Origin of the sequence: Dasania marina DSM 21967, assembly GCF_000373485.1 — a bacterium.
In the GTDB taxonomy this organism is placed as follows: domain Bacteria; phylum Pseudomonadota; class Gammaproteobacteria; order Pseudomonadales; family Dasaniaceae; genus Dasania; species Dasania marina.
On record NZ_KB891586.1, the window covers coordinates 57,672 to 173,014 of the forward strand.

General features: G+C 47.5%; 107 protein-coding genes and 1 pseudogene (2 of these 108 cut by a window edge). 62 read left to right on the plus strand and 46 right to left on the minus strand.

Going from position 1 to position 115,343, the window contains the following annotated elements; genetic code table 11:
* The 9 genes from bamA to rpsB all read right to left on the minus strand — a co-directional run.
* Window positions 1–193 carry the start of an outer membrane protein assembly factor BamA gene (bamA, locus tag B067_RS0112995; protein WP_019530516.1) on the minus strand. Its footprint begins 2,438 nt before the window's first position, so the window shows 193 of its 2,631 coding nt (coding positions 1–193); its start codon is at window positions 191–193; its stop codon lies off the left edge, out of view.
* A 71-nt stretch (window positions 194–264) separates the two neighbouring features.
* A complete protein-coding gene (gene rseP / locus B067_RS0113000) occupies window positions 265–1,620 on the minus strand; it encodes an RIP metalloprotease RseP (protein WP_019530517.1) in 1,356 nt (451 codons plus the stop codon).
* A gap of 46 nt (window positions 1,621–1,666) precedes the next feature.
* On the minus strand, window positions 1,667–2,887 hold the full coding sequence (ispC, locus tag B067_RS0113005) for a 1-deoxy-D-xylulose-5-phosphate reductoisomerase (RefSeq protein WP_019530518.1): 1,221 nt from the start codon (window positions 2,885–2,887) through the stop codon (window positions 1,667–1,669).
* A 4-nt stretch (window positions 2,888–2,891) separates the two neighbouring features.
* The gene (locus B067_RS0113010) at window positions 2,892–3,725 is read right to left on the minus strand and encodes a phosphatidate cytidylyltransferase (protein ID WP_026244642.1); all 834 of its coding nucleotides are present in this window, start codon (window positions 3,723–3,725) and stop codon (window positions 2,892–2,894) included.
* Between the two features lie 25 nt (window positions 3,726–3,750).
* Window positions 3,751–4,533 (minus strand): polyprenyl diphosphate synthase, encoded by a 783-nt coding sequence (gene uppS / locus B067_RS0113015; RefSeq protein ID WP_019530520.1) that lies wholly within the window; start codon window positions 4,531–4,533, stop codon window positions 3,751–3,753.
* Window positions 4,534–4,540: 7 nt separating this feature from the next.
* Complete coding sequence (gene frr / locus B067_RS0113020; RefSeq protein WP_420806532.1) at window positions 4,541–5,062, minus strand: ribosome recycling factor; 522 nt, start codon at window positions 5,060–5,062, stop codon at window positions 4,541–4,543.
* A gap of 99 nt (window positions 5,063–5,161) precedes the next feature.
* The gene (gene pyrH / locus B067_RS0113025) at window positions 5,162–5,899 is read right to left on the minus strand and encodes a UMP kinase (protein WP_019530522.1); all 738 of its coding nucleotides are present in this window, start codon (window positions 5,897–5,899) and stop codon (window positions 5,162–5,164) included.
* Window positions 5,900–6,089: 190 nt separating this feature from the next.
* Window positions 6,090–6,956 carry a translation elongation factor Ts gene (tsf, locus tag B067_RS0113030; RefSeq protein ID WP_019530523.1) on the minus strand — a complete coding sequence of 289 codons (867 nt, stop codon included), beginning with the start codon at window positions 6,954–6,956 and terminating at the stop codon, window positions 6,090–6,092.
* A 123-nt stretch (window positions 6,957–7,079) separates the two neighbouring features.
* Window positions 7,080–7,856 (minus strand): 30S ribosomal protein S2, encoded by a 777-nt coding sequence (rpsB, locus tag B067_RS0113035; protein ID WP_020700306.1) that lies wholly within the window; start codon window positions 7,854–7,856, stop codon window positions 7,080–7,082.
* Between the two features lie 292 nt (window positions 7,857–8,148).
* Between rpsB and map the strand changes: the two genes are divergently transcribed.
* The 8 genes from map to dapD all read left to right on the plus strand — a co-directional run bounded on the left by map (window position 8,149) and on the right by dapD (window position 17,368).
* Window positions 8,149–9,018, plus strand: a complete 870-nt coding sequence (gene map, locus B067_RS0113040) for a type I methionyl aminopeptidase (protein WP_019530525.1) — start codon at window positions 8,149–8,151, stop codon at window positions 9,016–9,018.
* Window positions 9,019–9,021: 3 nt separating this feature from the next.
* Complete coding sequence (locus tag B067_RS0113045) at window positions 9,022–11,700, plus strand: [protein-PII] uridylyltransferase (protein WP_019530526.1); 2,679 nt, start codon at window positions 9,022–9,024, stop codon at window positions 11,698–11,700.
* A gap of 73 nt (window positions 11,701–11,773) precedes the next feature.
* Entirely contained in the window at window positions 11,774–12,976 is a 1,203-nt protein-coding gene (gene dapC, locus B067_RS0113050) for a succinyldiaminopimelate transaminase (RefSeq protein ID WP_019530527.1), read from the plus strand.
* Window positions 12,977–13,011: 35 nt separating this feature from the next.
* The gene (nth, locus tag B067_RS0113055; RefSeq protein WP_019530528.1) at window positions 13,012–13,665 is read left to right on the plus strand and encodes an endonuclease III; all 654 of its coding nucleotides are present in this window, start codon (window positions 13,012–13,014) and stop codon (window positions 13,663–13,665) included.
* A 185-nt stretch (window positions 13,666–13,850) separates the two neighbouring features.
* Window positions 13,851–14,147, plus strand: coding sequence for an STAS domain-containing protein (locus tag B067_RS0113065; protein ID WP_019530530.1), 297 nt, complete (start codon window positions 13,851–13,853; stop codon window positions 14,145–14,147).
* Between the two features lie 2 nt (window positions 14,148–14,149).
* Window positions 14,150–15,811, plus strand: coding sequence for a fused response regulator/phosphatase (locus B067_RS0113070; protein WP_019530531.1), 1,662 nt, complete (start codon window positions 14,150–14,152; stop codon window positions 15,809–15,811).
* 148 nt (window positions 15,812–15,959) lie between these two features.
* On the plus strand, window positions 15,960–16,304 hold the full coding sequence (locus B067_RS0113075) for an ArsC family reductase (RefSeq protein WP_019530532.1): 345 nt from the start codon (window positions 15,960–15,962) through the stop codon (window positions 16,302–16,304).
* A gap of 29 nt (window positions 16,305–16,333) precedes the next feature.
* Window positions 16,334–17,368, plus strand: coding sequence for a 2,3,4,5-tetrahydropyridine-2,6-dicarboxylate N-succinyltransferase (gene dapD, locus B067_RS0113080; RefSeq protein ID WP_019530533.1), 1,035 nt, complete (start codon window positions 16,334–16,336; stop codon window positions 17,366–17,368).
* Between the two features lie 71 nt (window positions 17,369–17,439).
* On the opposite strand, the gene B067_RS0113085 is transcribed toward dapD, so the two are convergent.
* Window positions 17,440–18,501, minus strand: coding sequence for a cyclic nucleotide-binding domain-containing protein (locus tag B067_RS0113085; protein ID WP_205619981.1), 1,062 nt, complete (start codon window positions 18,499–18,501; stop codon window positions 17,440–17,442).
* Between the two features lie 130 nt (window positions 18,502–18,631).
* On the opposite strand from B067_RS0113085, the gene dapE reads away from it, so the two are divergent.
* The 3 genes from dapE to B067_RS0113100 are packed head-to-tail and all read left to right on the plus strand — an operon-like array spanning window position 18,632 to window position 20,896.
* Window positions 18,632–19,774: a succinyl-diaminopimelate desuccinylase gene (gene dapE / locus B067_RS0113090; protein ID WP_020700308.1), complete on the plus strand. Its 1,143-nt coding sequence runs from the start codon at window positions 18,632–18,634 to the stop codon at window positions 19,772–19,774.
* Between the two features lie 32 nt (window positions 19,775–19,806).
* Entirely contained in the window at window positions 19,807–20,643 is an 837-nt protein-coding gene (locus B067_RS0113095; RefSeq protein WP_019530536.1) for a methyltransferase, read from the plus strand.
* Between the two features lie 7 nt (window positions 20,644–20,650).
* Complete coding sequence (locus B067_RS0113100; RefSeq protein WP_019530537.1) at window positions 20,651–20,896, plus strand: hypothetical protein; 246 nt, start codon at window positions 20,651–20,653, stop codon at window positions 20,894–20,896.
* Window positions 20,897–20,931: 35 nt separating this feature from the next.
* Here the strand turns inward: B067_RS0113100 and B067_RS21340 are convergent, their stop codons facing one another.
* Window positions 20,932–25,914, minus strand: a complete 4,983-nt coding sequence (locus B067_RS21340; RefSeq protein WP_019530538.1) for a response regulator — start codon at window positions 25,912–25,914, stop codon at window positions 20,932–20,934.
* Between the two features lie 57 nt (window positions 25,915–25,971).
* Window positions 25,972–26,589, minus strand: a complete 618-nt coding sequence (locus B067_RS0113110; RefSeq protein WP_156820841.1) for a hypothetical protein — start codon at window positions 26,587–26,589, stop codon at window positions 25,972–25,974.
* A 212-nt stretch (window positions 26,590–26,801) separates the two neighbouring features.
* Here B067_RS0113110 and B067_RS0113115 point away from each other — a divergent pair, with 212 nt between their 5' ends.
* Complete coding sequence (locus tag B067_RS0113115) at window positions 26,802–28,523, plus strand: putative bifunctional diguanylate cyclase/phosphodiesterase (protein WP_019530540.1); 1,722 nt, start codon at window positions 26,802–26,804, stop codon at window positions 28,521–28,523.
* A gap of 2 nt (window positions 28,524–28,525) precedes the next feature.
* On the opposite strand, the gene B067_RS0113120 is transcribed toward B067_RS0113115, so the two are convergent.
* A complete protein-coding gene (locus B067_RS0113120) occupies window positions 28,526–29,221 on the minus strand; it encodes a flagellar brake protein (RefSeq protein ID WP_019530541.1) in 696 nt (231 codons plus the stop codon).
* Between the two features lie 388 nt (window positions 29,222–29,609).
* Between B067_RS0113120 and glpE the strand changes: the two genes are divergently transcribed.
* On the plus strand, window positions 29,610–29,927 hold the full coding sequence (gene glpE / locus B067_RS0113130) for a thiosulfate sulfurtransferase GlpE (RefSeq protein WP_026244645.1): 318 nt from the start codon (window positions 29,610–29,612) through the stop codon (window positions 29,925–29,927).
* Between the two features lie 16 nt (window positions 29,928–29,943).
* On the opposite strand, the gene sppA is transcribed toward glpE, so the two are convergent.
* From sppA to arsC, 4 genes are read right to left on the minus strand one after another with little or no spacing between them, the layout of a single operon-like run.
* Window positions 29,944–31,800, minus strand: a complete 1,857-nt coding sequence (gene sppA, locus B067_RS0113135) for a signal peptide peptidase SppA (RefSeq protein WP_019530544.1) — start codon at window positions 31,798–31,800, stop codon at window positions 29,944–29,946.
* A 9-nt stretch (window positions 31,801–31,809) separates the two neighbouring features.
* The gene (locus tag B067_RS21345) at window positions 31,810–32,211 is read right to left on the minus strand and encodes a DUF2069 domain-containing protein (RefSeq protein ID WP_019530545.1); all 402 of its coding nucleotides are present in this window, start codon (window positions 32,209–32,211) and stop codon (window positions 31,810–31,812) included.
* Between the two features lie 32 nt (window positions 32,212–32,243).
* The gene (gene wrbA / locus B067_RS0113145; protein ID WP_019530546.1) at window positions 32,244–32,843 is read right to left on the minus strand and encodes an NAD(P)H:quinone oxidoreductase; all 600 of its coding nucleotides are present in this window, start codon (window positions 32,841–32,843) and stop codon (window positions 32,244–32,246) included.
* A gap of 41 nt (window positions 32,844–32,884) precedes the next feature.
* Complete coding sequence (arsC, locus tag B067_RS0113150; RefSeq protein ID WP_019530547.1) at window positions 32,885–33,235, minus strand: arsenate reductase (glutaredoxin); 351 nt, start codon at window positions 33,233–33,235, stop codon at window positions 32,885–32,887.
* A 125-nt stretch (window positions 33,236–33,360) separates the two neighbouring features.
* On the opposite strand from arsC, the gene B067_RS20465 reads away from it, so the two are divergent.
* The 10 genes from B067_RS20465 (at window position 33,361) to B067_RS0113205 (ending at window position 39,280) form a co-directional block, all read left to right on the plus strand.
* A complete protein-coding gene (locus B067_RS20465) occupies window positions 33,361–34,218 on the plus strand; it encodes a YihY family inner membrane protein (protein WP_019530548.1) in 858 nt (285 codons plus the stop codon).
* Complete coding sequence (locus B067_RS0113165; RefSeq protein ID WP_019530549.1) at window positions 34,215–34,640, plus strand: TlpA family protein disulfide reductase; 426 nt, start codon at window positions 34,215–34,217, stop codon at window positions 34,638–34,640. Before B067_RS20465 ends, B067_RS0113165 begins: the two co-directional genes overlap by 4 nt.
* Before the next feature lie 158 nt (window positions 34,641–34,798).
* The gene (locus B067_RS0113170) at window positions 34,799–35,143 is read left to right on the plus strand and encodes a cupin domain-containing protein (protein ID WP_019530550.1); all 345 of its coding nucleotides are present in this window, start codon (window positions 34,799–34,801) and stop codon (window positions 35,141–35,143) included.
* A gap of 191 nt (window positions 35,144–35,334) precedes the next feature.
* Window positions 35,335–35,892, plus strand: coding sequence for a hypothetical protein (locus tag B067_RS0113175; RefSeq protein ID WP_019530551.1), 558 nt, complete (start codon window positions 35,335–35,337; stop codon window positions 35,890–35,892).
* A gap of 170 nt (window positions 35,893–36,062) precedes the next feature.
* Complete coding sequence (locus B067_RS0113180) at window positions 36,063–36,347, plus strand: hypothetical protein (protein ID WP_019530552.1); 285 nt, start codon at window positions 36,063–36,065, stop codon at window positions 36,345–36,347.
* 24 nt (window positions 36,348–36,371) lie between these two features.
* Complete coding sequence (locus B067_RS0113185; protein WP_019530553.1) at window positions 36,372–37,406, plus strand: nucleoid-associated protein; 1,035 nt, start codon at window positions 36,372–36,374, stop codon at window positions 37,404–37,406.
* A 5-nt stretch (window positions 37,407–37,411) separates the two neighbouring features.
* A complete protein-coding gene (locus B067_RS0113190) occupies window positions 37,412–37,624 on the plus strand; it encodes a DUF3820 family protein (protein ID WP_019530554.1) in 213 nt (70 codons plus the stop codon).
* 441 nt (window positions 37,625–38,065) lie between these two features.
* Entirely contained in the window at window positions 38,066–38,299 is a 234-nt protein-coding gene (locus B067_RS0113195) for a hypothetical protein (protein WP_156820842.1), read from the plus strand.
* Between the two features lie 132 nt (window positions 38,300–38,431).
* Window positions 38,432–38,974 carry a YaeQ family protein gene (locus tag B067_RS0113200; protein ID WP_019530556.1) on the plus strand — a complete coding sequence of 181 codons (543 nt, stop codon included), beginning with the start codon at window positions 38,432–38,434 and terminating at the stop codon, window positions 38,972–38,974.
* Window positions 38,975–38,983: 9 nt separating this feature from the next.
* Window positions 38,984–39,280, plus strand: a complete 297-nt coding sequence (locus B067_RS0113205; protein ID WP_019530557.1) for a DUF6122 family protein — start codon at window positions 38,984–38,986, stop codon at window positions 39,278–39,280.
* A 134-nt stretch (window positions 39,281–39,414) separates the two neighbouring features.
* Here B067_RS0113205 and B067_RS0113210 read toward each other — a convergent pair whose 3' ends face one another.
* From B067_RS0113210 to apbC, 3 genes are all read right to left on the minus strand, one after another.
* Window positions 39,415–39,699, minus strand: coding sequence for a hypothetical protein (locus B067_RS0113210; protein ID WP_019530558.1), 285 nt, complete (start codon window positions 39,697–39,699; stop codon window positions 39,415–39,417).
* Between the two features lie 282 nt (window positions 39,700–39,981).
* Window positions 39,982–40,551, minus strand: a complete 570-nt coding sequence (gene dcd / locus B067_RS0113215) for a dCTP deaminase (RefSeq protein WP_019530559.1) — start codon at window positions 40,549–40,551, stop codon at window positions 39,982–39,984.
* Between the two features lie 38 nt (window positions 40,552–40,589).
* Window positions 40,590–41,687: an iron-sulfur cluster carrier protein ApbC gene (gene apbC / locus B067_RS0113220; RefSeq protein WP_019530560.1), complete on the minus strand. Its 1,098-nt coding sequence runs from the start codon at window positions 41,685–41,687 to the stop codon at window positions 40,590–40,592.
* A 225-nt stretch (window positions 41,688–41,912) separates the two neighbouring features.
* On the opposite strand from apbC, the gene metG reads away from it, so the two are divergent.
* The 8 genes from metG (at window position 41,913) to B067_RS0113270 (ending at window position 52,659) form a co-directional block, all read left to right on the plus strand.
* Window positions 41,913–44,003, plus strand: a complete 2,091-nt coding sequence (gene metG / locus B067_RS0113225) for a methionine--tRNA ligase (protein WP_019530561.1) — start codon at window positions 41,913–41,915, stop codon at window positions 44,001–44,003.
* 1,286 nt (window positions 44,004–45,289) lie between these two features.
* Window positions 45,290–45,868 (plus strand): electron transport complex subunit RsxA, encoded by a 579-nt coding sequence (gene rsxA / locus B067_RS0113230; protein ID WP_019530562.1) that lies wholly within the window; start codon window positions 45,290–45,292, stop codon window positions 45,866–45,868.
* Window positions 45,868–46,488: an electron transport complex subunit RsxB gene (gene rsxB / locus B067_RS0113235; RefSeq protein ID WP_019530563.1), complete on the plus strand. Its 621-nt coding sequence runs from the start codon at window positions 45,868–45,870 to the stop codon at window positions 46,486–46,488. Before rsxA ends, rsxB begins: the two co-directional genes overlap by 1 nt.
* Window positions 46,485–48,176: an electron transport complex subunit RsxC gene (rsxC, locus tag B067_RS0113240; protein ID WP_019530564.1), complete on the plus strand. Its 1,692-nt coding sequence runs from the start codon at window positions 46,485–46,487 to the stop codon at window positions 48,174–48,176. Before rsxB ends, rsxC begins: the two co-directional genes overlap by 4 nt.
* A complete protein-coding gene (gene rsxD / locus B067_RS0113245; protein WP_019530565.1) occupies window positions 48,177–49,226 on the plus strand; it encodes an electron transport complex subunit RsxD in 1,050 nt (349 codons plus the stop codon).
* Window positions 49,226–49,873: an electron transport complex subunit RsxG gene (rsxG, locus tag B067_RS0113250; protein WP_019530566.1), complete on the plus strand. Its 648-nt coding sequence runs from the start codon at window positions 49,226–49,228 to the stop codon at window positions 49,871–49,873. Before rsxD ends, rsxG begins: the two co-directional genes overlap by 1 nt.
* Entirely contained in the window at window positions 49,873–50,646 is a 774-nt protein-coding gene (locus B067_RS0113255) for an electron transport complex subunit E (RefSeq protein ID WP_019530567.1), read from the plus strand. The genes rsxG and B067_RS0113255 overlap by 1 nt, the downstream gene beginning before the upstream one ends.
* Before the next feature lie 534 nt (window positions 50,647–51,180).
* The gene (locus tag B067_RS0113270) at window positions 51,181–52,659 is read left to right on the plus strand and encodes a carbon starvation CstA family protein (RefSeq protein ID WP_019530569.1); all 1,479 of its coding nucleotides are present in this window, start codon (window positions 51,181–51,183) and stop codon (window positions 52,657–52,659) included.
* 105 nt (window positions 52,660–52,764) lie between these two features.
* Here the strand turns inward: B067_RS0113270 and B067_RS20470 are convergent, their stop codons facing one another.
* Window positions 52,765–53,187, minus strand: coding sequence for a hypothetical protein (locus B067_RS20470; protein ID WP_019530570.1), 423 nt, complete (start codon window positions 53,185–53,187; stop codon window positions 52,765–52,767).
* Between the two features lie 128 nt (window positions 53,188–53,315).
* Between B067_RS20470 and B067_RS0113280 the strand changes: the two genes are divergently transcribed.
* Window positions 53,316–53,831 (plus strand): NUDIX domain-containing protein, encoded by a 516-nt coding sequence (locus B067_RS0113280; protein ID WP_019530571.1) that lies wholly within the window; start codon window positions 53,316–53,318, stop codon window positions 53,829–53,831.
* Window positions 53,832–53,990: 159 nt separating this feature from the next.
* A complete protein-coding gene (locus B067_RS0113285) occupies window positions 53,991–54,200 on the plus strand; it encodes a hypothetical protein (protein ID WP_019530572.1) in 210 nt (69 codons plus the stop codon).
* 124 nt (window positions 54,201–54,324) lie between these two features.
* Here B067_RS0113285 and B067_RS0113290 read toward each other — a convergent pair whose 3' ends face one another.
* The 4 genes and pseudogenes from B067_RS0113290 to katG all read right to left on the minus strand — a co-directional run bounded on the left by B067_RS0113290 (window position 54,325) and on the right by katG (window position 61,241).
* Window positions 54,325–55,545 carry an MFS transporter gene (locus B067_RS0113290; protein WP_026244647.1) on the minus strand — a complete coding sequence of 407 codons (1,221 nt, stop codon included), beginning with the start codon at window positions 55,543–55,545 and terminating at the stop codon, window positions 54,325–54,327.
* Between the two features lie 531 nt (window positions 55,546–56,076).
* Window positions 56,077–56,267: pseudogene (locus tag B067_RS22360) on the minus strand (hypothetical protein); the annotation flags it as partial.
* Between the two features lie 10 nt (window positions 56,268–56,277).
* Window positions 56,278–57,858 carry a diguanylate cyclase gene (locus B067_RS0113300; RefSeq protein WP_169335576.1) on the minus strand — a complete coding sequence of 527 codons (1,581 nt, stop codon included), beginning with the start codon at window positions 57,856–57,858 and terminating at the stop codon, window positions 56,278–56,280.
* Window positions 57,859–59,015: 1,157 nt separating this feature from the next.
* Window positions 59,016–61,241, minus strand: a complete 2,226-nt coding sequence (gene katG, locus B067_RS0113305) for a catalase/peroxidase HPI (protein WP_019530576.1) — start codon at window positions 61,239–61,241, stop codon at window positions 59,016–59,018.
* A gap of 336 nt (window positions 61,242–61,577) precedes the next feature.
* Here katG and B067_RS0113310 point away from each other — a divergent pair, with 336 nt between their 5' ends.
* Entirely contained in the window at window positions 61,578–62,153 is a 576-nt protein-coding gene (locus B067_RS0113310; protein WP_019530577.1) for a glutathione S-transferase family protein, read from the plus strand.
* A 204-nt stretch (window positions 62,154–62,357) separates the two neighbouring features.
* Window positions 62,358–62,714 (plus strand): YibL family ribosome-associated protein, encoded by a 357-nt coding sequence (locus B067_RS0113315; RefSeq protein WP_019530578.1) that lies wholly within the window; start codon window positions 62,358–62,360, stop codon window positions 62,712–62,714.
* Here B067_RS0113315 and cfa read toward each other — a convergent pair.
* Window positions 62,711–63,859, minus strand: a complete 1,149-nt coding sequence (cfa, locus tag B067_RS0113320) for a cyclopropane fatty acyl phospholipid synthase (RefSeq protein WP_019530579.1) — start codon at window positions 63,857–63,859, stop codon at window positions 62,711–62,713. The two genes, B067_RS0113315 and cfa, sit on opposite strands and share 4 nt — an antisense overlap.
* Before the next feature lie 187 nt (window positions 63,860–64,046).
* On the opposite strand from cfa, the gene B067_RS21350 reads away from it, so the two are divergent.
* From B067_RS21350 to B067_RS0113345, 5 genes are all read left to right on the plus strand, one after another.
* Entirely contained in the window at window positions 64,047–64,667 is a 621-nt protein-coding gene (locus tag B067_RS21350) for a glutaredoxin domain-containing protein (protein ID WP_019530580.1), read from the plus strand.
* 166 nt (window positions 64,668–64,833) lie between these two features.
* Window positions 64,834–65,772, plus strand: coding sequence for an HlyD family secretion protein (locus B067_RS0113330; RefSeq protein WP_019530581.1), 939 nt, complete (start codon window positions 64,834–64,836; stop codon window positions 65,770–65,772).
* Window positions 65,769–66,695 (plus strand): ABC transporter ATP-binding protein, encoded by a 927-nt coding sequence (locus B067_RS0113335; RefSeq protein ID WP_019530582.1) that lies wholly within the window; start codon window positions 65,769–65,771, stop codon window positions 66,693–66,695. The genes B067_RS0113330 and B067_RS0113335 overlap by 4 nt, the downstream gene beginning before the upstream one ends.
* Entirely contained in the window at window positions 66,692–67,837 is a 1,146-nt protein-coding gene (locus B067_RS0113340) for an ABC transporter permease (RefSeq protein ID WP_019530583.1), read from the plus strand. Before B067_RS0113335 ends, B067_RS0113340 begins: the two co-directional genes overlap by 4 nt.
* 51 nt (window positions 67,838–67,888) lie before the next feature.
* Window positions 67,889–68,401, plus strand: a complete 513-nt coding sequence (locus B067_RS0113345) for an MOSC domain-containing protein (RefSeq protein WP_019530584.1) — start codon at window positions 67,889–67,891, stop codon at window positions 68,399–68,401.
* 75 nt (window positions 68,402–68,476) lie between these two features.
* On the opposite strand, the gene B067_RS0113350 is transcribed toward B067_RS0113345, so the two are convergent.
* A complete protein-coding gene (locus B067_RS0113350; RefSeq protein ID WP_019530585.1) occupies window positions 68,477–68,743 on the minus strand; it encodes a DksA/TraR family C4-type zinc finger protein in 267 nt (88 codons plus the stop codon).
* A 165-nt stretch (window positions 68,744–68,908) separates the two neighbouring features.
* Here B067_RS0113350 and B067_RS0113355 point away from each other — a divergent pair, with 165 nt between their 5' ends.
* From B067_RS0113355 to B067_RS0113370, 4 genes are all read left to right on the plus strand, one after another.
* Window positions 68,909–69,877: a CorA family divalent cation transporter gene (locus B067_RS0113355; protein ID WP_019530586.1), complete on the plus strand. Its 969-nt coding sequence runs from the start codon at window positions 68,909–68,911 to the stop codon at window positions 69,875–69,877.
* Between the two features lie 36 nt (window positions 69,878–69,913).
* The gene (locus B067_RS20480; protein ID WP_169335577.1) at window positions 69,914–71,062 is read left to right on the plus strand and encodes a cation:proton antiporter; all 1,149 of its coding nucleotides are present in this window, start codon (window positions 69,914–69,916) and stop codon (window positions 71,060–71,062) included.
* A 99-nt stretch (window positions 71,063–71,161) separates the two neighbouring features.
* Window positions 71,162–72,343 (plus strand): formate-dependent phosphoribosylglycinamide formyltransferase, encoded by a 1,182-nt coding sequence (gene purT / locus B067_RS0113365; RefSeq protein WP_019530588.1) that lies wholly within the window; start codon window positions 71,162–71,164, stop codon window positions 72,341–72,343.
* Between the two features lie 72 nt (window positions 72,344–72,415).
* The gene (locus B067_RS0113370; RefSeq protein ID WP_019530589.1) at window positions 72,416–73,012 is read left to right on the plus strand and encodes a nucleotidyltransferase family protein; all 597 of its coding nucleotides are present in this window, start codon (window positions 72,416–72,418) and stop codon (window positions 73,010–73,012) included.
* A gap of 5 nt (window positions 73,013–73,017) precedes the next feature.
* Here B067_RS0113370 and B067_RS20485 read toward each other — a convergent pair whose 3' ends face one another.
* The 3 genes from B067_RS20485 to B067_RS0113385 are packed head-to-tail and all read right to left on the minus strand — an operon-like array spanning window position 73,018 to window position 76,718.
* Entirely contained in the window at window positions 73,018–73,980 is a 963-nt protein-coding gene (locus tag B067_RS20485; RefSeq protein ID WP_019530590.1) for an XdhC family protein, read from the minus strand.
* Between the two features lie 45 nt (window positions 73,981–74,025).
* Entirely contained in the window at window positions 74,026–76,221 is a 2,196-nt protein-coding gene (locus B067_RS0113380) for a xanthine dehydrogenase family protein molybdopterin-binding subunit (RefSeq protein ID WP_019530591.1), read from the minus strand.
* Window positions 76,218–76,718 carry a (2Fe-2S)-binding protein gene (locus B067_RS0113385; protein WP_019530592.1) on the minus strand — a complete coding sequence of 167 codons (501 nt, stop codon included), beginning with the start codon at window positions 76,716–76,718 and terminating at the stop codon, window positions 76,218–76,220. Before B067_RS0113385 ends, B067_RS0113380 begins: the two co-directional genes overlap by 4 nt.
* A gap of 292 nt (window positions 76,719–77,010) precedes the next feature.
* Here B067_RS0113385 and B067_RS0113390 point away from each other — a divergent pair, with 292 nt between their 5' ends.
* Both B067_RS0113390 and B067_RS0113395 read left to right on the plus strand, forming a co-directional pair.
* Complete coding sequence (locus B067_RS0113390; protein ID WP_019530593.1) at window positions 77,011–77,448, plus strand: GFA family protein; 438 nt, start codon at window positions 77,011–77,013, stop codon at window positions 77,446–77,448.
* Between the two features lie 153 nt (window positions 77,449–77,601).
* Window positions 77,602–78,387 (plus strand): substrate-binding periplasmic protein, encoded by a 786-nt coding sequence (locus B067_RS0113395; RefSeq protein WP_019530594.1) that lies wholly within the window; start codon window positions 77,602–77,604, stop codon window positions 78,385–78,387.
* A gap of 65 nt (window positions 78,388–78,452) precedes the next feature.
* Here the strand turns inward: B067_RS0113395 and aceF are convergent, their stop codons facing one another.
* From aceF to B067_RS0113425, 6 genes are all read right to left on the minus strand, one after another.
* Window positions 78,453–80,450: a dihydrolipoyllysine-residue acetyltransferase gene (gene aceF / locus B067_RS0113400; RefSeq protein WP_019530595.1), complete on the minus strand. Its 1,998-nt coding sequence runs from the start codon at window positions 80,448–80,450 to the stop codon at window positions 78,453–78,455.
* Between the two features lie 49 nt (window positions 80,451–80,499).
* Window positions 80,500–83,148 (minus strand): pyruvate dehydrogenase (acetyl-transferring), homodimeric type, encoded by a 2,649-nt coding sequence (aceE, locus tag B067_RS0113405; protein ID WP_019530596.1) that lies wholly within the window; start codon window positions 83,146–83,148, stop codon window positions 80,500–80,502.
* 271 nt (window positions 83,149–83,419) lie between these two features.
* Entirely contained in the window at window positions 83,420–84,529 is a 1,110-nt protein-coding gene (locus B067_RS21355) for a response regulator (RefSeq protein WP_019530597.1), read from the minus strand.
* A 41-nt stretch (window positions 84,530–84,570) separates the two neighbouring features.
* On the minus strand, window positions 84,571–87,426 hold the full coding sequence (locus tag B067_RS20495; RefSeq protein ID WP_019530598.1) for an insulinase family protein: 2,856 nt from the start codon (window positions 87,424–87,426) through the stop codon (window positions 84,571–84,573).
* Window positions 87,419–88,498: an AI-2E family transporter gene (locus B067_RS0113420; RefSeq protein WP_019530599.1), complete on the minus strand. Its 1,080-nt coding sequence runs from the start codon at window positions 88,496–88,498 to the stop codon at window positions 87,419–87,421. The genes B067_RS20495 and B067_RS0113420 overlap by 8 nt, the downstream gene beginning before the upstream one ends.
* Before the next feature lie 59 nt (window positions 88,499–88,557).
* A complete protein-coding gene (locus B067_RS0113425; protein ID WP_019530600.1) occupies window positions 88,558–88,788 on the minus strand; it encodes a sulfurtransferase TusA family protein in 231 nt (76 codons plus the stop codon).
* 182 nt (window positions 88,789–88,970) lie between these two features.
* Between B067_RS0113425 and B067_RS0113430 the strand changes: the two genes are divergently transcribed.
* Window positions 88,971–90,470 carry a M48 family metalloprotease gene (locus B067_RS0113430; RefSeq protein ID WP_019530601.1) on the plus strand — a complete coding sequence of 500 codons (1,500 nt, stop codon included), beginning with the start codon at window positions 88,971–88,973 and terminating at the stop codon, window positions 90,468–90,470.
* Between the two features lie 94 nt (window positions 90,471–90,564).
* On the opposite strand, the gene nadA is transcribed toward B067_RS0113430, so the two are convergent.
* The gene (gene nadA / locus B067_RS0113435; protein ID WP_019530602.1) at window positions 90,565–91,611 is read right to left on the minus strand and encodes a quinolinate synthase NadA; all 1,047 of its coding nucleotides are present in this window, start codon (window positions 91,609–91,611) and stop codon (window positions 90,565–90,567) included.
* Window positions 91,612–91,816: 205 nt separating this feature from the next.
* Here nadA and B067_RS0113440 point away from each other — a divergent pair, with 205 nt between their 5' ends.
* From B067_RS0113440 to B067_RS0113455, 4 genes are all read left to right on the plus strand, one after another.
* Window positions 91,817–92,344, plus strand: a complete 528-nt coding sequence (locus B067_RS0113440; RefSeq protein WP_019530603.1) for a hypothetical protein — start codon at window positions 91,817–91,819, stop codon at window positions 92,342–92,344.
* A complete protein-coding gene (locus B067_RS0113445; RefSeq protein WP_019530604.1) occupies window positions 92,341–92,868 on the plus strand; it encodes a hypothetical protein in 528 nt (175 codons plus the stop codon). The genes B067_RS0113440 and B067_RS0113445 overlap by 4 nt, the downstream gene beginning before the upstream one ends.
* Window positions 92,869–92,942: 74 nt before the next feature.
* Window positions 92,943–94,454 (plus strand): phospholipase D-like domain-containing protein, encoded by a 1,512-nt coding sequence (locus B067_RS0113450; protein WP_019530605.1) that lies wholly within the window; start codon window positions 92,943–92,945, stop codon window positions 94,452–94,454.
* A gap of 51 nt (window positions 94,455–94,505) precedes the next feature.
* Entirely contained in the window at window positions 94,506–95,366 is an 861-nt protein-coding gene (locus B067_RS0113455) for a mechanosensitive ion channel family protein (protein ID WP_019530606.1), read from the plus strand.
* 166 nt (window positions 95,367–95,532) lie between these two features.
* On the opposite strand, the gene B067_RS0113460 is transcribed toward B067_RS0113455, so the two are convergent.
* The 6 genes from B067_RS0113460 to B067_RS0113485 all read right to left on the minus strand — a co-directional run bounded on the left by B067_RS0113460 (window position 95,533) and on the right by B067_RS0113485 (window position 102,947).
* Window positions 95,533–97,116: an aldehyde dehydrogenase family protein gene (locus B067_RS0113460; RefSeq protein WP_019530607.1), complete on the minus strand. Its 1,584-nt coding sequence runs from the start codon at window positions 97,114–97,116 to the stop codon at window positions 95,533–95,535.
* Window positions 97,117–97,132: 16 nt separating this feature from the next.
* Window positions 97,133–97,654: a flavin reductase family protein gene (locus B067_RS20500; RefSeq protein ID WP_019530608.1), complete on the minus strand. Its 522-nt coding sequence runs from the start codon at window positions 97,652–97,654 to the stop codon at window positions 97,133–97,135.
* Between the two features lie 181 nt (window positions 97,655–97,835).
* Window positions 97,836–99,323 (minus strand): BCCT family transporter, encoded by a 1,488-nt coding sequence (locus B067_RS0113470; RefSeq protein ID WP_019530609.1) that lies wholly within the window; start codon window positions 99,321–99,323, stop codon window positions 97,836–97,838.
* Between the two features lie 28 nt (window positions 99,324–99,351).
* Window positions 99,352–101,556 carry a N,N-dimethylformamidase beta subunit family domain-containing protein gene (locus B067_RS0113475; RefSeq protein WP_019530610.1) on the minus strand — a complete coding sequence of 735 codons (2,205 nt, stop codon included), beginning with the start codon at window positions 101,554–101,556 and terminating at the stop codon, window positions 99,352–99,354.
* Between the two features lie 2 nt (window positions 101,557–101,558).
* On the minus strand, window positions 101,559–101,909 hold the full coding sequence (locus B067_RS20505) for a N,N-dimethylformamidase alpha subunit family protein (protein WP_019530611.1): 351 nt from the start codon (window positions 101,907–101,909) through the stop codon (window positions 101,559–101,561).
* A gap of 18 nt (window positions 101,910–101,927) precedes the next feature.
* Window positions 101,928–102,947, minus strand: a complete 1,020-nt coding sequence (locus B067_RS0113485) for an LLM class flavin-dependent oxidoreductase (protein ID WP_019530612.1) — start codon at window positions 102,945–102,947, stop codon at window positions 101,928–101,930.
* 108 nt (window positions 102,948–103,055) lie between these two features.
* Between B067_RS0113485 and B067_RS0113490 the strand changes: the two genes are divergently transcribed.
* From B067_RS0113490 to B067_RS0113500, 3 genes are all read left to right on the plus strand, one after another.
* Window positions 103,056–103,247 carry a 2-hydroxymuconate tautomerase gene (locus B067_RS0113490; RefSeq protein WP_019530613.1) on the plus strand — a complete coding sequence of 64 codons (192 nt, stop codon included), beginning with the start codon at window positions 103,056–103,058 and terminating at the stop codon, window positions 103,245–103,247.
* Between the two features lie 350 nt (window positions 103,248–103,597).
* Window positions 103,598–105,943, plus strand: a complete 2,346-nt coding sequence (locus B067_RS0113495) for a TonB-dependent receptor (RefSeq protein ID WP_019530614.1) — start codon at window positions 103,598–103,600, stop codon at window positions 105,941–105,943.
* Between the two features lie 88 nt (window positions 105,944–106,031).
* The gene (locus B067_RS0113500; protein WP_019530615.1) at window positions 106,032–107,198 is read left to right on the plus strand and encodes an MFS transporter; all 1,167 of its coding nucleotides are present in this window, start codon (window positions 106,032–106,034) and stop codon (window positions 107,196–107,198) included.
* A 25-nt stretch (window positions 107,199–107,223) separates the two neighbouring features.
* Here the strand turns inward: B067_RS0113500 and B067_RS0113505 are convergent, their stop codons facing one another.
* The 3 genes from B067_RS0113505 to B067_RS0113515 all read right to left on the minus strand — a co-directional run bounded on the left by B067_RS0113505 (window position 107,224) and on the right by B067_RS0113515 (window position 110,406).
* Entirely contained in the window at window positions 107,224–107,817 is a 594-nt protein-coding gene (locus B067_RS0113505) for a TetR/AcrR family transcriptional regulator (protein WP_019530616.1), read from the minus strand.
* A 1,186-nt stretch (window positions 107,818–109,003) separates the two neighbouring features.
* Complete coding sequence (locus B067_RS0113510; RefSeq protein ID WP_019530617.1) at window positions 109,004–110,062, minus strand: phage integrase; 1,059 nt, start codon at window positions 110,060–110,062, stop codon at window positions 109,004–109,006.
* A gap of 8 nt (window positions 110,063–110,070) precedes the next feature.
* Window positions 110,071–110,406: a helix-turn-helix domain-containing protein gene (locus tag B067_RS0113515; RefSeq protein ID WP_019530618.1), complete on the minus strand. Its 336-nt coding sequence runs from the start codon at window positions 110,404–110,406 to the stop codon at window positions 110,071–110,073.
* Between the two features lie 81 nt (window positions 110,407–110,487).
* On the opposite strand from B067_RS0113515, the gene B067_RS21860 reads away from it, so the two are divergent.
* The 8 genes from B067_RS21860 to B067_RS22365 form a co-directional block, all read left to right on the plus strand.
* A complete protein-coding gene (locus tag B067_RS21860; RefSeq protein WP_156820844.1) occupies window positions 110,488–110,682 on the plus strand; it encodes a hypothetical protein in 195 nt (64 codons plus the stop codon).
* Entirely contained in the window at window positions 110,661–110,855 is a 195-nt protein-coding gene (locus B067_RS0113520) for a hypothetical protein (protein WP_019530619.1), read from the plus strand. Before B067_RS21860 ends, B067_RS0113520 begins: the two co-directional genes overlap by 22 nt.
* Window positions 110,856–110,867: 12 nt before the next feature.
* The gene (locus B067_RS0113525) at window positions 110,868–113,660 is read left to right on the plus strand and encodes a toprim domain-containing protein (protein WP_019530620.1); all 2,793 of its coding nucleotides are present in this window, start codon (window positions 110,868–110,870) and stop codon (window positions 113,658–113,660) included.
* Window positions 113,661–113,939: 279 nt separating this feature from the next.
* Window positions 113,940–114,347: a hypothetical protein gene (locus tag B067_RS0113530; RefSeq protein ID WP_019530621.1), complete on the plus strand. Its 408-nt coding sequence runs from the start codon at window positions 113,940–113,942 to the stop codon at window positions 114,345–114,347.
* Between the two features lie 13 nt (window positions 114,348–114,360).
* Window positions 114,361–114,726, plus strand: coding sequence for a hypothetical protein (locus tag B067_RS0113535; protein WP_019530622.1), 366 nt, complete (start codon window positions 114,361–114,363; stop codon window positions 114,724–114,726).
* Between the two features lie 9 nt (window positions 114,727–114,735).
* Window positions 114,736–114,960, plus strand: a complete 225-nt coding sequence (locus B067_RS0113540) for a hypothetical protein (RefSeq protein WP_019530623.1) — start codon at window positions 114,736–114,738, stop codon at window positions 114,958–114,960.
* Window positions 114,953–115,231: a hypothetical protein gene (locus tag B067_RS0113545; protein WP_019530624.1), complete on the plus strand. Its 279-nt coding sequence runs from the start codon at window positions 114,953–114,955 to the stop codon at window positions 115,229–115,231. The genes B067_RS0113540 and B067_RS0113545 overlap by 8 nt, the downstream gene beginning before the upstream one ends.
* Window positions 115,231–115,343: the beginning of a DUF7220 family protein gene (locus B067_RS22365; protein WP_019530625.1), read on the plus strand. The gene runs 133 nt beyond the window's last position; 113 of the gene's 246 nt are visible here — the first part of the coding sequence; it begins with the start codon at window positions 115,231–115,233; its stop codon lies beyond the right edge, outside the window. Before B067_RS0113545 ends, B067_RS22365 begins: the two co-directional genes overlap by 1 nt.

Consider the following 115,343-nt stretch of genomic DNA (forward strand, 5'->3'; position numbering starts at 1 on the left):
CATTGCTAATCGCCATTTGATCGACAGTATCGCCCACATTAATAGGCACCGTGGTAAACACACTGGCAGCCGATACCCGCTGCAAACCCTGCACCCGTATATCAGACACCACGAAACTATCTTCGGCGTATACACTAATAGAGGAAAACAGCCATAAAGGCGCTAGCAGAACTACTGTAAGAAAACGTGTCATTGGTTATTTATTACCACAAATAATTCATTAGCACAGGCGCGCTCGCATGTTCAAAGCTAGCCTGCTATTCATTAGAGTCGACTGATATCGTTATATAAAGCAAGCATCATCATGCTAATGATAATAAAAAAGCCTAATCGGTAGCCCATTGCTTGAATGCGGTCAGATACAGGACGGCCTGTTATTAGCTCCACTACCCCAAATAAAATATGGCCGCCATCCAAGACTGGTATAGGTAGTAGGTTTAACACCCCCAAACTCACACTAAGTAAGGCCAAGAAGCTCAAGTAGCTGCTGAGGCCAGAGTTTGCCGAGGCGGACGCCACTTTAGCAATGGTTATCGGGCCACTCAAGTTTTTTGGTGAGATTAGGCCCATTAACATCTTTTTAATGGATTGTAGGGTAAAAGCACTCATATCCCAGGTGCGTTTTAGCGACGCGGTCAACGCTGTGACGGGGCTGTATTGAAAATCTCGGCGCAGCTCTGGTGGCCACTCCGGCCATTTCACCCCCATACCGACCTGGCCATAGGCCTGGCCCTGCTCGTCTATTTTACGCTCTGGCGTTAACAAGCTGCTGAGTACTTGTTCATTGCGCAAATACTGTACCGCTATAGCTTGCTCAGGGCGCTCGCGCACATAGTCCACCCAGTCGCCCCACTGCGCGATGGGCTGCTCGTCAGCCTGCACAACAATATCGCCGGTTTTAAAGCCGGCCACAGCGGCCGGGCTACCGGCCACTACTTGATCAATTTCGGCAATCAGCTTGGGGCGGTATAACTCTATCCCTATACCTGCCATCAGATCGGTGACTTCTACCCCCGACAACCAAGTTTCAACCGTAGCGCTAGAGCTATACGTTAAATCGGAGTTGGCATATTTAACGGTGAATTCTATCTCGCCACTGTCACCTATGCGCTCTAACAAGCGTAAGTGCAAGGCTTCCCACGTGGGCGTAGCTTCACCATCAACAGCAACTATCTCCTGGCCCACTTCTAAGCCTGCTAACTCGGCGACAGAACCCGCTTCCACCTTATCGATAATTGGTGCAACACCGGAAACACCGGCTACAAACACAAACCAATACACGATAATGGCTAAGAGGAAATTGGCCAAAGGCCCCGCTGCCACAGTCGCCAAGCGATGGCCTACCGGCTTATTATTAAACGCCATATGACGCAGCTCTTCAGGCACCTCACCCTCGCGCTCGTCTAGCATTTTGACATAGCCGCCCAAGGGGATAGCGGCGATAACATATTCAGTATCTAGCTTATCGCGCCAGCGGTATAGGGGTTTACCAAAGCCCACAGAAAAACGCAGTACTTTAATACCGCAGCGTCTAGCCACCCAAAAATGGCCGTATTCGTGTATGGACACCAATATCGCTAAGGTGAAAAGGGTAATTAATACTGTTTGCAATAATTCCATGGAAAGAGACTACAACCTTTTTATTAGGGCTACTTCAATTCAATAATTAAGCGCAGGCGCGATTAGCGACCTGCTGCTGGGCTAAATCTCTGGCCTGTTGATCGGCCAATTGGACCACGGCCAAGGTAGAGGGTTCCACCAGCTGCGCGCTGGCCAACACCGACCGGATAATAACAGGGATATCAGTAAAACGTATCTGTTGATTGAGAAAAGCCTCTACTGCTACCTCATTGGCCGCATTTAACACCACCATAGCGGTTTTGCCGGTTTTAACCGCCTGCACAGCCAGCTCCAAACAAGGGAAGCGCTGGTAGTCGGGGGCTTCAAAATCCAGTGTTGCGGTGGTGATTATATCCAAGCTGGCCACACCCGACGCTATGCGCTCGGGCCAAGCTAGGGCATGCGCTATAGGGGTACGCATATCGGGATTACCCAACTGCGCCAGCACCGAACCGTCTACATACTCCACCATAGAGTGGATGATGCTTTGCGGGTGTATCACTATCTCTATATCTTCAGGCTGGGCGTTAAACAACCAGCAGGCTTCGATAAATTCCAAGCCCTTATTCATCATGGTGGCGGAATCGACTGATATTTTGCGCCCCATAGACCAATTAGGGTGGGCGCAGGCTTGGTCGGGAGTCACAGTAGCCAGCTGCTCTAGTGGCGTTTGTCGAAACGGGCCACCTGAGCCGGTAAGTAGAATTTTTCGTATGCCGCTAGCCGCCAAGGGATGACTGCCCTGACCCTGCTGCGACTGACTGGGCATGCATTGAAAAATGGCATTGTGTTCGCTATCGATGGGCAGCAGTACCGAACCACTTTTTTTCACCGCCTCCATAAACAAGCCACCAGCCATCACCAGCGCCTCTTTATTAGCCAGTAAGACTTTTTTGCCACTCTCTACCGCCACCATAGTGGGTGCTAAACCGGCAGCGCCAACGATAGCGGCCATCACCGTATCCACCTCAACATGACTGGCAACGGCATTTAAACCTTCATCACCACTAAGCACTTCAGTATCGTGCAGGCCCTGCTCTTTAAGCAACGTCACTAATTGCGCTGCCGCCTGCGGGTCGCGCAACACCGCATAGCGAGGCTTATGCTGGGCCACTTGAGCGGCTAACTCTACGACACTGCTATTGGCGGTTAAAGCGAAGAGGCGATAGCGCTCGGGGTGCCTAGCGCAAACATCCAAGGTGCTTACGCCTATAGAGCCAGTAGCGCCTAACACGGTGATATTTTCTACTGCGATGGCTTTATCCACTCTATTACCAACCTACCAATAATAAGCACAGCGCATAAACCGGCGCTGCTGCTGTTAAACTATCCAGCCTATCCATAATGCCGCCATGACCGGGCAAAATAGTGCCACTGTCTTTAACGCCCTGGTGGCGCTTAACCATACTCTCTAATAAATCACCTAGCACTGACGCCAAACCCGTTAATACAGCCACCACCAGCACGACTTCCAGACGCATAGTGTCAGTGCCGTAGCCATACCACAGTGCCACTGACAGACCACAAGTAGCCGCTAGGCCACCCCAAAATCCAGCCCAAGATTTACCCGGGCTAACGGCTACCGCCAGCTTGGCTTTACCCCAAGCCTTACCGCTGAAATAAGCACCGGTATCAGCACAGGCTACTAAGGCTAGTAAAATAAAGAGGTAAGCTATGCCATGAGCGTTAAAACGCAGTGAGATAAACGCCAGCCAAGCGGGAATTAATACCAAAAAACCCATCACTAAACGCGCAGGCACTGCTCCCCACAGCTTGCCGCTAGCGGGATAGCTTTTCACCCATAACAAGGCTACGGCCCACCACAGGCAGCCCAAGCCCAATACCTCACGCACCTGCAACCACGCTAAGGACTCACTCATCAACTGACAATACCAAGCCACCGCCGCTATCAGCAACAAACTACTCAGGGTGTAAGTTGCGCGACTGACAGTGCCCTGCAGGCCAGCCAAGGCCGACCACTCCCAGCTCGCCGCTAGGATGATGACTGTCATTACCGCAGCAAAATACAAGGGAGACAAAAAAACAATGGCGCAAGTCATCGCGCCTACCAATACTAATGCTGTAATTATTCGCTGTTTAAGCACGACAGCCCTCTTTTATTTATTCTCGTTATGTACTGTCGGCGTCTTTACGAGCACCAAAGCGTCTATCACGTTGCGCGTAGGCAGCCAGTGCCTCACGCAGGTCGAGCTCGGAAAAATCTGGCCACAGAGTTTTGGAAAAAAACAATTCTGCATAAGCCAGCTGCCATAGCAAAAAATTGCTGATGCGATGTTCATCCGCGGTACGCACACACAGATCGGGGGCCGGCAAATCAGCCAAAGCCATATGCTTGGCCATGTGTTGGCTATCCACCTGTTCCAGCGCCAACTCACCGCGCTGTACCTGTCCCGCTAAGATTTTGGCGGCGTTGGCTATATCCCACTGGCCGCCGTAATCCACCGCCAACACCAATACCGCCTTATCATTATTTGCGGTTAGCCGCTCAGCCTCAGCCATTTGCTTGCGCAAAGCCGTACTGAAATTATTACGATTACCGATAAACCGCATTTGCACACCGTCGGCATGCAAGCGCTTCATTTCTTTTTTTAAATAGCTAGCAAACAACTGCATTAGCGCCTTAACCTCTAAGGCCGGGCGCTGCCAGTTTTCGCTACTAAAGGCAAACAGGGTAACCACTTGTATGCCATAGCCCATAGCCATTTGCAGTACTTTGCGCACTGACTCAACCCCGGCGGTATGCCCCGACGTGGTTGACTTGCCGTGCTGCTTGGCCCAACGACTATTACCGTCCATGATAAAAGCTATGTGTTGCGGTATTACCGCAAAATCACCCGCTTTTTCACCTAGCGTAATCGCTGCACCAGAGTCACTATCACTTGAATCCGGCATAAGGTGTTTATATTTCCATTAAGTCTTTTTCTTTAATCGCCAAAGCCTTATCAACTTCGACCACATACTTATCGGTGATTTTTTGAATATCATCCTGCGCGCGGCGCTCGTCGTCTTCAGAAATTTCTTTTTCTTTCTGTAGCTCTTTAATATCGCCTAATATGTCTCTACGTATATTGCGTAAAGACACTTTCGAATGCTCAGCCTCGGAACGAGCCTGCTTGGTATAACCCTTGCGGGTTTCTTCCGTTAGCATAGGCATAGGTATACGTATTACCGCACCGGCGGTAGACGGGTTTAAACCCAAGCCCGATTTCATAATGGCTTTTTCGACTTCCGGCACCATAGGCTTTTCCCAGGGTACGACTGACAGAGTACGACCATCTTCAATATTAATAGCGGCGACTTGGCTTAGCGGGGTTTCGGAACCATAGTAATTCACGCGTATGCCATCCAATATGCTGGGATGGGCTCTGCCCGTACGAATTTTATTTAAACTAACACCCAGCGCAGCCATGGTTTTTTGCATGCGGTCTTCGGCATCTTGTTTTAATTCTTCAATCACGATTCAATCTCCTAAAACTATTATTCGCTTTTTACTAAACAGCTTACTCAACTATCTACTCATTCATTCAACAATTTCTTCAATAAGAGTGCCTTCGTCGCCACCCACTACGATATTAAGCAGGGCTCCGGCTTTTTCCATTTCGAATACACGCAAAGGCATATTGTGGTCGCGGCATAAGCAAATAGCGGTTAAATCCATTACCCCTAATTTTTTATCCAACACTTCGTCGTAGCTCAAACGATCGTACTTGGTGGCCGTTGCATCTATGGCCGGGTCGGCACTATACACGCCGTCCACTTTGGTTGCCTTAAGCACAATTTCGGCATCAACTTCTATGCCACGCAAACAGGCGGCAGAATCGGTAGTAAAAAATGGGTTGCCGGTACCGGCCGAGAAAATCACCACCTCACCGCGATGTAAGGCGCGCATGGCTTTACGTCTATCGTAATGATCAACAACACCGCTCATAGGTATAGCCGACATTACTCGCGACACAATATTACAGCGCTCTAGCGCGTCACGCATAGCCAGGCCATTCATTACCGTGGCCAGCATACCCATGTGATCACCAGTCACCCTATCTAAACCGGCTTTCTGCAAAGCAGCGCCGCGAAAAATATTACCACCACCAACCACTAGGCCTACCTGCACGCCTATGCCGACTAATTGCCCTATCTCCAGCGCCATGCGGTCCAGCACTTTTGGGTCTATGCCGAAGCCTTCATCCCCCATTAAAGCCTCACCGCTAAGCTTTAATAAAATACGCTTATACTTTCTATCGCTGGCTTTTACTGACATGGCTAAACCCTCTACACAATATATGGTTACGTTGTAACTGGTGTTAGATTAAAGCTCTAAAATACCGCCACCAAAGCCGCTAGCGGACAATACTCAAAAGGCTCAATCTAACACGAATCCACCCGGCGTGGAATTGACTGACTCTGATACTAAAACGGGGCCAAAAGGCCCCGTTTGGTCACAATTAAAATTAACCTTTTAACTGTGCGGCAACTTCAGCAGCGAAGTCGACCGTTTCAACTTCTATGCCCTCACCCACTTCAAAGCGAATGAAAGACTGCACATCAGCGCCAGCATCTTTCACTAATTGACCCACAGTCAACTCTGGGTTCTTAACAAAAGCCTGCTCTACCAAGCTATTCTCTTTCAAGAACTTCTGGATGCGACCCGTCATCATTTTTTCAATAATAGCTTCGGGCTTGCCGGCCATATCTGGCTGTGCCTTGATAATTTCTTTCTCGGCATTAACCGTAGCCTCATCCATATCTTCAGGCTTGTTAACCTGAGGGTTAGATGCCGCAACGTGCATGGCTACATCTTTAGCTAACTCAGTTTCACCACCTTGCAACGAAACCAATACCGCAATCCTGTTGTTTGAGTGCGTGTAGCTACCGATAACGCCGTTATTAGCTTCAACTAACTCTATGCGACGTAAACCGATGTTTTCACCGATTTTTTGTACCAGCGCTTCTCTAGCTGAAGTCATATCGCCAGCCATTAAGGCAGCAACATCTGTTTGCTTTTCGGCAAATGCTTTATCAACAACAGCATTAACAAAACCTAAGAAGCTTTCGTCACGGGCAGCAAAGTCCGTTTCAGAGTTCACTTCAACCAATACACCGTAGCTGCCATCTTCAGCAACACGCGCCACTACTACACCTTCAGCAGCAGTACGGCCGGCTTTTTTAGCAGCCTTCATGCCGCTGCTTTTACGTAGCTCTTCAATTGCTTTTTCGATGTCGCCATCAGCTTCTTGTAGCGCTTTTTTACATTCCATCATGCCGAGCTGAGTACGCTCGCGCAGTTCTTTAACCATTGCAGCAGAAATTGCAGCCATTGAGATATCCTCCGACGCGATAATTAAGCTTGCTTAACTATCGATAATTTTTTTCAACACTAAGTTCAAACATCAGCTTCAAAAAAGGGGGCTAAGCCCCCTTTTAATGCTGGCAAACACTACTTATTCAGCAGTAGGCTTTTCTTCAACGGCAGCGGCAGGAGCGGCAGCGGCAGCTTCTTCTACGAATTCGTTCTTCTTAGAAACAGCGCCGTCAGCAGCACGACCAGCAATAACCGCATCAGCCATAGCTGTAGCGTATAGCTTGATAGCACGGATAGCATCGTCGTTACCTGGGATAACGTAATCAACACCATCGGGGTTGCTGTTAGTATCAACAATGCCAATAACCGGTATACCTAGGTTGTTAGCTTCTTGGATAGCGATGCGCTCGTGATCAACATCAACAACGAACAAAGCGTCAGGCAAACCGCCCATATCTTTAATACCGCCTATAGAACGCTCTAGCTTTTCCATATCGCGAGTACGCATTAGCGCTTCTTTCTTAGTTAACGCATCAAAAGTACCGTCTTTCATTTGCGCTTCAAGATCACGGTAACGTTTGATAGAACCACGGATAGTTTTGTAGTTGGTTAACATGCCGCCTAACCAGCGGTGGCTAACGTAGGGCTGGCTAGCACGCTCAGCCTGCTCTTTCATGATTTTGCCAGCAGCGCGCTTGGTACCAACAAAAAGGATTTTGTTGCGGCTGTTAGCTAGGCGCTGAATAAACGCTAGGGCATCATTAAATGCAGGAACTGTTTGCTCCAGGTTAATGATATGAATCTTGTTGCGAGCACCAAAAATGTATTTATCCATTTTTGGGTTCCAGTAACGCGTTTGGTGGCCAAAGTGAACACCAGCTTGCAGCATTTCGCGCATGCTTACTTGAGTAGTCATAATATACCTTTAATAGTTAGGGTTAGGCCTCCATATACCCCATTCTTCAACCCCTTCAGCTTACCTATAGAATAAGTAAAGCCTACAAGGCACCCAGAACAATGTGACGGTATATGTGCGGATTTGTTGCCCAAATTCAGTGGATTTAAAACACAGTGTTTTTAACCCGCCCATTTGAGTGCGCGCTTTATACCATAACAGCCCAAGAACTGGAAGAAAAATGGCTATTTTTAACAATAAGCCCCCTGCCCGCGCTCGCGCCACCGAGATAATTTAGCCAAGCCCACAGGCCATGGTTTACAATAGCCCGGCGCAGCGATCAGCGCCGCCAGCTAGGCGTTTAAAAAGCATACAAATTCATTACAAAACAGATAGTTATATGAACGTTACGATTAAGACAGCAGATGAAATTGCAAAAATGCGTATAGCCGGCCGCCTCGCTGCCCAAGTACTAGAGATGATCACTCCCCATGTGGTGCCCGGCATCACTACGGGTGAGCTAGATCAAATTTGTTACGACTACATCGTCAACGAGCAAAAGGCCATACCGGCGCCGTTAAACTACCACGGCTTCCCGAAATCTATCTGCACCTCGATTAACGAGGTGGTTTGCCACGGCATCCCCCATGAGAAAAAGGTGCTGCGCGACGGCGACATACTCAACATCGATATCACCGTCATTAAAGATGAATACCACGGCGACACCAGTAAAATGTTTCATGTGGGCAAGCCCAAGCCCCACAACGAGCGCTTGGTAAACATCACCCAAGAGTGCCTGTACCAGGCCATAGAGATTGTTAAGCCCGGCTGCACGTTAGGTGATATAGGCCATATTATTCAGAAACACGCCGAGGCCAACTACTACTCTATCGTGCGCGAATATTGCGGCCACGGCATAGGCAAAGTTTTTCACGAAGACCCACAAGTGGTGCACTACGGCAACAAGGGCGAGGGCATGGTCATCAAAGAAGGCATGACCTTTACCATAGAGCCTATGCTCAACGCCGGTAAGCGCCACGTTAAGCTCAACAAAAAAGACGGCTGGACGGTAACCACCAAAGATGGTCGTGCCTCGGCCCAATGGGAACACACCCTAGCGGTCACCAGCGATGGCGTAGAAGTACTTACCGCCAGGCCAGATGAGCCCTTTTACCGACCCTAAGCCATGATCAAACAACCGCTAGACATACCATCGGATATTTTTGATCGCGAGCATTTTCTGTGCGCGGTAAAAAGCGCGCGCCAGCCATTGCCTCTGTTTAAAGACAGCATCGCTAGGGTGACTGATTATTTTCACCAGCAATTCCAACAGGGTGGCGATATCCGTCAGCTAGTTTGGGGGCGTGCCCATTATATAGATCAGCTGTTGCAGTGCGCTTGGCAGCTGTTCGACTGGCCTCAACAAGTCAGCCTCAACGCGGTGGGCGGCTACGGCCGTGGCGAACTACACCCCCACTCCGATATAGATCTATTAATTTTACTAGACGATGACGCCGAGCTAAGCTGCCAGCAAGCCATTAGCCAGTTCGTAACCCTGCTATGGGACATGAAACTCAACATAGGTCACAGCGTGCGCAACCTCAAAGAGTGCTTTGAGCAAGCCGAGCAAGACATCACCATAGCCACCAGTTTGCTAGAATCCCGCACCTTGGCTGGCCCAGCCAATATGCTGGCCCATGCGGTTAACAACACCGAGCAACACAGCTGGCCCAGCCACGCTTTTTTCCGCGCCAAATGGCGTGAGCAAATCAAGCGCCACTCCAAACACGGCAATAGCGAATACAATTTAGAACCCAATGTTAAAAGCTCGCCCGGCGGCCTGCGCGACATACAAATGATAGCCTGGATAGCCAAGCGCCATTTCAACACCCAAGCTATGGACGATCTAGTTGAGCGCGGTTTTTTATTAAAACCTGAACTTAACTCGCTCAACCAAGGCTTAGAATTTTTATGGCGAGTGCGCTACGCACTGCATATGATTAGCGGCCGCGCCGAAGACCGCCTACTATTCGACCACCAGCGCACCCTAGCCAAAATGTTTGGCTTTGAAGACGACGATATACGCCTAGCCGTAGAAGGCTTTATGCAGCAATACTATCGCTGGGCCATCACTCTGGGGCAGCTCAACGACTTACTGATACAGTATTTTGATGAAACTATATTGCGCGCCAGCGAAACCGAAACCATCGTCGAGATCAACCCGCGCTTTCGGGTGCGCAACGGCCATATAGAAGTCACCCACAACCAAGTGTTTGCGCAAACCCCCGCCGCCTTAATGGAAGTGTTTTTATTAATTGCTCAATCCCCCAATATAGACGGCCTGCGCGCCGCCACTATACGCCTAATACGCGAGTACGCCGCCACCATAGACGATGACTTTCGCAGCGACCCAGTGATCGCCGATTACTTTATGACGCTGTTACGCTGCGATGCAAAAGTGGCGCTGCAGCTGCGCCGTATGTTGCGCTTTGGGGTACTGGAAATGTACCTGCCCGAATTTAAAGCCATCATAGGGCAAATGCAGCACGACCTCTTTCATATCTATTCGGTGGATGCTCACACCATGGAGGTGGTTAAAAACCTGCGCCGCTTTCACTACCCCAAATTTCAAAAACGCTTTCCGGTGGCGTCTCGTATAGTGCAGCGTATGGAGCAGGTAGAGCTGCTGTATATCGCTGGCCTCTACCACGACATAGCCAAGGGCCGCGGCGGCGACCACTCGGAATTAGGGGTAGAAGATGTCACCCGCTTTGCCCAGCGCCACAAGCTCAGTAACAAAGATACCAATCTAGTCGCTTGGCTGGTGCAGCATCATTTGCTGATGTCCTCGGTGGCACAGCGCAAAGATATTTCCAGCCCCGATGTGATACGCGACTTTGCCACTGTAGTAGGCAGCCAACGCCGCTTGGATTATCTCTACGCGCTAACCGTAGCCGATATCAACGGCACCAACCCCAGCCTGTGGAATAGCTGGCGCGCCGCACTACTGCGCCAGCTCTATACCGAAACCACCGGCGCCCTGCGTCGCGGCTTAGAAAACCCCGCCGACAAACAAGAATGGATAGACGAAACCCAAGCCAATGCCATGGAAAAATTATTAGGCCTAGGCTTTAGCGAACAAAAAATTCACGGCCTGTGGTCGGGTATGGGAGAGGAATATTTTTTACGCGAAAGTGTCGAAGACATAGTCTGGCACACCGAAGCTATAGCCCAAAGCCTCAACCAAAACGCGCCGCTAGTACTCACCAAGGAAAGCGGCGAGATCGATAGCGAAGGCGCCACCCAAATTTTTATCCACACCCATGACCGGCCCACGCTATTTGCGGTAACCGCTGCGGCGCTGGAACAACTCAACCTCAACATCATGGATGCCCGTATTTACAGCTCGGGTGATGGCTACACTCTAGATACCTTTTATGTGCTGGACGCCCACAACAAACCCATAGGCGACAACCCCAAACGCCTAGCTGCGATCAAACAAAGGCTGAAGGAAAAAATACAAAAACCGAAGCATTATTTGGCCAAAATATCCAAGCGCACACCGCGGCAAATGCGGCTATTCTCTACCCCCACCTACACCCGCTTTCACAACGATGAAACCTTGGACTTAAGCATATTAGAAATTGTCACCCCCGATAGGCCCGGCCTACTGGCCCGCATAGGTAAGATTTTTGTAGACCATGACATCATGCTGCAAAACGCCAAAATAACCACCTTGGGGGACAAAGTAGAAGACGTCTTTTTTATTACTGACTATCAACACCAGCCTATTACCGACCCCGAACTGGCTGAAAATATTCAACGCGCTATTTGCAAAGAACTAGACAAGCAAGCGAAAATATAATCGAGCATTTATTCGATAATTTAATCGAACAACAAATCGAACTACCAATCGAAAACAGCGAAACGACATCAGCATGAACTCAGACTTACAAAAGCTACACCCCTACCCCTTTGAAAAACTTAACGCCCTCAAAGCCGCGGTAACGCCACCGGTAAACTTGCCGCATATAGCGCTATCTATAGGCGAGCCCAAGCACCCTGCACCCAGCTTTGTTACCGAAACACTGGCCAATAATTTATCACTGCTAAGCAACTACCCCAGCACCAAAGGCCTGCCCGAGCTGCGCAAGACCATTGCCGACTGGGCCAGCCAACGCTTCCAATTAGCGGCAGGCAGCCTTAACCCAGAGCGACACATACTGCCGGTCAACGGCACCCGCGAGGCGCTGTTTGCCTTTACCCAAGCCGTGGTTAACCGCAGCGACGATGCCTTGGTAGTAACACCCAACCCTTTTTATCAAATCTACGAAGGCGCTGCGATGCTGGCAGGCGCCCAACCTTACTACCTACCTTGCTTAGACAGTCACGGCTTGATACCAGACTTTGATCAGGTAGACGCCAGTGTTTGGCAGCGATGCCAATTATTGTTTTTATGCTCGCCGGGCAACCCTACCGGCGCAGTCATAGACACCGCCACCTTGAAAAATCTGATCGCCCTAGCCGACCAATACGATTTTGTTATCGCCAGTGATGAGTGTTACTCCGAACTGTATTTTGATGAACAACAGCCCCCCGCCGGTTTATTACAAACCTGCGCCGAACTGGGCCGCAATGACTTTAAACGCTGCGTGGTATTTCACAGCCTATCCAAGCGCAGCAACTTACCGGGCCTGCGTTCGGGCTTCGTCGCCGGTGACGCCGACATCATGCAAGCCTTTTTGCTATACCGCACCTACCACGGCTGCGCCATGCCCATACAACATCAACACGCCAGCATCGCCGCCTGGCAAGATGAAGCCCACGTCAAACAAAACCGCGAGCTATACCGGCAGAAATTTAGCGCCGTGCTGGATATTTTGGATGGCTGCCTAGACGTAGCCAAACCCGATGCCGGTTTTTATCTATGGGCCAAAACCCCCATCTGCGATCAAGACTTTGCCCAGCAGCTGTTTGCCCAACAACATGTCACGGTATTACCCGGCCAGTTTTTAGGCCGCGAAGTGGACGGTTATAACCCCGGCCAGCAGCATATACGCATGGCCTTAGTCGCCTCGTTAGACGAGTGCATAGACGCCGCCCATCGCATTAAAGCCTTTGTCAGCAGCCTTAAGCTATAACCGTAGCCCTAATAAAAAGACAGATGCCACTACTTATGCTAAAAGCGCAGCGGGTTGCTTACATACTTGAACAGCTACAGGTTTTATACCCCAAGCCGCCGATACCGCTGGATCATAAAGACCCCTACACCTTACTGGTGGCGGTGCTATTATCGGCGCAGTGCACCGACCAACGCGTCAACACGGTAACACCGGCACTGTTCAAGTTAGCCGACAACCCCTTTGCCATGGCCAAGCAGTCAGTAGCGGATATCAAAGCCATTATTCGCCCCTGTGGTTTATCGCCACAAAAATCCAAGGCCATACAAAAACTTTCCGAGATGCTGGTGGAATTTCACAATGGCATCGTGCCCGCCGACATGGATGAACTAGAAAAACTGCCAGGCGTAGGCCACAAAACCGCAGGGGTGGTAATGGCCCAAGCCTTTAATATACCCGCCTTCCCTGTAGACACCCACATACATCGTTTGGCACAGCGCTGGGGGCTGACCAATGGCCGGTCGGTAGTACAAACCGAAAAAGACTTAAAGCGACTCTTCCCCCAAGAACGCTGGAACAGCCTGCATTTACAATTCATCTACTACGGCCGCGAATACTGCTCAGCCCGTGGTTGTGACGGCACCGTATGCCCACTATGCCGCAGCTGTTACCCTAACCGCCGCAAGGCTAAAAAAACCTTAAAAGCCTAAGCCACAGCCGCCAGACACAATCTGTATAACCCAAAAACAGGTATATTCCCCTACTTGGATTGCAGCACTGCCTAGCGGTATTAAAGATGGCAGGAAGTTGCTATTGCCTAACATAGGGCTAAGATTAATCGAACAGCACCAAGCCAGCCCATAACAACTAGCCACCCCTCTGATCGGAACTAAACATGCCCATCACCTCAAGCCAGCAAGGCCAAGACCTCACCATCACCTTAGACGAAAGCTTTAATTTTGATGCCGTGGAAAATTTTCGCGAAGCCTACAGCGACAAAGACGCAGAAGTGTATATAGTTGATTTTAGAGCGACAGAATATATGGACAGCTCCGGCCTAGGCATGCTGCTAAATATGAAGCGCTACCTCAGTGAAAAAAACATCAACACCATAAAACTCATTAACTGCCGCCAACAAATTAAAAAAGTATTAATAATCTCTCGCTTTGAAAGCAAGTTTATTATTACTTAATTATGAATATTCTACTGGTTGATGACAGCCACTCCATCACCGCCCTGCTGGAGTGCATAGTGGAAGATTTGGGTTATCAAGCCTTGATTGCCAAAAGTGGCGAGCAGGCTATAGAAATAATCAAGTCACTAAAACAACTTCCCGACCTAGTCATTCTTGATATCAAGATGGGCGGCATGGACGGTTACGAAACAGCCAAACAACTGAAAGAACTAGCTGGGGAAGTACACTTACCCATTATTTTTATCACCAGCGCTAGCGACAACAACACTCAGACCAAATGCCTTTCTATAGGCGAAGATTACATACCTAAGCCCTTTAGTGTAGAAATTGTTGTTATCAAAATAAAAAGCCAGCTCAGGGTTAGCCAGCTTACCAAAAAAATGCATGCGACTAATCTCGAATTATTGCGCCGCGATAAGGACATCAAAAACGAACACCGTGTCGTAGAAAGCATTTTCACCAATCAATTTCAAAAACAAATCAACCACCCCCATGTTAAATACCATATGTCACCGGTATCGGTATTTAATGGTGATGTCTTACTAGTAGCTAACGGCCCAGCCGACAATACCTATCTGCTTATAGGCGATGCTACCGGCCATGGTTTAGCGGCCGCCGTAGGTGTCATCCCTATTTATTCAGCCTTTCGCACTATGGCTAGAAAAGGCTTAACCGTAGGCACCATAGCCGCCGAATTAAATAAAAACTTATTGCAAATACTACCCGATCACATGATGTTGGCGGCGGCCATACTAGAAATCAACACCCACACCCATCAACTATTTATTTGGTCTGGCGGTGTGCCTAACGTCATTATTGATAATGGCCAGGGCAGCATAAAAACGATTATCCCCGCCTTCCATCCACCACTAGCCTCTTGCAGTGAAGAAGAGTTTTTACAGCATATAGAGATTTACGAGCTCGCTGAAAATGACCGTATCTACTTATTTACTGACGGTATAGAAGAGTCCAGAAACCGCAACGATGATATGTATGGCGAGCAGCGCTTGCTAGCACTATTCGACGGCCACAGCCCAGACGTTTATGACAATATTTTAAAATCCCACGATGAATTCACCTTAGGTACCTCACAAGACGATGATGTCACCCTAGTAGAGTTCACTTATCACAGCTTAAACGAAGCTGATAAACAAAAACCTCCCCACGTCGATCATAAAAAAATACTGCCCTGGCAAATGCACTTTCACTTACAGCCCGACACCCTACGCAACAACGACCCCATCCCCCACATCGTCCGCTTTATTAACAGTGCCAGCGAACTTAGCGCGCACCAAGATTTTATTGCCACTATTTTAACCGAACTGTATAGCAACGCTTTAGAGCACGGCCTGTTAAAACTAGACTCCAACATGAAAAACGATAGCGAAGGCTTTATTGATTACTACCAGCAACGTATGGAGCGCTTGGCGCAGTTAACAGAAGGTCACATCGACATCCATTTACAATGCAGCCCCTCTGCACAACACAGCCACCTAAGCATCAGCATTAGTGATAGTGGTGATGGCTACAACCAGGCCGCAAGAGACAGCTTAAACGATGACGTCAGCCACGGCCGCGGCTTATCACTAATTAAGCAGCTATGCAGCAGCCTAGATATTTCTGATGATGGCAAAACCATAGTCGCCGTCTATCCATTATAAGCCGCTATAAGCCATTACTCGCGCAGCCCAAAAACCCTACTACTCGCAGGGATACACAACTTTTTATCCCCCTTAACGGCTACAGCCTAGCGGCTGACAGCGGTTTTTTGCTATCCTTGTTTTTTGTAAACAACACTCTGGATACACTGTGGTTACTCTTTACGGTATAAAAAACTGCGATAGCGTCAAAAAAGCCCGCAAATGGTTAGACGCACACGATGTAGACTACCGCTTTCACGACTTTCGCAGCGATGGCATCAACGCACAGCAAGTCGATGGTTGGCTGGCCGCACTAGGCTGGGAAACCTTAGTCAATAAACGCAGCACCACGTGGAAGCAGCTTAGCGAAACTACCCGCAACGCCATGGATACCAAGCTGGCTGCTAGCGTACTGCTGGAACAACCCACCCTAATCAAACGGCCACTACTAGACAGCGGCAAGGGTTTGAGCGTGGGATTTAAAGACAGCGACTACCAACAACTTTTTACATAATTCAATACTACAACAACAGGTAATTAAGCATGAGCTCATTATTCAGCATCGGCCTAGGGGTCGGCACACAAAATGCCAAAGGCGAATGGCTAGAAGTTTTCTACGCCCTACCCGTATTAAACCCTTCGCAAGCCCTAAGCAAAGCCGTGATAGCAGCCACCGATTACCAGCAAGGTAATCAGGCGCTAAACTTAGATAAAGGCCAGCTAGGCAGTTTAGAAGCTAGCTTGCGTGCAGCCGGTGAAGCGGCTCAGGCCGACATTGTCAACGCCATGAAGCAAAGCAGCCGTCCTTTAGTGGCCACTATTTTAGCCAGCGATGACAGCCCTAGCTCTATCCCTGAAGGTTATTTAAAACTGCACCTATTATCACATCGCCTGGTTAAGCCACACGGCGTTAACTTAAACGGCTTATTTGGCGTACTGCCCAACGTCGCCTGGACCAATAAAGGCGCGATAGATTTAGACGAACTACCACAGGCGCAATTACTAGCACGCCTAAACGGTGAAACTATCAGCGTTGACTGTGTAGACAAATTTCCCAAAATGACTAACTACGTAGTGCCCTCCGGCGTGCGTATAGCCCACACCGCCCGCGTACGCCTAGGCGCTTACATAGGAGCAGGCACTACCGTGATGCATGAAGGTTTTGTCAACTTTAATGCCGGCACCGAAGGCCCAGGCATGATAGAAGGCCGGGTATCGGCTGGCGTATTCGTAGGTAAAGGTTCTGATTTAGGCGGCGGTTGCTCCACCATGGGTACGCTGTCTGGCGGCGGTAATATTGTGATATCAGTGGGCGATGAATGTTTAATAGGCGCTAACGCTGGCATAGGCATACCCTTAGCCGATCGCTGCATCGTGGAAGCGGGTCTTTACATCACCGCTGGCACCAAAGTTATTGTGTTAGACGATAAAAATCTAGCGGTAGAAACCGTTAAAGCTCGCGACCTAGTAGGCAAAACCGACTTATTGTTCCGCCGCAACTCACTCACCGGCGCAATAGAATGTAAAACCAATAAAACCGCGATAGAACTTAACGAAGCCCTACACAACAACGACTAGCCTAATCACTAGTTCACAGTCTCTAGTCTCTAGTCTCTAGTCTCTAGTCTCTAGTCTCTAGCGACTGTGAACTAGAGACTGTCACTTTCCTCCATTAAAAATACCTTGTAGCCGGCCTGTTTTAATAAATACAGTGCTAATTCGCCGCGCCTGCCGCAGCCTGGCGCAATAATATAACTATTGTCAGCACTGAAATTTTTCAAATGTTTGCGTATATACGCGATGGGGGAGTTTTGCGCCTCGGGATAATGGCCATGATTGTATTCCACCGCTAAACGCACATCTAAGTAACTGCGCAGTGGCTCGGGTATAGCGGCTATTTCTTCTGCTGATAAGCGATGAATTAAAGGCTGCTTAATAATGTGATCGAACTGTTCTTTGGCCAAACGCCCTAGCACACCATCACTGGCCATCACTACAGTGGCATTGCGTGGGGTATCGGCCACCAGCGCTTCATCACCAAAGTAACAGCCAGCACTCAAATCAAAAGTCTCGCCCTTAAAAGGCCCGCCCGTACTGGTAAGCACCTGTGCCGTACCTTGTTTAAGCAGGTAAAAATAATCTCCGGGGCTGTGTTCTTTAATCACCACCTCCCCCTGCTTAAGCGTTATATCCTCCATCACCGAAAACAACTGCATCATGGTTGCTGCAGGGATATGCGCGGCCAGCGGGGACTTTAAAAACACCTCAGACCAATCATCTTCATAATCGTCATCTATGGCCACATCACCCAGCTCTACTTCTGGGTCATCGTCCATATGCACCACCCGAAAAGCTTGGCTCTCACTCCAGGATAAAAACTGCTCTACCACCGCCCTACTCACGGTTAATATAGCGCAATCCGGCCCCGCCTTAATGGTGCCGCCCTGCGCTAATAATTCATCCAGTGGGTTGCTGCTATTGGTTGTAGTCAGTTGCTGACGCTGTTCAAAAGAGATACGGTGCTCCGCCTCACCCGCCAGCAAATAATGGTAATAGCTGGCTGAGTTATCGCCGCGCTTAATAATGGTACTGCCTAGTTTGGGATGCTTAAGCTTGACCTGCTCCAGTAGCTTATCCAGCAAGTGCTCGGCAATGACATTGAGTGGATACAGGGTTTGCACCCGGCTCTTGTCCAATAATTGTTCACTCACTCGCATAACGACCTCTATTACATGCTCTATCTATTACCCTAGCACTATTCCACTAATTTGTAGCAAATTGCATAACAGTGGAATAGCAGCATGATAGAATAGCGCTTTTTACAATTTTGGAATGCATACTATGGCGCAAAACTCAGCCACCCTAGCCCTCACCTGTGAATTATTGAGCAAACAATCCATCACCCCAGAAGATGACGGCTGCCAAGATTTAATGATAGCGCGGTTAGCAGCCATAGGTTTCAAGATACAACGCTTACGCTTTGGTGAAGTGGACAATTTTTGGGCCGAGCGCGGCGAGTCTGGCCCTATATTATGCTTTGCTGGCCATACCGATGTGGTGCCTACCGGCCCTGCCGAGCAGTGGAAGTTCCCGCCCTTTGAACCCACCCTAGACGACGATGGCATGCTCTATGCCCGCGGTGCCGCCGATATGAAAGGCAGCCTGGCCGCCATGGTGGTGGCCTGTGAGCGCTTCGTGGCCGAACACCCCAACCACACTGGCCGCATCGCCTTTTTAATTACCAGCGACGAAGAAGGACCCGCCACTAACGGCACCGTTAGAGTGATGCAGTGGTTGCAAGAAAACAACGAGAAGATTACTTGGTGTGTCGTAGGCGAACCCTCTTCTACCCACTTAGTAGGCGACGTGATTAAAAACGGCCGCCGTGGCTCCTTGGGTGCCACCATTACCGTTAAGGGTATACAGGGCCATGTTGCCTATCCACACCTAGCGCAAAACCCCATACACATGGCGGCACCTGCCTTGGCCGAATTGAGCAATGAGTTATGGGATGAAGGCAATGAGTTTTTCCCCGCCACCTCTTTTCAGATTTCCAATATCAATGGCGGCACCGGTGCCACCAATGTAATACCCGGCGACTTAACTGTGGTGTTTAACTTTCGCTTTTCTACCGAGTTAACCGATCAGCAATTACAAACCCGCACCGAAGCCATACTCGACAAGCACCAACTCAACTACGACCTAGAGTGGAACCTCAGCGGTCAAGCCTTTTTAACCGCCGAAGGGGATTTAGTGGAAGCCACCGTCAAAGCGGTTAAAGACGCCAACGGCCTAGACACTGAATTATCTACCGCGGGCGGCACCTCCGATGGCCGCTTTATTGCGCCCACCGGTAGCCAAGTGGTAGAACTAGGGCCGGTGAACGCCACCATACATAAAGTGAATGAGTGCGTAAAAGCCGCTGACCTAGATACACTCACCACCATGTATCAAGGCATAATGGAAAACCTGCTGGCCCGCTAAAGCGGCTAGCACTCTATACCTACTATAGCCTTATGAAAATACTCTGCCCACAGTGCCAACACCCCTTACAGCAAGCTGCCAAGCATTGGCACTGCGAGCAGCAGCATCATTTTGATAGTGCCAAACAGGGCTATACCAACTTACTGTTGGTACAACATAAGCGCTCAAAAATTCCCGGTGACAGCGCCGATATGGTTAACGCCCGCAAACGGTTTTTAAATCTAGGGCTATACCAACCGCTGGCCGACGCCATTAATAAGCTGGTGCTTAATCACGCCATCACCCACTCACCGCTACGTATCATTGATGCCGGTTGTGGCGAAGGTTACTACACCCAGCAGTTAGCTCAGGCATTACAGCGCGCGAATATTGCAGCTGATATCACCGGCATCGATATTTCCAAATTTGCCGTCAAAGCGGCCGCAGGACGCAGTAAGGATATTCAGTGGTTTGTCGCTAATAGTAGCCATATACCGGTGGAAGATAATAGCTGCGATGTATTGCTCAGTTTGTTTTCACCACTACCCGAAGCCGAATTTGCCCGTGTATTAAAACCCAATGGCTTGCTTATTGTGGCCTCAACCGGGCAGCAGCATTTATTGCAATTACGTGAGCAACTCTATGATCAGGTCAACAGTGATGTGTTAAACCCCTGTGATAAATTAGCGGCGCAATTCAGCCCCAGCCATCAACAAGCCATAAACTATCAGCTAGACTTAACTAGCGGTGACGTTATTAGCGACCTTTTGTGCATGACCCCACACTACTGGCGCGCCAGCCCAGAAAAAAAACAACAACTCAGCCTATTGCCGCAACTGCGCGTAAACATAGATATCAACCTCTATGGGCTACAGTTGATAAGCCGATGAACCACTAATGTTTAGCACACTACTTAACGACACTAGAAAAATTTTAAAGCTCTATGGCCTAGGGGCGCTAGGGTTTTTTATGGGCGTGGGGTTTATACAGTGGGGCAATAGCATGCTGCCCCCCTCACTGCGGCAGGAAGTGGTGGTGCTATTGGGATTAGGGTTGGCGGGCTTAGGTTTTTGCACTGCCATCTTGGGGCAATGCCTGCTGATAGTGCAGCGTTTTAAAAATATGGGAGGGCCTAAGCCCTAAGTCATCAACCACTAGCCTCAATGTAATGGCGTCAACTACGCCAACTCCTGTTCCAACACTGTTTTCAATTGCGCAAAACAATCGACAAACACGGGCCATAATGCCAATGCGGCATCCATGTCATTTTCTAGGGCGTGTAACTCTATAGCCTTAGCCACCTCAAAGCTCTGATGAGCGCTTAAGTTACCCAGTGCCCCCTTGATTGCATGGGAGCAACTGCGTAATTCTTCCAGCGACTGGCTGTTGAAAGCAGCATCTAAACGCTGTAGGTAGTCCACCGATTCCTCCATAAAAATACCTATCATCATTTTTAAGCGTTCGGGTTTACCTCCCATGCGTTTTAAAGCGCCGTCTTTATCCCAAACAACCGCCGCTACGCTCTCAGTATTTTTTTTCGCGTTTATATCCACCTTAACCTCATCATTCGAAATATAATGCCCTTCGCCAAACCATTTATAAAACATGGCCGCAATTTTATGGTGTTCAACCGGCTTAGCGATGTAATCACTCATACCCATGGCTAAGCAATGTTCTTTATCGCCCTTCATAGCATTGGCCGTCATAGCAATAATAGTTATGGTTTTATTTCGCTCACCCGCCTCACCGGCACGTATACGCTGGGTGGATTCATAGCCATCCATTACCGGCATTTGGCAGTCCATTAACACCAAATCATAAACCTTATTTTTTAATAGCTCTAGAGCCATGGCGCCGTGGCTGGCAACATCAACCTTGCAAGATAAATCCTCTAACAGACCCAGCGCCACCTCCTGATTAATATAATTATCCTCTACCAACAAGACTCTTTTTTCTTTGACCACGGATTCTAATAATAACGACTGCACATTATGATGCGTGACTAAGGGCTGCGCGTTTTCTAACGCACTGCCACCATCAATAACTACATTCAAGGCATTAAATAAATCCGTACTGGTTACTGGCTTGGGAAAGTAGGCTGAAAAACCTATATTAGAAAAATATCTAGCATCACCGCGCTCAGCCATAGAGGTCATCATAATCATACGCATACTATCAAAGCGTTTATCCGCTCGTATACGTCGCCCCAGCTCAGCACCATCTATATGCGGCATGTGCATATCGAGTAACGCCACATCAAATAGGTCATCTACATTCTGCTCTAAAATTTCTAATGCCGCTTCGGCATTGACGGCTTCGGTAATATTGCCACCCCAGCTGGTAAGCTGCCCCTGTAATACTTCTCTGTTGGTAGCATTATCATCGACTACTAACATTTTTCGCCCAGCCATATTGATAACAGGGAGTAGACCCGGCACATGCTGGCTTTTTTGCAAACGTACGGTAAAGCGAAACGTACTGCCCTTGCCCACTTCACTGCTGGCCGAAATTTCGCCGCCTAGTAGCTCACAAAGCTGCTTACAGATGGCCAAGCCTAGGCCAGTACCGCCATACTCTCGGGTAGTCGATGCATCAACTTGGGTAAAGCTATCAAACAATGTCGCAATCTTGTTCTCAGGTATACCTATACCACTATCGGTGATAGTGCCTATAAACAATAAATCATCGGACTGCTCCTGCAGCTCTGCATGAATTAATATTTCACCCTGCTCAGGGGTAAACTTAATCGCGTTGCTTAATAGGTTATTAAATATTTGCCTCAGCCTACCAGGGTCACCCATAACCATGGCTGTTGCGACTTGCCGGACATCTAAAATAAACTCTATTTGTTTTTCTTGCGCGCGCAAGGCCATAGCATCGCTAATGTCTGTCAGCTGACTAATAATATCAAAATCTATGGACTCCAGCTCCAGCTTGCCGGCATCGATTTTAGAGAAATCTAAAATATCATTAATAATAGTGAGCAAAGATTGCGCACTACTTTTAGCCAACGTGGCGTAGTGCATTTGTTGTTTGGACAAATGGTTACGCATTAATAAATCCAGCATCCCCAACACCCCGTTCATAGGAGTTCTTATTTCATGGCTCATGCTGGCTAAAAATTCAGCTTTTAATTTAACTGAGGTTTGTGCCTCGGCCAAAGCCTGCTCGCGCTCCGCCTCTAATTGCTTGCGCTCGTTAATATCTTGATGGGTACCGGACACACGCAGAGGTTGCCCCTTAACATTACGCTCTACCACCATGCCTCTGGCCTGCACCCAGACCCAGCCGCCATCTTTATGCCGCATACGGGCTTCACCCGTGAATGAATCACTCATGCCAACAAGATGCTTATTTAGCGATTCATTATTTGATACCATATCATCGCGGTGTATAAAACCTACCCACTGATCAACACTCAGTGGACTCAACTCAGTTAGGGTATAGCCCAATATTTCAGCGCCGCGCTCATTGATAAACATTTCACTCGTCGCAACATCCCACTCCCAGGTACCGACGTTGGTGCCCTTAATAATTTCATCTAGGCGTTGTTTTTCTTTAGCTCTTTCGGCGTTGTTTATTTGCCGCTCTTCTTCTAATTTAGACTGATCACTAATATCCCTGATAATACCAGTAAATATTTTCCCCTCATCGGTATCGATCTCTGAGATAGATAAATAAATAGGGAATTCTTCACCATTTTCTTTTCGGCCAGAGAGCTCAACCGCTTTGCCGATAACGTTATGCGCACCGGTTGTTAAATACACATCCATACCCTGATTATGTTTATCAACATATTTCTCTGGCATTAAACGACTGACAGGCTGGCCTATAATATCGGACTCTTTATAGCCAAAAATATTTTCCGCTGCGTGATTATAGGATTGTATACAGCTTTTTTCGTCTATAGTGATCACCGCATCAGCCATAGAATTAAGAATATTTTGCAGCCGTGTAGAAGCATTATCAGATGCTTTTGTCAGCTTTTCTTGGCGCTGTGATTTATAGTCTATTAAGGCTAGCAAGTTGTGAAAACTTCTGGCCATCACCCCTATTTCGTTTTCCGAGTGTATGGGCAAATTATTAACCTTGCCGCTAATTTCATAGCGCTGTAACTCTGCAGTCATTTGCGTCAGGCTGTTAATCAAACGGCGAGAAACCAGTATCGCTATAGCCAGCACTAACACCGAGAGAGAGATAGCCAAAACAATACTGCGATCCCTCACCTCTTGTATCATTTTTGCCCCGTCAACAACATCGACCGTTAATAATAGCGACAGGGGTTGGTGTAGACCATAAGCGGAGAAATCTAGAGGGGTATAAACCCCTAAATACTCTTCATCCTGTTGACCACCTTTAATACGTTCAATACCAAACCGCTGCTCAAAAGCCTCACTTAAATCGGGAAAATCCTGTGGCAAACTACTTCCCAAACCATTGCTAACACCTACAATTTTTTCTGGATTGGGATGAATTAAATAATCGCCTACGCTATTGGCCAAATACACAGTATTAATCGAAGTAGATCGTATATGGATGGCTTTTACGACTTCAGTAAAGTTCACCTCTATAATGATTGCGCCAAACAACTCACCCGTTACCACATCGTGAACCGGCGTAGCAACGGTAAGCCCTAAAGTAGAAATATCTGTATTTTCCCGCTGAGCGTTTATTGTAGAAAAATAAACTTGCCCGGGATTAAGCGCTAGGGTTTTGTGATAAATATCGGTAGCGCCATAATCCTTATAATTCGTCTCGGCTACTAACCTAGCACCACTATAATCATTCATTGCGGCCGCCAGCTCTTTGCCGCCAGCCTTACTTACATAGGATATTCTAGCGTAGACTGGCCTGACTTTGAGTACACCGATAAAGATGGATTCCAGCCTGTCGCGCCACGGTGTTATATCTTGCAGCCTACCTAGATTGTTAGCTTCGGCTATAGCCTGCACGGGTGGGGTTTGACTTAAAAAACTAACACCATCAGCAGCGTTTTTATAAAATTGTTCTAGCTCTGCCCTGATTAAGATCGAGTCATGATTTAAATCATCTAGCTCCTTATCTTCAACAATCTGACGGCTTTCCACATAGAAGGTTAAGCCTACTGCCAAGGCAACAGATAGCGCCAAAAAAAACGCGAAGGCTGGTAGCTGTATATTTAAGGTTATTTTAGGCTTACCTACATCCAAAATATGTAAGCCTACATCCTCTTCATGGTTTGATGTGGTCGACTCTTGTTTGAGTGACGCCTCAAGTTCTGGTGACTTATTGCTAATCAAATCTATTAGCATACCCAGTAATACAGAGACATAAGCCAATATTTTTAAAAAATGAGCAATGTTGAAATGGTTATCGAATAATTGTTTAGATCCCAGCGCCATATGTAATTGGGTGGCCAGCTCAGGAATAATGCTGAGCATTAGGGCATATCTAACTATCGTTTTATTGCTGCGATACCAAGCCCAAAACAAAGCCCCCGCCAATATAAATAAGGCCAGGGGTAACACATCGTAGGGTCTAGAGAATAAGGCATTGGGGTAGGTGGTTTGCGGCAGCTTATCAGTAGACGTAGCCCATGCTATCACCACCGCACAAATCAATAAAAATCCGCCACCGAAAGCCGACAGTATTCTAAAACCATACCTACTATAAGCAGGGCGCGGAGAAGATTGTTGCTGGCGTATAAGCCACATACTCACCAAGGCAGCAACAATCAAAATAGCGGCATTAAAAACCCTGGATATGACCCAAGTAAAGGGAATAAAATCACTATCGCTAACATTGGCTTGTACGATGCGCGTAGCGGCTAACGTATGGAATGCGTCCAGTACCCCTGCGGCCAACAGGGCCAACCCTATTATAGGCACGGTTAAATCGCGGCGTATGACATAATGAAACAACGACACTGCCGCGGTAATCACCGCGATAGTCACCGCAGTCCATTCCAGCAAAGCGTGATGCAAGCCTCCAGCAATGGCATAAAAAATAGCGTCATCCTTTATCGCCTGACCTGCCGACAAAGGTACCGAGCGAGAAGAAAAATCTATACCTGCATAATTTAGCAAACAGGGTAACAGGCATATCAACACGGCTATCAGCAACCACAACGGCCTATGGTATTGACCTCTGGCGAAAAATTTTTGCCTGGCTCTCTCTAGCATTGCGTACCCCATTCGTTACCGTATTTCTTATTGGCTGCTTAACTTAGCCGGTGCCCGCTATTCGCTTGCACGCCCTCGAATTTTAATAGTTATGGTCTCTTGGCCATCTACCGCACAATGTGCTTGATACCTTAAAGCCAAGCCTTGCGGATTTTGCGCATCAAAGGGTATGGTAAAAATTTGCTCAGGCAAGCCCTGATCACTAGGTCTAGGATTATCCTCCAGCATGAGCACGTTTAGCATAGTGCGTGTCTGCTTTTGTAAAGCGGTTATACAGAGGGGCCAAGCGGCACTGGCACTAATCGTTGGCACTGCCGACTGCAGGCTACTCACCACAGGCTCAGGCGCAAACAAATATTGCTCATTAAGCAAGCTGGGCATGGCTCCAGCTACCGGATAGCTGTATGACAGGTTATAGGTTTTACGGTTTTTATCTCTGCAGGTGATCACGAAGTAATAAGCCTCAGCGGTGGTTTTCTCTACCACCATAGAACCCTGTATAGCCGTGACGCAACGCGGGGAACGCTCTGCCTCAACCGCGGTGCTGAGTAATTTATGCTTAGCCTCTGAGTAACGCTTAGGCACCCACACCTGGCTTTCAGTGATGGCCCAAGCCATCGAACTACCGTACAGCCACAATAGGCTGCATGCGGTTAATTTATTAACAAATGCCATTAAAACTCTCGTATTGGTCGATTACTGTACATTTCATAGCCAAAAGGCGTAACTTTTCATATAGTTACAGTCTTGTTCCATAACCACTAACTTTAGCTTATAAAAAATAGTTCGCCTATAGCTTATCAATGTGTTGCCGCCCTAACCCTAGGGCACTTGTTTGGCTATATTGAAGACTAATACCGTTAACAATGAATCTTTAAGGATGATACATGTCAGGCACCTGCGTTAAGGCGTTGTTCATTAATAGCAGTCAACACTATAAGCAATTACTCATTAAGCTCAGCAGTCAATTTGAGCACAGTGACATAGAGCTATGCCATGCCACCAGCGCGGCATCAGCCCAAGACTACTTAAATAACAACCACTGTGACATTTTGTTAATAGGCACAGAAGCCGAAGTAGAACAGCGCATGCACTTACTCAGCAGCCTGCGCAGCGATGACAGCTATGTGCCTGCAGCCTTGGTATTAAACCACCATAAACAACAGCCAGATCAGCACACGTATTTACAATCCGGTGCGGCCGACAGCATAGCCATACAGCAACTCACCCCAGCCTTTCTCGAGCACAGCATATGTTACGCCATACGCCACAAAGCCGATGAAGTCCGGCTGTTAAGACTCGCCCACCACGACTCACTCACCGGTCTGGCCAATCGTCTAGCCTTCAAAAAGCAATTGCCTAAGTTAATGGTTCAGGCCAAGCGCTCGGGCCACTTGCTTGCACTGATGATAGTTGACTTGGACAATTTCAAAGTCATTAACGATGCCCTAGGCCACGATGCAGGCGACCAGGTATTACTGGCCGCCGCTGAAAGCCTACAGCACAGCATACGCGAGAGCGATCAGGTGGCGCGCCTAGGCGGTGATGAATTCGCTATTATTGCCACCCAATTACGCAGCCCGCAAGATGCCGCCACCCTAGCCAGAACAATCATCAACCGCTGCCACTTTCAGCAGCAGGGGCCTAGGGTAAAAATCGATGTCAATTGCAGCATAGGCATAGCCCTCTATCCCACTGATGCCACTGAGCACAGCGTATTACTTAAACACGCTGACAATGCCCTGTTCAAGGCCAAACAAAGCGGTAAACGGCAGTTTTCCTTTATCGACCAAGAGCTGAATTTTAAAGATAAATTTCAACACACCCTAGATAATGAGCTTAAACACCCAAAATTTTTACAACAGCTGCAACTGTATTACCAACCTATAGTCGACACCCACAACCAACAGCTAATCGGTGCCGAAGCCTTACTGCGCTGGCACAACCCCAGCCAGGGCCTGCTAACACCCGATAAATTTCTACAGGCTGTAGCCAGCAATGGCTTAATGAACAAAGTGGGTAACTGGGTAGTACACAATGCCTGTATGCAACATCTGCAATGGGTCAAGCAGGGCTTACCGCCTATAGCAGTAGCTGTCAATTTAACGGCACAGCAATTAGAGAACTCCTATCTCATCAATGTTATAAAAAAGCTGATGCGCCACCAACAATTTAACCCGCATTATTTGTGTTTGGAACTCAGTGAGGCCGATGCCTTTAAATGCTCCGACAAGGTACAAAGCAGCCTTTACAAATTGCATGAGCTAGGGGTGCACTTAACCATAGATAATTTTGGCAAGGATTACTGTTCGTTAACCCAGCTGCACCGCCTGCCTATAGACTCTATAAAAATTGATCGTAGCTTAATTCAACGGGCGGAATACAACGAAGAGTACGCCGATGTCACCGAAGCCATCATTCAACTGGGCAAGATCTTAAATTTAAATATTATTGCCCAAGGCATAGAGAGCAGTAATAGCATGGACTATATACGGCAAAGAGACTGCCATCAGGCACAGGGGTTTTATATCGCTAAGCCCTTAAGCAACCAGCACTTTATCCACTGGCTAGATGCGCGGCAGCAGCCGCTAACCAGCAGCAGCCATTAAGCTTATATTTTTAGACGGGGTGCCGAGCATAATAATTGCCTACCCTGCAATTCCATTTGATAACAAAAAGCCTGTAAGAAATAACTATCGATGGCCGGCAAGCCTACAAACCGCAAGCCGTAAGCAAAGGGATAATCGGGGTGGTCACTGCTAATAGCAGAGGCCTTAACCACTTTCGCCATAATCGTCATATCACGCTCTAAGCCAGGTAGGCTTAGCATCACCCCCAAGCTAATCTGGGTCACCATGGCGGTCAGTTCTTTTTCAACCACTATGCGCGCCCCTGCGCAGCTTACATCTAAGATATGGCCATGCATGGTGCTGGTATCCATACCTAAAGCGGTTTTACCCACCACTTCTATAGGTTGATCTACCGGCATCCGTGGTTCACTACGCTGCGCGGTATAATCGAGTTTGCTGGGATAAGCTAACACTAAGTACGGCGATGAACCTGTCACCAACTCATCAATCTCCGTTTCAAAATAGGCATAACCCAAGGCTAGGCTAATCGCGGCTTCAATTTTTAAACCTTGATGCAACAACACCTGTGGCGGCTTATTCACTAGCTCTAGTATTAAGCGCTGTGGCTTTTGATAACCTATCAATTTAGCCCGACACTGATGGCGTTTATAATCCTGACCAATAAGAATAACATCGAATAAACTGGCTATAGGGAGTTTTAATTCTTCAAATCGCATAGTAAAGCGTATCTCTTGTGTGCTAATACTTGTGTACTAACAAATGCCGGATTACAAAAATCGGATTATAGAGTTCAAATCATATTGAACGGATAATATAGGCTAACTAGACAATATAGCTGAATCTCTTACGGCTGTATTGGCTAATTAGTAATAAACGCTTTAAGCGCGTGACGTAACGGGATTATCTTCGCTGTTAATTTTTACGCTTTCACCGACCTCTCTAGACTCAGGCACTTGTATTACTAGGCCTGTTACAAAATCTGTGGGCTTAGGCATCCCTTACCCCTCAAGGTAATGACTCAAATTATTGTTATATTCAGCTGCTATCGCAGGCGACGGGCCGTATAATAATGGCCTTTATCACCAAAAACCACAGGCCAGCCCCATGACCTTTAAACGCCTATCCATTGCTGAAAGCAAAATACTAGTCGATGAGAAAGACGCCACCTTGGTGGATATACGCGACCAAGCGGCTTTTTTATCGGCCCGTATTGCGCACGCTATACACCTAGATAACAACACGGTGCAGGATTTTATCCAGCAACAAGATCACAGCAAGCCCTTGATCGTGTATTGCTACCACGGCAATAGCAGCCAGGGCGCAGCAGATTTTTTTGCCAGCCAAGGCTTTGCTGAGGTTTATAGTATGGATGGCGGCTTTGAAGAATGGCGCAGCCAATACGCCATCGTATCAGAGCAGTAAACGTCTAGAGTACCAACTAGGGCGCCACGCACTCGCTGCAGTGCGCATACAACCCTGCGGGATCATTCATACTCTGTAAAAACTGACTGGCCTCTTTAAACGGCGCCAGCAGTTGCTGCAGTTGGCTGGGCAAGGGCGAGCCGAAGACCCCTTGCATAGGCGGCACAAACACCCGGCCTAGTTGCCGCAAAATTTGCTCTTTAGGCGATAGCGGCAGTTCTATTATCTGATCGCGATAATTCGCTAAACTCGCTAATTTTGCCGCTGAATCTATCGCCTGCTTTAATCCCCCTAGGCCGTCAACCAAACCTAAGCGCTCAGCATCCTGCCCCGACCACACCCGGCCCTCGGCTATATCGGCGACCTGCTCTTCACTCATGTCGCGGCCCTGCGCCACAATAGAGAGAAACTGCTGATAGCCATGCTCTATATTTTTTTGTATCGCCCTAGCCGCCACCGGATTCATAGGCCTATCCACTCTAAACGCATCAGCTACAGTGGTAGTACCCACGCCATCATTGTGTATACCTAAACGGTTAAGGCTTTTATCGATTGTGGGGAAAGCTCCAAAAATACCTATAGAGCCGGTTAAGGTGGTGGGCGTAGCCCAAATAAAATCCGCCAAGGCAGAAATCCAATAACCACCCGAGGCCGCCATACTGCCCATAGAAACCACTAAGGGTTTGCCGGAATCTTTTAACAGCTCTAGCTCGCGACGAATCAACTCTGACGCAAAGGCGCTGCCGCCACCACTATCCACGCGCAACACCACCGCTTTAACGGCGTCGTCTTTACGAGCCTGCATGATTAACTCACTGAGGGTATCGCTGCCTATGCTGCCCGGTGGTTGCTTGCCGCCGGTAATAGTACCCGCCGCGACGATGACGCCTACTACATTTTTGCTTTGCTGTTTTTTCAGCTCATGCTTTTTTAGCCACACATAACGCTCGAAGGCTATGCCTTGAAAGTTACCATCGTCGTCATCATCAGCACCGGCAACTTCAATAAGATATTGGTTAATTTCATCACGATGCTTTAAACCATCGACCAAGCCTGCCGCCACCGCAGCTTTGGCGCTATCGCCATTATGGCGGGCTAACAGCTTATCTATGTCATTGACGTAGGTATTAACATCTTCAACGTCTAGCTCACGGCGCTGTGCAATAGTAGCGCCGTATTGCCGCCACAGTTGATTCAACCAAGTTAAATTGGCCTCTTTCGCCGGTTCAGACATGCTGTTACGGATAAAGGGCTCTAAGGCGGATTTAAATTCACCGACGCGAAACACATGAAAATCTATAGATAGTTTATCCAGCGCTTCTCTATAGTAACTGCGGTACACACCATAGCCCTGTATGGCCACGGCACCCATGGGGTGCATATAAATTTCATCGGCTTGCGCCGCTAATAAATATTGATCTTGGCTATAGTAATCCCCTATCGCAATAATTTTTTTACCGCTATGGCGAAACTCAGCCAAAGCCACGGCCACTTCTTGCAGTTTACTCAAGCCACCACGCATTAAGTAATCGGTTTTTATCACCAGGCTATTAATACGCGCATCATCTTTAGCCAGCAAAATAGCGTCTATCATATCGGCCAACAGGGTTTCCTGCTCCCTGGGGTTATTGTCCCCCATAAAATCCACTAGAGGATCGATATAACTGAGCTGCTCAACTACCGTGCCTTTAGGCTCAAGTATTAACGCGCCCTGCTCCGGTATGGTCGGCATTTTTTTGTTGGCAAACAATGAAATAACAAACAGCAACATCAATAGAAAAACACCATTGACTATAACCAACCGCAGCCCTGTAATCAGGCGACCTAAAAAACTAAAGGTTCTACGAATTATGCCTGGTTTTTTTTCTGTCATAGGATTTCCTTATACATCACTTTGATTATTATCAGTTGCACTTAGCGCTGCTTTTAACGCCCGTGAGCGCCAGCGTACATACATCATCCCAGCGCTAAATAACAACACGATGAGTATAGGTTCTAAAATATTGAGTGGCGTGCTACAGCCTAAGGCGTTGGGCACCGCCGCTAAAAAATAGCCCAACAACATAAAACACAGCCACACATAGCTGCGCACGTGTTGGCGCATAATACTGGGCAAAAAAGCCAGCAGAGGTAACAAATGCAATGCTGCTATAAATAAGTTAGCCGAACGGCCACAGCTGGGGTACATCAATAAGGTCAGCACATACAACAGTAGTAAGCTGGCATAGCAAAACAGTACCGTATAAAAAGAATAGCGGCTTAAACGCTGGTATGGGTTTGTCATAATTAACCTACGGACTGATGCGCTACACACGCTTATTGTTGAAGTTGCAAAGCCAGAGTGGCCACGCGTTTACCTAAAGCTAGGCACAGCGCCTGCTCATCACTATCTAAGAGGCGGCCACTTTGCCCCGCCAAATGAGAGGCACCATAGGGGGTGCCTCCGGCTTGTGTTTTCATCAAGCCCGGTTCGCTGTAAGGCAAGCCCACTAACACCATGCCATGATGCATTAGCGGTAGCATCATACTTAATAAGGTGCTCTCTTGGCCGCCGTGCATGCTGGCGGTAGAAGTAAAGACTGCCGCCGGCTTATTAATTAGCGCGCCACTTAGCCATAAGCTAGACGTGCCATCAATAAAATATTTTAAGGCCGCTGCCATATTACCAAAACGTGTAGGGCTACCTAGCACTAAACCTACGCAGTGCTGTAAATCCTCTTCGCTGCAATATAAAGGCCCTTCTGCCGGGATATCATCACTCACCGCCTCACATTCGGTAGATACCGCTGGCACGGTGCGCAAGCGTGCCTCTATACCTGTAACCTGCTCTATGCCGCGGCAAACTTGCTGCGCCATGCTGGCCACAGCGCCGTGGCGGCTGTAATACAACACCAATACATAAGGCTTATTCGTCATGCTTAACTCTATTATTTTGTTTTAAGGTGATAAGACAGCGGCTATAACAGGCTTAGTACGTTTTCGGGTGGGCGACCCAATATCGCTTTTTTGCCCTTCACCACTATAGGGCGCTCGATTAATTTAGGCGAGGCCACCATGGCGGCAATAATTGTGGCCTCATCTAAACTGGTATCCGATAAGCCATGTTCTTTGTATGCATCCTCACCTTTACGCAGCAAGTCTCTAGCGCTGATACCTAGTTTTTTTAATAAGCCAGCCAGCTCTTCTGCGCTGGGGGTATCATCTAAATACAACACCACTTCTGGGCTTACGCCTCGATCTTCGATTAGCTGTAAGGTTTGGCGCGATTTTGAACAACGGGGGTTATGGTAAATGGTTACTGTACTCATAAAAACCTCTGTCTCAAGTTAGTTATCTCAGCTTATGGCTAGCAGTAGCGGCTAGCTTGGTTATACTGGCAGCCGCAACGCTAAAACAAAAAGCATTATACATAAAGGACACCGTAAAAAGGCCTATGCTACGCAACCATCACGCTTTTAAATTTATTGCCTATGTTATACGCCAGTATATTAACGATGGTTGTAGCCAACGCGCTGCCGCGCTGACCTATACCAGCTTATTTGCAGTCGTCCCGCTAATCACAGTGATGTACTCGGTGCTGTCGTTTATCCCTCAGTTTCAACACCTGGGCAGTGAAATAGAGAGCTTTATTTTTGTGCATTTAATGCCCAACTCTGGCCAAAATGTGCAAAGTTATATACACAGCTTTTCACAGCAAGCACGCCAGCTTACTAGCGCCGGTATAGCCTTTATAGCCATTACCGCCTGGTTAATGTTGCGCAGCATAGAAAGTATGTTCGAAACTATATGGACAGCCTCCACCAAACGCCGCGGCTTTAATAGCTTTATTATGCACTGGACCATATTAAGCCTAGGCCCCATTTTTTTAGGCTTGGCGCTGTTGGTTGCCACCTATTTAGCATCGATCAAATATATCCACAGCTTCAGCGACTTGCTTTTTGCCACCCCCATACTGCTTTACCTAGCACCCTTTGCCTTGATGGTTATAGGCTTAACGCTATTATTTGCCTTAGTACCCAACTGCCCAGTCAAAACCAAACACGCTCTTATCGGCGCGATGCTCACCACCACCGCCTTTGAAGCGGCGCGTAGCTTATTTAGTTGGCTGGTAGGCTTTACCAGTTTTGAATTAATTTACGGTACCTTTGCCGCCATCCCTTTATTTTTAATCTGGATATACACCAGCTGGTTAATTGTCTTAGCCGGTGCTGAGTGGGTACATGCCTTGGGCTATTATCCCGGCGATACTATCCCTAACCCAGACCATAAAGCCAGTGAGCCACCCCCATGATATTACGCCTTAGCCTAGCCCTGCTGCTCACCGTTATCAGCGCCTGCGACCCAGCCAAGCCCACCACTCACACGGACTTAAGCCTATACCCAGGCCAATGGTTGTTTATTAACTACTGGGCTAGCTGGTGCAAACCCTGCCTAGAGGAAATTCCCGAACTCAACCGCTTTGCCCAGCAACAGGCCCAGCAAGTTAAAGTGTTTGCCGTTAATTTTGATGGCCTACAGGGGGATGAACTACAGCAACAGGCGCAAAAATTCGGCATAGACTATATCGTACTAGCGCAAGATCCGGCCCCAGCCCTTAATCTCTCGTTACCCACCGGCCTGCCTACTACCTATGTTTACAATCCCGAGGGCAAGCTGCACAAAACCCTGCTGGGGCCACAGACTATAGACAGCTTACTCGCTGCCATGCAGTAACAGAGATCAAGATTATTGGCCGATACCTTATAAGCGCTGTCTAGGCGTTGTCTCTGTGTTCAAACTGTTATTTTCCGCTAAGCCGCTACCTACCCTGCCATAATTACTCTAGACTTTTAGCTCTTTTAAAACAGTACTGAAACAGCCTTGGAGCTTTTATGTCGTCCCTACCCTTACAGCAGCAACCATTAGCCCTTACCGATTTAGAAGCCTGCCCCTCATTTGGCGAGCCCATAGGTGAGCTACCCAAGCAAACCTATAGCGGCTTTTATGAAAAAGACGGCATATCCATGGGCACTTGGGAGTGCGAGCCAGGCAAACTTAAACTCAACCTAGAAGTCACCGAGTTTTGCCATATTCTTAAGGGCCACTGGATACTCACCGCCGACAGCGGCGAAGTCACCGAAGTGAAAGCGGGCGATAGCTTTGCCTTTAACAAAGGCTGGCAGGGCACTAGCGAGGTAGTAGAAACCGTACGTAAGGTTTTCACCATCATTGAATAACTAATAGCCATTTGCTTATGCCTCAGGCCTTTGAGGTATAAGTATTCAGTTTTAATAGCGTAAGCCTCTTATTAATACGCCCTCCCTCTAAGTACCCTCTTCATTATCCCTATTTAGTCCTAGAACTAGGGATCTTAGCTGCCCTCAGATGGCTATAATTTATACAAACCACAGCCCATGAGGGACTAATAATGAAAAGGCATTTTTATATTACCGACAACCTAGACGACCTAGAGCAGGTCGAGCAGGAGCTGGAAAGCAGCGGTGTCGACACACCGCAAATTCATATTCTTAGCGAACATGATGCCGAGGTAAAAAACCATCACCTGCACGAAGTTGAAGCGGTACTCAAAAAAGATGTGGTTCACTCCATGGAGATAGGTGCCGTCACTGGCGTTATTGCTGCCATTGTTGTTTTAGTGGTGGCCTATATGGCAGGCTGGACCGAATCTGCCGCTGGCTGGACACCCTTTATCTTCCTGGCCGTTGTGCTGCTAGGCTTTTGCACCTGGGAAGGCGGCCTGTTTGGTATACAAGAACCCCACTACCAATTCAAACGCTTTCAAGAGGCTCTGCACGAAGGTAAGCACGTGCTGTTTGTGGATGTAGATACCAAGCAAGAAAATACCCTATGCCAGGTCGTCAGCCGCCATCCTCAATTACAAATAGCCGGCATAGGCGAAGCCACCCCCGAATTGGTGGTAGAGGCGCAAAAAAAATGGCGCAGCTTTATGAAAGCTATGCCCTAGGCCGCCAGCTTAACCACCTTTTAGCTATGCCCCATACTAGGCCCTAGCTTTAGCCCTTAACCACAGCCTCGCTGTGGTTTTTTATGGCCGCAAAACACAGTCGCGGTTCACCCTGCAATCCGTTAGAATCCCCCCCTGTATTCATTTAGCTTTAGGCACAGGCCCCGTTTATGTACGTATTTTCTGTTAACGCCACCACTCCCCAGCCCTTTGATGATTTTAAAGCCGGTGATGTCGTTCCTTTTATGGTGTATCTCAACTTTAAAGACCTCAGTGGTGCCGAGCTGCTGTGCAAATTTTATGTGGAGCAAGCGGGCTTTGAGAAAGTAGCTATCGATAAGCGCAAAATGATCGCTGAACAATTTTTAAGCGACCCCAAACTCATCGCTGCTGACCCCAATATGAAAGACGCCATGGAAACTGGCTACGCCATTCAAGTTTTTAGCGCCCATTAATTTAACTGGTAACACGACCCTCTTATGCCTTTAAACCATTGCATACTGCACAAACTCGAACGCAGCACCCCCGGCGGCGATATCAGCAGCCAGCTTAGTAGCGAAGAAACTAATAGCAGCGGCCCTATTTTCTCACTGTTTGAACAACTCAAGCACAGCTTTCAACGCTCAGCGCAAAAACAATTTGGCCACTTTGATAGCAGCCTAGAAGAAAACCCGCTGCCGCAATGGATAAAGCAACAACAGCAAGAGTCCATTAGCTTTATCAGCCTTAGCCAAAACCTAGTAAGCGACTTAAGCGATAAGCTAGACAGCAGCGAAGATGCTTTTAGCGCTCATATTTTAGTGGCCTTAGAAACAGTGATGGAGCAACAATTACTCTATGTATTCTGGCTGGAACACAGCGAAGCCTTGTACATAGACTCCAATCTAGAAGTCAGTACCAGCAGCTTTATCAACAGCAAAAAAATGCACTACGCCATTAAGTGTCAGCTCAGCGAATGGCTGCAAGAAGACAGTCAAAAATACCTGTCTATGATTACCAGCCGCGGTAACAAAGTACTTACCGATGCATTCACTAAAAGCATAGGCTTTGCGGTAGGGGTAGATGTAAAAAGCGAAACCAAAGAATTTTTAAACATAGTCAGTGAATTCGCCGCCGCGCTACCCGAAGAACAAGCCAAAGACTATAAAGAAAAAATTATAGATTACTGTGTAGAGCGCGATAGCGTAGGCGAGCCGGTAGTCATTAAAGAACTGTCCAGCCAGCTCAATGAAGCGGCGCCGCTGGAGTTTTCCAGCTTTGTTAGCGACAAACAAGAAACGCCTCTAGCCGCCATACACACCGACCGCAGCAGCCTAAAACGTTTTATACGCTTTTTTGGCCGCGATAAAGATATGAGTATTAGCTTTTCATCGGGGCGTTTTGGCAGTGACATTACCTTTGACGAAATGTCAGGCCGGCTTACCCTCAATGAAATTCCCAAATCCCTGCGCCAGCAATTAAACAAACACAACAAGCCACAGGCCGCAGCCAGTGAGCAACAAGAAGACGAATAAGCAGTATGTTTGAGAAACAGGACTTAGTCAGCATAGCCACTATGGCTATGCCCTTTGGTAAATACCAGGGCAGACCCTTAATTGATTTGCCCGAAGACTACCTACTGTGGTTTGCCAAAAAAGGTTGGCCCGAGGGCAAGCTGGGCGGGCTGCTGCAACTCACCTTGGAAATTAAAATCAATGGTTTGGAAAGCGTAATAGATCCGCTCAAAAAATAACGGCCTATGCCGACATCTCCCCCTCCTCACTACCCTAGCTCTATGCACTCTCCTTTTAGTAACAGCCCTTGCTGAACAGTTTTTACTAATAGCGACCCAGCTATTTTGCCAAAGCTAGATTTAGGCCAAAGCACAACTTTTTCGACATGAAACAGCAGCGACCAACTCCTAAGCCAGCTCCCGGCCGGAGATATAGGCGCGTTTAATAGCCGGCTACAATCGCAGGCAACACTTTAATAATTATGACCTATAAAACCACGCCTACCCCGCACAAATCAGCATCCCTAGAGTATAAAATAAACACAAAAAATAACTTGCATTAACTGTATAGATAACTATGCTGTATACACATACAGTATGTATACAAACACAGACCCTATAACAACCGACCACCTAAATAAGATAACGGTGCCTAGCACCACCAAGCAACTGGAGACTACCATGAACAAATCTGTATTCACCCCCGTTAACTACCGCCAGTTCCGCCAGTTTTTAAGCACTATCGATGGCAACAAAATTAAAGGTAAAGGTTACGAAACCTCCATCTACGATAACCGCCGCACCATACAGGCCATAGTACATGCCGCCGCCATAGACGAAAATGGTCGCTGCTACCCCGCCGAATACTTTATCCGCAACCAAGGCCACGGCGGTTCGGTAATGATGGCGGCCTAAGCCCTATTTACAGACATACACAGCTTTACTCCAGGCACTGTTTTAGCAAGGACGCTTCTTTTTTACAGGTCAGCCTGCGGTATTTACGGTACACTGCGCCGCTTTCTCTCAGCATATAGACTGCAGTGACCCATGGCCCAAAAAGCAACCATATTCAAAGCTCAGCTTAATATTGCCGACATGGACAGGCATTATTACCACGAGCACAACCTCACCATCGCCCGTCACCCTTCTGAAACTGACGAGCGCATGATGGTTAGGCTGGCAGCCTTTGCCCTTAACGCCGATGAGCAGCTGCAACTCACCAAGGGCCTTAGCAATGATGATGAGCCCGACCTATGGCAAAAAAGCCTCTCCGATGAAATTGTGCATTGGATAGATTTAGGCATGCCCGACGAAAAACGTATACGTAAAGCTTGCGGCCGCGCGCAAAGGGTCACTATCGTCTGCTATGGTGGTAACCCTGCCGAACACTGGTATGAAAAAAATGCCAACGCCCTACAACGCTGTCAGAACTTAACCATCATCAATATAGCCAGCGAAGAAAGCCAAGCCTTAACTGAACTCACCCAGCGCACCATGCACCTACAGTGCAATATTCAGGATGAGCAACTGTGGTGTAGCAGCGAGCAAGGCAGCGTTACCCTCACCCCCCAATACTGGCTACGCCGTTAACTCGCTGCCATGGCTTACCTGCATTTAATTTTACATATAGTCGTGCCGCTGGCTGTAGCGATCATCGCCTTCAGGGCGCAGTGGCAGCGCGCTTTTTGCATTATGCTAGCCACCATGCTGATCGATGCCGACCATCTATTGGCCACACCCCTATACGATCCCCAGCGTTGTAGCATAGGCTTTCACCCCCTACACCAATACTGGGCCATAGCTGTTTATGTCACGGCCTGTTTTTACAAGCCCAGCCGCTTAATCGGTTTAGGGTTGGTCATACACATGCTGCTAGATGGCATAGACTGCCTCTAAGCCCCCGCTCTAATGCCAAACCCTAGACACAAAAAAAGCCTTAATACCGAGTATTAAGGCTAATAGGGATGATGGACCTGGTTACTGCTCTTTCACTACGACAACGCTTACATCTACTACTTTAAATCGGTTTGCTAGCCCACGCTGCGCAGCTGGCTACTATTATGACTGTGTACCTCGCCACCATAACTAATTAGCCGCTGGGATTTCATTAGCGCCAAGGTGGCGGGATCTACGGAATCTAAAAAGGCATCAAACTGGCGGCTAATGCCGGGGTCGCGGGTTTGGTCACAGTAACGAATCAAGGCGCGCATATCGTTTTCATCGCTTAGGCGACACTTCTCACCGGTTTTACCCGTTACCACCAAACCCAAACGGTATAGATGAAAAATGCTGGACTGTGTAAAAATTATGCTCATGAGAGTATCCTACTGTCGGAGGTGCCCCTAAGCTAAAAGGGGCTAAGTGCTGTCAGTAAAGCCCTTGGCCGCTCACTTGTCATGGCCGAACCGCGATATTAACCACTCCATACCCAGGAATGAGAGCAGCGTCACATCACTATAGTGACAGCGCCGTCCTAACAACTTTTATCAGTTTGATTTTTTCAAAAAAGCATAAAAAAAGCACAGCTTGCGCTGTGCTTTTTCAATGACGTAATGCTACTTAAGCCTATAGGTATTAGCCGTAAAAGGCTTAAGCGCTTAGGTTTTTGGCAGCGTAACGCCAGTTTGGCCTTGGTATTTACCGCCTTTATCTTTGTAGCTTACATCGCACACTTCATCTGACTCAAAAAACAACATTTGCGCAATACCTTCGTTAGCATAGATTTTTGCCGGCAAAGTAGTGGTATTCGAAAACTCTAAGGTAACATGGCCTTCCCACTCTGGCTCTAACGGTGTGACGTTAACAATAATGCCACAGCGAGCATAAGTGGATTTACCCAGGCACACCGTCAACACGCTGCGCGGTATACGAAAATACTCGACTGTGCGTGCTAAGGCGAAAGAGTTGGGGGGGATAATACACTCGTCCCCCACCATATCCACAAAGCTGTTTTCATCAAAGTTTTTAGGATCTACCGTGGCAGAGTGCACATTGGTAAACACTTTAAACTCATTAGAGCAGCGCACATCATAGCCATAGCTGGAAGTACCATAAGAGATTAAACGATCGCCATTTTCACCATAACGTACCTGGCCCGCCTCAAAAGGCTCTATCATGCCATGTTGCTCTGACATACGGCGTATCCAATGATCTGATTTAATACTCATGCGGTTTCCTATCTCTGTGTCTCTAACTCATTAAACAATTAATCGTTGCTTATCACTATCTCTGGCATCGCGGAGCTGGCCAGTGAGTGGCGCAGTGCCAACTGGGCGGCCATATTACGCGCAATGTCGCCATAAAGAGAAGCAATTTCCCCCTCAGGCTCAGCAATCACCGTAGGCCTGCCGGCATCGGTTTGCTGACGAATAGTAAGCGATAACGGCAGCGCACCCAATAGTGGCACCCCATATTGCTGGGCTATGCGCTGGCCACCGCCCTCACCAAAAATATGCTCTTGATGGCCGCAGGCGCTGCAAATATGGGTGGCCATATTCTCCACTACCCCCAATACCGGCACATTCACTTTCTTGAACATCTCTATACCTTTTTTAGCATCCAACAGCGCGATATCCTGCGGCGTGGTGACGATTACCGAGCCCGCTACCGGCACCCGCTGCGATAAGGTCAGCTGTATATCACCAGTGCCCGGTGGCATATCAATAATCAAATAATCCAAATCCTGCCAATGGGTTTGACGCAACAGCTGCTCTAAAGCACCACTGGCCATGGGGCCGCGCCATACCATGGGGGTTTGCTCAGTCACCAAGTAAGCCATAGACATACTCTGCAAACCTAGCGCGCACACTGGCTGCATACCCTTTTCACCATGGGGCTCGGGCCTAGTACCTTCGGCAACACCTAGCATCAGCGCCTGACTGGGGCCGTAGATATCGGCATCTAACAAGCCCACCTTGGCACCATCGCGCACTAAGGCTAGGGCAATATTAACCGCCGTGGTGGACTTACCCACCCCGCCCTTACCTGAAGCCACCGCAATAATATTTTTTACCCCCGCCAAAGCCTGTTGATTTGCGGGGGTGGGGTTGGTGGTAATCTGGCTAGTAATCGCTACCGTGACACTGAGACCGGGTAGTGCTTGCTCTATATGTTGCGCTATTGCCGCCTCGCGCTGCGCCTGCACACTGTGCATGGGGTAAGGTAGCTCTAGCGATAAATTCAGCGTGTCACCACTAAACGTCATCGCCTTAATGGCTTGCACATCCAACAAACTGCGTTGTAAATGTGGCTCCACATAGCTTAATAAACATTCTTCAACGTGCTGCTGGCTGTACTGACTCATGTTAAAACCCACTGCTGGTAAACGATAAACGGGGGCCAGTATACGCGGGCTTTGGCCCTAGGTAAAAAAGCCTGTTAAATAAAGCTGTTAGCGAAAATTTGCACATGAAATATCCGCTCAAAACCGCTATAGTAGCGGGCTTTAAACGACTATCTCACAAGCAGCGTGCGCGCAGCACCCATTCAACATCTATTCAAGCACCCCAGGTAAGGTAAGCAAACCACTATGTCAGAGCAGCAGCACACGGCCCGCAAAATCCTCGTCACCAGCGCCCTACCCTACGCCAACGGTTCATTGCATTTAGGGCACTTGCTAGAGACCATACAAACTGACATCTGGGTACGTTTTCAAAAGCAACGCGGCCACCAGTGCACCTATGTTTGCGCCGACGACGCCCACGGCACCGCCATTATGCTCACCGCCGAAAAGAACGGCCTCAGCCCCGAGCAGCAAATTGCCAATGTGAAAGCCGAGCACGAAAAAGATTTTGACGGTTTTTTGATAGACTTTGATAACTACCACACCACCCACAGCGAAGAAAACAAAATCCTGTCGGAAGATTTCTATAAAAAACTACTCGCCAACGGTCATATCGCCAGCCGCGAAATCACTCAGTTATTTGACCCCGAAAAAGAGTTGTTCTTGGCCGACCGTTACATCAAAGGCACCTGCCCCAAATGTAAAACCGACGACCAATACGGCGACAACTGCGAAGCCTGTGGCGCCACCTACAGCCCGGCTGATTTAATCGATCCTAAATCAGCCATCTCAGGTGCTACCCCGGTTGAGAAGCAATCGACCCACTACTTTTTAACCCTAGCCTCCTTTGAAGACATGTTGAAAGAGTGGACCCAAAGTGGCCGCCTACAACCGCAAATCGCCAACAAGCTTAACGAATGGCTAGAACCTGGCCTGCAAGAGTGGGACATCTCCCGCGATGCGCCCTACTTTGGCTTTGAGATTCCCGATGCCCCAGGCAAATACTTTTACGTATGGCTGGACGCTCCCATAGGCTACATGGCCAGTTTCAAAAACTACTGCGATAATGCCGCTATCAATACCAACGGCCTTAGCTTTGAAGAATTCTGGGGCAAAGATTCCGATGCCGAGCTTTACCACTTTATCGGTAAAGACATCATCAACTTCCACGGCTTATTCTGGCCCGCCATGTTGGAATCTGCGGGTTACCGCAAGCCTAGCGCGATTTTTGCCCATGGTTTTCTAACTGTTAACCAACAAAAAATGTCTAAGTCACGCGGCACCTTTATCAAAGCACAAACCTACCTTGAGCACTTAGATGCCGAGTACCTGCGCTACTACTACGCCGCCAAGCTGTCAGCAGCCGTTGACGATATAGACTTAAACCTCACCGACTTTGTGCAACGGGTTAACTCTGATTTGGTCGGCAAGGTCATCAACATCGCCAGCCGCAGCGCCAAGTTTATTACCAAGAAACACGATGGCATTATGGCTGCCGAGTTAGATAACCCCGAGTTATGGCAACAAGGCGTAAGCAAAGGCGAAGAAATCGCCAAGCACTTTGAGCAGCGCGAATACAGCAAAGCCCTACGCGAAATCATGGCGCTGGCCGATGCCACCAACGAATACTTCGACAGCCAAGAGCCATGGGCACTAGCTAAGCAAGAAGGCCAAGAGCAAAAGGTACTGGCCATTAGCTCGCAGTGCGTCAACATGTTCCGCCTCATCATGACCTACTTAAAGCCCATCTTGCCGATAACTGCCGCCAAAGCCGAAGCCTTCTTAAACTGCGAATTGCTGTGGGTGGGCGACATAAAGCCTTTACTCAGTCATCAAATCAACAAGTTCAAACCGATGATGTCACGCATAGAAATCGAAAAAGTCGACGCCATTATAGAGGCCAGCAAATCAGATCAGGCCGACGAAGCCGCTAAAACTGACAAGAAAGCTGAGAAAAAAGCCAAACAACAAAAGCTCTCTAGTCAAAACAAGGCCGAGCCAGAAACACCCAGCGAAATCGAATTTGAAGACTTCGCCAAGGTAGACCTGCGCATCGTCGAGATTATCAATGCGGAGCATGTTGAAGGTGCCGATAAGTTATTGAAATTAACATTGAGCCTGGGTGAAGAGCAAAAACAAGTATTTGCCGGTATCAAGAGCGCCTACGCGCCAGAGGATTTAATAGGCAAGTTGACGGTAATGGTGGCGAACTTGAAACCACGTAAGATGCGTTTTGGCATGTCGGAGGGCATGGTGTTAGCAGCAGGGCCAGGGGGCGAGGATATTTGGTTGCTGGAACCGCATAAAGGGGCACAGGCGGGGATGCGGGTTAAGTAACTCGACTTTTTGAGCACGAACCTTTTTCTCGCTGTTATTTGAGTTAAGGTTTCGCCCTTCTGGGCGAGATACTTTCTTTTGCTTGCTCACAAATTGCATGCAATTTGGACGCCTGTCTTACAAAAGGCGCCCGTAGGGTGAAAAAAGTGCGAAGAGCATTTTTGAATCAAAGAAAGTATCCAAAGAAAACGGCCCCCCTAGTCCATCGCCCGCTACGCGGGTGCCCTGTGCTACTCACAAATTTCGCTTAAGGCGGAATTTGGACGCCAGTTTCATAATGGCGCCCGAAGGGTGAAAATACGCCTTAGCGTATTTGAATCAAAAACTTACGGCCGCTGCGGAACTCGCACAAAAAACGATACTCAATCGTTTTTGCACTCACAAATTTCGCCTAGGGGGAAATTTGGACGCCTGCAGTATAAAAGGCGCCCGCAGGGTGAATAAATGCATAAGCATTTATGAATCTGACAGTCCTCGCTACTACGTGCCGTAGCTTTCCTCCGTTGCTCGGCGATTCCCAAGGGGAGATTGGGTGCTTCGTAGCAGATAATGGAGGTAATGAAGGGCTGGTTACAAGAAGTCATTAGCGGACAATTAAAATGCATACCCTGTCATCCCGGCGGACGCCGGGGTCCAGAAAACAAGAGTGGAGAAAACACTCTACACAGCAACCGATCTTCCCTTAGCAATAGGTCTAAAGGGCGCTTCGTAGCTAAGCTTGCGTATGATATGGTTCCTTTACTCAAAGAAAGAAAGAACCAACAAAGTAATTACCAACTGTCATCCCAACGAACACGAGGATCCAGCCAACACAAAACGGCACAAACAAAACGTCCTACGGAGCACCCGACTTCCCCTTGGGAATCGCCGAGCAACGGAGATTTTTAACGGGGCGAAGTAGTGACGGATGTCTGAGTATTTTTTGATTAAGTATCAAAAAATGCGAGTTCCGGAACGACCGTTAAAAATCGAGTAGCGCAGGGTATCGGCGCAGCCGACGATGGATTAGGGGTGGCCTTTCTTTTGGTTACTTTTCTTTGGCCACGCAAAGAAAAGTCACTCGCCTAGCAAGGCGAAAAAAATGCTTAGCTAAAAAAGATCAACCAGAAACAAACAAGAGCAAAAACATAAATACCGGATCAACTCCTGCATGACAAAAACACAAGCAACACCATAAATGCTGGGTCAGACCCAGCATGACAAACACACCAACACGTCATTCCGGCGAAAGCCGGAATCCAGAAAAAGGAACGCAGATACCGGATCAAGTCCGGTATGACAAAACCATGCTAGCCGACTACGCACTACTACTCATCAGCGCCGTACTAGTTAACAACTTCGTACTGGTACAGTTTTTAGGGCTATGCCCCTTTATGGGCGTGTCCAACAAACTGGAAACTGCCATAGGTATGTCCAGCGCCACCACCTTCGTGCTCACCCTAGCCTCCATCTGCAGCTGGTTAACCTACCAATGGCTGCTAGTGCCACTGGGTTTAGAATACCTGCGCACCATCTCCTTTATTTTAGTAATCGCCGTAGTGGTACAGTTCACCGAAATGGTGGTGCGCAAAACCAGTCCGCTGCTCTACAAAGTGCTGGGGGTATTTTTACCACTCATCACCACCAACTGCGCGGTGCTAGGTGTAGCCTTATTAAACATCAACAAAAGCCACAGCTTTATGGAGTCAGCCTTGTATGGCTTTGGTGCCGCTGCTGGCTTCTCGTTAGTGTTGGTGTTATTTGCCGCCATGCGCGAGCGCTTAGCCGCCGCCGATGTGCCCACGCCGTTTAAAGGTGCCGCCATCGGTATGATTACTGCTGGCTTAATGTCGCTGGCCTTTATGGGCTTTGCTGGGTTGGTGTAATGATAGAGTTAATCAGCCAATACCCACTACTCACCGCCGTGGCCGCCTTGGTTGCCCTAAGCATACCCTTTGGCGCCTTATTAGGCTTTGCCGCTATTCGTTTTAAAACCGAAGGCAACCCTATAATCGATCAAATAGAAGCGCTGCTGCCGCAAACTCAATGTGGCCAGTGCAGCTACCCCGGTTGCCGCCCCTATGCCGAGGCCATAGCCAATGGCGAAGCCATTAACAAATGCCCGCCCGGCGGCGAAACCACCATACACGACTTGGCTAACCTGTTAGATGTAGAGCCGCTACCACTAGATGCCGAGCACGGCGCCGAAGACGTTAAAAAAATCGCCTATGTACGCGAAGACGAGTGCATAGGTTGCACCAAGTGCATACAGGCCTGCCCCGTGGATGCCATTTTGGGTGCTGCTAAACAAATGCACACCGTGATCGCCGATGAATGTACCGGTTGCGACTTATGCGTAGAGCCTTGCCCAGTAGACTGTATAGATATGCTTCCCATACAAACCACCGTGCAAAGCTGGAGCTGGCAATTACCCCCCTCACCGGAAGAGCGGCTTAACCGCGCCAGCATCATCGCCACCGACCGCGAGCCGGAGGCCAGCGTATGAGCCACACGCTATCCAACACCCTATCCAACAACAAACCTAAAACCTACCCCACACCGGGCGGCGTACACCCACCACAAAACAAAAGCCAATCTACCGGCGGCCCCATACAACAGGCCAGCCTACCAACAGAGTTAGTGCTGCCCCTATCGCAACACATTGGCGCACCTGCCAAAGCGATTGTTGCCGTGGGCGATAAAGTATTAAAAGGCCAGTGCATAGCTAAAGCCAACGGTAACATTAGTGCTTATATCCATGCGCCCAGCTCGGGCGATGTTATCGCTATAGAGCCGCGCGCCATCCCCCACGCCTCGGGCATGCAAGATAACTGCATAGTGATAAAAACCGATGGTGAGGATAACTGGTGCGCATTACAGGGCTGCGAGGATTTTAGACTACTAGCGCCCAGCGACTTGATAGCGCAAATACGGCTAGCGGGCATTACCGGCTTAGGCGGTGCGGGCTTTCCCACGGCGGTAAAACTAATTACCTCCGATACCCAAGCCAGCCTTAACAAGGCCATAGACACCCTCATCATCAATGGCACCGAGTGCGAGCCCTACATCACCGCCGACGACGTATTAATGCGCGAGCGTGCCCAGCAAGTCATCAGCGGCATACAAATACTGCAGCATATTATTAAGCCCAGCACGTCCACCTTAATAGGCGTAGAAAACAACAAGCCCGAAGCCATAGCCGCACTAGAAGCTGCCATAGCCGAGGCTGGGTCTGAGCCTGGGGCCAGCAACATCACCGTGGTGAGTTTTGAGGGTAAATACCCCTCCGGTGGCGAGAAACAGTTGATACAAACTTTAACTGGCCGGGAAGTGCCCAGCGGCGGCTTGCCCGCCGACGTAGGCATAGTGTGCCAAAACGTGGGCACCGTTGCCGCCATCCATGACGCTATCGTCTTGGGTAAACCGCTAATCAGCCGCATCACCACCGTCACCGGCCAGGCCTGCGCGCAGCCACAAAACGTTGAGGTTTTAATCGGCAGCCCTATAGCCCATGTGCTGGCACAAGCAGGTTTTGATGCCGATGCCTGCCACCGTTTAGTGATGGGCGGCCCCATGATGGGCTTTACCCTTACCGACACCAGTGTGCCAATAATCAAAGCCACTAACTGCCTGCTGGCCGCCAGCGAGGCCGAGCTACCCACACCGCCACCGGCGCAAGCCTGTATACGTTGCGGCATGTGTGCCGAAGCCTGCCCCGCCTCTTTGTTACCCCAGCAATTGTATTGGTACGCCCGCAGTAAAGAATATGACAAGCTAGAAGAGCTAAACCTGTTCGACTGCATAGAGTGCGGCGCTTGCTCTTATGTATGCCCCAGCACCATTCCGCTGGTGCAATACTACCGCGCTTCCAAAGCTGATATACGCGAGCACAAAGCCGAAATGCACAAAGCCGAGCAATCCAAAGTCCGCTTTGAAGCCAGGCAACAAAGGCTAGAACGTGAGGAGCAAGAGAAAGCCGACAAACGCGCCGCCCGCCAAGCTGCCGCCAAGGCCAAACTTGCCGCCGCCCAAACCGGTGGCGAGCAAGAGCTAGACCCAGTGCAAGCCGCTATCGCCCGCGCCAAAGCTAAAAAAGCTGCCAAGGTCGCCGCAGCAGAGCAAGCAATCGCCACGGCGACGTCAGAAACAGCTGCAACAAACCCCGCAGCAACACCAACAGACGAGGCAAATTAAATGGCGTTATTAAATGTCTCATCACCGCACACTCACCGGCCCTTAAGCACAGCTGATGTGATGCAACTGGTGTTACTGGCCACCCTACCCGGCCTGCTTGCGCTCACCCATTTTTTTGGCTGGGGCACGCTAACTAACTTAGTCATCGCGCTACCTTTAGCTATAGCTTTTGAAGCGCTGGTTTTAAAACTGCGCCAACGCCCGCTAGGTTTTTACCTACAGGATTACAGCGCCGTGGTTACCGCCGTATTGCTGGCCATCGCCCTGCCGCCTTATTCGCCTTATTGGTTAATCGCCATCGGCATCTTTTTCTCCATTGTTATCGCCAAACAACTCTACGGTGGCATGGGCTACAACCCCTTTAACCCCGCCATGGTGGGTTACGTGGTGTTGTTAATTTCCTTTCCGGTTGAGATGACACAATGGGCTGCACCCTTTGGGGCGCTCAGCAACGAGCAACCCAATTTACTCGCGGCCTTACAGCATGCGTTTACCGGCACAGCTATTGATGGCCACACCATGGCCACACCGCTGGATGTATTAAAAAACAACAACAGCGAGCTAGTCGCCGACCTGTTTGCCAACAACACAGGCTTTGGCCGCTGGGCGGGTTTAGGTTGGGAATGGGTAAACCTAGGCTTTTTAGCCGGTGGTTGCTTCCTATTATATAAACGCGTGTTTACCTGGCATGCGCCGGTGGCGATGTTAAGCAGCTTGGCCTTTTGCTCATTGTTTTTTTACGACGGTGGCAGCTCCGCCTCTAAAGGCTCACCGCTGTTTCACTTACTCAGCGGTGCCACCATGTTTGGTGCCTTTTTTATTATTACCGACCCCGTTACCTCGGCGGTGTCTAACCGTGGCCGCCTAGTATATGGCGCCTTAATAGGCCTGTTATTATTTGTGATACGCGCCTGGGGTAACTACCCCGACGCACTGGCCTTTGCGGTATTGTTAATGAACTTTGCCGCGCCCTTTATTGATTACTACACCCAGCCACGCACCTATGGCCACAAAGCAAAACAACCATCATCTAATGAGGAGGGCAACTAATGCTACAAAAATCCATTAGTAAAAACGCTCTATTGTTAGCAGCCTTTGCCCTGGCCACCACCTTTGTCATTGCCGGTACTTACCTCAGTACCCAGCAACAAATTAAAAACAATATACGGCAAGCACAACAAAAAGCCTTGCAAGAAATTGTGCCCGACCATCGCCACAACAACAGCCTGTTAGACCACAGCAAGCCGGTGAACGATGTACCCAAGCTGGGCCTACGTGAGGCCAGTCGCGTGTTTATCGCCACCCTAGATGGCGACAACGTGGCCGCCATTATTCCCGCCACCGCCCGCGATGGTTACACCGGTGATATTAATTTAATCGTAGGGGTAAACGTGGATGGCAGCGTTGCCGGCGTGCGCGTGTTATCGCACCGCGAAACACCGGGATTAGGCGATGCCATAGATTTAAAAAAGAGCGACTGGGTATTAAGCTTTAATGGCAAAAGCTTAGCCAACACCGACTGGCGCGTTAAAAAAGAAGGCGGCGACATAGACCAATTCACCGGCGCGACTATTACTCCACGGGCTGTGACCAACGCCGTCAAAAAAGCACTACAGTATTTTTCCGCCAACCAAGCGGCGCTTTTTGCCCCCGCCGCCAACAGCCTAACCAACACAGCAACCAGCGAGCAACCGTAATGGCCAACGCCGATAGTAATAACGACACCAACAGCCCTGCCAGCGATAATGCAGGCAGCAAGCCCAGCGCCAACTATAAGGAAATATCCTTTAACGGCCTGTGGAAGAACAACCCCGCCATCGTACAGCTGTTAGGTTTATGCCCGCTGCTAGCGGTAACCGGCACAGTAATTAACGGCATAGGCATGGGCTTGGCCACCACCTTCGTGTTAGTCACCTCTAACGTGTGTGTGTCGCTAATCCGCAACATCACCTCTAACGCCATACGCCTGCCCGCCTTTGTGATGATTATCGCCATGGCGGTAACCTGCATAGAGCTATTGATGCAAGCCTACGCCTACGAGCTATTTCAAATACTGGGCATCTTCTTACCGCTAATCACCACCAACTGCGTAATACTAGGCCGCGCCGACGCCTTTGCCAGTAAAAACCCAGTAGCCCCCGCGTTATTAGATGGTTTAATGATGGGGCTAGGCTTTAGTATTATTTTGGTATTGCTGGGTGCCCTGCGCGAAGTGATAGGCACCGGCGCTATTTTTGCCAATATGGATTTACTGTTTGGTGCAGCGGCTAGCGAATGGAAGATTATTTTATTTAATGACTACCGCCAGTTTTTAGTGGCCATATTACCACCCGGCGCGTTTATTTTTACCGGTTTATTGATTGCGGCTAAGAACGTGATAGATACGAATATTAAACGTAGGCAGGCTAGATTGGCTAACCCTATTGCCGCGGGGAGTAAGCGGGCTAGGGTTACTGGGGTTATTTCTTAGTAGCTGTTAGCTGAAGTGGCACTTTGGAGCTGAGCCCGTTTCCACAAGTTTTTTTGTTTGGGCTACTGTATTTTTATAATTAGCCTTTGAGGCTGCCGTTCCGCCTTGCTGGGCGGAAAGGCGGCGCTAGGAATAAAAATTATTATTGTTAAGGGCTCGTAACGATTGTTTTTTATACAGCCCTGTAATGTCATAGTAATCCTAACCACCCTTCCTAGCCATTATTAGCCCTAACCTTAATATCATAAAAAATCCTTTTCAAAAAAATTTCCAAACACCACAAAACGAAAATCATTCAATATAAACAATCTTGGCACTCCCGGTGAATCAAGCATTAGCTGTATTGCTCAACTACACCCGATAATTGGCAATGCTGGCCATTATATTAATGGTTTGTTATTACGCCAAAATGCCTTTAATCTATCGGCGTTTGGCCATTACCATTATTTGATGCTAACTCAGTGCACAATAAGATAGCGCTGCTGTATCTCACCCTGCTCACGTTCACCTATTTCACACTGAGAAAACCTACATATGCTCATCTTTATTATCTGTATTAGCGTGCTGGCCCTTGGTTACAAATTTTACAGCCCTTTCGTTGAAAAGCAGGCTGGGATCGACCCCCTTGCCGAGACTCCGCAAATCCGCTTTGCCGAAGGGGTCGATTATGTGGCCATACACCCAGTTAAAGCCTTCTTGATCCAGTTTTTAAACATTGCCGGGGTGGGGCCAATTTTCGGTCCCATATTAGGTGCCTTATATGGCCCTATCGCACTTGTGTGGATAGTATTAGGGAATGTATTGGGTGGCGCCGTACACGATTATTTTTCTGGGGTGATGAGCATCAAGGAAGACGGTAAAAGCTTACCGGAAATAGCTGGCCACTATTACAACGTGGTGTTTAAAGGTTTTATGCTGATATTTACCGCCATGCTGCTGTTTTTTGTAGGTGTGGTATTTATTATGAGCCCCGCTGGTTTACTGAGTAACCTGTCGTATTTTCAAGATACGTTTTTTGCCAACAATACCTTTTGGGTGTTGGTTATTTTAGCGTACTACTTTTTTGCCACGCTATTACCCATAGATAAAATAATCACTAAATTTTACCCCGTTTTTGGTTTGCTGATGATAGTGATGACCACGCTTATTGCCATATCACTCTTGATTAACGCACCCCACTTGCCGGTAACCGGCGATTTTTTCGCTTATTTTAGCGCTGATCATAGCCACGATATTTTACAAGCCAACCCTGACGGCTTACCCACCTGGCCGTTGCTGTTTATTACGATTACCTGTGGCGCAATAAGTGGCTTTCACTCCACCCAGGCGCCAATTATTACCCGTTGCCTAAGCAATGAAAAATATGTGCGGCCGGTATACTACGGTGCCATGATATGCGAAGGGCTAGTCGCTTGTGTATGGGCCCTTGCAGGGATAGCCGCCTTTCCTGATGGCTATATTGAACTTAAAGCCATGCTAGCCCAAGGTGGGCCTGGTTTAGTGGTTAATCATATCGCCAGCAGCTACTTAGGTGTATTGGGCGGTATTATGGCGATTATTGCCGTGGCGGTATTTCCAATTACCTCAGGGGATACGGCCTTTCGCTCGCTGCGCCTGACCCTAGTCGACGCCTTTAATATTCCACAGAGTGCGCGTAATCGCTTGTTACTGGCATTACCTATTCTTACCATTGCTTACTTTATGACTAAGCTGGATTTCACGGTAATTTGGCGTTATTTCGCTTTTTCTAATATGTTGCTATCGACCAGCGTGTTGTGGCTGGCCACTAAATACTTATTTGACCGAGGTACCTTCCACTGGGTCGCCAGTGTACCCGCGGTGATTACGACCAGCGTAACCCTGTCATATATCTCGACAGCGGCTATAGGATTAAATTTATCTGCCGACTTGGCACAAGCTATTGGTGTTGGCGCGGCGATTATTGGCTTGCTACTGCTGGGGTTATTCCATATCAAACACAAGGGGCAACAACCTACAAACGCATCAATATAGCCCAAGGGAAACAGCTAAGAGGGGAAGCTACGTGGCAACGCTACATTTCACATAAAGGAGTGAAGCAAAAGTAAACCTACCCCTCCTTAGGCTTTAGCCTCGCTCCTAAGCATTATTATGCTTAGCCTGCATATCATCAAAAACCTTTTGCAAGAAGTTCTCAAGCACTAAGCGGTTAACATCACTCAAGGTATAAAGAATCATGGCATTTTCGGTGAGCTTGGCTTTACCTATATTCTTCAACTGCGCCTCATAATCGGTAAACCCGGTCATAACATTAATCATTAAGCTTTGTAGGCTGGGGGTAAATGATATTAGCGGCCAATAACCTTGGCGGCCGGTTTTATAGGTATAGTGATAACGGCCAAAACCAATCACATCACCCGCCCATAGCACGGCTTTTTCACCACTGACTTTTTCCATCATGGCTAGCAGCGTTTTGCTATCATGCTGACGCCTAGTATGGTTAATACTGTTAATCAGTTGCTGGGGGTCGCCATCGGTGGGGATAGTGTCAAAATTAATCATGTATTCTTAACCTGTGCTATTAAGTGCTGTATTGGTGAGCCTTACTAATAACCTAGTATAAACCGTGGCGGCGAAAACTTGGTATCATTAATCCCCCTTATCAAACCCTAGCCACATTATTCATTTTTATGCGTTTATTAAAATCCACGGTTCACCCTGCCATATCGACTATTGATAGTAAGCACATTAGCCGCAAGGCCAGCCGAGCCATAGTGCTAGACGGCCATAACATACTGCTGCTATACACCCAACGCTATCACGACTACAGCCTACCGGGCGGTGGTATAGACGAAGGGGAAGATGCTATTGCCGGTTTAATACGTGAATTAACCGAAGAAACCGGCGCGCAAAACATTAGCAATATTGAGGAATTCGGCCGGTATGAGGAGTTTAGGCCCTGGTATAAAGACGATGCCAACATCATCCATATGCAGTCTTACTGCTATACCTGTGATATTGATGCAGAGTTGCTGGCTCCCAGCTTTGAGGCCCATGAGATTAGCAATGGCATGCAGCCCCTATGGATCAACATCCATGAAGCGATTAGCCATAATGAAACCACTATGGCGACTAGTGACAAAAAAGGCCTATCGATAGAACGAGAGACCTTTTTATTAAAGCAGATTGTGGCTGAGCTGCTGTAGCCAGCAGCTGCTCAACTATCGTATATCTCCTCCCCAATCCCCTACTCTTGCTCGCCTTCTCCACAAAAACAAAAGGGGGGGCTACTTTGCAGCGCTAATGCGCTAAAATAGTACCCGCTATACCTCAGTATTATTTATCACTCAATTAGAAGGTCAACCATGAGCGTGCAAGAAATAGCCCTATCCCACAACCAACGCAAGAAACTGCGCAAAGCTATTACGGATGACAATGTTCTTTTTGAAGATGACAATGGCGACCTAGTGCTCTCTATGGCCGCCTACCTCGCACTTAATGGTGATAGCCCTATAGAAGACCTAATTGGAGATAATGTACTCAACAACGATGATGAGTTTGTTATTTTTAGTTAATATAGCCACCAAGGTAACAACGCCGTTTAATAAAAAAGGGGCCGCAGCCCCTTTATTGGTTTAACAAACTCCTCGCCCGAATCCATTCTTATATAACTCTATCCTTCTTTTTTTCAGAAAACAGCTATGCCGTTTTAACAGCCTCATTATGCGCAAGCTTACGCCTGTGCATATAAATAAATATACCCACATACACCAGTAACGCTAGTAAAGCTGTTAGGCCGCAGACGATAAACACTGCGTTATAACCCAGCCCCGCGCCTATAATTGAGGCGGCGATATTGGGGCCTATAAACTGGCCAAAGCCCTGCACGCTGGGCACTAAGGCTATATAGGTACCGCGCTTATCCATATGCGCTATCATCGCGTATTGAAAAATATCACCAAAGGTCCACATGGCCATAAAGATAAACAAACTCACCGCTATCTTGGTATTGGTAATACCGCCACCTAACATCAGTACCGCCGTAGCCATGAGTACATAGGCGATAAATAAGGGCTTAAACAACCCTAAGCGGCCACACATGGCGGCTAGCACACAACCCACAATGGTAAACAAAGACGACCAGGTTAACACTGGGCCTACCCACTCTTTAGCAACGCCATCGGCATGAGCGGCCAATTCTATATAGGTAAAGTAGCCGCCAATATTGACATAGGTAAGTGCTATCGCAAACAAGCAGGCGAAAGGGATAAATTTAGGCACCTGCCAGTTTTCTACCCCTTCTTCTTCCGCGGCTGCAGCCTCTTGCATGGCCAGCTCGGCTTCACTCTGCGGCCTACTGGGCAGCCAGTGTAAAAATAAAACACACACCACGCTTAAGCTGATAAAAAACCAGTAGATGCCGGACATGCTTAATTTCGGTAAAAAATGTAGCTCTATGGCCGTTGAAAAAGCAAAGGCTAACAATAATAGGTTAAAAGCGCGTACCGGCTTACTTACCCCACCCAAGGTCACAATGGCGGTTGCGGTAAAAATGCCGCTGGCAAAGCCTGCTACCAAGCGCAACCATAACGTTTGTTCGTAATCGACCACTACTATGCACAAGCCGTTAGCCACTATGGATATGAGCAAGCCTACTAAAGTTAAACCTTTGCGATTCACTTTGGCGACTAACACGGAAGTGAGCACGGCACCTAGGGATAAGCCCAACAAGTCGGCCCCAGCTACCCTACCTACCTGTTCTTCGGTAAAACCTAACATGTTAACCCAGGCGGTACTAATAACCGGGATAGCCACCATCACCGCATAACCCACCAAGGCTAAAAATAATGCATAGACTATAGAACGTTTATCATCAAATACATTTGTGGCTGTGTGATCAGCCTGAGCAGTGTTATCCATAGGGGCCTTTATTTTTTCATTAAACCAGTAGCGCACCTTACTCTTCACTAGCTTGTTACACGAGCCCATAGCCCTGCAGTATTATCACAACAGCATTTCCCAGCAGCAACAGTTCTCCATAAGACAAAATATTATCCAGCCCTAGAGTAATAGTAAGAGAGCTATCCTAAAATTTTGCTACTAAACGAAAAACACTATAGCTTAAACATCATCTAGCACTATGGGTACCGGCTCAAGGCCGGCACGACAGACTGAAATTGATGCTCACAACGTATAAAAGCCACTTTCTCACTATCGCACGCCACCATGTCATACCGGCCACCGCGCCGGTATCCAACTATTAAAGCTAACGCACATCTACCGCTAAAATTAAAACACTAATCTTTAATAACTACCTAACACCATGGGTGCAGGCTCAAGGTCGGAACGACAAGATAGAGGTAACACTAAGCATTTATAAAACCCATACCCCGCACCCAATAACAAAAAAGCCCGCCGTGATTGCGGGATTTTTCGTTGTAACCTTAGCGCTTATGTTTCTAAATCAAAGCGATCTAAACGCATAACCTTAACCCAGGCGGCGATAAAATCTTGCACAAACTTTTTCTGGCCATCGTTAGCAGTATACACTTCCGCTACTGCACGTAGCTCTGAGAGCTATCCAAAATTAAATCTACGGGTGTTTCCTGCCATTTTAATTTTCCCCAATGGCGCCTAACACCCTACTTTTCATTAGATAACAACCACACAATTTCGCCCATTTTCTTTCGCTTGATAGACTGCCAAATCTGCTCTGGCTAGCATTTCAGATAATTTACTTTCAGCCGCTCTAAGTTCAGTAACACCGATACTCACAGACACATTGATACCATTAGGGTTTAATGCAAAAACATATTTACGAATGCGTTCGGCCTTTTCTTTTGCCTCGCCCAAAGCACAATAATCAAGTAACACAACAAACTCTTCGCCACCAAACCTTGCCACAACATCTTCAGAGCGGCTTTGTTCAACTAACAGCTTGGAAATTTTTTGTAAAACTTTGTCACCTATTATATGGCCATGCGTATCATTGACATCTTTGAAGTAATCGATATCAATCATTAATAAGCACAGCGGGTGTTGATAACGTAAGGATAACGATAATTTCTGAGCCGATACTTCTTGCAGGTAATGGCGGTTATAAAGACCCGTTAATTGATCGCGCATGGCCATACCGTGATATTGATGACTTTTACGTTTTAGTACTATAGTAATTATCAAAAAGATAATAATGATAATTAATAACAAGGTTATCAGTGTATAACCCCAAACATAGCGTTTATACAACTCATAAAATCTGTTGGGTTTATTCATAATGATGCTATCTTCTGGCACTTGATCAACGTCTATACCAAACCGCTTCATGGCCCCATAATCGAAAATATTAACTAAGGGGCTACCGGCCACAGCTAGTTCACTTGGGGCTTTACCTTCAATAATTTTCGAAGCCATTTGTGCTGCTGTTTCACCCTGATAATTAGGGTCGGTAATTTTACCGCCTACAACACCGTAACCTACAACATCCCAAACACAGTAAGTAGGAAATCGGCTAGCCAAGCTGACAAGTTTGACGCTATCTTTAACCGATATGATATCACCGGTAGGCGACCGTAAATAAATAGCCCATAACACCAAGGAATTATCGGTAAGATTATTGAGTTTTCGTCTTAAACCTTCTGGATTTAAATTATTTAAATAATTAATTGTTACCCTATTGGAAAACTTTTCTCCAGCCTGCTCAATCAGATTTTTGTAAATATCACCCGAACGACTACCATCGGTAATTGCCGATATGCTTGTTGTCTTAGGATGCATTTTCAACATTAGTTCTATGGTGCCTGACACATCGTAAGATTCATAAACGCCAGTATATCCTTGGTGGCCGGCAATGCGGCTAGGGCTAAAGTCATTTAAGGCCGAGAATACAACGGGGGTACCGGGAAAGAGTTCGTCGCGGTATTTAAGTAAAAAATCTAGAGCATGATCATCAGAAGAAATAATCGCATCAAACTTGACGAACTCATATTTGAGCTTATACAGATCGCGTAGCTGCTTAAAATATTCATCACCGGCACGGCGCTTGGTATCCATATAGCTGATAAATAGCTCAACATCACCGTGTTCATTAAACACGGACTTTACACCTGCCATTATTCTATCTGTCCAATGAAAGCCTTCGTGGTAGGAGTTGAGTACTAACACACGCTTTTGCTCAGCAAGTACTAGCGTGCTATTAAGCAAAATCATAAGACTGAAAAATAATGCAGTAGCCACGGAGGCTATTTTCGGATTGGCCATAATATTAGTAATATCTCAAGCTATTAACACCATCCGCTGTGTTACGCAGCACAATTAGCTAAACTAATACTTAGTCTAGCAGCATATGCCTGCTTAGCTTGCATGTAAAAACAAACTAAAACGTCTCTTTCTAACAAAAGCACGAGAAACTGCGATTAAGCTAATTGAAACACTGAATATAATGAAAAAGGCTTGGTAGAACACTGTTTGCGCTGCAAACTATCATCTAGGAACTCAAATTAGCCACCTACACAAAAGTACTGCTGTGCAGCCCCCGCCAACAATAGGGGTTAATACCGAGCAGAACAATGGCCGCATCATGTGCATCCCCCCTAGGTTATTCACGTCAGCTTTACCGACAATAACAATTGCGCGGTTACAGCCTATAATACAAGCAGGCGTCAACGAGGCAATCACCACTCAGCAGCCGGCACAGGTAATAACACCGCCCCAAGGGTTATTCAGGTCGGCTACGATTATAAATCCTGTAAAAACCAAACCACGAAAGCGATAGCTATTCGACTACTCATACTGATGCTTGGGCGCATCCTTTGCCAACGTTCCAGTGATAGCGCAGTCAATGCACGATTATTAAGATAAATATAAGCTTTAAAGGCTAGATCGAAGACATATATTACAACAACAAAATGACCAAATCTGGAAGAGGCAGTAAAACTATACCGTATAAATGATGGAAGTATGGGCACTTAAGCTCTATTTTGTCATACCCACGCCAAACTCGCTGAACAGGTTCATAGTGTGTCTCTGTATTGCAGCCCGGTTGATATTCAATGTATACCTTACCGGATCTACGCCCCACTAGCTCCTGGTCTCTAGCCGCTATCTCTATGCCCACCCTCCCCGTCCAACCTTTACTTAGGCGATTAATAACTCCCCTGAACTCATCACCATATTTAGTATAAAAACCATGATGAAACTAGTGGCTTTTTACGCTATTTTCGGCTTTCATATTGAATGATAAGTATTATCGATTCAGACTAGTCGACCGTAATGATTCTGAATTTTTAAGAGCTTTTTTTAATATCAACACTATTCGTGTACAGGAGGAATTCTCAACCCCCTATAAAAAAGCCCGCAATGATAGCGGGCTTGTTAGGCTTATCCTTAGCGCTTTAGGTTTCTAAATCAAAGCGATCTAAACGCATTACCTTAACCCAGGCGGCGATAAAATCTTGCACAAACTTTTTCTGGCCATCGTTAGCAGCATACACTTCCGCGACTGCACGTAACTCTGAGTGCGAACCAAAAATTAAATCTACCGGTGTCGCCTGCCATTTTAGTTTGCCGGTTTTTCTATCTACACCTTGGTATACCCCCTCGGCTTCGCTAGATTTTTGCCACTGGGTAGACATATCCAATAAGTTAACAAAAAAGTCATTACTTAACGTTCCTGGGTTGTTGGTTAACACGCCCTGTTGCGACTGCAGGCTATTGGCATTAAGCACACGCATACCTCCTACCAACACGGTCATTTCGGGCACGCTTAGGCCTAGGGTATTGGCTTTGTCTACTAGCATTTCTGCCGGTGACAAGCGACTGGCGTTGTTATAGTAATTTCTAAAGGCATCCGCTTTAGGCTCTAAAGCTGCAAAGGAGTCCACGTCAGTTTTCGCCTGTGTGGCATCCATGCGGCCAGGTGTAAATGCCACAGCAACTTTGTGACCCGCTTGCTCGGCCGCTTGTTCTATGGCCGCCGCACCGCCCAAAACAATCAAATCGGCCATCGATACTTTCTTGCTGCCAGACTTACTGTTAAACGCCTGCTGTATGTCACCCAAGGTTTGCAATACCGTTGCCAATTGCGCGGGGTTGTTTACCGCCCAATCTTTTTGCGGCGCAAGACGTATGCGGGCACCGTTAGCACCACCGCGCATATCGGTATTGCGAAAGCTAGCCGCCGAGGCCCAAGCAGTGTTAATTAATTGTGAACGGTTTAAACCACTATCCAATAATTTCGCCTTCAGCTTTTTAATATCTTTGCTGTTAATCAGTTTGTGATCCAGCGCGGGGATTGGGTCTTGCCATAATAAAACTTCAGCGGGTACGTCCTTACCTATATAGCGTGCCCGTGGCCCCATATCTCTATGGGTTAATTTGAACCACGCCTTAGCAAACGCCAATTCGAATGCTTTAGGGTCTTGGTGAAAGCGCTGAGAGATTTCTTTATAGCTAGGGTCAAACTTCAAGGCCAAATCGGTGGTAAACATAATAGGCGCATGACGTTTGGTTTTATCGTGCGCATCAGGCACTAAATTGCTACCTTGGCCATTGGCGGGTATCCATTGGGTGGCACCTGCAGGGCTTTTGGTTTTTACCCACTCATAGGCAAATAGATTATCTAAATACTGCATGGTCCAAGCCGTGGGATTAATCGACCACGCGCCTTCTAAACCGCTACTAATGGTATCGCCCGCTTTGCCACTGCCGCATTTATTTTTCCAACCAAAACCTTGCTGCTCTATGGCGGCAGCGGCAGGTTCAGCGCCTACACAGCCCTCGGGTTTTTTAGCACCATGGGCTTTACCAAAGGTATGGCCTCCGGCAATAAGGGCCACGGTTTCTTCATCGTTCATGGCCATGCGGCCAAAGGTTTCGCGTATATCTTTAGCAGCTAATAATGGATCGGGGTTGCCATTGGGGCCTTCGGGGTTGACGTAGATCAAGCCCATTTGCACGGCAGCCAAAGGCTTTTCTAACTTTCTATCGCCGCTGTAGCGCTTATCGTCCATAAATTTTTGCTCGGGGCCCCAGTACACTAAATCGGCCTCCCAATCATCATGCCGTCCTCCAGCAAAACCAAAGGTTTTAAAGCCCATAGACTCTAACGCGACATTGCCGGTTAGCACCATTAAGTCGGCCCAGGAAATACTGCGGCCATATTTTTGCTTGATGGGCCACAATAGGCGACGGGCCTTGTCTAGATTGACGTTGTCTGGCCAGCTATTGAGTGGTTCAAAACGTTGTTGGCCACCGGCGGCCCCGCCGCGGCCGTCATCCACCCGGTAAACACCGGCACTGTGCCAGGCCATGCGTATAAAGAACGGGCCGTAGTGGCCATAGTCTGCTGGCCACCAATCCTGCGACTCAGTCATTAGCGCTTTAATATCCTGCTTTACGGCACTGATATCTAGCGCGTTAAAGGCCTTGGCGTAGTTAAAATCTGCACCTAAGGGATTAGACTGCGTGGCGTGCTGGCGCAGTGGTGCCAGATTGAGTTGCTCTGGCCACCAAAAATTATTGGCCTTGGCTTGGCCCTGCGCATATGCCCCGCTAGACATCCATAACGGTGATAGGGCTACCGTTACAGCGGCCGCCATAATAAAGGTGCGTGTTTTCATGCTGCCTCTCCTTAGTTTATTGTGCTTAATCGTTACCTAATTCGACCATGTGATTCGACGCTACGACGATGTCCAGCCTTTATCACTAGCTCAACATTGAACTGAGCCTAGCCGTGTGTGTAGGGAAAGATAGTTGGCCAGCAACAATAATAGAAATTGATCTTAGCTATGGTTTTGATAGGCAGATACAATAGCCCCTATAACAAGGCCTATTAGCAATAACGGCCGATTTAAACCCCAGAAGCACAGCACTACAAAGCAACTTTTGATTACCTTTTAATATAAACCTTACTCCCCCTCCTGCACTAAGCAGCTTGTGGCAACAGGAATATCTTTATGGCGATGACACTATACGGCTCTCTACCCTCACCTTTTGTGAGGCGCATACGGCTATTTTTAGATCAAGCGGAATACCAGTTTAAAACACTGAATATTTTCAACGATGAGGAGCGCGCAGAATATGCTGCGGTTAGCCCTATTAAAAAACTGCCGGTACTGGTGGACAACGGCCAGAGCATCTTCGATTCTCATGTCATTTATCAATATCTGTTACAACAGCAGGGTTTAGCTCAGCCATCCCTGCAAGAATATAATTTAGTCAGCGCCATTGATGCCGTAACCGACTCTTTAGTGATTTTATTTATGGGCAAGCGCTCTGAGCTAAAAACCGATGCCGACGTGTTACTATTTAAGCTACAGCACGAACGTATACCTGACAGCTTGCAGTGGCTAAACCAGCAAGCGGCGCAAAGGGCTTTTGTAGACTGGCACTATGCCACCATGGCGCTCATTGCCTTAATGGACTGGGCTGAACTTCGTGAAATGTACAACTTCGATGACTACCCTGCACTAATCGCCGCCAGAGCGCTGCATAGTGAGCGCGCCATTGTTAAATCGACTATGCCACAATAATAGTCACTCGCCATGGCCAACACTTCGGTAGCGGGCCATGGCGAGCTTGTTTAGCCACCGAGCTAAACTATTGCTCGGAGATGCTGTTATAATGCCGCTCCATAGACACTAGCTCATGGACCCTAGCTCATAGACTCTAGCCCCTAGCTTATTAACCAACACTGATACCAGCACAACCCTACGCTGCTATCCCCAGGTACATTTATGAACACCAACAAAGAATTGCAACAGCTCAATAACCGCTTAGATAAATGCTGCCGTAAATTAACGGCCGCCAAAAAACGCGGCGATAAAGAGATCATCATGCAGGCACAGGCCGAGCAAGAAAAGCTCAGAAAAGCCGTAGCTGTACTAAAAAACCAGCAGGGTAAAGAGGTCAGCGAAAAAACCGAAGCTATAAAATCCCTGCCCTTTAACCGTGAGCTCAGCAAGCAAGAACAAGCCGATATGGGCAAGCTGAAAAAAACGGTAAGAGGCCTAGTGGTCGTGCATCCTTTAACCGCGGCTGGCCGCGAGTTAGGTTTAAGCCAAGTGACCGGCTTTGCCCCCAAACCTTTTTAGCGTTTATAGCCATCCGCCAAGCCATAGGGGGATAGCAGCAACTGATACAGCTGCAACTCCCTGGCGCGAAACATACCGGCACAGCTAAGCAAATAAAACCGCCACATGCGGTAAAAACTCTCACCATACTGTTTATTTAGTTGCGGCCAGGCCGCGTCAAAGTTGTGAAACCAGGCCATCAGTGTTTTATCGTAATTAACACTTAAGTTCTGTACATCCTCAATCACAAAATTATTCTCTATCGCCGCAGACAACTGTGTCAGTGAAGGCACGTAGCCTTGGGGGAAGATATATTTGACTATCCAATCCTGCCTAAACTGCGAATGATTATTGCCTATGCTATGCAATAAAAACAAACCCTCTGGCTTTAAGCAGCTGCGCATTTTTTGGATAAATAGCGGGTAATATTTTGGACCTACATGTTCTACCATACCTACGCTCACCACTCTGTCGTATAGGCCTTGGTGCTGGCGATAATCTTCAAGTATGAAATTTACCGGCAAATCCGCGTAGCGCTGCCGTGCATACTGGACTTGTTCCACCGAAACATTCACCCCGGTTACCGTAACGCCATAATGCTCTGCCGCATAGGCGGCAAAACTACCCCAACCACAACCGCAATCTAACACCGTCATACCCGGCTGCAACTGTAGTTTTTGGCAGATCAGCGCTAGCTTATCGATCTGTGCTTGCTCTAAGGTTTGCGCCCCTTTATCCCACCAGCCACAGGTATAAGTCATGCGCGTATCTAACATGGCCGCGTATAGCTCATTGCCTAAATTATAATGGTGCTCGGCTATTTGATAGGCCTGTGATGCACGACCCAAGGGCTGCAACCATGCCCATAAATAAGGAGATATATCTTTTAAGCGGAAACTACCTTTGCCATTACGCCGCCTATGGCTAATTAGCTTGGCGATGAACTCATCCAGTGCCTCACAATCCCACCAGCCTTGCATATAACTTTCACCCAACCCCCTATCACCGTCGCGTATCAGCCGCTGGTAAAAATGTTGATTGTGTATTTGCGGTGCATAGCGTTCGCTGGCGTTGGCGGTAATTCCCGCCTGCAAAAAGGTCTCTTCCACCCTTATTTTACAACTATCAGCGGCCAGTTTTTGCCGTGGTAAAAATACATCAGACATAGATACGCTCCTTAGGGTATGCACAGCCATCAGCCACTTTTAATGATCACTACTCACTATTCACTACCTACTATAGCTATAATTTGTCACACTAGCTCAGCAACTATAAATAGATATATTACAACAAAGGCCTGCAAAATAGCGTCTAGGCTATCATCACAAGCAACAAGGAACCGTTAAACACGCCATGAGATCTTTACTTAAATTATTGTTAGTCGCAGCGGTTATCTATAAAGGCTATGGTTATTATCAGAGTCAGCAAGGGTTTGATTCTGACAGCGATGTTGTTCTATACACCATGAACAACTGCCAACAACACTGTGAGCATGCCCGCGCGCTGCTAGCCCGCCTTGAGATTAGTGTTGAGGAAGTATTGGTTACTGCCGATAACCCTGAGCTCATTCAACGCCATCTAAGCGAACGCATGGGGGATAAGTTTCCTTTATTAGTTACCCCCACAGACAAAGTACTAGGCTACAACAAAGCGTTATATCTTTCCGCCATCGCCGATAATTATGGCCTGGAGACCTTACCCAGACGCTTACAATGGCCGCTAAACAGCCACTTTGATAATGGCCAGCCTCGCTGGGTTATGTATGGCACCCAATGGTGCCCCTACTGCAACAAAACTCGTGAAATTTTCAAACAACATCAAGTCACACTAGATGAACGTGATGTAGAGCAAAGCACAAAAAATAAAGATAAATATAGGGAGTTAGCCGGCACCGGCTACCCACTAATTTATTATGGTGCCAAGCGGCTAAAAGGTTTTGATGAAAAACAAATACGTAAAATGCTATCGCTATAAATACTATCTCCATAAAAACAGCCATACATATCACAAAAATTCCGCTCTATAGGCACTATCACCTGCATCTATAACGATGATTTTATTTATAAGGGGTAGCGATTACTTAACATAGAGCCTATTATTTTCACGATCAAGCCTATTAGCTAATACTCAGGAATCAATAATGCGCCTAATTGCAGTACTCGTTTTTTTAGTTATCACTGGCTGTGATAACGCAGCCAACAAGATTGCCTTAGGCACACTAGAGCGAGACCGAATAGCGCATACCGCAACAGCCAATGAAATTATCGTTGCACTACCAATACCGCAGGGCTCAGTGGTTAAACAAGGCATGCTACTCGTCAAACTAGACGATCAATTGCAAAAAGCACAGCTTGCCATAGCTGCAGCCAATGTTGCCAAGGCTGAGGCCAATTTAGAAAAACTACGCCATGGCGCCAGAAAAGAAGAACTAGCCTCGGCTAGAGCCACGGTGCAAGGCGCGAAATCAGCACTGGCAGAAAGCGAAAGCAATTACAGCAGGCTGCTAAGCTTAAAAAACCAACAACTGGTCAGCCAGTCGGCGCTAGATAAAGCCCTAGCAACACGCAATAGCCACAGTGCCAATCTACAAACTGCGCAAGAAGCCTTACTACTACTCACCAATGGCAGTCGAGAAGAGGATTTACGTGCCGCTGAAGCCGAGCTTAATGCCGCAATAGCCCAGCGAAGCGCAGAAACAAAACGCCTGTCTGATTTAAGCGTCGTCGCCACTCGTGATGGCATCTTAGATAACCTACCGTGGAATTTGGGCGAGCGGGTAACTATAGGCAGCCCCTTGGCCATCATACTGGCGGGTAAAGCGCCGCATGCCCGGGTATATGTACCTGAGCCCCATAGAGTTAAATTAAACGTTGGCGATAGCCTCATCGTACATGTTGACGGCATAGCTGAGCCCATCACCGGCCAACTCAGCTGGATAGCCAGTGAGCCTGCCTTTACCCCCTACTATGCTCTCAGCCAATCCGAACGTGCACGGCTGATGTACTTAGCCGAAGTGCAGCTACCTGATAGTTATGCCTCGCTGCCCAATGGCATACCCGCACAAGTGGAACTACCATGAGTGACCTAGCCATTAAGGCGGTAGATTTAAGCCGCCACTTTGGCGATATCAAAGCGATACAACACTTAAACCTTGAGGTTGAAAAAGGGCAGATTTATGGTTTCTTAGGCCCCAATGGCTGCGGTAAAACCACGGCTATACGCTTACTCACCGGCTTACTACAACCCACCGCTGGCTCTATTGAAGTACTGGGCTTCAGCCTACCCAAAGACGCTGAAAAACTGCGCTTTCATATAGGCTATATGACCCAAAAATTTTCCCTCTATGACGATCTAAGTGTGAAGGAAAATCTGGAGTTTATCGCTAATATTTATGGCCTTGGCAGAACACAAAAAAAACAACGTATTGACGAGCTGTTAACGACTTTCCGCTTACAAAGCCGGCAAAAACAATTAGCCGGCAGCATGAGCGGTGGCCAACGGCAACGGCTGAGTTTGGCGGCAGCGACCTTGCACAAGCCCCAGTTATTGTTTTTAGATGAGCCCACTTCAGCGGTAGATCCGGAAAACCGCCGTGACTTTTGGGAGCAACTATTTGACCTCAGCGACCAGGGCACCAGCATACTGGTCTCTAGCCACTATATGGACGAAGCCGAACGCTGCCATAAATTAGCCATTTTAGAAACCGGTATTAAACGTGCTGACGGCAGCCCTGAAGAGTTAATGAAGAGCATGGGCGCTAATGTTGTAGAAGTTTACGGCGGAAAACTACGTCAACTAAAGCAGCAATTATTAGCGTTACCTGAGATTATTTCGGCGGCACAGTTAGGTTCGCGCTTACGTGTTTTAGTGCAAGACAGTGTTAACGACCCTATACAATTTTTAAGGCAACAAGCCTGCGTTGATCCAGCCATAGAACTAAGCTTGGCTAGGCCTAGCCTAGAAGATGTTTTTGTCACCAGTACCCGAGGTGATAATTCATGAATAGCCTGTTACGAATCAAAGCCATTTTCCTTAAAGAGCTCACGCAACTGCGACGCGATAAAATGACCTTCGGCATGATGATCATGATACCGCTAATTCAGTTGTTATTATTTGGCTATGCCATTAACACCAATGTACGTCACATACCGGTAGCCGTCGTTGATGCCAGTAACACTGGCTTAAGCCGCGTATTGATACAAAACATAGAAGCCACTCAAGTGGTTACCTTCACTGCACGCTATAACAATTTACCCGAAGCTGAAGCAGCGTTAGCCAGTTCAAAAGTTAGAGCTGTTCTTTTTATCCCTCGAGATGTCAGCCAACGGCTGGTACGGCATCAGGCAGTAGGGCTGGGTACCCCAGCGGCCAGTGATGAAGAAACTAGCCGCCCCGTTGCCCATTGGCTGGTTGATGGCTCAGACACCATCGTAGCCGGTGCCATCAAGGGGCTAAAAAGCATGCCACTACTGGAGTTACTCGATAAACCGGCCAATCGCACAGTACCCACATTTGAAATAACCTTATTGTATAACCCAGAACAACGTAGCGTGGTCAATATATTACCGGGGCTGGTCGCCATTATCTTAACGATGACCATGATCATGTTTACCTCGGCAGCCATCGTACGCGAACGCGAACGGGGTAACATGGAAATGCTTATCACCACCCCCGTTAAACCCATAGAATTAATGTTGGGGAAGATCATTCCCTATATTTTTATTGGCGCCGTACAGGTAACTATTATTTTAGGTTTAGGCCATAGCATCTTTAACGTGCCGATTAACGGCAGCTTATTGCAGCTGGCCGCAGCTACTTTTTTATTCATTACCGCCAGCCTAACCTTAGGTTTAATCATTTCAACCATCGCAAAAAATCAATTGCAATCCATGCAGATGACGGTATTTATTCTTATACCCTCGATACTTTTATCAGGTTTCATGTTCCCCTATGAAGGTATGCCTCGCATCGCACAATTTATTGCCGAAGCATTACCTGCCACACACTTTATGCGTTTAATACGCGGGATAGTTTTAAAAGAAGTGAATCTATGGCATATGACTTATGACATTTATTGGCTTGCCATTTTTATCATTATAGGTTTAACCGTTGCATCTTTACGTTTTAAAAAACAATTGGATTAAGATTCATCATTCATTAATTTGAAAGCATGGTACTGAGGAAAACAACGCATCATGAAAGCCCAACAACGCCTATTTGCCCGCTACGCCCAGCATCTTCCCCCTGGCACTTTGCGCTGGATAGGTTTGCGGCCCAAACACCGCGCAGCCATGCTGAGTGTAGCGAATTGCCTAGCATTAAAAGAGTTAGGTTTGGAGGGCGATCACCGCAGCAGTAAAACCCCGGGGTCTGGTCGACAAGTGACGTTAATATCGAAAGAGTTTATTCAACAAATTGCACAGCACCGCCAGTTAAGCCATTTAGACCCCGCTATGCTGCGCCGTAACCTAGTAATAGAAGGCATAAATATTAACGCCCTGCGCCACCAGCAATTCACCATAGGCGAGGTATTGTTTGAAGCCACCGCCCTCTGCCACCCCTGTTCACGTATGGAGCAAGCCTTGGGTAAAGGTGGTGTTGCCGCCATGCTGGGCTATGGTGGCCTGTGCTGCAAAATTTTAAGCAGTGGCACTATTAAGGTGGGTGATAGCCTTAAGGTAATAGTTGCCCAGCCAGAATTATTTTAATCATGAACGGCCATCGGTAAGCTGCAATTTCAAGGAATTAATCGCACACACAAAATTACGCCCTATATCCATACACTAACGCAACTGGCTATCCTTGCTGCCTCTGCGGTTATAGCCGGCACTGGCGGTTTGTGCTTTATCAGCCAGCTCTTGGCAGCCTATACACAAACGCACCCCCGGCACGGCTAGGCGACGCGCTTCAGGTATAGCCTTGTCACAGTCATCACAGCATAGGGCGCTCTCACCTTGCGGCAAACGGCTGCGGGCGCGATTAATCTCATCAGTAATACTGGCGTCTATCTGCTCTTGCACAGCGCCATCTTTAGCAAAACCCCCAGCCATAGTCCCCTCCTTCAACCCTAGTCGTGTGTGCTAACAGCATAAACCACCACGGCCATCTATACTTTATTAAAGCACTGTTTAAGCACTATTCCACTGCTGCTCTTCTTACTGTATAAATCGATACTGTATAAAGCTAGTAGTATAGCTACCAACCTAGGGATACGCATGTTTGCATTGAAGTTTGAAAATAACACATCCACGGTGCTGGATAATCATGACCTACCCCAGCAAGATCAGGCCGATGTTTTTTACTGGTACCACTTTGATGGTGACTTAGAAGACGCTAGACAGTGGCTAAAAGATCAATTAAAAACTGATAGCCACAGCCTTAACGCGCTCTGTGACGAGCTAACCAGACCTAGGGTATTCGTTAACGACAGCGACCAACTGCTGCTCACCTTACGCTCTATCGACTATAAAGATGAAAACGAAGCTGAGTTCCCTTCTTTGCGCGTCTGGCTTAGCCAGAATGTTTTAATCACCTTGGCCCGCGTCACCGTACCTGCGGTCGCGGTATTATCAGAAAAAATACAACTGCCCGATAAATATGCCAAAACGCCCTCTTATTTAATCTGGCGCTTGGTGGATTTAATCAGCGATCATATCAGCGCGTATATAGTTGACCTGGACGAAAATATCAGCAACATAGAAGAAGAATGGGAGCTAAATCAACGCATGGACTCCCAAACTCTACATAACATACGTTTGAATATTTCCCATGTAGGGCGTTTTTTATTAGCGCAGCTAGAAGCACTACAAAAACTGGATCATGAAGTCGCCAACATCAACTCGTCTCAACATGATAAAAGTCTGTATCACGTGCGCTGGCGAGAAACTATTAATACCCTTAGGCGCGATATAGAGCTGCATAGCTCTATACGCGAACGTATAAGCCTGTTGCGTGATGCCCAGCAACAGCGCAATCATGAAACCTCTAACCGCACCATTTTATTACTGTCAGTAGTGGCTACATTTTTTTTACCGCTAACCTTTATTGCCAGTTTATTAGGCATGAATGTCGCCGGGATACCCGCTTACGACCATCCCATGGCCTTTGCAGTGGTATGCATCATAATGATTTTTATTGCGCTAATACAATGGTTGCTATTTAAACACTGGCGCTGGCTTAAGTAATTTCTGCGGAATCTCACTATGTTTATGGACCCCTTAATGCCACAAGTAGTTGCCGCTATTTTATGCATATTACTAACCGGCATTATTATTAAATTACTACGCCAACCTCAATTAATTACCTATTTATTAGTGGGAATGTTAATAGGCCCTTGGGGATTAGGCTTGGTTAGCGACCCCGAGTTAATTACTCGCTTAGGCGCTATAGGGGTAGTGCTACTGTTATTTTTTGTAGGCATGGAAACCGATGCCAGCAAGCTAGTAGCCAATTGGAAACTAGCGGTGTTTGGCACGGTGTTGCAAATACTGCTAAGCATAGGCTGCGTGTGGCTAATCGGCATGTGGTATGAGTGGAGCTTGGCCCGCATCATACTGATAGGCTTTGTGGTTAGTTTAAGCAGCACCGTGGTGGTAATTAAACTCCTACAAGATAATGGCTTGCTCAATTCAAAAATGGGTCAAGGGGTCTTGGGTATAACTCTGGCGCAAGACTTAGCCATTATTCCCATGCTAATTATTTTAGGCTTGTTTACCGCCGACAGTATTAACCCCGAGCATTTGGCCAAGCAAGGCATAGGCACTGTTATCGCCGGCGCGCTGTTTGGCTATATTGTTTACCGCAAAGAAATACATCTGCCCTTTGCCAGCTGGCTGCACAATGATAGAGAGCTGCAACTATTTACCGCCCTCAGCGTGTGCTTTGGCTTATCACTGATTACCGCTTGGTTTGATTTATCTACCGCACTGGGTGCCTTTATCGCCGGTATGTTGATAGGCGTAACTAAAGAAACCCAATGGGCACATCACAACCTAGAGTCTTTTAAAGTCTTATTCGTTGCCTTGTTTTTTGTGTCGGTGGGTATGTTATTAGACTTAAATTTTTTACTAGAGCATTGGGCGCAAGTATGTTTTTTAGTGCTTAGCGCCCTAATCACCAACACCTTTATAAATGCCCTAATACTGAGAATGGCCAAGTTTAGCTGGCACGACAGTTTGTTTGCCGGGCTGCTGCTATCACAAATTAGCGAGTTTAGTTTTGTCTTAGCGGCCGTGGGTTATCAAGCCCATATAATCACTAACATTGCCTACCAACTGGTTATTAGCGCCATAGCCCTATCACTGCTGGTTAGCCCGCTGTGGATAAACTCTGGGCGAAAATTATTACACTGGCATCAGGCTAAACGCTAAGCAGCAGCCAAGCCGCTATTATCCTCTACAAAAAACAATCGCCAGCCGCTTTGGAAACAGCGTAAAATAGTGCTTTTACCATGCAATTAGGACTGGATTATGACAACACTAGGCACTCCCTTTTCGGCTACCGCAACCAAAGTCATGCTACTGGGGTCTGGCGAGCTGGGTAAAGAAGTGGCCATAGAGCTACAGCGCTATGGTGTAGAGGTAATAGCCGTAGACCGCTACGCCAACGCCCCCGCCATGCAAGTCGCCGACCGTAGTCATACCATTAACATGCTGGATGGCGCAGCCTTACGCCGCATAGTCGAAACCGAACAACCGCATTTAATTGTGCCCGAGATAGAGGCCATAGCCACCGATGAACTGGTTCAGCTAGAGCAAGAGGGTTACACCGTCATCCCCACCGCCCGCGCTGCCCAGCTCACTATGGACCGAGAAGGCATACGCCGCTTGGCCGCCGAAGAATTAGGCTTGGCCACCTCCCACTATATTTTTGCCGATACCAAAGCTGAGTTTTTAGCCGGCGTTGCAAGCGTAGGTATACCCTGTGTGGTTAAGCCTGTGATGAGTTCATCGGGCAAGGGCCAAAGCACCATTAAAAGCGAAGCTGATATAGAGCAAGCCTGGCAGTATTCGCAGCAAGGCGGCCGCACCGGCGAAGGCCGGATTATTGTTGAAGGCTTTGTAGCTTTTGATTATGAAATTACCTTACTCACCGTGCGCCACCGCGATGGCACCAGCTTTTGCCAACCCATAGGCCATATCCAAATCGACGGCGATTACCGCGAGTCTTGGCAGCCGCAGGCCATGAGCAAACTAGCACTTCAGCGTTCACAGGCCATGGCCCTAACCATTACCGAAGCCCTAGGCGGCCGCGGTATTTTTGGGGTGGAATTATTTATTAAAGGTGACGAAGTGTACTTCAGTGAAGTATCACCGCGGCCACACGACACCGGCATGGTCACCATGATATCCCAGGACCTACCGCAGTTTTCACTACACGCCAGAGCTATTTTAGGGCTACCCATACCCAATATCGCCCAGCAAGGCCCTTCCGCCTCGGCGGTGATTTTAGTGGAGGGTGAATCACAACAACTAAGCTTTGCTAATGTTGATGCAGCACTCAAGCAGCCCGACACGCAAATACGTTTGTTCGGTAAACCCGAAGTAAGCGGCCGCCGCCGTATGGGTGTAGCCTTGGCAAAAGGTAAGGATATAGAGGATGCTAGGGCTAAGGCGCGTGCTGCCGCTGCGGCAATTACACTTAATCTTTAGTTCCTAGCTTCTAGTCGATAGTCGATAGTCGATAGTCGATAGTCGATAGATTTAAAATCATAACGGATAAATATGGCTAATAATATTGCTGCCATTGTACTGGCCGCTGGAAAATCAACCCGCATGGGGGCGCAGAATAAATTGCTGCTGCCCTTCAACAATGCGCCGGTGATTGTGCAAGTGGTGAAAGCGGCATTAACTGCCCAGCTGCAAAATATTATTGTCGTTACCGGCCATGAGGCTGACGAGGTTGTCCTAGCTACGCAAGGTTTGGCAGTGCGTTGTGTACACAACGCCGACTTCGCTTTGGGCATGGCCAGCTCCTTGCGTTGTGGCCTACAGGCTTTAGAGAGTAATGTTCAGCCTATTGATGGCGCGATTATTTTATTGGGGGATATGCCACTAGTTAGCGGCGCGGATATTAAAAAATTGTTAGCCTCATTCAGCAATACCGATCAAATTATTGCCCCTTATTACCAAGGCAAACGTGGCAACCCGGTGTTATGGGGCAGTGATTATTTTGCTGAGATAAAACAGTTAAGTGGTGATAGCGGCGCTAAAGCATTGCTAACCCGTCATGCTAACAACATGATAAAAGTACCGGTTGATCACCAGGGAATTTTTGCCGATATCGATAGCCCCGAGGCCTATGCCAAGTTGAAGCTATAAGTTTTTTACGCACGACTCAGCGTCGGTTTAAGCACACCATTTTTTAAGGCGGTGAGCTCTGCCAGTATCGCCAGCGCAATTTCCGCCGGGGTTTTACTGCCTATAGCTAAACCCACCGGGCCATGTAATCTATCCAACTCGGCAGCGCTAAAATCAAAATGTTGCTGTAAACGCTGCCGCCGTTTTACGGTAGTGGCCTGTGAGCCCAACGCCCCTACATAAAAAGCCTGCGATTTCAGCGCCGCCAGCAAAGCCATATCATCAACCCGTGGATCGTGGCTTAGGGTTACTATGGCAGTGCGCTCATCGGGTTTAAAATCCTTCACCGCATCATCGGGAAAGCCTGCAACTAAAGGGATATCGGGCAAGGGCCAAGCTTCTCGGTACTCAGGCCTAGGTTCACTCACGGTTACGCTATAACCTAAGGCGGGGGCCATTTCAGCTAGGTAGCGCGAGGTTTCACCGGCACCAATAATTAACAAGCGCCACACCGGGCCAAACACATTCACCCATGTATGCTCGTTTAATTGCGGCTTATCACCCACTTTAAATACTGCGTAATCTTGACTGCCATCGCTAAGCGTAAGGGTGAGGGTTTGCGTTTGCCTAGCGTGTAAGGATGCGATTAAATCTTGTAGTTGTGCGAGGTTATTAAGCGGTTCTAACACCAACTCTAACAGGCCACCGCAGGGTAAACCAAAACGGTGACGCTGCTCATCGGTTTCACCGTATTTTATTAACTGCGGCTGGCTAATCGGCTCTTGAACTAAGCGGCTGATTAAATCATCTTCTACACAGCCGCCAGAAATCGATCCATAAAAACGACCATCACTGCTTACCGCTAACAAGGCACCCACTGGCCGCGGTGAAGTACCCCAGGTGCGCGCCACCGACACCAGAGTTACTGCCAGACCCTGCTGCAGGCAGTGTAAAGCACCTTGTAAAACATCGAGCTGGCTATTCTTCATAACGAAAACTCATGCTTATGATTCATCGCAATTTTCACTCACCACTTATACCGAAAAACCAGCCAGGCTTAGCGGCAACTCACGTACCCGCACACCACTGGCAGTAAACAGTGCATTGGTCACCGCCGCTGCCAAAGGCGGTAGGGCTGGCTCACCGACACCGCTGGGTGGGTTATTGGATTCGATAAAATGCACCTCTATAGTTGGGCTGTTAGGCATACGCAGCAACGGGTATTGGTGATAATTAGTTTCTTGTATGCGCCCGGCTTTTATATCTACCGCCAACGCCAGCATGGTGGAGTAACCATCGATAACCGAACCCTGCACCTGGTTTTCGGCACCGCTGCGATTAATAATCGGGCCTATATCCCCCGCTACAGTAACCTTATGTAACTGAATTTTTTGTTCGCTATCCACACTCAGCTCCACCACTTCGGCAAAGTAACCGCCGTGGCTAAAGTGAAAAGCTAAACCCTGCGCGCTGCCCTTGGCCATGGTTTTGCCCCAGCCTGCTTTGCTGGCGGCGAGTTTGATGACCGCTGCCGCGCGCTGGGTATCTAACACTCTGCCAGCGCCTTCACCGGCAGGCCGTGTAGGTTGGCTCATTAACTCTAATAGTAACTCTAGATGATCGCGGCCTGCCGCATGGGCCAATTCATGGATAAAACTCTGCACCGCAAAGGCGATGCCGTTAGAGCCGGGCGCGCGCCACCAACCGCAGGGTATGCCGGTGGTGAATAAGCTTTGACTTAAGCGCACATGGTTTAGCAAGGGCGCGGGGAATTCATTGCTGTTTAAGCCGGCACCACGGGTGGGGGTTTTACCGTCTTCGGTAAAGCTAATGAAGTGATCGTCCCAGGCGATAATTTTGCCTTGCTTATCTAAGCCTGCGCGCAAACTGTGAAAGCCTGCTGGGCGATAAAAGTCGAAGGCCATATCTTCTTCACGGCGCCACTGTAGCTTAATAGGCAGGCCGGTGTGCTGGGCGATGGCTGCCGCTTCGCAGCAGTAATCATTCATTAACCTGCGACCAAAACCACCGCCTATACGGGTTTGATTAATAGTTACCGCCTTGGCATCTATACCCAAGGTCGTGGCCACTGCCGCTAGCGCATATTGCGGTGTTTGCGTGGGTGCCCACAGCTCACAACGGCCATTTGTGACTAGCGCGCTGCAGTTTTGCGGCTCTAAGGGCGCGTGCGCTAAAAAGGGATAGGCGTAAAACCCTGCTACGGTTTTATCGGCCTTTTTTAAACTGGCCGACACATCGCCCTGTTGTGTTAATAGCGTATCGCCCACTTGCTGGCTTAGGCCTTGGGCGCGCTGGCGCAGCTGTTGCCAATCATCTTTGGCTGCTTTGCTTTCGTCCCAGCTGACTTGTAGCTTTGTGCGAGCAGCGAAGGCCGCCCAGGTGGAATCCGCCACGATGGCCACGCCGGAGGCTAGCTGCCCTACATCGCCATTACCCGCCAATACAAAGGCATCGACCACGCCGGCTAATTTTTTTAACTCAGCAGTATTCGCCTGCAGTACTAGGCCGCCTCTGGCGGGGCATTTCACATACACCGCATACTTCATACCGGATAGGGTTTGATCTATGCCAAACAAGGGCTGACCTGTGACTAGGGCAAGATTATCCACCCCGGTTATACGCTGGCCTATCAGCTTGTATTGATCGGGGGATTTTAATTTTAAGCTACTGGCCTCTGGCAATGGCAACTTAGCTGCCCGCTGGGCCAAGGCACCGTAGCTTAGGCTACTGCCACTGGCGGCATGCATCACCTGGCCAGCTTGGGTATGGCAGCTGTCGGCAGCCACCCCCCATTGCTCAGCGGCGGCCTGCACTAACATGGCTCTGGCGGTGGCACCGGCTTGGCGTAACACATCCCAGTTGGTGGCTATAGAGAGTGAGCCACCGGCAAACTGCGGGCCATAGGCGGCCTCATCTATGCTGGCTTGTATGACACGTACTTGCTGCCAGCTTACGTCCAGCTCCTCGGCCACTATCATGGGCAGTGAGGTTTTTACCCCCTGACCAATTTCGGGATTTTTAGCGGCAATCACTACGCTGTTATCGACCAACACTTGCACATAGGCATTGAGACTTGTGCTTGCGGCCGCAGTGTTGGCTTTGCCCTGTAAGTGAAAACCCAAGGTTAAACCGCCACCAGCTACACCCATCAACTTTATTAATTGGCGGCGGCTAATAGCCCCTACTGGCTCAGTTAGTGAATGACTCATGAGTTTGCCTCCTTGCTACCGCTAGCGTCGTAAGCCAAGTGCTCGGCGGCATGGTGTATGGCTTGTTTAATACGGGTATAAGTACCGCAACGGCAGAGGTTGCCCGCCATCGCTTTATCAATATCGTCATCGCTGGGCTGGGGTTGCTGCTTTAACAGTGCCGCTGCGCTCATAATTTGCCCGGCTTGGCAGTAGCCGCATTGCGGCACATCGTTGTCTATCCAGGCTTGCTGTAAAGGGTGTAATTGATCGCCTTCGGCTAGGCCCTCTATGGTGGTGATTTGCCTGCCCGCTAAAGCCGCTGCCGGCATAGAGCAGGAGCGTATCGCTATACCATCCATATGCACGGTACAAGCGCCACAATAACCACCGCCGCAACCGTATTTGCTGCCCACTAAATTGAGTTCATCACGCAGCACCCACAGCAGAGGGATATCTGCCGGTAAATCTTTTAAGTGATGTGTTTTGCCATTAATAGTGAGGCTGAAGTCCGTCATCTGTTTTGCCACCTTTTATGTTTTATAGCCATGTCAGCTTAGCGCTTATGATTGTGTTTGCCTATGATCATGTCAATTGACTAGCCCCTGTACACAGGCCTATTTTGTCAGCCATTGTCAGCGTTGAGCAGCACTGCTACAGCTAAGCTCTTTTAGTATTCTGCCTGCTCCCTGCGCATTATTGCCACAGGTAAATAGTCTTATTATTTTGTGTGTTTGTGCTTAACTGCTAGGGTTATAGTGCTCAGTAACATGAGCGCGGTATAGACTCACTCTATAAAGGATAAAGATCATGTCACATAAATATGAAGGTGGCTGTGAACACATACATACCCATGCCAGTAACGAGCCCATAGACAATCACACTTGCCATTGCTCGGTATGCAAAAATGTTACCGGCCAAGATGACACCCACGTGGTATTTTTTAACTATGGCGACATATCGGTAGATAACATAGCGGGGTTAAAACGCCAGCCCTTTAACGCTAACAACCCCAACGGCCCCTTGGAGTTATGCACCTGTGGCGAATGCGGCACGCCAATCATGTTAGACGATAAAGAGAAACGTATACGCGTAATAGTCCCTAATCTTATGGGTTATAACAGCACACAGCTACCTGCCACTTACCACGCTTTTTATGACCCTGCCGCGGGTGCCGCTGCCCCCAGTGATGGCCGCCCCGTTTATGAAGCGCTGCGCCCTGACTTTGTCTGGCCTAAACCCGGCTAGGCAAACCCTAAATCATAGCGATTAACCAGCCCTGCCGCCTAGACAGGGCTTTCTTATTAGCATCAGCCTCTGCTTAAACTCTGCTAGACTGCAAGTAGCTTAAACTTATATACCCAAAACTATTAACGCTTTTCTTGTTTAACTGCAGTCACTATGAAAACCATTCTATGCCTAGCTGTATACTTAAGCTTATCGTTTAGCAGCTTTGCCGATGCTGAATTAAAGCGTATTAATTTCGCTACCGACACTTGGCCGCCCTACTTGGTAGGCAATCATCAAGGACAGATTAACCAAGGTGTATTGGTAGAAATTATTCATGAAATTTTTGCTCGCATTCCCGATGTCGAAGCAAAAATTCACACCATGCCCTGGAGCCGAGCCATAGTCGAAGTGCGCGCCGGCCGCATGGATGCCCTGCCCGGAGTGATTTATACCGAACCACGCAGCCATCACTTACAATACAGTGATGCCCTTTTTACTAGTGTGTCTAAATTAGTGTACTCGTCCCAGCAGTTTCCTAACAGCTTCCACTGGCGTAGTAAACGAGATTTTGCAGGCTTAAAAATAGCCGCCGTTAGAGATTATGCCATGTACGATAAATTAGTCTCTATGCTGGGAAACAGCAGTGAAGAGGTAATAGTACCGGTGCTATCCGATGATATATTAATAAAAATGGTAGGCGGCAACAGAGTAGAGCTAGGCGCAATCGATGTATTAACCGCGCTTTATTTAGCGAATATGTATGGGTTAGCAAACAAAATAGAATTTGCCGAACCAGCTATAAGCGAACACAGCTACTATCTCGCCATCTCTAAACAATCCACTAAGGTAGCACTCATCAGCACCATTAATAAAGTTATTGCTGAACTAAAAAACGAGGGCATTATTAGCGCTATTTTAGAACGCCACCGCATTGCATTAAGATCCCTAAGGGATTAGTTTTGTAAACCAACACCTATAAAAAAAGCCGCTACGATGAGCGGCTTTTTATTACATTAAAAGGCTTACAAGGCCAAACGACGGACATCGGCTAATAAGCTAGCCAAATAGGTAAAGAACCTACCTGCATCAGCACCGTTTACCACCCGGTGATCATAAGACAGCGCCAACGGCAGCATCTTCCTAGGCATAAACTCACTGCCATTCCACACCGGCTTTACTGCTAATTTTGACACACCTAAAATAGCCACTTCCGGCGCATTAACGATAGGTGTAAAACCGGTACCGCCTATACTGCCCAAGCTAGAAATAGTAAAACAACCGCCCTGCATCTCGGCGGGCTTTAATTTTCTATCTTTGGCTTTTGCACCTAGCTCAGCGGTTTCCGCTGCCAGTTCCCAAATTGATTTTTTATCGACATCGCGTATCACTGGCACCACTAAACCGGCAGGGGTATCTACCGCCATACCTATGTGCACATAGTCTTTATACACTAGGTTTTCACCGCTAGCATCTAGTGAGCTATTAAAGGTTGGGTTGGCGCGCAGCGCATTGGCGCAGGCTTTTAACAAGAAAGGCAATGGTGTTATTTTTACACCGCGCTTTTCTGCTTCTGCCTTTAAGCTCGCTCTAAAATCCTCTAAATCGCTAATATCAGCATCGTCAAATTGGGTAACATGCGGCACGTTTAACCAGCTGCGCTGCATATTCGCCGCGGTAATTTTCGCGATTTTGCTTAGCGGTTTTATTTCGACTGCACCAAACTTGGCAAAATCTATCGCCGGCATGGGTGGTATGCCTGAACCGCCGCTAACCGTAGCCGGTTTATTGGCTAAGCTATTTTTAACAAAGCTTTGTACATCTTCTTTTAATATACGGCCTTTAGGGCCGGAGCCTTTAATCTGCAAACCGTCTACACCAAACTCACGCATGGTTTTGCGTACGGCAGGGCCGGCATACATGGCATCGCCGACAAAGTCTTTACCCGAAACACGCTGCTGCGGAGAAGCCTCGCTAACTGCAGCGGGAGCCGCTGTAGGTTGAGCGGCTACAACGGGGGCAGCCTCTGGCGCGGCAGCCGGTGCAGGCGCTACGACGCCCTGAATTTCTAGCTCTAGTATGGCCGCACCTTCACTGGCCTTACTGCCTACAGTAATGGTAACGGAAAGCACTTTACCCGATTTCGGTGAAGGCACTTCCATAGAGGCCTTATCCGTCTCTAACACAATAATGGAATCGCCTTCGGCCACTTCATCACCGGCCGCCACACTCACTTCTATCACTTCGGCTTCACCACCGCCAAAGTCGGGCACCTTAATTACCTCTGTACTGCTGGCGACTTCCTGCGCAGGCGCGGCGGTCTCAGCTGCGGCTTGCGCAACGGGAGCCGGTTCGGCGGCAGCTGCTGGTGTAGCCGCGGCTGCTCCCACAATTTCTAATTCCAGCATGGCAGTGCCTTCACTGACTTGACTGCCTACAGCAATAGTCACAGCAAGCACTTTACCCGCTTTCGGCGCAGGTACTTCCATAGAGGCCTTGTCAGTTTCTAACACAATGATGGAATCGCCTTCGGCCAGCTCATCACCGACGGCGACACAGACTTCTATCACCTCAGCTTCACCACCGCCAAAGTCGGGCACCTTAATCACTTCTACGCTGCTTGCGCTGGCAGCAGACTCTGTTGGCTCTGCAACGGCTTCGACAGCTTCTTGTTTAGCCGGTTCGTCTTTCACAGCCGCTGTTTTTTCAGATTCTGCTTTAACAGATTCTTTTTTTGCAGGTTCTTTTTCTACAGGCTCTTTTTCTACAGGTTCTGCGGCAGTTTCGCCGGCTACCTCTATCTCTAATAGGGCTGCGCCTTCGGCAACATTATCACCCACGGCTATGCTGATAGCCGTTATGATACCGGCTAGCGGCGAGGGTACTTCCATGGACGCTTTATCTGACTCCAATACTACGATGGAATCTTCTACGGCAACTTGATCGCCTACCGCGACACAGATTTCAATGACTTCTACTTCGTCACCGCCTATGTCTGGCACTTTTACTGTCTGAATGCTCACACTGTCATCCTTCTATATTGTTCTGTTATCACCAAGGGTTGCGCCATGCTTAGCTGTGCATGGGGTCAGGTTTTTCGCTGTTTATACCTAACTGCTTAATCGCTTTTGCGACAACGCTGTGCTTGATAGCACCGTCGTCGGCTAAGGCTTTAAGCGCGGCAACCACCACAAAGCTTCTGTCGACTTCAAAGTGTCGACGCAGCTGTGCGCGGGTGTCAGAACGGCCATAACCGTCGGTGCCCAGCACCACATAACGAGCATCTATGTAGGGTGCAATTTGCTCACCGTAAGATTTCATATAATCGGTAGAACAAATAACGGGCCCTTCACGGCCTGCTAATTGCTCAGCCACATAGGAAACTTTTGGTTTTTGGTCGGGGTGTAAAAGATTCCAGCGGTCAACCACCATGCCTTCGCGACGCAGTTCGTTAACACTGGTGAGGCTCCAAATATCCGCGTCTACGGCGTAATCGTTGGCCAGTATTTCGGCAGCGGCTTCCACTTCGCGTAGGATGGTACCACCACCCAGAAGTTGCACGCGGTGCTTAGCCTTGCCTTTGGCTTCTTTCAACAAATACATACCTTTAATAATGCCCGCTTCTACGCCTAGCGGCATTTCTGGCTGCACGTAGTTTTCGTTCATTAAAGTAATGTAGTAGTAGCAGTTTTCCTTCTCTTGATACATACGCTGTAAACCGTCTTGAATAATCACGGTTAGTTCGTAGGCATAAGCAGGGTCGTAAGAACGACAGTTAGGAATCATATTGGCCATTAATTGGCTGTGGCCATCTTGGTGCTGCAAGCCTTCACCGTTTAGGGTGGTACGGCCAGCGGTGGCACCTAATAAGAAACCACGGGCTTGCGAATCACCCGCCGCCCAAGCCAAATCCATGATGCGCTGAAAACCAAACATGGAATAGTAAATATAAAACGGCACCATGGGGTATTGGTGATTACTGTACGACGTTGCACAGGCCAACCAGGCCGAAAACGCACCGGCTTCGTTAATACCTTCTTCTAAAATTTGACCTTTCTTATCTTCTTTGTAGAACATAATTTGGTCTGAGTCATGGGGCGTATAACGCTGGCCTTGCGACGAGTAAATTCCTAACTGGCGGAACATACCTTCCATACCAAAGGTACGCGCTTCATCCGGCACGATAGGCACTATGCGTTCGCCTATCTTTTTATCTTTGGTTAATGTTGAAAGCGTACGTACAAACGACATGGTGGTAGAAATTTCACGCTTGCCGCTGGATTTTAATTGCCCGCCTAGGGCTTCTATGCTGGGCACTTCCAAGGCTTCAAAGTCAGCCTTTCTTGAAGGGATGCTGCCCCCTAAGCTATCGCGGCGCTTTTTCATATAGATCATTTCTGGGCTATCGGGCGCGGGGCGGTAGTAGGGTACGTTTTCTAATTCGCTATCGGTAATTGGGATAGCGAATCTATCGCGGAATATTTTTAAGCTTTCTACATCAAGTTTTTTCAGCGAATGGGTTTCGTTTTGCGCTTCACCCGACGAACCCATGCCGTAACCTTTAACGGTCATGGCTAATACCACGGTAGGTTTGCCTGTGCTCTTAACCGCTTGCGCGTAACCGGCGTAAACCTTATATGGGTCGTGGCCACCACGGTTAAGCTTCATAATATCGTCGTCGGATAAGTCTTTAACCAACTCTAATAACTCGGGGTATTTCCCAAAGAAGTGCTCGCGGGTATACGCGCCACCGTTGGCCTTGTAGTTTTGCAGCTCGCCGTCACAGACTTCGTCCATGCGCTTTTGCAGTAAACCCGTTTTATCTTTTTTCAGCAGGGTATCCCAATGGCGACCCCATACTATTTTAATCACGTCCCAGCCTGCGCCGCGGAACACGCCTTCTAGCTCCTGGATAATTTTGCCGTTGCCACGCACCGGGCCATCCAAACGTTGTAGGTTACAGTTAACTACAAAAATCAGGTTGTCTAAGCGCTCACGGCCAGCCAGTGAGATAGCACCCAGTGATTCCGGCTCGTCACACTCACCGTCACCTAGGAAAGCCCAGACTTTACGGTCGCTATGATCTAGCAACTCACGGCTTTGCTGGTACTTCATAACATGGGCTTGGTATATCGCTTGTATAGGGCCTAGGCCCATAGATACAGTGGGGAACTGCCAGTAGTCAGGCATTAACCAAGGGTGTGGGTAAGAGGATAAGCCGTTGCCATCCACTTCGCGACGAAAGCCGTCTAATCGATCTTCAGTAATGCGGCCTTCTAAATAAGAACGGGCGTACATGCCCGGCGCACTATGACCTTGATAAAAAATTAAATCGCCAGGGCCATTATCGTTGCCCTTAAAGAAATAGTTAAAGCCTATATCGTATAAGGTGGCTGCCGAAGAGAAGGACGATATATGACCCCCTAGGCCATCATTGTTATCGTTGGCGCGCATCACCATCGCCAAGGCGTTCCAACGGATTAATGAACGTATACGTCGCTCCATGAACAAATCACCAGGCATGCGGCGTTCTTCTTGGGGCTGTATGGTGTTTGAAAATGGGGTAGTCGTTGCCGCAGGTAAGGTCGCACCGGCTTGTAACGCGTGCTCTGCTAACACTTTCATCAAGAACGAGGTGCGGTCATGCCCCCCGTGCTTAATAACATCATCCAAAGCCTCTATCCATTCGGCCGTTTCAATGGGGTCCTTATCCTGCTGCATAGTATTCCTCGTGCATAGTCGTTTTGCGATTTATTGAGGTAGCCCTTATGAAAGTGCCCGTAGGGTTGCTACGGGCACTTTGCGATATAAAAGCTTAGTCATTATAGACGGTATATGGAGTCTCACTTGACTTGTAAAAATACTACATTAATTCAAGTCATTTTGGAAATTTTATTCAGGCGCGATTATAGGCCATTTTTAGCGCGCTGAAAATCATAGTGTTATAGCAAACCGCGCTATGGAATTCTTTAAGCAACTTTTGCCGATCTAATTAGTTGGGCACCAGATTAAATAATAAGCGATTATTCTGCATAGCCACCATATTCCAGTCACCGGCGTTGCTGCTTTCACTATCGGACGGGTAATCGTATAGCGGCTCACTACTGCCCTTACCCGTAATTACTAGGCGCACCCCCGAGCCATTCAGCAAGGGCGAACTATTCATAAAACGGCTAAACGCTTCACTCTGCTCCACCGAAGCCAACTGCGCTTGCCCCGCCGATAATCCCAACTGGCTACAGGCGGCTAAAGGTAGATCGGCAGGGGCCAGCAACATTATTTGCTCGCCGCCCGCTATCAGCGTTTCGCTTAAACAAAACGCCCCTATATGCCCTTCTATTTGCAATTCACCGGCAAAGCCCATAGCGATTAAACGGCTAAGCATACCTTCGATGAGCCGTTGTCTAGACCCTGCCAAGGGCTGCTCGCCGTAATCATAACTTGCGGCTTGGCTGGCCGCCCAACTGCTGAGCTCATATAAATCCTGCTGCTGGCGCTGTAGCGCTTGTTGCTCGGCGCTGACCTTGAAGTAGAGCATAAGCACCAATAACAGACCTACCACCATCAGCGCGGCCACAGCGCTTAACCACTTAGGCCGGTTATCAACCCCGTAACTATTGGCTTCATACTGGATGGCCTCCAGCATAGGTTGCGATAGCGCAGCCTGCTCTAGCGTGGGGTGGCGAGGTGCTTCATCAAAATCAGCGCTAATCAGCTCAGATAGCTCCACTAGATCGACCGGCTGAGCCAAGCGCGCCAAGACATCGGACAAGGCTTTGTCGCTGGCGGGCTTGCTCAAGATATCCGCTGCCCCCAGGGCGTGAGCATGGCCTACATAAATATCGCCCGTTTTCGAGGTATGCATAATAATAGGAATAGCCGCCAGCTCAGGCTCAGCTTTTATGGCTTTCACAGCATCAAAACCATCCATGCCAGGCATCATATGATCCATAAAAATCATCGCCGGCCTAGCTGTTTTTAAATACGCTAAGGCCTGCTCGGCAGAGTCTACATTGACGGTTTCTATATTGTGTTTTTTTAACATCTTGCCCAGCATGGCAGAAGATGTACGGGAGTCATCAACAACTAGCGCGTGAGACATAAGCCGACCTTTTCACCCTATGGCGTGTTATCCATATATTGTTATTGGAAAGAATAATAACGCTGTTGGCCGGAAAATGCTTCCATAGATGAGCTGGACGGTTTCAGCAAAGCCGGTTGCTGGACGAAATTACCTGCGGTATACAACCATAGACTACGCTTGTCCGCATTGAACAGTTGCACCTGCATCAGCTGGCGCCACTGCTCCAGGCTCAGCGCGTTTAAGCCAGCTATACGCTGCTGCCTAGAATCAAACTGATAATCACCCATGGCTATATCCTGCCAAAAGCGCTCATGGGCTTCACCCATATTGGTCGCTTTTTGTGCGTAGCGCGCCACTAACACCTGCTTGGCATTGTTAAAGTCCTGCTCGCTTAACTCGGCCAGTGTCTGCTGTTTAGCTGCTATAAATTGCTCAAACTCGTGCTGCAAGCTTTGCACTCCCGCCACTGGCGACTGCACCACAAAAAATAAGCCTGGCACTTTGTGCATGGGATAAGCGCCAGAGGTAACGATATAACCCAGTTGTTTTTCTGTGCGCAGCGAGCTGTAAAAATCGGACTGATACAACTGTGCCGCTATTTCAAAGGCGGCATAATTAGCAGCCTGCTCATCATTAGCCTGTACATAGTAAAGCAAAGCCGCATCGCTATATTCATTAGCCACGGCCATAGCGCTAGCCTGCTCAGGCAAGCGCAGTATATTTATATCGGGCAAGGTGAATGCAGCAGGCTCGGGCTGCGGTAATAAGTGCCTAGCACTGGCAGCGATGGCCTGTGCCTGCTGCCGACTGTAGTTGCCGTACACCATAGCGTCTACATCCAGTTGCTGTAAAAACTGGGCAACATACTGCTGTAAATCCGCTAGCGTCAACCCGCTTAAGGCCTGCAGTTTATCCTGTTCGGTAAATAATGATTGATACATCAGCTGCGACAAATCATTCATTAACATATTGTAGGGTTGTTGCTTAACGGCGTTTTCTAAACTGCGCTGCATATCGGCTTTTATACGGCTAAAGCGCTGCTCATCAAACTCGGGCTGAGTCACAGCGACTAACATCTTGTGAAACAACAGTGGCTGTTTCTCATTAAAACCCGACACTTTTAAGCTCAGGCCGCGCATATGATTTTTAAGCGAATAATGTAAACCCGCTAAAGCGGCCGGGTAGGCATATTCGTTCATCTGCTCTTGCAGCATACGGGCATACAGCTTAAGTAATACTGCCTGCTCAGCACTCTGCCCCGCTAAGGGCGAACGCATGCTGATAGCGATAAACCCCTTAGGTATATTGAACGTGTCATCATTATTAAACCACCAGCGCCAGTGTGGTTGCTGCACGATAAACTGCGGTACTGGGCTGGCTTCGGCCGCAGGCAGTAGCTGAAAATCACTCGCTATAAAATGATTAGGCTTGGGCAATTGTATAGCCGGGTTGGGCTGCACCTGCTGCCAATGTTGCAGTTGCTGCGGCGCAATCGTTTGTACGCTATAGGGGGTTTGGTAATTTTTGCTGCGCTGATTAACCGCCACACCGGGAGCCGTAAGGGTTAACAACAGATTGCTAGGCGTAAGTGCTGCCAAATAGCGCGCAATTAAGTCGCTATCAAAGCGCTGCATCATATAAGGGCCGCGCAGCACGTCCTGCACCGGGTAGTAGTGCATATTGCTGGCCAGTTGGCGGCTGTACTGTATAGGCTGTACCGACTCTTGATAACGAAACTGTATGTCGGCCACCTTGGCCTGTTCTTCATACAACCAAGCTTGCGGCCCCGCTTGCTGCATAGTCGCCAATAATTGGAACACCGCAGTAACCACTTGCTGGTACTGTTGATAACCCTGTTCGGTTAACTTAATGCTAATACTAAAATTAGATCCGCCGCGATAACTTAAACCAGCACCAGCACTCAGCGCCTCGGCCCAGCCCTGCTGCTTTAAATAAGACAACAAACTACCCTTGCCTTCATGGCCAAGAATATTGCCTAAGTAAACCAGCGGCTTCTCTTGGTAGTAGTCATAGACATCATCTATAGGGAAGTTAAGCGTTAAGCTGCGCTGCTCTTGCTCCGGCTGTATCATGATTTGCATAGGCAGTGCGCCTGGCGTAAACAAGGGCTGTGCTATATCGCCCACACTAAGCTTACGGTTGGCGATGGCGGCAAAACGCGACTGCACCATAGCTTGCAACTCACTTAGCGGTTCTCGCCCTATTACCACCAGGCGCATGACATTGGCGGAATAATACCGTTGATAAAACGCTATTAGTTCATCCCGTAACGCGCCTTCAGAGCTAGACGACAAGGTGCTTAAGTTGCCCACACTAAATTTTGCAAAGGGGTGCTGAGGGTTGACCTGTTCTTTAAACACCTCCAGCGATTTGCGACCATCAGATTTTAACTTGGCCATGTACTCTGAATGCACCGCATTTTTTTCGCGCTCCACATATTGCGAGCTAAACAAAGGGGCGACAAAAAATTGTGAAAACCTATCCAGCGCCGACGCTAAATATTGCGGCTCTATATCAAAAAAATAATTGGTGTGTTCAAACGCGGTATAGGCATTATGGCTGCCGCCGTGCTGGCTAACAAAGGCTTGATATTCACCGGGCTCAGGATATTTTTCGGTGCCTAAAAACAGCATATGCTCTAAAAAATGCGCCAACCCTTCAGACTGTGCTGGATCTTGGCGACTGCCTATATTCAAATCCAAAGAGGCTGCTGCTTTCTCAGCATTAGGATCAGAAACCAACAAGACTTGCAGTTGATTCGCCAGCGTTAAGGCTTGATAACTGCGGCCATCATTGTCACTAACCACGGGCTGCTGAGTAAAAGGAAAGACACTACAGGCTACTAATAAAATACTACTTAGAGCTAACAACAAAGCCCTTACAACATTATTCACTTGTTAGTCCTTCTGCCGCCACTTGATGTTTACCCGGCCAAGCATTCAACACGGCCTTAATTAAAGTCGCCAAGGGTATCGCAAAAAACACACCCCACAGCCCCCACAAACCACCAAAAATTAACACTGCTAAAATTATCGCTATGGGATGCAGGTTAACCGCCTCAGAAAACAATAAAGGGACTAACACATTGCCATCCAAGGCCTGTATCACGGCATAAACAATAATTAAGGTAATAAATTCGGAGCCACTACCCCATTGAAAAAAGCCCACCATGGCCACCGGCACAGTCACTACCGCCGCACCAATATAGGGGATTAATACCGACCCCCCCACCAACAAAGCCATAAGCGCCGCATAGTTTAAGCCCAATATGGAAAAGGATATATACGACACCCCGCCCACGATTAATATTTCTATGGCTTTACCGCGCATATAATTAGCCACTTGCGCGTTCATCTCTAGCCACACTTTATTCAACATAGGACGGTCAGCGGGCAGGAAGGTACCCAGCCAAGCTAGCAGCGATTGCTTATCACGCAAAAAGAAAAACACCAAAATAGGCACCAGTACGATATAAATCAGTAGCCCCATCACATTGGCTAAATTTGAGAACGAAAACGACAGCAGCCACTGCCCAACATTGCCCAACTCTGCTTTTGCGAGGCCTACCCAATCTTTAATTTGCTCATGGCTAATAAACTCGGGGTAACGCTCGGGCAAAACCAATAACAACTGCTGGCCCTTGCCTATCATCACCGGTAGCTCTTGAAATAAGTTGGCCAATTGCCGCCAGGCTAAGGGCAGTAATAAAAACATCACGACGATAAAGACACCTATAAAAATGGTATAGGCCACTGTTATAGCGCACCAGTTAGGTACATTGCGGCTAATTAATTGCGCGATAATACCCTGCATCACAAAGGCAAAAATAATACTGGCGATAACGGGCGCTAAGACATTGCCCATAGTAACCACTAACAGCAGGCTGCCGAAAATCAGCATTAATAAAATCAACGCTTCTTCATCGGCAAAAATATGATCCAGCCATTTTTTAAGTACTGCTACCATGCCATTATCTCTTAGGGTGTTGAATAGGTTATTTATTAGCCACGAACCGTGATGAGCACTTAGCCACGCTCTATCACATAAATATAGACACCCTGCTGCTGCTCACTGCTAATCAGCTGATGCGCGCTTAGTTCGGCGTAGGCTTTAAAGTCTCTTAACGAACCGGCATCGGTAGCCAGCACCCGCACGCGCTCACCCACGGCCATGCCGTTTAAGTGCAGTTTGGTTTTTAATAGCGGCAAGGGGCATTGCAGGCCACAGAGGTCTAGTTCGTGAATGTGCTCTGACATAATTCGCTTTGGTAAGTTTCCTTCAAATCAAGGGCGAGTATAACTGTTTGCCTGTTGCCAGTGCTATGGGGGTAAGCATAGTAAGGGCAACTTTAAGCGGCTTAGATTGTCAATTACTAGCAATGCTGGTTACTATCACCCTCTGTATGCAATTATGCACACCACAAAGTACACAATAAAATATGACCATTGTGCCCTATAAAACCACTATCACTTATAAGCCGCTGCTCCGCTACGGAGCCACTGCTGCGCTGGTGTTAAGCGCTGCCTGGCACGGCATTAGCGCCAGTGCCCAAAATTACGACAGCAAAGCGGTATTGCCCGAACTGGGGGATAGCTCATCCAGCCTGTTTTCACTACAACAGGAATATAAACTGGGCCGGGCGTGGCTAATGTCTTTTCGCAGCCAGGTAAAAACCATTAGCGACCCCATGTTGCAAGATTACCTAGAGCATACGGTTTATCACCTAGCCACCTATAGCCAACTGAAAGATCGTCGTCTAGACATGGTGATAGTCAACAACCCCACCATTAACGCCTTTGCCGTGCCCGGTGGCGTGGTAGGCATACACACCGGCCTGTTTAACTACGCCGAAACCGAAGCGCAATTCTCTACGGTATTGGCCCACGAATTAGCCCACTTAAGCCAGCGCCATTTTGCTAGAGGCGTAGAGCAACAGCGCCGCAATGCCATACCCAATATGGCCGGGATGTTAGCGGGTATCCTATTAGCCGCCACCGAGGGCGGCAATGCCGGCATGGCCGCGATTACCGCCACCCAGGCTGCCAGCCTGCAAAACCAGCTGCGCTACAGCCGCGGCAATGAGCAAGAAGCCGACCGCATCGGGATGCAAACCATGGTAGAGGCCGGTATAGACCCTTACGCGGCCTCAGCCATGTTTAGCAATATGCTCAAGGCCTCGCGCTTTGCTGGCACCCGGCCGCCAGAGTTTTTACTCTCCCACCCGGTCACTGAAAAACGCATAGCCGATACCCGCAACCGCGCCAATCAATACCCGCGCCAACTCTACACCGATAATATGTACTACCAACTGATGCGCGCTAGAGCCGACATAAGCTTGATAGACAATAGCCGCGAGGCGGTAAAAAACTTTCGCGCCAAGCTCAACAGCCGCAGCCGTAACCCTGAAGCCGATCAATACGGCTTAGTACTAGCGCTAACTCGCGATGGCCAAATAGGCGAAGCACAAAAACTGCTGGCACCGCTGCTAGCCGCCAGCCCCAGCCAAATCCCTTATATTATTGCCGCCAGCGAACTGGACGTGGCCAGCGGTAATAGCTCGCAAGGCATAGAGCGCGTAGAAAAAGCCCTAAGCGTATCTTTGGATAACCACCCACTGACCATGACTCTGGCTACGTTTTTACTGAAAGAGGGCCAAGCCCCCAAAGCCGCTGAGCTGCTGGAAGAGCATGTTAAAAAGCACAAGAAAAACCCCGAAGTGTGGTATCAACTGGCCGAAGCCTATGGTTTGGCGGGGAATATCGTGGGCGTGCATCAGGCCAGAGCTGAGTATTTTGTGCTCAACGGCATCTTAGACAAGGCCACTACCCAGCTATCCTATGCCCTACCGTTGACTAAAAACGACCACCTCACCACCCTGCGTATTAATGAGCGCATTAGCCAAATCAATGAGTTAAAGCTGGCGCTTAAAAGTCTCTAGCTTTTAGTTCCTAGTTCCTAAAAGCATAAAAAAGGCCGCCGTACTGCAAATATACGGCGGCCTTTTTATTAATATTTTAGCTTATGGAGGCAGCTTATTTGTTAGCGGCTGAAAACTCTAGCATACGAGTTAGCGGCTTCATCGCTCGCTCTGCCAAATCAGGGTCTACAAACACTTCATTGCTGCCTGACTCTAATACTTCGGTCATATTATCTACCGCGTTCATAGCCATCCATGGGCAGTTGCCACAGCTGCGACAGGTAGCGCCGTTACCGGCGGTAGGGGCAATGATTAACTCTTTATCGGGCACCGCCTGCTGCATTTTATAAAAAATGCCTTGGTCAGTGGCGACGATAAACTGCTTATTGGGCAGGGTTTTAGCGGCATTGATAATTTGCGAAGTAGAACCCACGAAGTCAGCCAGCTCTACAATAGCCTGCGGTGACTCGGGGTGTACCAGTATGCCCGCCTCGGGATAGACTTTTTTAATATCCTCTAAGGCCTTAGCCTTAAACTCCTCGTGTACTATACAAGAGCCATCCCACAGCAGCACATCGGCACCGGTTTCGCGTTGCACATAGCTACCTAAATGCTTATCGGGAGCCCAGAGTATTTTTTCGCCCTTGGCGTGCAAGTAATCGACCACTTGCAAAGCTATGCTGGAGGTAACCACCCAATCGGCGCGCGCTTTAACCGCTGCTGAAGTATTGGCATACACCACGACGGTGCGGTCTGAATGCTCGTTACAAAAGGCATCAAACTCTTCTATAGGGCAGCCTATATCCAGGGAACAGGTGGCTTCTAAAGTGGGCATTAATACCCGCTTTTCCGGCGACAATATCTTGGCCGTCTCACCCATAAATTTAACCCCCGCTACTATTAAAGTAGAGGCGGGATGATCGCGGCCAAATCTGGCCATTTCCAGTGAATCTGACACACAGCCACCGGTTTCCTCGGCTAGCTGCTGAATCAGTGGGTCGGTGTAGTAATGCGCCACCAACACGGCATTCTCACGAATTAATAGCGCCTTGATTTGCTCTTTATAAGAGGCCTGCTGCACCGCTGTTAACGGTGGGCGACAGCTAATCCCCTCTAAATGATCGCGTACTACTTGCTGCGCAGTTGCACTCGCTTGCGACATGTTGTTACCTCGACATTAACACTGGTAATAAATTTGGCAGGATTTTAGCAGAAAATTAGCGATAGCTATAGAGCACAACCACTCAGCAGTAAAACCCACCCTAAAGCAGGTAAATAGGCGCTCGACCATGGCAATATATGATTTATCTATCTATTAGGAGTATTCTTTATAGCGCCAATTCACTCTAGCCACATAGTGTATAACCATGAGCAAAGATGACGACGAAGAAAAAACCCTAGACCCCAGCACAGAAATTGAACGGCTGACCGCCCAGATACGCTGGAATAAGCGAGTCATTGTCGCCGTACTGGCTATCTCGGTGATCTGTTTTTCAGTCTTGAGCAGCTCGGCAGGGTATTTTTATACCCAACTCAAGGCCCTTAACAAGACACCTGCCAGCCCCTTGCAATTGCAGCTGACGCGCTTAGACGAAGACATTACAAGCCTGCGCAGCTATCTCAACACGGAAAGCCGAGCCATAGCCGCCTATCACCTAAGAATCAATCTACTGCAACAAGAGTACCAAGCTGCCAACTCTAGCCAGCGCATAGCCTTGTTTCGCAGTCGCGAAGCCGACTACCAGCAACTAATTACCGAGATACTCAGCGGCAGCCAAGAACTGGCCAGCATGAATACAGGATCACGACGCTGGCTAGAAGCTTATGAGCAGCGACTACAGAGATTAGAGGCTAGTAGTAAAAAACGCGCCCAAGCCTGGACCGACATACCATGAGCGATGATGACATCAGCGCACAGCTGTTAACCCTCAGTAACAGCGTCAAACTTAATCAGCGTTTATGCCTAGCCCTTATCGCCAGCAGCTTAGTGCTAGTCATCGCCCTCAGCAGCCTCATGTGGCAGGGCCTGCAACAACTGCAACCACTGCAGCAACAAGCACCTGACTACCTCGTGCATCAAGCTAAAAACCAGCTATGGGGTATGCGCTTAGCAGCCGAAAAACAATACGACGAGCTGCGCGCCGATCATGCCAACAACCCCCTGCTCACCCTAAAGGACGCCCTGCATCTACACGAAACCCGGCTGAGCCAAGAAGAGCAGCACTGGGGCATCGCCCTCGACCTATATAACAAGCTGTTATACAGGCTCAGCCGGCACCTAGGTGGAGCCGAAGAGTGGCAATATTTTCAGGGCCAAAAGCTAGCCACACTTATCAACCAGAGCAGCCATCGGCAGGCCACCCTGCGCCCGCAACAGAACGGTACTGGTCAGATTATTAAGACGCAGCCAGAAGAGTGATTTTTACGGCTATGTCTTACCCTCAATCATGCCTAGAGTGATTAATATAAACGTTAAGACCCAAGGCTAAGCGTATGACTATCACCTGGCTGATACTAGCGCTACACAGCGTGCTGGCCACCACCAGTATTCTGCATGCCCTACTGTACAAAAAAGATCCGCGTGCCGCACTAGGATGGATTGCCGTTAGCGTTGCCTACCCTTTAGTCGGCCCTGTGCTTTATTATTTATTTGGTATCAATCGAGTAAAAACCCAAGCCTACCAACTTGTTGGCAAACCACTATTTAACCCCTTCAGTTATGAAAGACCCAGCGCCCCACCACGGGCAACACCGCAGCCAACGGCGATAGCAACGCTGCCTAGCCTAATAGCGCAAAACACGCTCCTCAGCGGCTTAGCCCTAACTTCTGCAGCCGTTACCCAGCGCCCACTCGTGGAAGGCAATAGTATCCAACCCCTTTTTAACGGTGATAAGGCCTACCCGGAAATGCTAGCCACTATCAACCAGGCACAGCACAGTATTTGCTTGTCCTCTTATATTTTTGCCAACGATAAAAGCGGACAACGATTTATTCAAGCTCTCGCCGCCGCACAGCAGCGCGGCGTTAAAGTCAGGGTATTACTCGATGGTATAGGCGAGCTCTACAGCTTCCCCACTGCGGGCTATCACCTAAAACGCAAAGGCATTAAGCTAGTTCGTTTCCTCCCCCCTAAGCTACTGCCACCCTCGGTACATATCAATCTTCGCAACCACCGTAAATTACTGATTGTTGATGCCACGGTAGGGTTTACCGGTGGCATGAATATTGGTGACCATCATTTATCGCAAGAAATCGGTAACAAACAAGGCATTAGTGATGTGCATTTTTCTTTACAGGGTGACATAGTCGCGCAATTATTAGAAACCTTCGAGGAAGACTGGGCCTTTGCAACGGACGCCGCTATCACAAACGATGCGCCTATCGACACACAGGCTAGTGACATAGCAAAAACCACCCAAACAGCGTCCACGCCATTGTCAGTAAATCACAAGCCTCAATCTATTTGCCGAGTCATTACCGATGGGCCTAATGAGGATTTAGGCAAACTAGCGATGATACTAACCGCGGCAACGGCATTGGCCACTAAACGCATAGCCATTATGACACCCTATTTTCTACCACCAGCCATACTTATCAACTCACTACAAACTGCCGCACTGCGCGGTGTCGATGTGGCTATTATTTTACCTGCCGTATCCAATCAGCCGCTGGTGCACTGGGCTACTCGCAATATGCTATGGGAATTATTACAATTCGGGGTAAAAATTTATTACCAACCGGCCCCTTTTGCACACAGCAAATTTATGCTGATTGACGATCACTACGCCCACATAGGTTCAGCAAACTTAGACCCGCGTAGCTTGCGGCTCAACTTTGAGCTTATTGTAGAAATATTTGACCAAGATTTTGTTAGCACTATGGATAAGCATTTCACTACCATACGACAGGCCTCTAAGGAGGAAACTTTAGAAAACATTGACCATCGCTCTTTTCCTGCACGCGTGCGCGATGCCACAGCTTGGCTTTTTTCGCCATATCTATAGCACCAACAGCATAGACCGCGCCCATAACTATTTATTATTAAGGATATACGTTTGAATTACGCCATAGACCATATAGCAAGCCTACCATTAGCCTTGCGCTTAGCCTCATTTATAGGCTTAGCTGTTATCACGCATTTATTCGTCATTGTGATTCGTCATTTCGCCAATTATATTCTCGCCCGCAAACCCAGCAAACAATATCAAAAGCTAGGTTCACTATTCACTCTCACCACCAGCTGTATTATCTTCGCCCTTTATTTCTTTTCCGTTGGCTTTATCTTTCAGGAATTCGGTATTTCACTCTCCGCCTATTTAGCCAGTGCAACTATTGTGGGGCTGGCTATAGGCTTCGGCTTACAAGGCGTGGTGCAAGATGTCGTCACAGGACTCACCTTTATCTTTTCTGACCTTATTGATGTCGGCGACCTAGTTGAAATCTCCACACAAACAGGCGTAGTCAAAGCTATCACCATGCGTTTTATTGAACTGGAAAATGCCATGGGCGCAGTAGTATTCATCCCTAACCGCACCATCAATAATATTATTAATTATCCGCGGGGCTATGTGCGCTGCATAGTTGACGTAACGTTACGGGGCGATGAAGAACAAAAACAACAGATTGAAAGCATAGCAAGCCAGCTCACCCTCACCATAAAGCAACAATTCCCCGGTATATTAATCGCCACACCCTCGGTTGAGGGACGCATCATCCTAAACCCCAGCAAAGAGATACTCAGAATAAAATTTCGAATTTGGCCCAATCGCGGTCAACCGATAGAGACCACATTTTTTCAAGAACTAACAGCAAAACTACAGAGCATAGACCCTGACTACAAACAGTGGATGATTGCTATCAGCTATGAAGTGGAGGAGAGAAAAACGGTGAAGTATAAAGCCCTGCCTTGGCGTTAAGTACTATCGCTAAGGCCTGGGCTGTCAGTTTTCCTAGTTTAAATCGAAAGTTTAAATCAATAGTTTAAATCGAAAGTTTCATTGAAGCTGATTTTACGGTGCAGACAAGTCAGCTAACAATAGCTGAAGGCTGACATCACCTACTCAAACAGCTTCTAACTAAACTCTAATTCAGGTCTATCCACACCGACTTGGTCTCTAAAAACATATCCAATTGCTCACGCCCCTGCTCCCTGCCTATACCCGATTGCTTATAACCGCCAAAGGGCTGGCTGGGGTCACCAAGATTATGAGTATTAACCCAAACCACACCCGCTTCAATTTGCGGGATTAAACGATGCACTCGGGTTAAGTCATTGGACCAAATACTAGCGCCTAGGCCATAGCTACTGTCATTGGCTAAGCGCAGGGCTTCTTCCTCATCCTCAAAAGCCTGCACCACCAATACCGGACCAAATATTTCTTCACGAACCACCGCCATAGCGTTATGGGTATCCGTCAAAACCGTGGGGGCCACAAAATAGCCATCACCTTCCACGATGCTGCGCTTGGTCGCCAACTTGGCGCCCTCACTAAGCCCTTGAGCTATATAGCCGTTAACTCGCAGCTGATGAGGTTTAGAAACTAACGGCGCCATGCCGCATGACGCATCCAAACCGGACGCTAAAGTGAGTGAGTCAGCAATGGCAGCAATACCTGCCACCACTTTATCGTGTATGTCTCTATGTATATATAATCTTGAACCGGCACAGCACACCTGCCCCTGATTATAAAAAATCGCATTGGCCGCACCTTTTATCACTTTATCAATATCGGCATCGGCAAAAACGATAAGTGGCGATTTACCCCCCAGCTCAAGAGAAACTCGGGTGATATTTTCCATGGCCGACTTACCAATACTTTTACCCACGGCTGTAGAGCCGGTAAATGCAATTTTATTAATACCGGGGTGACTGGCTAGCGCCGCACCCACCTGCACACCAGTGCCAGTAATTACATTGACGACACCTTTGGGGAAGCCAGCCTCTGCAATCAACTCAGCCAGCCTTAACGCCGACAAAGGTGTTTGCTCAGCAGGCTTTAAAATCACCGTACAACCGGTCACTAAAGCCGGTATGATTTTCCAAACCGCCATCACCAAGGGGAAGTTCCAAGGAATAATTCCTGCCACAACGCCTACCGGCTCTTTTAAGGTATAAGCATGCTGCTGCCCAGATGCAGAAACCGTGTTCACCTTACCTTCAATTTTTGAACACCACCCAGCCATATAGCGGATATGATTAATCGCTGAGCTAAGTTCAGCTCTAGCTCCGGTGATAGACTTACCATTATCTAAAGATTCAATTTGGGCAAGCTGCTCTGCATTTTCCTCCACTAAATCAGATAGTCGCAATAACATAGCCTGCCTAGCCATCGGTTTCATGCCACGCCACTCTGGATTAGCAAAGGCTTTTCTAGCAGCGACAACCGCCTCATCAACTTCGCTAACGCTAAGATTGGGAATCACATTCAACACTTTGCCGGTAAAAGGCTCATAAACCGGTATCACCGAATCAGTATCGGAGTGCATCCACTCCCCACCAATAAAACAGCCTTTGGGCTTGGCAATAAACGCCTTAACGGAATCTAATAAAATATTCTCGCGATCCACCTGTGTAAAGATATCGGGTAAATCATCCAGATTGTAATTATGTCTTAACAAAGAGTCTGCGACATGATTTTGCAGCTCTAGAGATTCTAAATAGGGCATAAATGCCTCCTGCTTTTTACGTTTTAGGAGTGACCGCTGAATAGGCACGGTTAAAGTAAACCAAGGGTTCACCGGTTTGGGTATCAACAGCTAACACTCTTCCCAGAACTATTAAATGCGAGCCTTCTGTAAAGCTCTCTATCAGCTCACAATGAAACGTTGCCAAACTATCCTTTAAAGCCATGCCGCCGCAGGGGCTTTTTTGCCAGCAACCCACGGTAAATTTTTGTGCACCTTTTAACTCACCAACACCAGCAAAAACAGCGGAAACATTTTCATGGTGGGCGGCTAATACATTGACGCAAAAGCTGCCCGAATTTAACAGCTCTTGGGTGGTGGCGTTGTTAGTATTCAAGCACACTAAAACAGTTGCAGGATCTGCTGTGACGGAAGTAAACGCACTGACTGTAGATCCTTGCACACTCTCACCCGAGCCGGTAGTCACCACCGTAACAGCGCCTGCCACCATACGCATGGCAGATATGAAATCTTCTCTCACCGGCACAACATCAACCACTAAAGCTTGTTCCGCAGACATAATAAACTCCTATTAAAATAAAACCGCCGTATCGGCTATACAGATGTATAGTGGTCGAATAATAAGGCGCTGTCAATATTTTTAACATAACAAAATGGGATAAGAAAAAAGATAACAACGGCTATAAATAGCTAATGCTCCGCCAGATTACAGGAGCATAGAAGCAGTCAAAAATAAGCTATCAAGGGGTAGACTTATTCAACAAAAAATACAAAGAGTAAAGCATCAACGCTAAGGCCAATAGCTGAGGCAAAGAAACCAGTAAGGTAAATGACTGCACAGCCTTTAAGCCACCCACTACCAACAAACCGTAAGAGGCGCCACAAATAAGAAATACCCACGCTACCCTAGTCAACTTAACTGATAGTAGCTTTTCATTTAAAGGCCCTAACACACTGGCATCTGCCAAAACATAAGCCGCAGAATCTACCGTAGTAGACATAAAAATAAAGGCTAAAATAAAAAACACCCACAAAACCAACTTGCCTAATGGCATGATTAACAATAACTGCAATATACCGCTGGGGCCGCCGGACTCAGCAACAATACTACCCATATCCAATAAGCCCGCTATCTGATAGTAAACGCCGCTACCGCCAAACACTGCGTAAAAAATCCAAGACCCTACAGCCCCACCCACACTCAAGCCTATGACCACCTCTCTAATCGTTCTTCCTCTGGATATTTTCGCGACAAAGAAACCAATGAAAGGTGCGTAGGCAATAAACCAGGCCCAGTAAAAATTAGTCCATTCTTTAGGAAAACTCCCTCCCTCGACGGCATCATTCCACAAGCTCATTTTTATAAAGTTATTCAAAAGAATGGCGAAACTATCAGTGAAGTAAGTAAATATGAATTGAGTTGGTCCCGCAAAAACAACAAAAAATAACATCACCACCGCAAGTACCAGGTTGACATTACTCATTATTTTTATACCCTTATTAATACCTGTAAAAGCACTAATACTAATAATTACACACCAAACAAAGACTATAGCTAACTCAACGTTTGTTTCAGGATCCAGAACAAAAATATGGGCAGCCATATAAGATAACATAGGGATACCTACCCCAATAGAGGTCACCACAGCACCAAATAATCCCAACACAAAAATAAAACGTAACGGTAAAGATAATAGCTTTTTGTTAAACGTTGAAAGGCCAGCCGTACAGGCAGTAGCGAAGTTGGCATCAACTATTTTTTCCCGCCAAAATAGTACCGAAAAACTAACCGCGGCCAAAGCATAAACACTCCAACCGGTGATCCCCCAATGCAGCATTCCATAGGCCGTAGCCCAGCTTAGCGCCTCATCAGATTTTGGCTCAATAGCGAAAGGTGGTGAGTTGTAGTGATATACCCATTCAATAGCTCCCCAGTACATTACACTGGAACCTATGCCTGTACAGAACATCATTGTAAACCAGCTCATGTTGGAGTACTCAACCCCCTTACCTAAACGAACATTGGCATAAGGCCCAAAACACAACCACAAACAGAAGGAAAAGCATAGCAAGACAAACCATTGATACAGCCATCCCATATTAGATGACACCATTTGGAATAGGTGATTAATATACTCCGAGGGTTTACCTGCATAAATCGTTAATACGGCAATAGCTACTATTAATAACGACAACAACAGAGTAATTAATTTTTTATCTAACTTCATGCTTAGCCCTGTATTTATTATTTCTATTTCAAAAACTTTCTTCACTTACAAATCTGGAAATAACATTTTTGGTTATTCTTGAAACATTATTATCTGAACCATTACATTGTAAGCTGGTGCACCAGGCTATAGAGCCAGTGCTAAAAACAGCACCGCCATTATTTGTTTCATAAAAAACAATATCAGCTTTCACATAGGGGTTATCTGCACCAGACATTAGCGGATGGTGAAAGTCTGTTTCTTCTGGTGCTAACAGCATTTGCGGTGAATGCTCCTCTGAAGATGCCACCACTAGCGCGTGGGGCGGCGTCCCCAGCTTATAATCTGCAGCATCTATCTCTAGGCCTGCGGCTCCGCCTAAAATATAACCGAAATCACCGATAAGCTCATCCGAGGCCACACCCTCAAAAATAAATTTTGCGCGCGGATTTTCAGCCTCTGCCGTTTGCCGGTAGTAAGAGCAGCCATCAAAACCTGTTGCTCTGGTGCCCACACCCACCAATTCATTAGGCGGTGTGCCTACACGGCGCCATAAGCCACCGTATTCACCATTGGAAGATAAATAATGCTCCCCGGGTTCTTCTGCCCAATAGCGAGCACCGTCTTCACTACGCCTAACTTCTATAACCCCAGGGATTGCATTATGGAAAGCAATACGCCAATAGAAACCATTGCCGCCCATATACATAAGCCTGCCACCTTGATCTTGGAAAGAGGCTATGGCTGACCACATATCGCTACTGATATATTCAGGATGGCTGCCCGTCATAATACAACGATATTTTTGCAACAAGCCTACACCCTGCTGATGGACATCCTCATCGCTAATAATTTCGTATTCAATATTATTTTTTTCCATCCAGCTTAATAAATGCGTATCTGCATTTAAATTCCACACTCTTGTTTTAGGGCCGTGATTCAAAGCTGGACGCAAGCGGCTGGAGTAGCGCACGCCACTGCCATCAGTGTGGGTATCGTAAGTGGAGAGTCCAAGCTCTGGAGCTTGCTGCAGAAAAGCCTCCTCTTTGGAAAATTCCAGCACATGGCCACGTCTAGCCTCGGCCAAATCATGATGCAAAGCCCAATGGGAATTTATATAAGCATTGTAGGTTGCAGTGGATGCCAAAAAGGCTAATTTGGTATTTTTGCCAGGATTAGCAGCGCGTACTAAAAAAGTGATATAACTTTCATCATCTTGCGCTGTTAGTTTTACGGCATAAACGCCGCTTTTTATAGTTTTAGGCAAATCCAAAGAAAAACAGGGCTGCCATTTTGCATCGATCAAGTCATCATCATGAAAATGTATGGCTCCGTAATAAGCCGGGCAATGACTCCAGTTTAGGCAACTACCATCCCAGTTATGCCCCTTAACCCCTCTTGCCGGCATATTAATAAGTTCGCCATGTAACATGTTCGGGGAAATATCATGAGCGGTTAAACTTTCTATAGCGAGGGAAAAATCCCAATAGCCCAACACAAAAGGCAGGTATTTATCAGCCATAGTATCGGCTAACAATACCTCCCACTCCGAGGGCTGTAAGCCTATAGACAGTAATCTTGGCCTATCCATTTTCCCGTTAAAGCAATTACCATATCCGCCGTCAAAGGGGGATGCTGCTAATACCAACTCAGCGTCACTACTGCTATTGACCTGCTTAGTTATAGCTTGACTAATACTTAGATCATCATTGATACCAGGGTGAGACACTTGCGGTTTATGAGTAAGATACATGGCGTTATTAACGGCATCATAACCTGCTGTAATTAAGTACCATTTATCATTGATCAGGCTAGCCTGACCCTGCAAACTAAATTTATCGCCGCCACTATGTAGAGACAAACTAAGCATACCGGCATTATCAATATAGGCACTAAAGCCATTATCACCGTTATCATCCAGGCAACACACTAGCGTCTGTTCACCTGCCTCAATGGCGGTAGGCTTGATATAAGCTTGGAAATGAAAGCCCTCGTTCATATTGAGTGGAACTTTTTTACTAAACTTAATAAAGGAGCCGATCTGAGTTTTTTGTGATATTGCTTTGTAGGTTTGATTAATAGGTGAGTCTATTAGCTGCTCTTCATAGCCTGGCCCAGAGAGCCTGTCATCACCACAGATTACACGTACCAGTTGCACGTTATAATTATCAATAGCGTAGCCTCCCACCATAAACTGAATATTCTCACCTGGTGAGACTGTTCCTTTATCACTATACCCTATTACTTTTTTCATGATTAACGCCTACTAGGAAGATTACTCTCAGAATATTTAGGTGCATCTATAATGTTTTCTAAATTTTCCCCTGTTAACTGCAGCCACCTTTGTACAAAAACGTCCCATTCAGCTTCAGCAACATTGGTATAAATTCTTTTATTAATATAGATAGGCTTTTCTCCTCGTATTCCGGACAACTTTGCCAAACGCCACTCTTTGTGTCTTACCGTATTAATTAATATAGGACGGCCCGCAGCCGGCGCTTGTCGCATACGTAATAATAATCGCTCAAGCTCACGACTATATGGGCCAAAGGGTTTACTCTTAAACTCTTCAGCCAGCTCTAGCTGCTTACCATCCAGCTTATACATGGTAAAACTCCACTTACTTTATTTAAATTGAGGCATAATATCGCGCGCTAATGCTTCCATTGAGCGCATAATTTCTAAATGACTAGCCCCCATATCCATATTAAGGTTAATGTCATCTATACCTGCTTCGGCATATATCCCCAGCTTATCGATCACTTCACTACTGGTACCAATTAACAAATTAGCTGCCATTTCATCCTCTGTTTGACGCATAGGCTTGCGGCTTACTTCACCGTTAATTACCTCACCATCGGTCTCAAAAGCATTAGAGAATCGCTCATAATACTCATAAGCTAAGCGTTGTTTTTGTATCACATCAGCATTGTCATCACACACAAAACAGCCTCTTAACATGGATAGCTTGCTGTTTTCACCAGCTTTACCAGCATCCTTAGCGCCGCGGTGAAACGCGTCGGCTAGCTCTTTAAGAAAGCTAGCTTCTGCCTTGAGCGGTGATGTTTGAATATTAAAACCACGTTTCGCACAGTGGTAAACAGACTCCGGGAATAAAGCGGCCATCCAAATCGGCGGCATGGGGTCTTGTATAGGCCTAGGCTGAACCTTGGTAGATGAAAATTGGTAATAATCGCCATCCCAAGAAACCTCTTCATCACTGGTTAGTAAGGCAATGAGAACATTTAATGACTCATCAAATATCTCTCGGCTTTTACTAAAATCCACACCCAAGCGGTCAAACTCATAAGGAAAGGCTCCTCGACCAACACCAATTTCAATACGGCCATCGGTTAAAATATCCGTCACCGCAATCTCGCCGGCTAACTGCCGCATATCGAGTAAAGGCAAGGCCAGCACTGAGGTGATAATGGGTATGTGCTTGGTTACACTGGCAATTTTTACGGCTGTTGCCAATGGCGCGGGGTTCATCAAAATATTGATTAAGTGATGATGAGGGAGGGTGATACTGGCAAAACCAAGGTCTTCAGCTAATTGAGCTTGCTCCAGCATATCATTAAAAACACTTTTACCACCCCTAGCGCTATCAGGCATATAAGTAGATAAAAACAAACTAAAATCCATAACACACTCCTACAGCCTCAGCTGAGCTATTAATTATTTACAAAACAGACTATACACATGTATAGTTTACAGCGTCAACACCCTATTAAATGAATTTTGGAGGACGTTATGCCTGTTATTACTATTGAAATGTTTGAGGGCCGTAGCCTAGAGCAGAAAAAAGCTCTCGTTAAAGAGATCACCGAAACAATGGAGAGAACCTGCAATGCCAAGCCAGACACTGTACATATTATTATTGAAGATAAAAAAATGGAAAACTGGGGATTTAAAGGCGAACTAGTTTCCGAATTGACAAAATAATATCCTCTGGACAACCCACTATATCTACGCTGCGTAGTGCGCACTGATCGAACGCCATTAGGCGTATAACCGGCATCAGCTACAAGTTTCTAGCTGATGCTACACCCTTTACTTCAATAAAATAATTATTCCTCTAACTACATTTCATGATGTTTCAGTCGCCAGATAAACAGCATAACAATAATTACAAACGCACGGTGTCGAAAAAAGTTCCTCTTGACTTTAATTATCGAGACGATTATGTTCACCAACTATACATGTGTATAGCTTATAATTTTAGCTCAGAAGTCTAATAAAACTAGACCTGTGTTGCCCTATTTCATTAATAACCATTAACAGGAGTAGCAATAATGAATAAAAAATTAATAACACTAGCCATACAAGGTAGTATTTTATCCGGGTCTTTTCTAAACCAGTTAGCACTCGCCAATAACGACACAAGATTTAAACTAGAAGAAGTAATAGTGACATCAACTCGACGGTCTGAAAGCGTGCAAGATATTCCCTATAATATAAGCGCTATCAGTGAAGATTTTCTTGAACAAAACGGCATAACTGACCTCAGCAAGTTAACCAAATCTATTCCTGGTGTTACCTATACTGACCGCGGCCCAAGATCTAGCGGATCTAATAGCGGCATTGTTATGCGGGGTTTAAATGCTTCACGATTAGGCTCCAATGAAAATATCAATACGGCAGTCTCTCCAGTGTCTACTTATATGGGTGAGACACCTTTATTTGTAAATTTACACCTTAAAGATGTAGAGCGAGTGGAGGTTTTAAGAGGTCCGCAGGGCACCCTTTATGGATCGGGATCATTGGGCGGTACATTAAGATATATTTATAACAAACCCGATACAAAAATGACTAACTATGAGATAGGAACTCGCATAAGTAAGACTAAAGAAGCTGCGGATCTAAGTCACGACAGTTATGTCTTAGCTAACATAGCACTTAAAGACAATCTCGCTATACGCACTAGTGCAGGACATATTAGCCGGGCGGGTATAATCGATGCCAAAGGTTTGTACCGTTTAGACCCCAGCAGTAATGATCCACGCTTAAGCAACTCTGGCGATGTGCAAAATAGCCCAGCCGTTACTTATAATAAGGATGACATTGACGATAGTGAAACCACCTACGCCAGAGTCTCCTTGCTGTGGGAACCAACAGATAGCGCCAGCTTTCAGTTTAATTACCAGATGCAGCGCGATCGAGCCAATGGCCGCAGAGCAGACAACCCTGATTTTGAAAACCTAGGGGAATATGAACAATCCATTAGATTAAATGAACCGCTAGATAGAGATGTGGATTTATTTAGTGTAGAAGCTGAAATAGATCTTGGCTTTGCCACGTTAAGCTCATCGACCTCTAGCTTTGAAAACAGCTCTGACAGTATTAGAGATCAAACCGGTATATATACCAATTTTAGTTTTTGGAGTTATTACGAAGGCAATCCGCGAGAAATTATCCGTGGCACCGTTGAGACAAAAGAAGAAGCCTTTGTTCAAGAACTACGCTTAGTTTCACAAAGCGACTCCGACCTTAGCTGGATAGCCGGTGTGTTTTATATGGACCATGACCAAGAGCAATTTCAGCAAGACTTTTATGAGGGCTACACGCAGTGGTCATTAAATAATAGCAGCAACTCAGCTAGCATACTGACCGACTTGGGCTATAGCGCCAACCTTAAACGCTCAGTAAAAGACACCGCTCTATTTGGTGAACTGAAATACCAGCTTAGCGATGCGTGGCAAGTAACCGTTGGAGCTAGGGCATTTGAGCAAGCGTTTGAAAGCGGTAATCTGTTCACCCTACCTATCTGCGGTGCAGGTTGTGCCGAAGATGGCCTAAATGCCTATGGCACTAATGGCGGCGTTGAGAAGGAAACGTTCAGAGACGAAATATTTAAGTTTAATACCTCCTATGATATCTCTGATGCCTCGATGATTTATTTTACTGCTGCGGAAGGTTTTCGTAGGGGAGGCACCAACGGTATACCTTTAATTGGTGTCTATGCAGAGAGCCCAGACCTGTTGATCTATGAGCCAGATAAAGTCACCAATCTTGAGGTCGGTTTTAAATCTACCTTTATGGATAGGTTTAGAGTTTCTTCGGCCCTATTTCATATCACTTGGGATGATATACAAATTGACGGAGTTTCTCCCAGCGGGGCTTTCCCCATCGCAGTTAATGGCGGCAGTGCTGAATCCAAAGGTTTAGAGCTAGAGCTGTCAGGGCAAATCACAGAAAATCTATTGGTAAATTTAGGCTACAGCTATGTCGATTCAGCCCTTACCAAAGGATTTAATATAGGTGGCGTCTTTGCCAACAAAGGGGATTTACTACCAGGTGTTTCCAAACATAGCGCCTCATTATCCATCAATTACACACAAACGATAAATAGCACCTGGGAGGCTATTTATACCGCTAATTATGCCTATAGAGATGATGTTACATCAGACATTAACCCTGCCAGCATTGACTATGCGGAGATAGATGGTTATTCAACCCTAGATATATCTGCAGGCTTTAAATCTGACAGCTGGATGCTAAAAGCTTTTATAGACAATGTTAGAAACGATCGAGCCGTTTCATCTACCTACCCTGCTAGCCGGTTTGGTGAGCGCTATGCACTCGAATATGTAGCCAGCCCTAGAACCTACGGCATAGGGGTAAGCTACCTGTTTGATTAACAATAGCGTTAATTACTACGTGCCGTATGGGTGAGTCTCTGTCATTCCATACGGCCAGTCTATTCGCCCCCATAATAAGACAATTAAGATGCCAAAACTTACCCATAAAACATCCATATACAGCCTTATCGCCTTATGTGTATTCCTATCCATCAACAATGTTATATTTAATATACTGCCCATTGTATTAGGCACGGCATCGATATCACTTAATTTAAGCGACGATAATATTGGTTTTATTGGCTCTATATTTTTGCTGGGCACAACCCTAGCCAATTTAAGCAGTATTTATTGGGTAAACCGCTGCAACTGGCAGAAATTTCTGCTGGCAAACAGCATTCTCACATGCGCTTTATTATTCTTAGCCAGCCTAAGTAGCTATCAAGAGCTGGTTATACTATTTTTTATCATCGGGCTTTGCTCAGGATCGGCCTTAGCCTGCGTTTTTTGTGCTATTGCAGCACAACCAAAACCAGAGAAAATTTACGGCATAGGCCTGGGCATGCAAGTCAGCATGGCAGGGTTGGTCATATTCATATTACAATTTGAGTTTATTTCCATACTGGGCTTTGAGGGTTTAATGCTGTCGCTGGCCGGTATATTTTTAGTAGCATCAACAATAGCCTTTGCCTTTCCTAGCTTGGGTAGCGGGCAAAATAACCCTAAAGCCAATAAAAACAAAGGCCGCAGCACGTGGGCCTTGGCCATGCTCATCCCCCTAACAGGTATCGCAATTTATTTTCTTGGGCAAACGGCTATATGGGCGTTCTTACAAAGAATAGGCGATGCCAAATCGCTTGATCACAACTACATTTCTTATACTATCGCACTCGTTTTAATCTTATGTTCTCTAGGGGCATTTGCAGCCTCGTGGCTGGGCACTAGGCTAGGCAGGAATATTCCACTATTAATTGCTAGTGCTCTATTTATAGGCTCTATAGCCGGCCTCTACTTATTCGACAGTGCCGCTGCCTACTTTATCGCTGTGTTGGTTTACTCCTGCGCTTGGAACTTTGCATTGCCTTATCAGCTGTTAGCGGTTAACGCTGCCGACCCAAGCGGAAAAATGGCCTCTCTTATACCAACCTTTCAAAATATAGGGGGGACTTTAGGGCCAGGTATAGGCGGAGTACTAATCACTCAATCAGGCAACCAAAGCACTTTATATATTATGACCGTGGCAACGACAGTACTCTGTTTATTCTTTTTTATACGCTCTAGCGTAGTAAAAGTGACAAAACCACTGATGGTTTAATAGTTTATATTCATACACTATGATGCTAGCTTTTAGCTCCGGCTATATATGAATCCACTAAATCCATACACATAGCCAACATAGCTTTAGTATTATATTTTTTAGGATTCACCACCCACTCCAACCACAAACCATCCAGATAAGCAGTTAATGCCAAGGCTGCCACATTAGTATCCAGTGCTATCTTATTTTTTGCGGCCAAGTCATTAAAAAGCTGTCTGGCGCTTTTTCTATAACGGATATACAACTTCTCATGCACAACGGCTATCGCTGGCTCTGTACGGGTTAAAGCCCACATAGAAAAACGAAACATTATTTTATCGTCTTCAAATACGGGTTTTCTAAAACCGGACACTATAAAAGCCTCTAGCTGTGATCTAGGGTCTTCAGCAAACTCTGCTATCGTTTTGTTAGTTTCTAGCAATAGTTCATCAGAAAGATATTGATATGCCGCCGTCATCATTTCCAGCTTGTTATTAAAGCAATGCCTAACCATGCCTAATGATAAATTGGCATCATCACATATCAGCCTTAAGGAAGCTTTGTGGTAACCGTGGGCAGCCACACATCGAATTGCCGACTCAATAAGCAGGTGTTTGCTTTTTTCTAGATCATCCATAGTTTGTATCAACTGTTAGCGCATATTGAGCCCATATTTTAAACGCTGCACAAAAAGGCAAACTGATAATACAGGCGGGTATTCGACCACGATAGCATAGCCCTTACCCTTTATAAATATACTTTAAACCCGCGTCAGATCTTACATCTTACTGCAGCAATCTACCTACACCTCACCCCCCAGCCTTGGCTGTATTTTTTAAACTTGCGCGCTCTTTGTTAACCATAAAAGAAGCTGTACGAATAATTTATCTGAGTACACCCGAGTAGGCGAGGTACAGAATAGTACACTATCACTTATCGCTAAGTAGCATTCAAATACAACAGACTGCATTAGTCATATTTGAGATATATGGCAACATCTGCAACTAAGATGTTTGGCAAACCATACTAAACAAACCCCCTTCATTGCGCTTGCATTGAGTGAACTGCAACGTGCAGAATTAGTGATTGCAACTTGGGCTTCCACTAGGTGCTGATAGGCGTGGTTTATAGAGCCAGCTTCCTAGTATTTATAAAATGGATAAGTAGCAAAATATCTTTGCTAGATTGCACTCTGTAGGCGCCTGCGGCGCTAGCCTGTCTGATGGAGGGGTATTGAGCAGAGACCGCCTGAAAAGCGCTGTGAGGACACGCTGTGGACTTAGCTGGGAGTTGTTGAGCAGGACTGGTCCGGCGCGGTGTCACATTAAACAATAAAGACTCAATCTGCTAGTCACTCTCTTGTTCAGTTCTCTGAGCTGTGCTGGATTAACAGCAATACATCTTTGATGTGTTACTGCCCTGCGGGCGTCCTTGGGAAACGAGCGTTAACGTTGTGCGGTAAGTACAGGTTTTGATCATTACAGCCTGGGACTGTAATGACCTGCTGCGCAGGCTTCGTTGCTTTGTTTCTCGCCCTAGACGGAATTTTTTCTAACCGGCTTAAAGAACGAACCCAGCACGGCTTTCGCCGTGCTGAAACAAAAAAGGCCCACCCGGGAGGGTGAGCCTTTTTTGTTTAATAATGGTGGGCCGTGCTGGATTCGAACCAGCGACCAATTGGTTAAAAGCCGTTATTGGTGCTAGTTGGTACTGGCTGGTACTGGCTTGTATCGTTTAAAATCAATAGCTTAGGTTTTTTTGTGGCTGGTTCTTGCTGGCTCTGGGCGGTATAGGTGGAAAGAAAAGGGTATTTTTACCATTTTTCACCCCGCCTTTTTATCGTCCATTTTTAGCTGCTCAAGCTGGGCCAGTGGGTTTTTTTCAGTGGCGGCAATTAGGTATTTGGGTGCCAGGTGGGCATAGCGCATTGTCATTTGTATGGTTGAATGCCCTAATATTTTGCTTAGGGTAACTAGGTTACCATCGGCCATCATAAAGTGGCTGGCAAAGGTGTGGCGTAGCACATGGGTGGCTTGGCCTTTGGGTAGTATGATATTTGACCTTTCCAGCGCTCTGCCAAATGACTTATAACAGCCAGTAAACAATTTACCGGTGCGTGATCGGCCTTTGAATATTTCGGTTTTTAACTCTTCGGATATGGGCACCGTACGCGAACGCGAGGTTTTGGTTTTTAAAAAGGTAATTCTGCAGTTTCTAATTTGCCTACCGGCCAAACTTTCAGCTTCACCCCACCGGCAGCCCGTTGATAAGCAAATGCGGCTAATCATTAGTACATCGGCTGATTTACTTTGCCCCAAATTAAACAACAGCTTATCAAGTTGCTTAAAATCCAAATACGCCATTTCATTATCATCTAACGCGATAGGCTTTATTTTGGCTAGTGGGTTTTCTTGCTGCCACTTATCGGCCCTAATCAACACATTAAAAACAGCCTTAAAATAGCCCAAATCATGGTTACATGTTTTTTTGGATATCGGGGTTTTCTTATTCTTTTTTGCCGTGGCAGTACCCTCTAACCGCGACTTACGAAACTGCAAAAATGAAGCGGCCGTAAAGTCACACGCCCTAGGGTTACCCATTACATTAGCCAGCGCCAACAAATACGTTTTGCGCTTATCGCCACCTTTCAACGTGTGGCCATGCAAGTCGTGCCACTCGCCAATAAGCTCACTTAACAAACGCTTATCATGCCTAGCCGGTGCCCAATCTTTATTGCCATGCGCTTGCGCCAGCACCCATTTTAAAAACACATTGGCATCAGCTTTATTATCAAATAAACGAATAAAACGCTTACCCTCTTTACCGAATGGCCTTTCGTCTACCTTCCACCGGCCATCGCTTGTTTTCTTTGGCCCACTCATAACAACACCTACTTAATTTTATTTTCTAGGTCATAGCCTTCGGGATAAATACCCGCATCCAGCTTAGCCGCAACAATTCTGCACAGCTTACTTTGGCTTTCCTGCAGCTCACCCAAAGTAATATCGCCCTGGTATGAAAGCCACTTGGCAAACTCAGGGAATATGGTCAAAACATCTTCTATTTCGTGGTCATACATACGCGACCGGGTTTCAACATTTTTTAATCGGGACAAAGGCATACCAATAATTTCGGCAAACTCATCCTGCACTAAACCCGTTAACAAACGCATCGCTTTTAAGCGCTGGCCCGTTGTTAATTGTTTTATTTGTTGTTTCTCGTTCATCACTCCACACCCTTTAAAACTTCCCGTACTGGCTGGTATAGCCTCGCTCTGGCTGTTCTGGTGTTAATTTAAGCAGTAATAGTGCTGATATGGCAAGAATTAAAAGCTCATACAGCACTAAAACATGCACTTAATCACAAATATTTTTATAAAAGTGCTGTTACAGCACTTGTAATTGCTAAAAAACTACTCTATCTTGGCAAAAGTGCTGATACAGCACCAAACAAGCCAGTACCAGCCAAGGAAACAAGAAAATGCCAAAAAACCTACAAATAACCATCCTTACCCCCGTAATGACAAAAGAAAAGTTCCAAGAAGTATCAGGACTAAGAGAGGGGCAAATAAAAACCCAAATAGCAGAAGGAAACTTAGAAACCGTAAAAATTGGGCGCCTGCGCCTGCTCAACATCGCAAAAATTACCGCCGCCTGTCTTGACGAAACTGTATAAGGAGCCGGCCAAATGCATTACCAAAATAATGATGACCACATACCCGATATTGTCGACGCATTGCGCGGCGATAACATACTGGCATTTAAACGCGAAGTTAGCGGCTATTTGCGTGAGGGTGTTTGCCCAAGGTGTGAAAAGCGAGAGCTATATATAAGCGTAAAAAACCCGTGGATGATTAAATGCGGGCGCGAAAATAATTGCGGCCACCAAGAAAGCACCCGCGATTTATACCCCGATATATTCGAGAGCTTTAAAAATCGCTACCCCGAAACAGAAGCCAACCCTAATGCCACAGCCGATGCCTATCTAAAAATCAATCGTGGCTTTGACCTTAGCAAAATTAAAGGCGACTACAACCAATCCATATTTCACCACACCAAAACCAAAACCATGGCCTTAGTGGCGCGTTTTCCACTATGGGATAACCAATATTGGGATAGATTGATAGAACGCGAAGACGTAGAAAAAGCAGGCATCAAAGCCCACTTTAACTATGGCTTTAAAAGCAAAGGCCTAGCGTGGAAACCCAAAGCCATGGCCATCACCAAGGGCGATACCGTTTACATCGTAGAGGGTATTTTTCACGCCATCGCATTATGGCTAGCAGGTTACAAAGCTGTAGCCGCCTTTGCTTCTACCATGTTCCCATGGGAAACCGTCAAAGCTAACCCCGATGTAAATTGGGTGCTGGCCTACGATGACGACCCAGCTGGCCGCAAATATATGCGCAAATACCTAGAGCAACTAGGGCGCAAAGGTATTAGCGCCAAAGTCGCGTTAACCGGCGAAACCGATAATGGCCTGGGCAAACAAGATTGGGACGATCTCTACAGGGCTGGCAAACTAACCGACCGTTTCATGGCCAAATGCCAACAACGTGGCGACCTATTCGCAGCAAAAACCCTAAAAGAAAAGGCCTACCACTGGTATTGCCAAAAAGAAAGCACCACCTACATACTCGATTTTGATAACAAACTACACCACCTAAAAGTGAGTGAAGACCTAACCAAAGACTTAAAAAAACGCGCCGCCATACTCAATGGTGATGAAGAAAAACCAGAACCCAGCGAAGGCGACAGCCACAAGCAAGTCGACCTAGAAGAAGCCATAGGCGAAACACCCAGCCCCAAAGCCAGCAAAAAACCGGCTAAAGAAACCAGCACCAAAGACGTTCTGCACAGCGCCGAAGGCCAAGCACTGTTTGAAACCCATGTAAAAGTAGTCGCCCTATCAAACTGTTTCCCCCAGTTTTTATACTGCGAAATAGACAACCTAACCGATGAAATTACCTACTATTTCAACATTAGTTTTCCCAACGAAAACGACAGAGCCGTAGGCTTCCCCGGCAGCGCCGTTGATACACCATCAGGCTTTAGAAAACACCTAATAAACAAAGCCGGTGGCGCAACCTTTAAAGGCAACGAATGGCAGTTCGAAAAACTGCAGGCCCAGTGGTTTAACCACGGCATAGTAAACGTGCACACCGTGCCCTTTTTAGGCTACGACAAAAACAGCGGCATCTACGTTTACAAAGATTTTGCTTTTTACAATGGCCGAGAAATAAAAATAAACCGCCACAACTATTTCACCGCTAATAAGCACCGCATAAAAACCAGCTTTCGCAGCATAGAGATAGTCAAAAATAAACACTTCGATAACAGCTGGATAAACGACTTTCACAAAGTCTTTCACTGGAACGGCCTAGTCGCCCTAGCGTTTTGGTTGGGCAGCTTATTTGCCGAGCAAATACGCAAAGAGCTGGCAGCGTTCCCCTTCCTAGAAATGTCAGGCCCACCAGCCACCGGCAAATCCACCGTATTAGAGTTTATGTGGAAGCTCATAGGCCGCGATGAATACGAAGGTTTCGACCCCAGCAAAGCCACCTTTGCCGCACGGTCAAGAGCCTTTATACAAGTAGCCAACATGCCAGTGGTATTAATAGAGGGCGACCGCGAAGCTGCCAGCGCCAAAAAAGGCGCCTTCGACCCCAACGAACTAAAAACCGCCTACAACGGTAGGGCCGTGCGTTCAATGGGTGCCTTTAACCGTGGTAACGATATAGAAGAACCGCCATTTCGGGGCACCGTAGTGCTGGCACAAAATGCCGAAATAGATGCCGACCAAGCCGTGCTAGAACGTATCGTGCACCTGCACTTTACCAAAGCCCACTTCTCACCGGTCACCAAAAAACTCGCCCGCAACTTTGAGCAAGCCAACGTCAAAACCGCCAGCGGCTTTTTAACCGCGGCACTCAGCAACGAAAAAGACATACTCAGCCACTTTTTTGATCGCTACGAGTTTTACGAAAAACACTACAGCGACTTAGACCAGTGCAAAAACCAGCGAGTAATAAAAAACCACGCCATGGTGGCAGCCATGGCCAGCGCCCTGCGCACGTTTTTATTCCCGCAAATGCCCGAAAAAACATTTAACACCCTAACCGACTTTATACACAGCCGTGGCATAACCCGCGAACAACGCCTATCAGCCGACCACCCAGCCATACAGCAATTTTGGGAGGCCTACGAAGTGCTAGGCAGCAAAACACAGCAGCTGGCATCTGTTGACCGCAACAAATACAACCACAGCAAAGATGAACAGCTAATAGCCATACGCCTGCAGGAATTTACCGCCGCATGTGCCTTTGAACGTATAGAGCTGCCCAATCACCTAGAGCTGCGCAAGCTATTACCCACCAGCAAACAATACAAATTTGTGAAGGCTGGCAACGTCAGATCCAACCAAACAGATAAGGCCGTACATTGCTGGATTTTTGAGCGTTCGGCCCCTGTTAGTGGGTAATTTGAAAAAGTTGGGGGGGGTGCGCAAACACCTAACAAACCTAACAAAACCAAAGACGCGGCTACAGCCCGCGAAACTAAAGGGCTGTAGCAAATAGAGGAATCTAACAAACACCTAACAAGCATCTAACAAGTTAGGTTAAAAAAAAATAGATAAATCTAACTTTTAATAACTACAAAAGCCTTATAAATCAACGATGTAAGGTGGGCTGTTAGGTTGTGTTAGGTCGGCCATCTAACAAGATTAGCGTTTTAACTTACTGATAATTAAGGAGTTTTTATGGAAAACAACACCGCGTTAGGAATGTTAGGTGTTTGCGCAACCCCCCCCCCAAAGCTGGGGCTAGCACCCAACAAAACCGAAGCCCAAATGCGCGACCACCTAGCTTATGAGCTGGTCACCCAATACCCCGCCGACACCGTTGCCCGGTGGCTGGCTGATGAGCGCCGCAACAGTGCCCGTTTTGCTGTTGATATGGCCGCCCGCATCGATGAGCAACAAAAACTACTTACCGCAAACAACTACTGCCGTGACTACAGCCGCGCAGAAATAGCTATGTGGCTAGATTCGCTGCCCACCATACAAGAGCGTGATCAATGGCGCGAACGGCTCAACCGCGCCCGTTTAGATGCCCCCAAGCGCCAAGTGCTATGCCAAACACTCAAACAACAAACTCAAACAAGTTAACAGGAGTTAACCCGTGAATAAAAACGAAAAAATATACCCAACCCACATACCCAAAAAAGCACAGCTAACCATAGCCAGCAAAAATATATGGTTGCACAACTGCGCCCAGGCTGAAATTGAATACGGCCGCATGATCACCCTATGTTTTGATAACCGCTACGCCAGCGTAACCATTCACTACACCGACATATCCGACAAACACGCCGTTGCCACCTTCCACCCCGATCGAAAAAACAACACCGAATTTTTCGGGCTAAAGTTTTACGCCATCGCCGCAAAGCTAAACCCCATAGGCGAAGTTATCGCCTACGCCATAGCCTACGAAAAAACCGATAACTACCAGCCCCTAGTGGCACCACAAAGCCGTGCACTGCACTAAGGAACCACCATGCAAAACTACGATGTTTTTAACCACAACACCCAACTAGACATAGAAGAAAACAGCCCCTACAAAGCTGCCGAAGAGTTTGCCGAAGCCGAAAACTTATGCAATGGCAGCCACGTAGTGGTAGAGGGCCACGGCACGTTCAACATAGCCACCAACGGCGACTACTACATAGCCACCAACATTAGCGACGAAGACCTAGTAACAGGGGGCCACCACCATGCCTAAGCAAAAGCACCGTTGCGGCCTAACACCGGCCGAAAGAGTAGAAAAGATTTTTAATGCTGTAACCCAGTACCAACCCGTATCTATTGAAAGCATAAGCAACATAGTCGGCATCTACGAAGATGAACTGTACTACCCCTTAGCAACACTACGATCAACCGACCGCATCATGGGGCCTGATGATGCCCTAGTTATAGTGCTAACCCCCACCGCATTAACCCTGCATAAAAAGCGCTGGGATAAAAACCTATTCACCAACACGGCGGCCGCATAATGCAAACAAAAATCGGTTCACTCATAGAGTCAATAATAAACATCTTAATAGGCTACTTCGTTGCCCTATTAAGCCAGGTCGTTATTTTTCCCCACTACGACATTTACATAAG

Bases quoted from the DNA above. Each gene is read 5' to 3' on its own strand.
- B067_RS20470 (WP_019530570.1), bottom strand. From the start codon at position 53,187: ATGATTAATTTTGACACTATCCCCACCGATGGCGACCCCCAGCAACTG.
- rseP (WP_019530517.1), bottom strand. From the start codon at position 1,620: ATGGAATTATTGCAAACAGTATTAATTACCCTTTTCACCTTAGCGATA.
- B067_RS0113165 (WP_019530549.1), top strand. From the start codon at position 34,215: ATGATATTACGCCTTAGCCTAGCCCTGCTGCTCACCGTTATCAGCGCC.
- B067_RS0113110 (WP_156820841.1), bottom strand. From the start codon at position 26,589: ATGGCATTTGTTAATAAATTAACCGCATGCAGCCTATTGTGGCTGTAC.
- wrbA (WP_019530546.1), bottom strand. From the start codon at position 32,843: ATGACGAATAAGCCTTATGTATTGGTGTTGTATTACAGCCGCCACGGC.
- B067_RS0113350 (WP_019530585.1), bottom strand. From the start codon at position 68,743: ATGGCTGGGGGTTTTGCTAAAGATGGCGCTGTGCAAGAGCAGATAGAC.
- aceE (WP_019530596.1), bottom strand. From the start codon at position 83,148: ATGCAGCAGGATAAGGACCCCATTGAAACGGCCGAATGGATAGAGGCT.
- B067_RS0113445 (WP_019530604.1), top strand. From the start codon at position 92,341: ATGAGCGATGATGACATCAGCGCACAGCTGTTAACCCTCAGTAACAGC.
- B067_RS0113385 (WP_019530592.1), bottom strand. From the start codon at position 76,718: ATGACGGACTTCAGCCTCACTATTAATGGCAAAACACATCACTTAAAA.
- B067_RS0113425 (WP_019530600.1), bottom strand. From the start codon at position 88,788: ATGTCAGAGCACATTCACGAACTAGACCTCTGTGGCCTGCAATGCCCC.
- B067_RS0113045 (WP_019530526.1), top strand. From the start codon at position 9,022: ATGATCAAACAACCGCTAGACATACCATCGGATATTTTTGATCGCGAG.
- purT (WP_019530588.1), top strand. From the start codon at position 71,162: ATGACAACACTAGGCACTCCCTTTTCGGCTACCGCAACCAAAGTCATG.
- frr (WP_420806532.1), bottom strand. From the start codon at position 5,062: ATGCAAAAAACCATGGCTGCGCTGGGTGTTAGTTTAAATAAAATTCGT.
- rsxC (WP_019530564.1), top strand. From the start codon at position 46,485: ATGAGCCACACGCTATCCAACACCCTATCCAACAACAAACCTAAAACC.
- B067_RS0113470 (WP_019530609.1), bottom strand. From the start codon at position 99,323: ATGAAGTTAGATAAAAAATTAATTACTCTGTTGTTGTCGTTATTAATA.
- B067_RS0113370 (WP_019530589.1), top strand. From the start codon at position 72,416: ATGGCTAATAATATTGCTGCCATTGTACTGGCCGCTGGAAAATCAACC.
- B067_RS21350 (WP_019530580.1), top strand. From the start codon at position 64,047: ATGAGATCTTTACTTAAATTATTGTTAGTCGCAGCGGTTATCTATAAA.
- B067_RS0113205 (WP_019530557.1), top strand. From the start codon at position 38,984: ATGGCTTACCTGCATTTAATTTTACATATAGTCGTGCCGCTGGCTGTA.
- B067_RS0113540 (WP_019530623.1), top strand. From the start codon at position 114,736: ATGCAAAACTACGATGTTTTTAACCACAACACCCAACTAGACATAGAA.
- B067_RS0113270 (WP_019530569.1), top strand. From the start codon at position 51,181: ATGCTCATCTTTATTATCTGTATTAGCGTGCTGGCCCTTGGTTACAAA.
- B067_RS20500 (WP_019530608.1), bottom strand. From the start codon at position 97,654: ATGTCTGCGGAACAAGCTTTAGTGGTTGATGTTGTGCCGGTGAGAGAA.
- B067_RS0113380 (WP_019530591.1), bottom strand. From the start codon at position 76,221: ATGAGTCATTCACTAACTGAGCCAGTAGGGGCTATTAGCCGCCGCCAA.
- B067_RS0113315 (WP_019530578.1), top strand. From the start codon at position 62,358: ATGAACACCAACAAAGAATTGCAACAGCTCAATAACCGCTTAGATAAA.
- B067_RS0113335 (WP_019530582.1), top strand. From the start codon at position 65,769: ATGAGTGACCTAGCCATTAAGGCGGTAGATTTAAGCCGCCACTTTGGC.
- B067_RS0113290 (WP_026244647.1), bottom strand. From the start codon at position 55,545: ATGGATAACACTGCTCAGGCTGATCACACAGCCACAAATGTATTTGAT.
- B067_RS21355 (WP_019530597.1), bottom strand. From the start codon at position 84,529: ATGTCTCACGCGCTAGTTGTTGATGACTCCCGTACATCTTCTGCCATG.
- rsxD (WP_019530565.1), top strand. From the start codon at position 48,177: ATGGCGTTATTAAATGTCTCATCACCGCACACTCACCGGCCCTTAAGC.
- B067_RS20480 (WP_169335577.1), top strand. From the start codon at position 69,914: ATGCCACAAGTAGTTGCCGCTATTTTATGCATATTACTAACCGGCATT.
- B067_RS0113285 (WP_019530572.1), top strand. From the start codon at position 53,991: ATGAGCGTGCAAGAAATAGCCCTATCCCACAACCAACGCAAGAAACTG.
- B067_RS0113475 (WP_019530610.1), bottom strand. From the start codon at position 101,556: ATGAAAAAAGTAATAGGGTATAGTGATAAAGGAACAGTCTCACCAGGT.
- B067_RS0113345 (WP_019530584.1), top strand. From the start codon at position 67,889: ATGAAAGCCCAACAACGCCTATTTGCCCGCTACGCCCAGCATCTTCCC.
- B067_RS0113525 (WP_019530620.1), top strand. From the start codon at position 110,868: ATGCATTACCAAAATAATGATGACCACATACCCGATATTGTCGACGCA.
- sppA (WP_019530544.1), bottom strand. From the start codon at position 31,800: ATGACAGAAAAAAAACCAGGCATAATTCGTAGAACCTTTAGTTTTTTA.
- B067_RS0113280 (WP_019530571.1), top strand. From the start codon at position 53,316: ATGCGTTTATTAAAATCCACGGTTCACCCTGCCATATCGACTATTGAT.
- B067_RS0113190 (WP_019530554.1), top strand. From the start codon at position 37,412: ATGTTTGAGAAACAGGACTTAGTCAGCATAGCCACTATGGCTATGCCC.
- B067_RS0113255 (WP_019530567.1), top strand. From the start codon at position 49,873: ATGGCCAACGCCGATAGTAATAACGACACCAACAGCCCTGCCAGCGAT.
- nadA (WP_019530602.1), bottom strand. From the start codon at position 91,611: ATGTCGCAAGCGAGTGCAACTGCGCAGCAAGTAGTACGCGATCATTTA.
- katG (WP_019530576.1), bottom strand. From the start codon at position 61,241: ATGAAAACACGCACCTTTATTATGGCGGCCGCTGTAACGGTAGCCCTA.
- glpE (WP_026244645.1), top strand. From the start codon at position 29,610: ATGACCTTTAAACGCCTATCCATTGCTGAAAGCAAAATACTAGTCGAT.
- B067_RS0113355 (WP_019530586.1), top strand. From the start codon at position 68,909: ATGTTTGCATTGAAGTTTGAAAATAACACATCCACGGTGCTGGATAAT.
- dapC (WP_019530527.1), top strand. From the start codon at position 11,774: ATGAACTCAGACTTACAAAAGCTACACCCCTACCCCTTTGAAAAACTT.
- B067_RS0113395 (WP_019530594.1), top strand. From the start codon at position 77,602: ATGAAAACCATTCTATGCCTAGCTGTATACTTAAGCTTATCGTTTAGC.
- uppS (WP_019530520.1), bottom strand. From the start codon at position 4,533: ATGCCGGATTCAAGTGATAGTGACTCTGGTGCAGCGATTACGCTAGGT.
- B067_RS0113200 (WP_019530556.1), top strand. From the start codon at position 38,432: ATGGCCCAAAAAGCAACCATATTCAAAGCTCAGCTTAATATTGCCGAC.
- B067_RS0113530 (WP_019530621.1), top strand. From the start codon at position 113,940: ATGGAAAACAACACCGCGTTAGGAATGTTAGGTGTTTGCGCAACCCCC.
- B067_RS0113175 (WP_019530551.1), top strand. From the start codon at position 35,335: ATGAAAAGGCATTTTTATATTACCGACAACCTAGACGACCTAGAGCAG.
- B067_RS20505 (WP_019530611.1), bottom strand. From the start codon at position 101,909: ATGTATAAGCTGGATGGTAAGCAGCTAGAGCTGGCTGAAGAGTTTAAG.
- B067_RS0113545 (WP_019530624.1), top strand. From the start codon at position 114,953: ATGCCTAAGCAAAAGCACCGTTGCGGCCTAACACCGGCCGAAAGAGTA.
- B067_RS0113180 (WP_019530552.1), top strand. From the start codon at position 36,063: ATGTACGTATTTTCTGTTAACGCCACCACTCCCCAGCCCTTTGATGAT.
- B067_RS0113450 (WP_019530605.1), top strand. From the start codon at position 92,943: ATGACTATCACCTGGCTGATACTAGCGCTACACAGCGTGCTGGCCACC.
- map (WP_019530525.1), top strand. From the start codon at position 8,149: ATGGTTTACAATAGCCCGGCGCAGCGATCAGCGCCGCCAGCTAGGCGT.
- B067_RS0113430 (WP_019530601.1), top strand. From the start codon at position 88,971: ATGACCATTGTGCCCTATAAAACCACTATCACTTATAAGCCGCTGCTC.
- B067_RS0113500 (WP_019530615.1), top strand. From the start codon at position 106,032: ATGCCAAAACTTACCCATAAAACATCCATATACAGCCTTATCGCCTTA.
- B067_RS0113515 (WP_019530618.1), bottom strand. From the start codon at position 110,406: ATGAACGAGAAACAACAAATAAAACAATTAACAACGGGCCAGCGCTTA.
- nth (WP_019530528.1), top strand. From the start codon at position 13,012: ATGCTAAAAGCGCAGCGGGTTGCTTACATACTTGAACAGCTACAGGTT.
- B067_RS0113070 (WP_019530531.1), top strand. From the start codon at position 14,150: ATGAATATTCTACTGGTTGATGACAGCCACTCCATCACCGCCCTGCTG.
- B067_RS0113310 (WP_019530577.1), top strand. From the start codon at position 61,578: ATGGCGATGACACTATACGGCTCTCTACCCTCACCTTTTGTGAGGCGC.
- B067_RS0113390 (WP_019530593.1), top strand. From the start codon at position 77,011: ATGTCACATAAATATGAAGGTGGCTGTGAACACATACATACCCATGCC.
- B067_RS0113100 (WP_019530537.1), top strand. From the start codon at position 20,651: ATGTTTAGCACACTACTTAACGACACTAGAAAAATTTTAAAGCTCTAT.
- B067_RS0113115 (WP_019530540.1), top strand. From the start codon at position 26,802: ATGTCAGGCACCTGCGTTAAGGCGTTGTTCATTAATAGCAGTCAACAC.
- rsxG (WP_019530566.1), top strand. From the start codon at position 49,226: ATGCTACAAAAATCCATTAGTAAAAACGCTCTATTGTTAGCAGCCTTT.
- B067_RS0113330 (WP_019530581.1), top strand. From the start codon at position 64,834: ATGCGCCTAATTGCAGTACTCGTTTTTTTAGTTATCACTGGCTGTGAT.
- B067_RS0113520 (WP_019530619.1), top strand. From the start codon at position 110,661: ATGCCAAAAAACCTACAAATAACCATCCTTACCCCCGTAATGACAAAA.
- B067_RS0113490 (WP_019530613.1), top strand. From the start codon at position 103,056: ATGCCTGTTATTACTATTGAAATGTTTGAGGGCCGTAGCCTAGAGCAG.
- arsC (WP_019530547.1), bottom strand. From the start codon at position 33,235: ATGAGTACAGTAACCATTTACCATAACCCCCGTTGTTCAAAATCGCGC.
- metG (WP_019530561.1), top strand. From the start codon at position 41,913: ATGTCAGAGCAGCAGCACACGGCCCGCAAAATCCTCGTCACCAGCGCC.
- pyrH (WP_019530522.1), bottom strand. From the start codon at position 5,899: ATGTCAGTAAAAGCCAGCGATAGAAAGTATAAGCGTATTTTATTAAAG.
- B067_RS0113170 (WP_019530550.1), top strand. From the start codon at position 34,799: ATGTCGTCCCTACCCTTACAGCAGCAACCATTAGCCCTTACCGATTTA.
- B067_RS20465 (WP_019530548.1), top strand. From the start codon at position 33,361: ATGCTACGCAACCATCACGCTTTTAAATTTATTGCCTATGTTATACGC.
- B067_RS21340 (WP_019530538.1), bottom strand. From the start codon at position 25,914: ATGCTAGAGAGAGCCAGGCAAAAATTTTTCGCCAGAGGTCAATACCAT.
- B067_RS0113505 (WP_019530616.1), bottom strand. From the start codon at position 107,817: ATGGATGATCTAGAAAAAAGCAAACACCTGCTTATTGAGTCGGCAATT.
- apbC (WP_019530560.1), bottom strand. From the start codon at position 41,687: ATGAGTCAGTACAGCCAGCAGCACGTTGAAGAATGTTTATTAAGCTAT.
- dapD (WP_019530533.1), top strand. From the start codon at position 16,334: ATGAGCTCATTATTCAGCATCGGCCTAGGGGTCGGCACACAAAATGCC.
- B067_RS0113120 (WP_019530541.1), bottom strand. From the start codon at position 29,221: ATGCGATTTGAAGAATTAAAACTCCCTATAGCCAGTTTATTCGATGTT.
- B067_RS20485 (WP_019530590.1), bottom strand. From the start codon at position 73,980: ATGAAGAATAGCCAGCTCGATGTTTTACAAGGTGCTTTACACTGCCTG.
- cfa (WP_019530579.1), bottom strand. From the start codon at position 63,859: ATGTCTGATGTATTTTTACCACGGCAAAAACTGGCCGCTGATAGTTGT.
- B067_RS21345 (WP_019530545.1), bottom strand. From the start codon at position 32,211: ATGACAAACCCATACCAGCGTTTAAGCCGCTATTCTTTTTATACGGTA.
- dcd (WP_019530559.1), bottom strand. From the start codon at position 40,551: ATGAGTATTAAATCAGATCATTGGATACGCCGTATGTCAGAGCAACAT.
- B067_RS0113210 (WP_019530558.1), bottom strand. From the start codon at position 39,699: ATGAGCATAATTTTTACACAGTCCAGCATTTTTCATCTATACCGTTTG.
- B067_RS0113065 (WP_019530530.1), top strand. From the start codon at position 13,851: ATGCCCATCACCTCAAGCCAGCAAGGCCAAGACCTCACCATCACCTTA.
- B067_RS0113185 (WP_019530553.1), top strand. From the start codon at position 36,372: ATGCCTTTAAACCATTGCATACTGCACAAACTCGAACGCAGCACCCCC.
- rsxB (WP_019530563.1), top strand. From the start codon at position 45,868: ATGATAGAGTTAATCAGCCAATACCCACTACTCACCGCCGTGGCCGCC.
- B067_RS0113460 (WP_019530607.1), bottom strand. From the start codon at position 97,116: ATGCCCTATTTAGAATCTCTAGAGCTGCAAAATCATGTCGCAGACTCT.
- B067_RS0113510 (WP_019530617.1), bottom strand. From the start codon at position 110,062: ATGAGTGGGCCAAAGAAAACAAGCGATGGCCGGTGGAAGGTAGACGAA.
- B067_RS0113440 (WP_019530603.1), top strand. From the start codon at position 91,817: ATGAGCAAAGATGACGACGAAGAAAAAACCCTAGACCCCAGCACAGAA.
- B067_RS0113420 (WP_019530599.1), bottom strand. From the start codon at position 88,498: ATGGTAGCAGTACTTAAAAAATGGCTGGATCATATTTTTGCCGATGAA.
- B067_RS0113495 (WP_019530614.1), top strand. From the start codon at position 103,598: ATGAATAAAAAATTAATAACACTAGCCATACAAGGTAGTATTTTATCC.
- dapE (WP_020700308.1), top strand. From the start codon at position 18,632: ATGGCGCAAAACTCAGCCACCCTAGCCCTCACCTGTGAATTATTGAGC.
- rsxA (WP_019530562.1), top strand. From the start codon at position 45,290: ATGCTAGCCGACTACGCACTACTACTCATCAGCGCCGTACTAGTTAAC.
- B067_RS0113195 (WP_156820842.1), top strand. From the start codon at position 38,066: ATGAACAAATCTGTATTCACCCCCGTTAACTACCGCCAGTTCCGCCAG.
- tsf (WP_019530523.1), bottom strand. From the start codon at position 6,956: ATGGCTGCAATTTCTGCTGCAATGGTTAAAGAACTGCGCGAGCGTACT.
- B067_RS0113095 (WP_019530536.1), top strand. From the start codon at position 19,807: ATGAAAATACTCTGCCCACAGTGCCAACACCCCTTACAGCAAGCTGCC.
- B067_RS0113485 (WP_019530612.1), bottom strand. From the start codon at position 102,947: ATGGATTTTAGTTTGTTTTTATCTACTTATATGCCTGATAGCGCTAGG.
- rpsB (WP_020700306.1), bottom strand. From the start codon at position 7,856: ATGACTACTCAAGTAAGCATGCGCGAAATGCTGCAAGCTGGTGTTCAC.
- B067_RS0113340 (WP_019530583.1), top strand. From the start codon at position 66,692: ATGAATAGCCTGTTACGAATCAAAGCCATTTTCCTTAAAGAGCTCACG.